We start from the raw sequence: 110,818 nt of genomic DNA, 5'->3' as shown, positions 1-110,818 counted from the left end.
CAGTCCGAGCTGGATTCGATCCTGCTGGGCATCCCCAACCTGCCGCATGAGTCCGTGCCGATTGGCGAAGACGAAGACGGCAACGTCGAAGTGCGCCGCTGGGGCACGCCAACGGCCTTTGATTTCGAGATCAAGGACCACGTCGCCCTGGGCGAATTGACCGGTGGCCTGGATTTCGAAACCGCTGCCAAAATGTCCGGTGCGCGCTTTGCCTTGCTGCGCGGCCCGATCGCACGCATGCACCGTGCGCTGGCGCAGTTCATGATCAACCTGCACACCGGCGAGCACGGTTACGAAGAGGCTTACACCCCGTACCTGGTGCAGGCGCCGGCGCTGATGGGCACCAGCCAATTGCCGAAGTTCGAGGAAGACCTGTTCAAGATCAGCCGAGATGGCGAAGCCGATCTGTACCTGATCCCGACCGCCGAAGTGTCGCTGACCAATATCGTTGCCGGCGAGATCCTCGATGCCAAGCAACTGCCGCTCAAGTTCGTCGCCCACAGCCCGTGCTTCCGCAGTGAAGCCGGCGCCTCGGGTCGTGACACCCGCGGCATGATCCGCCAGCACCAGTTCGACAAGGTCGAGATGGTGCAAGTGGTTGAGCCGTCGACCTCCATGGAAGCCCTGGAAGGCCTGACCGCCAACGCCGAACGCGTCCTGCAGCTGCTGGAGCTGCCGTACCGCGTCCTGGCGCTGTGCACCGGCGACATGGGCTTCAGCGCCGTGAAGACCTACGACCTCGAAGTGTGGGTACCCAGCCAGGACAAATACCGCGAGATTTCGTCGTGCTCCAACTGCGGTGATTTTCAGGCCCGGCGCATGCAGGCGCGTTTCCGTAACCCGGAAACCGGCAAGCCGGAACTGGTGCACACCCTCAACGGTTCGGGCCTGGCTGTAGGTCGCACCCTGGTGGCGGTGCTGGAAAACTACCAGCAGGCTGATGGTTCGATCCGCGTGCCTGAGGTGCTCAAGCCTTACATGGCGGGCGTTGAGGTCATCCGCTAAATGGAATTTCTGCCGCTGTTTCATAACCTGCGCGGCAGTCGTGTGCTGGTCGTCGGTGGAGGGGAGATTGCCTTGCGCAAATCCCGTCTGCTGGCTGATGCCGGCGCAGTGCTGCGGGTGGTTGCTCCCCAGATCGAAGACCAGTTGCGTGAGCTGGTGCAGGGCAGTGGCGGGGAAATGATTCTGCGCGGTTATCAGGAGGCTGACCTTGAAGGCTGCACCCTGATTATCGCGGCGACCGACGACGAGCCACTGAATGCGCAAGTGTCCAGTGACGCCAAGCGTCGTTGCGTACCGGTCAATGTGGTGGACGCGCCGGCCTTGTGCAGCGTGATCTTCCCGGCGATTGTCGACCGCTCGCCCTTGGTGATCGCGGTGTCCAGCGGCGGCGATGCGCCGGTGCTGGCGCGCTTGATCCGCGCCAAGCTGGAAACCTGGATTCCGTCCACCTACGGCCAGTTGGCCGGGCTGGCGGCTCGGTTTCGTGCCCAGGTCAAAGGCTTGTACCCGGATGTGCAGCAGCGTCGGGCATTCTGGGAAGAAGTGTTCCAGGGTCCGATTGCCGACCGTCAGTTGGCCGGGCAGGGCGATGAGGCTGAGCGTCTGTTGATCGAAAAGGTCAACGGCGCGCCGCCTTATGCGCCGGGCGAGGTGTATCTGGTAGGTGCCGGCCCGGGCGACCCGGACCTGCTGACCTTCCGTGCCCTGCGGCTGATGCAGCAAGCCGATGTTGTGCTGTACGACCGCCTGGTGGCGCCGGCCATTCTGGAGCTGTGCCGTCGTGATGCCGAGCGTATCTACGTCGGTAAACGCCGCGCCGACCACGCCGTGCCGCAGGACCAGATCAACCAGCAACTGGTGGACCTGGCCAAGCAAGGCAAGCGCGTGCTGCGCCTCAAGGGTGGCGATCCGTTCATCTTTGGCCGTGGCGGTGAAGAAATCGAAGAACTGGCGGCCCATGGCATCCCGTTCCAGGTGGTGCCGGGTATCACCGCAGCCAGTGGTTGCGCGGCGTACGCCGGGATTCCGCTGACCCATCGTGACTATGCGCAGTCGGTACGCTTTATCACCGGGCACTTGAAGAATGGGACGTCGGACCTGCCTTGGAGTGACCTGGTAGGGCCGTCGCAGACCTTGGTGTTCTACATGGGCTTGATTGGCTTGCCGATCATCTGTGAGCAACTGATCAAGCACGGTCGCGCCGCGGATACCCCGGCGGCGTTGATCCAGCAGGGCACCACGTCCAACCAGCGCGTGTTTACCGGCACCCTGGCGGACCTGCCGCGCATGGTGGCGGAGCATGAAGTGCATGCGCCGACCTTGGTGATTGTCGGTGAGGTGGTGGTGTTGCGCGAGAAGCTGAAGTGGTTTGAAGGCGCCCAGTCACAAGTCTGAGCACCTGCACACACATCAACTGTAGGAGCGAGCTTGCTCGCGAAAATCGTCAACGATAACGCGCCCATCCTGAATGCACGCGGTGTTTTTGAGTTCTTCGCGAGCAAGCTCGCTCCTACGGGTTTTGTATCAGCTCCAAACGCCTTTGCTGGTTAGCTTCACTCGATCATGCCCGGCATCAAACGCCTGTAACGGCCCCTTCGGCACAATCCCCGTCGGGTTGATGGTGCGGTGGCTCGCATAGTAATGCCCCTTGATGTGCTCAAAATCCACCGTCTCGGCCACGCCCGGCCACTGATACATCTCCCTCAGCCAGTTCGACAAGTTCGGATAATCGGCAATCCGCCGCACATTGCATTTGAAGTGGCTGTAATAAACCGCATCAAAACGAATCAGCGTGGTGAACAACCGCACATCCGCCTCGGTCAGGTACTCGCCGGCCAGGTAGCGGTGGTCGCCCAAGTGCTGTTCCAGATGGTCCAGTTCGGCAAACACATCATCAAACGCGCTTTCATACGCTTTTTGTGAGGTGGCAAAGCCTGCGCGATACACGCCATTGTTCACGGCCGGGTAGATCCGCTCGTTCAGCTCATCGATGGTCGCCCGCAGCGGCTCGGGGTAGAAGTTCAGGGTGTTGCCGGTCAGCCCGTTGAACGCGCTGTTGAACATGCGGATGATCTCCGCCGATTCATTGCTGACGATGCGGTTGAGCTGCTTGTCCCACAGCACCGGCACGGTGACGCGGCCGGTGTAGTCGGCGGTGTCGGCGGTATAGCGCTGGTGCATGAATTCGAAACCATCGAGCTTATCGCCGGTGGAGCCGTGGGCTTTGTCGAAGGTCCAGCCGTTTTCCAGCATCAGCCAGCTGACCACGGACACGTCGATCAAGCTTTCCAGGCCCTTGAGCTTGCGCAGGATCAGGGTGCGGTGGGCCCATGGACAAGCCAGGGACACGTAGAGGTGGTAGCGACCGGCCTCGGCCTTGAAGCCGCCTTCGCCGCTGGGCCCGGGCTGGCCATCGGCGGTCACCCAGTGGCGGCGCTGTGCCTGTTCCCGCTGGAAAGCGCCATCTGCACTACTTTCGTACCACTGGTCTTTCCAGTGTCCTTCGATCAGCAAACCCATGACTGGCTCCTTGACTAATAAGCGTTGGAGCCCAGTCTAAAGGGATGAGTTCGAACTAAAAGCGCAAAGACCGGGCGCGAATCATCGATTAAATCGATTTGTCCCGCGCATCCCAGTAGTGCCGGGCCAATTCGAACGCCTGTTCTCGTGAGTGGCCGAGGCCGCGCAAGGCCAGGGCCATGGTGGCGATCAGCGCCAGTTGCGGGTAGCTGTCCTCTACGTCGCCGCGCCATACCGCCTTCAAGTGTTCAGGCTCCAGGGTTGCCGGCTTGACGTGGCGCTGGTCGGAGAGGGCGGGCCATTCTTCATCCCAGCTTTCGCCACCGGTGGTGCCGTAGAGGTGGCTGATGGTGTCAGGGTTGATCTCGACTTCGCCGCCGTCGCCCTTCACCACGATCACATGGTCGCCAAGCAGGCCGCTGGCATCGCGGTGCACACCCTGGTAGCCCGGGTGGAAAATGCTTTGCAGGCCGCAGCGCGCATTCAGCGGGTTGAGCAGGCGCGCCAGGGAGTGGATCGGCGAACGCAGGCCCAGGGTGTTGCGCAGGTCGATCATGCGTTGCAGTTGCGGCGCCCAATCGCCCAGCGGGATAAACGCCAGGTTGCCTTGCTCAAACGCGGTCCCGACCTGCTGCCAATTGCGGCACAGGGGGATTTGCAGGGTTTGCAGCAATTGTTCGGTGTACAGCCGGCCCGCCGTGTGTGCGCCGCCGCCGTGCATGAGGATGCGCACACCATTTTGCGCCAGGCACTTGGCGGCCAGCAGGAACCAAGGCAGGTGACGCTTCTTGCCGGCGTAGGTCGGCCAGTCGACATCCACATTCAGTGCCGGGGCGTTCAGGCGTTCACGCACGGCTTCGGTAAAACCGGCGAGTTCTTCCGGGCTTTCTTCCTTGTGGCGCAGCAGCATCAGGAAGGCGCCGAGCTGGGTGTCTTCGACTTTTTCGTCGAGCAGCATGCCCATGGCGTCACGGGCCTCGTCGCGGGTGAGGTTGCGCGCGCCGCGCTTGCCTTTGCCCAGGATGCGCACGAACTGCGCAAACGGATGCTCGGCAGGGGTTTCAAGGGTCAGTGGGGCAAAGTCGGTCATAAGCAATTCGTCGGCCGGGGCAGGCCCGCCAGCTTGGCGGCGAGTTTGGCGGGAGTGCCGTTGAACAGTGTGTTGAGGTGCAGGCTGTTGCCCTTTTGCGGGCCGAGCTTCAAGGCGGTGTACTTGATCAGCGGGCGCGTGGCGGGGGACAGCTGGAATTCGGCATAGAACTGGCGCAGCAGTTCGAGGATCTGCCAATGATCCGGGGTCAATTCCAGGCCTTCGGCGGCGGCCAGGGCGTTGGCCACTTCAGGGGACCATTCGTTCAGGTCGACGAGGTAACCGTCCTTGTCCAGATCCAGGGTGCGCGCGCCTACGGTCAGGGTGTTCATAGCCAGGTGTTGACCTTGCTGTACTCGAGCGACAGCTGCACGAAACCCGGGTAGTCCACGCTGTCGGCCCAGTCGGGTAGCGGCAGATTGCGCGCTTGCATGTCTTCGGCCAACACAAAGACCTTCACCCCCTTGGTGTGCAGGGCCGGGTTGTGCAGCCCATAGGCGCCATCGCCGCAGAGAAGGATCGCATCCTCGGCGCCACAGATACGCAGGCAGCTGTCGAGGCGGTTATCAGTAAAAGGAGAGTGAGACACCACATGTAAAGTCGACATCAGAGGGTTATCACCTGGTCGTAACGGTCAATCAGCCTGGAGATCGCTTCGCTGTCCAGCGGCTGGGCATTGGACGGCTGCGTCAGCCCGCGCTCACCCAGGCTGTGGTTGCAGGCGAACACGTCATCGATGCCGAACAGGCCCAATGCCTGCAGGTTGGCGCTGAGGTCTTTTTGCTGCACGGCCTTGGCGTCCTGGTGCGGCGCCAGTTGGAACACGCCGTCATCCATGAACAGCACGCCGATCGGCAGATCAAACGCGCCCCCGGCCAGCACTATATCCAGCGCTTCGCGCGCGCTCGGCCCGGACCATGGCGCCTGGCGGCTGATCACTAACAAGGATTTGGACATGTCACGGCCCTCCAAAACAGATCAGGCGGTCGGCGGCCTGGGCGGCGTCATGCAATTGCCCCAGGCCCGATAACGCCCAGGGTGCATCCAGGTTGACCGCGCTGCGTTGATAGCGCGTTGCTTCTTCCTGGTTAAGCACGCCACGGCGCAAGGCGGCAGCGATGCACACCACGCCGTCGAGTTGATGTGTGCTGACAAACTCACGCCATTGGCGGGCGATGTCCTGCTCATCCTGGGGGGCAACGATGTTATTGGCGGCGCTGTAGACGCCGTCCTGATAGAAAAACAGCCGCACAATCTCATGCCCGCCGGCCAACGCCGCCTGTGCAAACAGCAGGGCGCGGCGCGAGGAGGGCGCGTGGGCGGCGGAAAACAGTGCAATCGCAAACTTCATGGAACTCTCTGCAAGCAAACGTGGGGCAATGATAAAGCCGCCGCCACGAAAAAGCCCGCCATGATCAAAACGGTCACCTTCGATGATCGTTCTGACGATTGCCGGTAGGCGCCAGGCTGCCTAGTCTGTGTGAATTCGAAACCCAAATGGAGTCCCCATGTCAGGTCCCTTGGCGTCCCTCAAAGTGCTGGATTTTTCCACCTTGCTGCCTGGCCCGTTCGCATCGTTGATGCTGGCGGACATGGGCGCCGAGGTACTGCGGATCGAATCCCCCACGCGCGTGGACCTGCTGCGGGTGCTGCCGCCCCATGACCAGGGGACTTCGGCCAGCCATACCTACCTTAATCGCAATAAACGCAGCTTGGCGCTGGATTTGAAACAGCCCGAAGGGCTGGAGATCGTGCGCGAACTGGTCAAGGACTACGACATTGTCCTCGAACAATTTCGCCCTGGGGTGATGGAGCGCCTGGGCCTGGGTTACGAGGCGCTGAAGGCGATCAACCCGCGGCTGATTTATGTGTCGATTACCGGTTACGGCCAGACCGGGCCCTATAAGGATCGCGCCGGGCATGACATCAATTATCTGGCGTTGGCCGGGGTGGCCAGCTACACCGGGCGCCAGGACAGCGGACCGTTGCCACTGGGCGTGCAGTTGGCGGACGTGGGCGGCGGTTCGCTGCATGCGGTGGTGGGGCTGCTCGCTGCCGTCATCGCCCGGCAGCAAAGTGGGGTCGGACAATACCTGGATGTGAGCATGACCGATTGCTCGTTCAGCCTGAATGCCATGGCCGGCGCGGGTTACCTGGCGTGTGGTGTGGAGCCGGAATGGGAGGGCCATGTGCTCAATGGTGGGAGTTTCTACGATTACTACCGCTCGCGAGATGGACGCTGGATGTCGGTGGGCAGCCTGGAACCGGCTTTCATGCAGCCGTTGTGTGAAGCGTTGGGGCGCCCGGAGTTGGCCGCGCAGGGCTTGAAGCCTGAGCAGCAGCCAGCGCTTAAGCAGGCCTTGCAGGTAGAGTTCGAGAAGCGCAGTTTCGAGGAATTGTGCGAGCTGTTTGCCGGGGTGGATGCCTGCGTGGAGCCTGTGCTGACGCTCAGCGAAGCCGTGGCCCATCCGCAGTTGAAGGCGCGGGCGCTGGTCAGCGAGGTGCCCAGGGGGGATGGCTCGAGCCAGGCGCAGATTGCCTGCCCGTTGAAGTTTTCGGAAGGGTTGCCAGCCCCCCGGCACATTGGCGTCGTCGTGGGCGCGCACAGTGATGAAGTGTTGGCGGAGCTGGGCTTGAGCCCGCAGCGCATCAGCGAGCTGCGCAGCTCCAAGGTGATTATGTAGTGGCTGGGCGGACGCTATCGGGAGCAAGCCCCCTCCCACATTCAGGCCTGTGAATACGATCAAAATGTAGGAGGGAGCTTGCTCCCGATGAGGCCTTTATTCCACCCTGGTTTCGCCGGTAAACACCAATGTCTGCCGACAGCGCCGACACAGGTACCGCCGCCCCTGAGCCACCATGCCATGGCGCTGCGATGAGAACGGAAAGTCACTCTCGGCACATGGGCAACGGTAGATATAGCGGGTCACCTGGCGACGCTTCACGGCATAGGTGTGGCAACGATCCGGCGGCAGTTCGTAAACCCCGCGCATGATCAGTTGCCATTCCTCACCATGGGGCTGGATTCGCTCGCCAAACAATTGGTGGGCAATCAGGTGCGCCACCTCATGGGCCACGGTCTGTTTCAGGAAGTGTTGGCTGTTTTCTCGGTACAACTGTGGGTTGAAGCGCAGCAGGTTCTCGTGCAAATGCGCGACACCGGCCTTCTGGCCCCGCAGCTTGAGGCTGACCTGGGGGCGTTTGAAGCTTCGTTTGAAAAAGGATTCGGCTTGCAGGAAACAATCTTCGACGCGGGTATTGAGTTGCTCGGGCATGCTGTACATATCTCCAGAGACGTCCAGTATGCCGCAAAACCGAGTGTTTCCGAATCTGTCAGGCGCCGAATGGTCATCCATCACGTACAAAGCCACCTTGCGGTGGCCTTGCCTTCACCATTGAACGGTCAGTTAGTGTAGATCGGTCCTACGCCCAGTCCCCAGACAATCACGGTAAACGCCATGATCGCCACCAGCACCACCAGCCCTACGGCCAGTATCGAACTGGAAAACAGGAAGCCTTCATCCGGGTCGATGCTCATGAAGGTCGGTACGCCGACATACAGCAGGTACACCGTGTAGCAAATCGCTGCAGTGCCCACCACCATGCCCAGCCACATATGCGGGTAGAGCGCCGCCAGCCCGCCGATAAACAACGGTGTCGCAGTGTAGGTGGCAAAGGCCACGCACCGCGCCATGCTGGGGTTGGCATCGTAAGTGCGGGCCATCCAGTGAATGAACGCACCCATCACCGCCACGCCGCCGAGCATGGCCGCATACGACATGAGGGTCATCCACAGCGCACTTTCCTGGGTCAACATGACCGGGGAGCGGTTGCCGATGACCCAGCCGACCTGGGTGGTACCGATAAAGGCTGATACGGCGGGGATCGCCGCGAGAATCAGGGTGTGAGTGAGGTACATGTGGCCGATGCTTTCTTCTTTATCGCCACGAATTTCCCGCCATTCCTGGTCGGGATGGGTAAACAGCCCCACGACGTGATGGATCATGCCAGTCACTCCTGTCGTTATTACCATCGCCCCCCATCGGAGCGCCTACGGGCCAAATGGCCACAAAGGTCTGGATATATGTGTACGACCTCAAGTCGCAGTATAGGAAGGGATGACCGGAATAACTGTAGGGCCTTTAGAGCAAATTGCGCTGTAAACATGGGTCCTAATCGCGGCGGGGTCTTTTACTGTTAGCCCTTTAGCTGTTTTTTTTGCGTAAAATACCCGGCTTTTCGTCACATACCTCCAGCGGATCCAAGCGCCATGGGCACTCTTACGGTCAACCAGAACAAACTGCAAAAACGCCTGCGCCGTCTGGCCGGTGAGGCGGTCGCCGATTTCAATATGATCGAGGATGGCGACAAGGTCATGGTCTGCCTCTCCGGCGGCAAAGACAGCTACACCATGCTTGACGTGCTGCTGCACCTGCAAAAGGTCGCGCCGATCAAGTTCGAGATCGTCGCCGTTAACATGGACCAGAAACAGCCGGGCTTCCCCGAGCACGTGCTGCCGGCCTACCTCAAGGCGCTGGGCGTCGAATACCACATCGTCGAAAAAGACACCTACTCGGTGGTCAAGGAACTGGTGCCTGAAGGCAAGACCACCTGCTCGCTGTGCTCGCGCCTGCGCCGTGGCACGCTCTACACCTTTGCCGATGAGATCGGTGCGACCAAGATGGCCCTGGGTCATCACCGCGACGATATCGTCGAGACCTTCTTCCTCAATATGTTCTTCAACGGCTCGCTCAAGGCCATGCCGCCCAAGCTGCGTGCCGATGACGGGCGCAACGTGGTGATCCGCCCGCTGGCGTATTGCAACGAGAAGGACATCCAGGCCTACTCCGACCTCAAGCAATTCCCGATCATCCCGTGCAACCTGTGCGGCTCCCAGGAAAACCTGCAGCGCCAGGTAGTCAAGGAAATGCTGGTGGAGTGGGAGCGCAAGACGCCAGGGCGTACCGAAAGTATCTTCCGCAGCCTGCAGAACGTGCAGCCGTCGCAATTGGCCGACCGCAACCTGTTCGACTTCACCAGCCTCAAAATTGATGAGACGGCCGCGTCGCGCTTCGTCAATGTTGTGAACCTCTGAGCTCATTCAACGCTCTGACACACGGCGCTTGCGGGCGCCGTTTTCAATTCAATTGCCAGCATTCAACAGCAGGAGAGGGCATGCGTGATTACAAGTGGCTGCACGAATATTGTCTGAACCGCTTCGGTTCAGCGGCCGAGCTGGACGCCCACCTGCCCGTGCCCAAGACCCCGGCGCAACTGCGCAAGATCAGTGATGATCGCTACCTGTCGACCTTGGCGCTGCGCGTGTTTCGCGCCGGCTTGAAACACAGTGTGGTGGATGCCAAGTGGCCGGCGTTCGAGCAAGTGTTCTTCGGCTTCGACCCGGAAAAAGTCGTGCTGATGGGCGCCGAGCACCTGGAGCGCCTGATGCAGGACACGCGCATCATCCGTCACCTGGGCAAGCTCAAGAGCGTGCCGCGCAATGCGCAGATGATCCTGGATATCGAGCAGGAAAAAGGCAGCTTCGGCGCGTTTATCGCCGATTGGCCGGTGACTGATATCGTCGGGCTGTGGAAGTACCTGAGCAAGCACGGTCATCAGTTGGGTGGGCTGTCGGCACCACGCTTCCTGCGCATGGTCGGCAAGGATACATTTGTGCCGAGCTATGACGTGGTCGCGGCATTGAATGCGCAGAAGATCGTCGACAAGGCCCCCACCAGCCTGCGCGACCTGGCGACGGTGCAAGGTGCGTTCAACCAGTGGCATGCCGAGAGTGGGCGGCCGATGTGCCAGCTGTCGATGATGCTGGCGTACACCGTCAACCATTGACCGGGGTCTATTGTGTGGCGAGCAGGCCCGCCACACGGTTACTCGGCCAACCGGCGGTTCAGTTGGTGCCGCCAGCGCACATACAGCAGCGCCGTACAGAACACCGCCAGGCTGGCCAGCATCTCCAGCACCCCGAACCACTGCCGGTTCGGGTCATACGCCGCCAGCGCACCCTTGATGAAATACAGGTTCACCACAAAGCACATCCACGAGTGCCCGCGCGCACTGCCGATGATCATCCCCGGCGCCATCACCAGCAGCGGCACCAGTTCGATCAGCAGGATCACCCACGGGCGTGCGCCGTGCAGGTCGGCGACGAACAGGTAGTACCCGCACAACAAACCCACCAGGGCGAAAAACGCCAGCAGGCTTAACGCGCGTGCCGCCTTGACCCGTGGCTCCAGCCACGCTTGCGGCGGTAGAACCTTAGGCTTCCTGGCCACGGCCGTTCTCCAGCAGCGTGGCGGTCTTGGCCAGGCGCAGGCCCAGGGCCCGGCACAGGGTGATTTCATGTGGGTCGAGCAGGCGCTTGCCATCCGGCCCGGCATGGTGGCTGGCGCCATACGGTGTGCCGCCGCCCTGGGTGTCGAGCAGCGCCTGTTCGCTGTAGGGCAGGCCAGTGATCAGCATGCCGTGGTGCAGCAGCGGCAGCAGCATCGACATCAGCGTGGTTTCCTGGCCGCCATGCAGGCTGGCGGTGGAAGTGAACACCCCGGCCGGCTTGCCGACCAGCGCGCCAGTGAGCCACAGGTTGCTGGTGCCATCGAGAAAGTACTTGAGCGGCGCGGCCATGTTGCCGAAGCGCGTCGGGCTGCCCAGGGCCAGGCCCGAGCAGTTTTTCAAGTCATCGAGGCTGGCGTACAGCGCGCCTTCGTCGGGGATGCTCGGCGCCACGGCTTCGCATTCGGTGGAGATCGCCGGCACGGTGCGCAGTCGCGCTTCCATCCCGCCTTGCTCGATGCCACGGGCAATCTGCCGAGCCATTTCGCTCACCGAGCCATTGCGGCTGTAATACAACACCAGCACATACGGCGTAGTCACGGCAGGATCTCCAGCACGTTCTCTGGCGGGCGGCCAATGATGGCTTTATCGGCGGTTTCCAGAATCGGGCGTTCCATCAGCTTGGGGTGTTCGGCGATCGCGGCAATCAACTGCGCTTCGCTGAGGCTGGTATCGGCCAGGTTAAGGGTCTTGTATTCGTCTTCGCCGGTGCGCAGCAGTTGGCGGGCGCTGATGCCCAGCTTGGCCAGCAGTGTCTTCAATTGCACTGCATTCAGCGGGGTTTCCAGGTAACGCACCACGGTGGGGGCGAGGCCTCGGGCTTCCAGCAGGTCGAGCGCACCGCGGGATTTCGAGCAGCGCGGGTTGTGATAAAGCGTCAGATCGGTCATGTGCGGGTCGCATCTTGCGTAAGGTGGCGGGTATTCTACCTGCGCGGCGTCCTGTCCTTAAACCGTAAGAGGCGATAGGTCGCAGCCAACGTTCATTTTTGCGAAGGATTACCCCATGACAAGGCGACTGATCGGTGCATTGGCGATCATCACAACCCTGCTGCTCAGCGGCTGCGGCAATGACTACGGCGTTGACCAATACGGCCAGAAGGTCGCGGCCGAGCGCCTGGACAAACAGTGGCTGGTGGTCAACTACTGGGCGGAATGGTGTGGCCCATGCCGCACGGAAATCCCCGAACTCAACGCCCTGGCGGAACAGTTGAAGGGGCAGGGCGTGGGGGTGTTCGGGGTTAACTTCGACAATGTGCAGGGGGCGGAGCTGAAGGAGGCCAGCGACAAACTGGGGATCAAGTTCACCGTGCTGGCGCAGAACCCGGATGGGATCTTCGATATTCCGCGCAGCGAAGCGTTGCCGGTGACCTACATCATCGATGACAAGGGCAAGGTGCGCGAGCAGTTGATGGGTGAGCAGACGGCGGAAGGGGTGCTGGCCAAACTCAAGGCCTTGCGCGGCTAAAGCAACCGCCCCTCCCACATTTAGATCTAACCAACGTGCAGATCGGTGCAGTCAGCCCTCTTCGAGCCACAGGCGAATCGGCTTGCCTTCGGCCGGCCAGAAGCGGGTCTGCTCGATCGGCGAGATGTCCCAGCGCTGTACGCCTTGCAGGGCCTGGAAGAAGCGCTGTTCCTGCTCCATCAGGGCTTCGGCGCAGAGCTTGCGGGTGCTGCCGAGCTTGCCGAAGCTGAGTTTGTCGCCCTCGACGGTGTACGGCGCGAACCAGTGGTTGCAGCCGCCATTGCCGTAGGCACGTCCATCGGCGCCGAGGGTGACGGTCAGGTGTGCGTAATCCATCAGCGGTCGCTCGCCAATCCACTCCACCACGTAGCTGTGATCCTGCTTGAGCTTGACCGCATCCCCGGCGCAGCCACTCAGGGCCGCACCGACGGCGGCGAGCAGAAGCAGGCCTTTCATTGCCCGGCCTTCTGGCATGTCGGGCAACGGTGCTTGTCGCCTTCGCTGGCCCAGCCCAACTCGGCAATGCGCGCGTTGGCGGCCGGTTGCAGCGGCTCTTTGGTCAGCTTGGTTTCCACCGCGAATTCAAACTCCAGCACAGTGTCGCAGCTGTCGCAGTTGACCTTCCAGGTGTGAATCTCCAGCTCACCGAACTTCGGCCCGCGGGCCATGGCGACCCACTGGCCTGCAGGGCGGATGGAGTAGCGCGCGTCACCTTCGACGGTAAGGCGCATGGACAAGGTTTTACTGCCACGCAGGGTGACGATCAGCACGTCGTCATGCTTGATCGAACCACCGTTGCCGGTGACCTGGTAACGGCCCGGCACCAGGGCGCGGCATTCGATCAGGGTGTGTTGCGGGCTCAGTAAGCTGAAGCGGAAATCGTGTTCGGCCATGGATCCTCCAAATAGGCGCGGCATCCTATCACGGGTGCCTGATCATCATGAGCCTGGTATGTGACCGCTGATCATCCTTCGACGAGGTTCTGTGCCCGGCCATCGGCCCATGCCGCAATATTGGCCAAGGTGGTGCCGGCGATCGCCGCCAGGGCTTCGCGGGTGAGGAACGCCTGGTGTGCGGTGATGATCACGTTGGGGAAGGTCAGCAGGCGCGCGAGCACGTCGTCCTGCAGGGGCAGGTCGGAGCGGTCCTCGAAAAACAGCTGGGCTTCCTCCTCATACACATCCAGCCCCAGGTAGCCGAGTTGGCCGTCCTTGAGTGCTTCGATCAGCGCCGGCGTGTCGACCAGGCCACCGCGACCGGTGTTGATCAGCATGGCGCCGGGTTGCATCCGCGCCAGGGAGCGTGCATTGATCAGGTGCTTGCTGTCGGCGGTCAGCGGGCAGTGCAGGCTGATGATCTGCGCCTGGGCCAAGAGCTCCGGCAGGCTCACATAGTCAGCACCGAGGGCTTGGACCTGCGGGTTGGGGAACGGGTCGTAGGCGAGCAACCGGCAACCGAAGCCCGCCATGATCCTGGTGAACGTGGCGCCGATCTGGCCGGTGCCGACCACGCCGACGGTCTTGCCCACCAGGTCGAAACCGGTGAGGCCATGCAGGCTGAAATCGCCGTCGCGGGTGCGGTTGTAGGCGCGATGCAGGCGGCGGTTGAGGGCAAGGATCAGGGCCACCGCGTGTTCGGCGATCGCATGGGGCGAATAGGCCGGGACGCGTACGATGGTCAGGCCCAGGCGTTTGGCGGCAGGCAGGTCCACATGGTTGTAACCGGCCGAGCGCAACGCGATCAACCGCGTGCCGCCCTTGGCCAGGTGTTCCAGCACCGGGGCACTGAGGTCATCGTTGATAAAGGCGCAGACCACCTCGTGGTGTTCGGCCAGGGCGACGGTGTCGAGGTTGAGCCGGGCAGGTTGGAATTGCAGTTCCAGGCCGCGCGGCAGGGGTTCGCCGAGGAAACTGTCGCGGTCGTAGGTCTGGCTGCTGAAAAGAATCAAGCGCATCAAAGGCGTCCTTTTTGATGAGTTCAGGCGCTGACCCGCGCTTCACTGGCCAGCCGTGCAATGGCCATGTCCAGTTCGTCCAGCGCGTGCATGGCCTTGGCGTCGTCCTGCTTGAGCAGGGTTTCGGCGCGTTGGCAGGCGGCGCGCAGTTGCGGCACGCCACAGTAGCGGGTGGCGCCGTGCAGGCGGTGGACGCGTTCGATCAGGGCCAGGTTGTCTTTGGCGTCGCGGGCGACGTGAATGGCCTGACGGTCGGCTTCCAGGGAGGCCAGCAGCATGGCCAGCATGTCGGCCGCCAGGTCGGTCTTGCCAGCGGCCAGGCGCAGGCCTTCCTCGTGGTCCAGCACCGGCAATTGCACGCTCGGGCCCAGGCCTTCGACGGCGCGCTCCGGCACCTGGTTGCGCAGGGCCAGGCCAGTCCATTTCAGCACCACCTGGGCCAGTTGCCGTTCGCTGATGGGTTTGGTCAGGTAATCGTCCATCCCGCTTTGCAGCAAGGCGCGCTTTTCGTTGGCCATGGCGTGGGCGGTGAGGGCAACCACCGGCAACGGCGTGCCATGGCGCTCGCTTTCCCACTGGCGGATCGCCTCGGTGCTCTGGCGTCCGTCCATGCCGGGCATTTGCACGTCCATCAGCACCAGGTCGAAGGTGTCCTGTTTCACCGCGTCGACCGCCGCGTAACCGCTTTCCACTGCACGTACCTGCGCGCCCATATCTTCCAGCAGGGTCTGTACCAACAGCAGGTTTGCCGGGTTGTCGTCGACACACAGCACACGCGGAGCACGGCTGGACAACGGCTCGCCCGGTTCACTGCGTGACGGCCGCGGGCTGATCAGGTCGGACAGGGCACGGCGCAGCTTGGGGGTACACGCCGGCTTGGCCTGCAACTGGCTGTTGGGGTTGGGCACGGACTCGTTGAACAGCATCTGTTCGGTGGTGGGGCACAGTACCAGCACTTTGCAACCCAGGTGTTCGAGGTCCCACAGGTGCTGGTTGAGGCGCTCGGGCGGAATATCGTTGGCGGTCACGCCGAGTACCGCCAGGTCGATAGCCTGCTCGGTCTGGTGAGCGCTGGTGATGCTGTTGGTCAGGCTTTCCAGGGTATTGAATGGCGTCACTTCCAGGCCACAGTCTTCCAATTGATGTTGCAGGGCCTGGCGCGCCAGTTCGTGATTTTCCAGCACCGCCACGCGATGGCCCAGCAGCGGCGCACAGGGCAGGTCTTCGACGTCGTCGCGGGTCTTGGGCAGGTTCAGGCTGATCCAGAATTCAGAGCCTTCGCCCGGCGTGCTGTCGACGCCGATTTCACCGCCCATTTGTTCGATCAGGCGCTTGGAAATCACCAGGCCCAGCCCCGTGCCGCCGGGTTGGCGCGACAATGAGTTATCGGCTTGGCTGAACGCCTGGAACAGCGCGCGCACATCCTGGCTGGACAGGCCGATGCCGGTGTCCTGCACGCTGATGCGCAGCTGCACGCTGTCTTCCTGCTCGTCCTCGACCATCGCCCGGGCCACGATGGTGCCTTCGCGGGTGAACTTGATCGCATTGCTGATCAGGTTGGTGAGGATCTGCTTGAGCCGCAGCGGGTCGCCCACCAGCGCCAGCGGCGTGTCGCGGTAGACCAGGCTCACCAGTTCCAGCTGCTTGGCATGGGCGGCGGGGGCGAGGATGGTGAGGGTATCTTGCAGCAAATCCCGCAGGTTGAAGGGGATGCTGTCGAGGACCAGCTTGCCGGCCTCGATCTTCGAGAAGTCGAGGATCTCGTTGATGATGCCCAGCAGATTGTCGGCGGATTTTTCGATGGTGCCCAGGTAGTCCAGCTGGCGCGGGGTCAGTTCGCTTTTTTGCAGCAGGTGGGTAAAACCGAGGATGCCGTTGAGTGGCGTGCGGATTTCATGGCTCATGTTCGCCAGGAACTCGGACTTGATGCGACTGGCCTCCAGGGCCTCCTTGCGCGCCAGGTCCAGTTCGATGTTCTGGATTTCGATGGTTTCCAGGTTCTGGCGTACGTCTTCGGTGGCCTGGTCGATGCTGTGCTGCAATTCTTCCTGGGCATTTTGCAGGGTTTCGGCCATGCGGTTGATGCCCGATGCGAGTTGATCCAGCTCCTGGCTGCCCAAGGGGGGCAAGCGGGTTTCCAGGTTGCCGTCCTTGAGTTGGGCCACCGCTTGCTTGATCAGGCCAATCGGCGCGTTGATTGTACGGCTGATGCGCAGGGCCAGGGCTGCGGTGCAGATCAGGCCGATGGCAATCAGCAGCAGGCTGGCGAACAGGCTGCGATAGCCGCGCAGCAACATGCCGTTGTGGGACAACTCCACCTCGACCCAACCGAGCAGGCGATCAGCTTCATCGGGGATCAAATCGCCCGCCAGGTTGCGATGGCGACCAAACACCGGCAGCAGGTAGCGCGTGGCGTCGTTGCCGGTGCGCTGCAGCAGGTGGGAACTGTTACCGACCGGCGGCTGGTTGAGCATGGTCGGGCCGGCGTGGGCCAGGGGCGTGCGGTCCGGCGCGAGGAACGCCACTGTGCGCACGTCCGTCTGTTCCAGGGATTGGGTGGCGATACGCTCCAGCAGGTCGGTGTTCCTGCTGCCCATGGCAGGGGCCACCAGGGGCGCCAGTTGCTCGGCGATCATTTCGCCGCGTTGCAGCAGTTGGGCCTGCAACTCCGAGAGCTGCATCCAGGTGAAGTAGCCCCCCAACAACAAGGCCATCAGGCTGGTCGGTAATAAGGTCAGCAACAGTACGCGGCCTTTTATCCCCATTCTTCTAAGCACGCCACTCTCCTGCTACCACACTGATATCAATCTTCCGCGCCGGCATCCGGCCCGCGCCACCTGCGCAGTGTAGCCATTTGCGCGGTCTGGAATCTTGCAAATTAATGACAGAGGGCAATCTTCGGGCCGGTGGACACCGTGTGGCGATTGCCTGCGGCGGGGTTATCTTGAATAATCAGTGATTGAGAATGACTTGCAGACGCTAATGAATCCCGCACCAGTTGGCCTACCCCGTATCCTGACAATTGAAGATGACCCCGTGCTGGGTGCCTATGTGCATGAGCATCTGGGGCGCTGTGGTTTCCAGGTCACCTTGTGCCATAACGGTCAGCAGGGCTTGGAGATGGCGCGCGATCAGGCATTCGACGTGGTGTTGATGGATATTCTGCTGCCGGGCCTGGATGGTTTGTCGATCCTCACCCATCTGCGCCAGAGCCATTCGGTTCCGGTGATCCTGATGTCGGCCCTGGGCGCTGAAACCGATCGCGTCAGCGGTTTTCGCCTGGGGGCCGATGATTACCTGCCCAAACCTTTCAGCATGGTTGAACTGCGCGTGCGTATCGAAGCCATCCTGCGTCGGGTGGCCCTGGATCGGCGCCCGTTGCCGACGCTTTCGCCCGTGCGTGAGGATACCCGCACGCTGCGTTTCGACGATGAGCTGTGCGATGTTTTTCATCAGGAGCACTGGGCGGGCCTGACCCGCAGCGAATACCGACTGCTGGAAACCCTGCATCGCAACGGTGAAGAAGTCCTCAGCAAAGCGTTCCTCTACCAGCACGTGTTGCAACGGGGTTATGCGCCCCATGACCGCAGCCTCGACATGCACATCAGCCAGATCCGCCGCAAGCTCAAGGCCATCGGCTACAGCGAGCGTGAGGTACGCACGGTGTGGGGCAAGGGCTATGTGCTGAGCGGTCACGACGATGGGCTTTGAGGCATCGCTGAAACGACTGCCGGGCAGGCACTCGTTATTCTGGAAACTTGCCTGCCTGCTGATCGCCTTCTGTTTGCTGATGATCTGGCTCAGTTGGTCCTGGGGCCGGTACATGGAGCAAAAGAACGCCTACCTGTCCGACGAGGCCAGGATCACCTTGAGTGGTTATGCGGTCGGCGCCGAGCAGGCCTGGAACCAGGGTGGCAATGCCGGCGTTGATGCGTGGCTGCATGCAATGGGCAAGCGCGAAAGCACGTGGATCGGTGTGATCGGCAATGACTTGCAGTCGTTGAGCAGTTACCCGCTGACCGACACGGAAAGCCAGCGCCTGACCTTCCTGCGAGGCCTGGATTGGCCGGTCAGCCGCCACGTCAAGGGGTTGCCGTGGTTGAAGATTCCGTTTGCGGTGGATCCGGGCGCCGGTTCGCTGGTGATTGAACTGCCGCAGCGCTTTATGCCGGGGCGCTACCAACTGTTCTGGCGGGTGGTGACCAACGGCGTGATTCCCGGCCTCTTTACCTTGTTGCTGTGCATCGGCCTCTATCGGCTGCTGATCATGCCCCTCAATCAACTGCGCGAGCAGGCCAACGCATGGCGTGCCGATCAATTGAATACGCGGATGTCCCACGACGCCACCAGTCGTCAGGACGAATTGGGCGAGCTGGGGCGCGCGTTTGATCATATGTCCGAGCGCTTGCAGGGTACGGTGATGCTGCAACAGCAACTGTTAAGGGACATGTCCCATGAACTGCGCACGCCATTGAGCCGTTTGCGGGTGGCCTGTGACAGCGAGCAGGATCTTGCGCGCCTGCGTGAGCGGTTGGGGCGGGAGATCGACGCCATGCAGCGCCTGGTGGAAGACAGCCTGCAACTGGCCTGGCTGGATACCGAGCGGGCGCCGCTGCCCAAAGAAGATATTCAGGTGCAAGCGCTGTGGGACATGCTGCGCGAGAACGCATGCTTTGAAAGCGACTGGCCGGCATCGCGACTGCCCTGCCTTCTGGGCGCTGACAGTTGGGTGCGGGGCAACCTGAATGCCCTGGCCCAGGCCCTGGAGAATATCCTGCGCAACGCCATACGCCACTCCCCGGCGGATGGGGTTGTGTGCCTGGATGGATGCCGCGAGGGGGAATATTGGCACCTTTGGTTGGAAGACCAGGGTGGGGGAATCGATGAGCAGGATCTGGAGCGAATCTTTGCACCGTTTACGCGGCTGGACGGCTCAAGGCCAGGCGATGGTGGCTTCGGGCTGGGCCTGAGCATCGCTCGCAATGCCGTGCAACGCCAGGACGGCAGCTTGTGGGCGGAAAATACCGGCCGGGGCTTGCGTGTGCACCTGCGGTTGCCGGCGCGATAGGTCTCAGCCTCGGCGCTGCTTTCGCTTTTTCCATTGGTGCGCGACCCACCAGCGCCAGTACCCCATGGTCAGGCAGTAGGCCAATGCGCCCAACACGACCCCCAACACCACCGAACCCAGCAGAAAGGGTTGCCACAGTGTGCTCAACTGGCCGCTGATCCATTCCCAGGTCAGGTCGTCGGGCAGGCTGCGCGGTGGCACATTCATCAGCCAGGCGCCGGTCATGTAGGTGCAGATGAACACCACGGGCATGGTGATCGGATTGGTCAGCCAGACCAGGCTGACGGCGATGGGCATGTTGCCGCGCACGATGATCGCCAGCACCGCCGCCAATAGCATCTGCAACGGAATCGGGATAAAAGCCGCGAACAAACCCACCGCCATGGCGCGTGCCACTGAGTGCCGATTCAGGTGCCAGAGGTTCGGGTCGTGCAGCAACGTGCCAAGAAACTGTAATGACTTGTGTTCCCTGATACTGGTGGGGTCGGGCATGTACCGTTTGAATAAGCGCCGAGGCATAAGGGGTCCAGGTCAGTTCGAGGGGCAAGTATGCCCGCATTCTATAAACAGAAAATTCAGACTTTGTGACAAAACATCATAGGACGTCCTGGGCTCTCGTCTAAGACTGAGTGGATCACTTGAAAAGGAGGGTTCATGAAGACAGGGATGTTCGCGCTCGCGCTGGGGTTGCTTGCCTTGCGCTTTCTACCGGCGTTGCCGCCGACGGGATGGCTGATAGCCATGCTGGTGCTGGCATTGATGCTATTACCATTTCGTACGTCTCCACTGGCATTTTTCCTGCTGGGCTTGAGCTGGGCCTGCATCAGTGCGCAGTGGGCACTGGATGATCGACTACGGCCGGTGCTGGATGGCCAGACGCGATGGCTGGAAGGCCGTGTAACCGGGTTGCCGCAGCAGACAGAGACGGGTGTGCGTTTTGAGCTGGCCGACAGCCAGGCGCGCAACGCCCGGCTGCCCAAGCGTATCCGTGTGTCCTGGCACGGTGGGCCGTCGGTACGCAGTGGCGAGCGCTGGCGTCTGGCCGTAACGCTGAAACGGCCTGCCGGGCTGCTCAACTTTCACGGTTTTGATCAGGAGGCCTGGCTGCTGGCCCGGCGCATTGGTGCCACCGGCTCGGTGAAGGATGGTGAGCGCCTGGCGCCGGCTCGTCATGCCTGGCGTGACACTGTCCGCCAACGTCTGATGGCGGTGGACGCCCAAGGCCGCGAGGCGGGCCTGGCAGCCTTGGTGCTGGGGGATGGCTCCGGGCTGGCGGCCGAAGACTGGCAGGTGTTGCAGGACACCGGTACGGTGCACCTGTTGGTGATTTCCGGCCAGCACATTGGCTTGTTGGCGGGGCTGATCTACGGGTTGGTCGCGCTACTTGCACGCTACGGCTGCTGGCCCCGCACCTGGCCGTGGCTGCCGTGGGCGTGTGGCCTGGCGTTTGCCGCCGCGCTGGGGTACGGCCTGCTGGCAGGGTTTGGCGTGCCGGTGCAACGGGCCTGCGTCATGGTGGGGCTGGTGCTGTTATGGCGTTTGCGCTTTCGTCATCTGGGGTTCTGGTGGCCGTTGTTGCTGGCACTCAATGGCGTGCTGATCCTGGAGCCACTAGCCAGTCTGCAACCCGGATTCTGGCTGTCCTTTATGGCTGTCGCGGTGCTGGTCGTGGGATTTGGTGGGCGGTTGGGGCCGTGGAGTGTCTGGCAGGCATGGACACGTCCTCAGTGCTTGATTGCCGTTGGTCTGTTTCCTGTGTTGCTGGTGCTCGGTTTGCCCGTCAGCGTGAGTGCGCCGCTGGCCAACCTGATTGCCGTGCCGTGGATCAGCCTGGTGGTGTTGCCACTGGCGTTGCTGGGGAGCGCATTGTTGTCGCTGCCGTATCTGGGGGAAGGCTTGTTGTGGCTGGCGGGTGGGGCGCTTGACGGGTTGTTCCGGGGCTTGGCATGGCTCGCTGGGCAAATGCCTGCCTGGATACCGGCCGAGGTGCCCTTGGGTTACTGGCTGATCAGCCTGGTCGGCGCGATGCTGTTATTGCTGCCCAAAGGCGTGCCGTTTCGGCCGCTGGGCTGGCCGCTGCTGTTGTTGGCAGTGTTTCCACCCCGCGAGCCGGTTCCCCATGGGCGGGTGGAGGTGGTGCAACTGGATGTCGGGCAAGGTCTGGCCTTGATCCTGCGTACCCGCCATCACACGTTGCTCTACGATGCCGGCCCGCGTTCGGGGACGGTTGATCTCGGTGCCCGCGTGGTAGTGCCCGCGTTGAAAAAGCTCGGCGTCGGGACGCTGGATATGATGCTGCTGAGCCACGCCGACGCCGATCATGCCGGCGGGGCGTCGGCTGTTGCCCGAGGGGTGCCGATCCGGCGTGTCGTGGGCGGTGAAACCGAGGGCTTGCCCGCGTTTCTCGAAACCCAGCCCTGTGTCAGCGGTGAGCAATGGGTGTGGGACGGTGTGGCATTCGAGCTGTGGCAGTGGCCTGATGCGACGGATGGCAACCCCAAGTCCTGTGTTCTGCAGGTCCAGGCCAATGGTGAGCGCCTGCTGCTCACGGGGGATATTGATCGGGCTGCCGAGCGGGCATTTCTCGCCTCATCGTTGGCCGTGCGCACCGATTGGCTGCAATCCCCTCACCATGGCAGCCGCAGTTCGTCGTCATGGCCTTTTCTACAGCGGCTGTCACCCACGTCGGTACTGATTTCTCGGGGGCGTGGCAGTGCGTTCGGCCATCCTCACCCGCAGGTGGTGGAGCGCTACCTGCAACTGGGCAGCCAGATATACGACAGTGCCGAGCAGGGCGCGGTGCGTGTGCAACTAGGGGCTTTCCAGCCACCGACTGTTGCGCGTAGTCAACGCCGTTTTTGGCGCGAAACGTTACCCTGATCCAGCCTTACCAAAGACCGGCGCCTGGGACAGACGGGTCCATGGCCGACGAACCCCGCCGCCGAACCTATATGGTAAAGTGGCGCACTTTTTCGAGGGGACATTCACTGTGTGGGAATTGGTCAAATCTGGCGGCTGGATGATGTTGCCCATCATCTTGAGCTCCATCGCCGCACTCGGCATCGTTGCCGAACGTTTGTGGACCCTGCGTGCCAGTCGCGTTACCCCCGAGCATCTGCTGGGGCAGGTCTGGGGCTGGATCAAGAACAAGCAGCTGGACAAGGACAAACTCAAGGCACTGCGCGCCAACTCGCCGCTGGGTGAAATCCTCGCCGCCGGCCTGGCCAATTCAAAGCATGGTCGCGAGATCATGAAAGAGTGCATCGAAGAGGCCGCCGCCCGGGTAATCCATGAACTGGAGCGCTATATCAACGCCCTCGGCACTATCGCGGCCATGGCGCCGTTGCTCGGCTTGCTGGGGACGGTACTGGGCATGATCGATATTTTCAGCTCGTTCATGGGCTCGGGCCTGACCACCAACGCGGCCGTACTGGCCGGGGGCATCTCCAAGGCCCTGATTACTACAGCGGCGGGCCTGATGGTCGGTATTCCTTCGGTGTTCTTCCACCGTTTCCTGCAGCGGCGCATCGATGAACTGGTGGTCGGTATGGAGCAGGAAGCCATCAAGCTGGTGGAAGTTGTGCAGGGCGACCGTGACGTGGACCTGGTTGGGGGCAAAGCGTGAAATTTCGCCGCAAGCGACGGGAAAATGTCGACATCAACCTGGCGTCGTTGATCGACGTGGTGTTTATCCTGCTGCTGTTTTTTGTCGTCACCACCACCTTCACCCGGCAGACCGAACTGCGTGTCGACCTGCCGGAAGCCGTGAGTGGTTCGCCGGCCGAAGACCAGGAAGTCAAGCAACTGGACATCGCCATCAGCGCCGACGGGGCGTTTTCGGTGAATAACCAGTTGCTGGAGAAAAACGACCTCGCCAGCCTGATCGCCGCCCTGGAAAAAGAGTCCGGCGGCAATACCAAGATGCCGTTGTCCATCAGTGCCGATGGCAAGACCCAGCACCAGGCCGTGATCACCGCGATGGACGCTGCCGGCAAGCTCGGTTTCAGCCATCTGCGCATGAGCACTGTCGAGGCGGCGAGCCAACCCTGATGGCCATGTCCGATCGTTTGCTCAAGGCCTGGTACGAGGGCCATCCGGGGCTCGCGTTGTTGCGTCCGCTGGAATCGTTGTATCGCCGGGTGGTGCAGCGCAAGCGCGCGCGGTTCCTGGCAGGAGAGGGCGAGATCTATCAATCGCCGGTGCCGGTGGTGGTGGTCGGTAATATCACCGTGGGCGGCACCGGCAAGACGCCGTTGATCCTGTGGTTGATCGAGCACTGCCGACGCAGTGGCCTGCGCGTCGGTGTGGTCAGTCGCGGCTATGGCGCCAAGCCACCGCAGTTGCCATGGCGCGTCGAGGCGAGCCACAGCGCCACGGTGGCGGGTGACGAGCCTTTGCTGATCGTGCAACGCTGCGGCGTGCCCCTGATGATCGATCCCGACCGCAGTCGTGCGGTGAAGGCCCTGCTCGCCAGCGAGGCCCTTGACCTGATCCTCTCCGACGACGGTCTGCAACACTACCGCCTGGCCCGTGACCTGGAACTGGTGCTGATCGACGCCGCCCGAGGCCTGGGCAATCGCCGTTGCCTGCCGGCCGGGCCATTGCGTGAACCGGTTGAGCGTTTGCACAGTGTTGATGCGCTGCTCTACAACGGTGCCGGCTCGGATCGCGACGATGGCTTTGCGTTTTGCCTGCAGCCCACCGCACTGGTCAACCTGCACAGTGGCGAGCGCAAGTCGGTGGCGCACTTTCCAGAGGGGCAGCAGGTACATGCGGTCGCCGGTATCGGCAACCCGCAACGTTTCTTCAACACCCTTGAAACGCTACACTGGCAGCCGATTCCCCATGCTTTTGCCGACCACGCGCCCTACAGCGCCGAGGTCTTGAATTTTACCCCGTCATTGCCACTGGTCATGACCGAGAAGGACGCGGTGAAGTGCCGCGCCTTTGCCCAGCCCGACTGGTGGTACCTTGCGGTGGATGCGGTGCCGTCGCCGGCGTTCGTCGCCTGGTTCGACACGCAGCTGATGCGCCTGCTGCCCGCCCGTCTTTTGCCTTAAACGCTGCTATCCAGGAAACACTCATGGACACCAAACTGCTCGACATCCTCGCTTGCCCGATCTGCAAAGGCCCGCTCAAGCTCAGCGCCGATAAAACCGAGCTGATCAGCAAGGGCGCCGGCCTGGCTTACCCGATCCGTGATGGCATCCCGGTGATGCTGGAAAGCGAAGCCCGCACCCTGACCACCGACGAGCGCCTGGATAAATGACCACAGCCTTTACCGTTGTCATTCCTTCCCGCTACGCCTCGACACGCCTGCCGGGCAAGCCGCTGCAACTGATCGGCAGCAAGCCGATGATCCAGCTGGTGTGGGAACAGGCCTGCAAAAGCAGCGCTGAGCGTGTCGTGGTGGCCACTGATGACCCGCGCATCATTGAAGCCTGCAAAGGGTTCGGCGCCGAAGCGGTGCTGACCCGTGAAGATCACAACTCCGGCACCGACCGCCTGGCCGAAGTGGCCACGCAGTTGGGCCTGGCGCCAGACGCCATCGTGGTCAATGTACAAGGCGACGAGCCGTTGATCCCGCCGGGCGTTATCGACCAGGTGGCCGCCAACCTGGCTGCCCATGGTGAAGCGCGTATGGCGACCCTGGCCGAGCCGATTGAAGACATCGACACCCTGTTCAACCCGAACGTGGTCAAGGTGGTCAGTGATGTCAACGGCCTGGCGCTGACTTTCAGCCGTTCGACCTTGCCCTGGGCGCGTGACGCCTTCGCCAGGAACCCTGACCTGTTGCCGGAAGGCGTGCCGTACCGTCGCCATATCGGCATCTACGCCTATCGTGCCGGTTTTCTGCATGACTTCGTGAGTTGGGGCCCGTGCTGGTTGGAAAATACCGAATCCCTAGAGCAACTCCGAGCCCTCTGGCACGGCGTACGTATCCACGTGGGGGACGCCCTGGAAGCGCCGCCTGCGGGTGTCGATACCCCGGAAGATCTTGAGCGCGTCCGTCGCCTGTTGGGGGCCTGATGGAGGTTCTGTTTGTCTGCCTGGGCAATATCTGCCGCTCGCCCACCGCTGAGGGCGTACTGCGCCATAAATTGCGCGAAGCCGGGTTGGCGGGGCAGGTCGGCGTAGCGTCCGCCGGCACCGGCGAATGGCATATCGGCAACCCGCCGGACCAGCGCAGCCAACGTGCGGCGCTGGTACGCGGCTACGATTTGTCGGCCCAGCGTGCCCAGCAGGTCTCCCGCGCCGACTTTGCGCGCTACGACCTGATCCTGGCCATGGACAACAGCAATCTGCGCAATCTCAAGGCCCTGCAGCCCGGCCAGGGCAAGGCGGAGCTGGACCTGTTCCTGCGCCGCTATGACGCTGAAGTGGACGAGGTGCCAGATCCCTACTACGAGGGCGAACAAGGCTTCGAACGGGTCCTGGACCTGATCGAGCAGGCGTGTGATTTATTGGTGATCGAATTGAAGGGGCGGTTATGACCTTGCAAGTGCTGGCGCAGGTGTCGCTCAAGCCATTCAACAGCTTTGGCATTGATGTGCGTGCCCAATTCTTCGCCGAGGCCCGCAGTGATGCCGATGTGCGCGAGGCACTGGCCTATGCGTCGACCCAGGCGTTGCCCTTGCTCGTGATTGGCGGTGGCAGCAACTTGCTGCTGACCCAGGACATTCCTGCCTTGGTGTTACGCATGGCCACCCAAGGCATTCGTGTGTTGCAGGATGATGGCGTGCAGGTGGTGGTCGAAGCCGAAGCAGGCGAAGCCTGGCACCCGTTTGTACTGTGGACCCTGGAACAGGGCTTCTGCGGCCTGGAAAACCTCAGTCTGATCCCCGGCACCGTCGGTGCTGCCCCCATGCAGAACATCGGCGCCTACGGCGTGGAGATCAAGGACGTCTTTGCAGGCTTGACCGCCCTGGACCGCCAGACGGGCGAACTGCGCGACTTCAGCCTGGAAGAATGCAACTTTGCCTACCGTGACAGCCTGTTCAAGCACGAAACCGGACGCTGGCTGATCCTGCGGGTACGCTTCGCCCTGAGCCGCGTCAGCCACCTCAAGCTCGACTACGGCCCAGTGCAGCAGCGCCTGGCGGGGCAGGGGATTACCGAGGCGACACCGAGCGATGTCAGTCGCGCGATTTGCAGCATCCGTAGCGAAAAATTGCCTGACCCGGCAGTGCTTGGCAATGCTGGCAGCTTCTTCAAGAACCCGCTGGTGTCCAAGGCCCTGGCTGAAGAGTTACAGGCGCTGTATCCGGACCTGGTCGCCTACCCCCAGGCGGATGGGCAGATGAAGCTGGCGGCAGGCTGGCTGATCGACAAGGCCGGCTGGAAGGGCTTTCGTGACGGCGATGCCGGTGTGCATGCCCTGCAGGCGCTGGTGCTGGTCAACTATGGCGGCGCCACAGGGCACGATATTGCCAACCTGGCCCAACGTATCCAGCGGGACATCACCCAGCGTTTCAAGGTCGAGCTGGAAATGGAACCCAACCAGTACTAATGCAGTGAAAACAAAAATGCCCCGCATCTGTCGATACGGGGCATTTTTTATGCAGCGAGTAAATCAGTCGTCGCGGCTCATGATGCCGAAGATCTGCAACAGGCTGATAAACAGGTTGTAGATCGACACATACAGGCTGACGGTCGCCATGATGTAGTTGCGTTCACCGCCGTGGATGATGGCGCTGGTCTGGAACAGGATGCACACGGAGGAGAACAGCACAAAACCCGCGCTGATCGCCAGTTGCAGGCCGCTGATCTGGAAGAACATGCCCGCAACCACCGCCGCCAGCAACACGAAGAAGCCTGCGGTGATGAAACCACCCAGGAAGCTCATGTCCTTGCGGGTAATCAGCACGTAGGCCGACAGACCACCAAACACCAGGGCTGTCATGGCAAACGCCGAGCTGACCACTTCCGCACCACCGGCCATGCCGAGGTAACGGTTGAGGATCGGGCCGAGGATAAAGCCCATGAAACCGGTCAAGGCAAACGCCGATACCAGGCCCCAGGCCGAGTCACGCAGCTTGTTGGTCAGGAAGAACAGTCCGTAGAAACCGATCAGTACGACGAAGATATTCGGGTAGCCGACGTGCATCTGCTGGGCCACGAACGCCATTACGCCGCTGAATGCGAGGGTAAGGGCGAGCAAGCCATAGGTGTTGCGCAATACGCGGCTGACTTCAAGCTGCTCAGCCTGCGCGTTACCATTCACTGCGTAATTCTGTTCGCGCATGGCGACACTCCTTCGGTTTTGAAACGTTCAGTCGCAAAGATCATAACAGACGCTCTGTAACAAGCTATGGCGAGAGTTTGACAGTGTGTTTCATTCGGGTATTATGGCGCCCGCTGAGACAGGATGGGCTACCATAATCCTGTGACGCACAAGGGAAATTGGCAGAGTGGTTGTAATGTACCGGTCTTGAAAACCGGCGAACGTTAATAGCGTTCCCAGGGTTCTTATCTAAGGCTATCTCCAGTTGCACCTTGCTGTACCGCTTCATCGCGTCATCGGAATAAACGGGAAATTGGCAGAGTGGTTGAATGCACCGGTCTTGAAAACCGGCGAACGTTAATAGCGTTCCCAGGGTTCGAATCCCTGGTTTCCCGCCGCGAACTCAACAAAATCAAGGGCTTAGATGAAAATCTAGGCCCTTTTTTTGTGTTTTTTTTGGCCGGGAGATGGGGTATGGCGTGCCACTCCCTGGATAAAATGAGTGGTCTCTATGAGTGCAACAATTCCAGTTGCACCTTACCAATTCTTTCAGTTGACGGTTTGGGGGGGCGTGACTACCTTTCACTTCTCTCTGTGCTTCCCTTAGGCGCACTACCTGAAGGAGCTCGCGCCAGAGCAGTTGGTGATCAACGGCTACGATCTTTGGCCAGTAGAGCGATACAACGTCGCACCCTCGACTCGGGTGGAAATTATTCGGCCAGTGGACGACCAATTGAGCGTTGATAAGGTGAAATGGGGATGGTCACCATTTTGGGCGAAAGGAAAGCGTCCTGACCCGATAAACGCCAGGGTTGAAACAGTCATGACTGGGAAGTTTTTCAATCAGCTCTGGCCAAACGGTCGCGTGCTTGCACCGGCAAACGGGTGGTTTGAGTGGGTCAAAGATCCGGCTGATCCAAAGAAAAAGCAGCCTTACTTCATAACCCTGAAAGAGCAGGCTCCGATGTTCTTCGCTGGTTTAGCTGAAGTTCACCAGGGCCTGGATACAGACCCTCGCGACGGCTTCGTCATCATCACCGCCGCCAGCGATCAAGGGATGGTAGATATCCATGATCGGAAACCGCTGGTTTTGGCTCCTGAGCACGCCCGCGAATGGATCGCCTCAGATATTTCACCTGAACGTGCGCGGGAAATCGCGATGGATCACTGCCGGCCTGCTACCGATTTTCATTGGTACAAGGTAAGCAAGGCTGTGGGTAGTGTTCGTAATCAGGGCCCAGAATTGGTCGAGCCGCTCGCAGGGGCGTCAGACGGCGATGAATGAGTACGTACCGTAATGTTGATGGAGGGCAGCTGCAGCGTTTCTCAGCCGTTCCATGAGTAGCGCATATCCGATTTTATTAAGAACGGACATCGCTTAGATCAACCGCCAGTTTTGACACCCGGCATACCTGAGACCGCCCAGGTGACGGCTGATACTGGTACGGTATATGCCCTGCCGTTAGCAAAAAGCCCGCAGAATTTACCCGAGCACTGGATGATCCGGAACTGGATGACTTCTTCAGATCCGGGTAGTTTTAGAGTCACGACGGGGGAATCACTAAAACCCTGCTTAACGTCTTCCCTAGCGGTTTCTCGTCCTGCATCGCTAAAGGGCATAATTACCATCGCGAGTGACATTGAGATCAAGCACAGGATGATGAAAACACCATAACTACCAACGAACAGAACCAGTCCTGCCCTTCGCCAGGATTTAAAAAAAGACCGTTTCTTAGCTTTTATAGGCTTCTGATTTCTTTGATTAACAGAGCCCGTACGGTCTGTCATGAAATCAACGAGACCAAAAATAAGGCTTAGGCCAACCATGCCTAGAATCGCCAACAGCCAATTTCGTCCCAAGCTGTCGAGTCCGGTGGTAAACCAACTTACAATGACCCTGAACTATGCCACAGCGGTCTCACCGATATACTCCGTTGCCTGTAGAGGAAACATGGACGGCTCAAGGTTCAAGTAGGAGAGGTAGCCCTCGTGGTAAGCCTTTCCGTTCAAGTAAAAAATGGGGACTGAAATCGCCAACGCTAGGGCTCCCAGCTTCCCCCAACCCATGAACGTAGCCGCTTTTTGTTCCGAATCCTTTTTCAGACTGTCTTCTGACATTTTCGACTCATTATCTAAAAGTCCTAGAGAGCACGGTGCAGCCCTCCCGATATGCCTACGTCTCAACCAAGCGCCGCGGAGTCATTCTTGAAAGTCTCTGATGTTGTCAGCATCGGATGCACTGCAAAAGTGCAACGCTGCATGATTGATTGTGGCTTTGAGCCTAAAAACAAAATTATGCTGGTTTGCCAGACTTACTCAGAAGTGACGGGCTGTTCGTCGACAACGCCACCGAGTTGATGCAGATAGAGAGCAGGGCCAAGGGGGGCCTGTCGACCCGGGACGGGCACTGTAGCAAGGCTAAAATTTATCCCCATCAAGGGCAAGATGACCATTCGACCAGGTGTAAAACTATGACAAGACAGCTCGTCTACCCTCGAATACGGAATCGAATTGTCGAGCTACTTGAGTGGCTGATTGAATGCGAGAACGAGCCACCTCGGTTCGGTATGAATGAGCTAATCAATTCTTGGGAGGACTGGGTGCCAACGTTGTCTTCCAAGGAGTATTTCAGCACTCAAGGTTTCACCCCAGCCGAGAGCGATTTTTTGCTAAAGGTAAGTGCCGCTATCGAGGATTTTTGCGAAGCGACCCCTGATCCAATAGAGCACGACGATGCGGCAATTGCGCTTCCTCAATGGTGCCTTGTCATCGCTGCTGCTAAGCCGGCGCTATTTGCCATGAAATCGAGTAACAAAATTTCGGAGGGGGGGATGACGGGCTCGAGCGTTGAGTTACTGGCTATGTAAGCAAGCTATTACGTAGGATTGTGCTAGGGAGTGAAATCAGACAGGTCGGTTTAGCATTAAAGGCCGTAGACGCTGCCATTCACTCCTACAGTCCTCAGCAATGATGTCTGGATAACCACGCTCTTCTTCCATAGCCAGCGCCGCGCTGAATGGTAAAGCGACGCAGGTGGATCTGTCTCGGATTTCACAAACCTCAGCCTCAGTAAGCGGCGTGCCCTTTTTATCCTCGGCGGCTTGCAGCACTGCCGCCAGAGCCGGCACAAAGACTAGACATAACGGATCTGTAGTCATCAGTTTCTTCCCTGAGCCGATTAGAAATTGCATGGTAGGCCAGTTTCGGACATCAACATTACCTCGAAGTGCGAACGTCAAAGTTAGCGTAGCGCGCTGCTATGTGGTGGCAGGAAGACTTATTGTCGCTTGGCGGCAGACCTTCAATGATGATCCTGGAACGCTTAGGATTACTCACTCAATTCAGTACCAACATGGAGCAGGCCACGGTTTATGGATATCGAATTTCGCGGTAATGGCATGCGCGATAACCCGTCTGTAGGTACTTGCGATGAGTACGGTGTGAGCGGGATGGCGATTTGGCAGAGCTTGCATCGGCTAAATTGATCGAAGTTGCACTCACCGCTCCGATGTAGTAAGGCGAGTGCAAAATATCTCGCTGGGTGATGGCCAAAGCGCTCCTATGCAATACGAATACGAATACCGTTTAAAAGAATTTGCTAACTTATTACTTGGTAAGGGCTAATTGCAAAATTCCATATGCTCCCAACGAGCATGCCCTGAATCCTAATTCGGTTGACTCTTCGGGATAAAGCTGCAGCTTTTTACATCTAGAAACATAATGCGTCAAATAAAAGGCCTGCCTTTCCGGGCTACATCGTATTGCTCGACGAACGGTGCTTAAGCGCGCCTGACGAGTGACGACATAGCTAATAATTCAAAAGAGGCTCTTATTATGATGCTGCGTAAACTCAACCTTGCTCCACGCTCGGCTCTGTGCTTCGGTTTCTTTTGCCTGATGATAATTGCGCTGGGGATCATCGCTCTTAAGCAGGCGTCGAGCTTGAAGGACTCTGAAAGCTTCGTTGAAACGAATGTTGTACCCAGCATATCCCTACTTGGGGTAATTGACAGGGAGTTTGTAAGCATCAGAGGTGGCAACGCAAGATTGCGCAATCCTGTAGAGCCCGCAAGCCTAAAAACTCAAGCTCTAGAGGAATTAAATAAGGCTAGAGTTAATATTGAGAATTCGCTGTCGAATTTGCAACCTCTAATCGTAACCCCGATAGGCAAGCAGAAAGTTGATGAGCTTTCAAAAAGCCTTGCCAACTATCAGGTGGTTCAAGATCAATACTTGTCTCTAATTTCTTCGGGGAATTTAGATGAGGCAGTCAAGCTTTCCAGCGAGTCGATGAAACAATCTGCTGACGCTGTTGAGAGCGATATCAAAGAACTGATAGACGTTAACAATAACAAAGCTAAACGGGCAGGGGAGGAGGCGAACCAAACCTATGAACAAGCTAAATTGATCGTTGGTGGTTTTATATTGATCAGTACCTTGGCCGCGATTGCACTAGCTTTGATGTACACTCGAAGTATTACCAGCCCGATCAGCCAATCACTGGCTATTGCCGAGCGCATTGCTAAAAACGATCTCACCGGAGTTATTGAAGCTCAAGGACACGATGAGGTGGCGAGGCTTATGCGGGCTTTAAGCGTAATGCAGCATGGGCTGCGAAATACCCTTTCTTTGATATCTGATTCCTCTAACCAATTGGCGTCGACTTCTGAAGAAATGCATGCTGTCACCGAAGACGCAAATAAAGGCATGCTGCGTCAAAATAACGAAGTTGAAATGGCAGCAACTGCCGTCACTGAGATGAGTGCAGCGGTAGAAGAGGTAGCTAGAAATGCCTCGCAAGCCTCTGAAGCAGCCAATCGATCCAACTCCGCAGCGTTGGCTGGTCGTGCGCGCGTCGATGAAACCGTGCAGGCCATCAGCCTGATGGTCGCAAATGTTGAAGACGCATCCCAAGAGGTACAAGGGCTCGCCGTAATGGCCACCGACATCAGCAAGGTTTTGGATGTGATACGTGCTATCGCCGAACAGACCAATCTTCTTGCGTTGAATGCGGCTATCGAAGCCGCTCGTGCCGGTGAGGCGGGTCGAGGCTTCGCAGTAGTCGCTGATGAAGTCCGAGCGTTAGCTCATCGTACTCAGCAATCAACCAGTGAAATTGAGCAGATGATCAGCTCAATTCAAAAAGGCACTGGATCTGCTGTGTCTGCAATGACTCACACAAACACCCAAGCCCAGAAAACTCTGGACACTGCTCAAGGCGCTGGTTCCGCGTTGGTGGAGATTACCGAATCTATCGACAATATTACTGAACGCAACGTTCTGATTGCGACCGCATCAGAGGAGCAGGCTCAGGTTGCAAGGGAGGTAGATCGCAGCTTAGTGAGTATCCGTGATCTTTCAAATCAAGCGGCAGAGGGCTCAAGTCAGACCGCTATTGCAACGTCCGAACTCACAAAACTAGCGGTCGAATTGAACAGGCTGGTCAAGCAATTTCAAATGTAGCGTTAGCCCTCTTTACTGAGGGTTGCGTGCATAAGCTATCAATTTTTCTCAGGCAGTTCGCAACTTTCAAGTGGGATTTAGGTGCTCCGGGCCTGCGGAGCACCCGTAGCACCGGTAGCTCGACTCTTTTGATATCCGCCGTGGGATTGCCATCCTGGTGTAGAACGTATCTAGGATTGATGAGCAGGCTGAGTTGGAGGATCGCTGGAATCACTCACGCTGAGCTTTATTGTGTGTCGCAATCGACGTCTGCTTGACGGTATAATTATCGCTCAGTCTTACCATTGAGCTACAGGAACATCAGCATGACTGTACTCCAAACCATCTACTTGCAGCCTACGCCGCCTTAGCGCTACGCCCCCTCGCAACACCTCGCACCCGCCTGGTTCGCTAGCGGTGCGTACTGCTGTATGCCCGGTTCTTACACCCAAAGCACACAGTCAAATAATCCTCAAAATTTGAATTCGTATCGACGCGCTCGCCCTTCGCCTGGTGTGCGTGTGATGCATTGCCTTGGATATTCTGATGCTGCAATCACTCAAAAAAACGTGGTTCTCCAACGTTCGTGGAGACGTGCTAGCAGGTCTCGTCGTCGCTCTGGCCTTGATTCCGGAGGCCATTGCATTTTCAATTATCGCTGGAGTCGACCCCAAGGTCGGCCTCTACGCCTCCTTCTGTATCTGCGCCGTTATCGCCTTCGTCGGCGGTCGACCTGGCATGATCTCAGCGGCAACTGGTGCCATGGCACTGCTCATGGTCACCTTGGTAAAAGATCATGGGCTTCAGTATCTTCTAGCAGCCACCTTACTCTGTGGGGTACTCCAAATCCTCGCTGGCTACCTGAAGCTGGGCTCACTGATGCGCTTTGTTTCACGCTCGGTAGTCACCGGTTTCGTAAACGCATTGGCGATCCTGATTTTCATGGCGCAGTTGCCTGAACTGACCAACGTGACCTGGCACGTCTACGCCATGACAGCAGTGGGCCTCGGAATCATCTATCTATTCCCATACCTACCGAAGATTGGCAAGCTGATTCCGTCACCGTTGGTGTGCATCCTCACCCTTACTGCCATCGCCATTTATCTCGGCTTGGATATCCGCACTGTAGGCGACATGGGCCAATTGCCGGATACGTTGCCGATTTTCCTTTGGCCCGAAGTGCCGCTGAACTTTGAAACCCTGCGCATCATTTTCCCGTACTCGGCTGCTTTGGCCGTAGTGGGTCTACTCGAGTCAATGATGACCGCTACCATCGTCGACGATCTGACCGATACCACCAGCAACAAAAACCGCGAGTGCAAAGGCCAGGGCGTAGCCAACATCGCTGCCGGCATGCTCGGCGGCATGGCAGGTTGCGCCATGATCGGCCAATCGATAATCAACGTGAAATCTGGTGGCCGCACCCGTCTCTCGACATTGTGTGCCGGCGTTTTTCTGCTGCTGATGGTGGTATTTCTTGGCGAATGGCTCTCCAAAATCCCTATGGCTGCACTCGTGGCTGTGATGATCATGGTGTCCATCGGCACCTTCAGTTGGGATTCCTTGCGCAATCTGAAAGTGCATCCACTGTCGACCAACCTTGTTATGGTGGCGACCGTCGTGGTCGTCGTGGCCACTCACAACCTGGCCTACGGCGTACTGGTAGGTGTGCTGCTGGCTTCGCTGTTCTTTGCTAATAAGGTCGGGCACTACCTAGATATCAAGAGCACTCTGGAAGTGACGAAATCGCATCGGACTTACCACGTCGTGGGCCAGGTGTTCTTTAGCTCTGCGGACAAGTTCACTGAGATTTTTGACTTCAAGGAAGCGCTCAACAAGGTCACCATTGATCTCATACAGGCGCACTTCTGGGATATCACCGCTGTCGCAGCGCTTGATAAGGTCGTGATCAAGTTCCGGCGTGAAGGCGCTGAGGTTGAAGTGCGAGGTCTCAATGAAGCCAGCGCAACAATCGTTGACCGCTTCGGCGTTCATGACAAACCCTGTGCCATCGACAAGCTCATGAGCCACTAAAGAGATCAACAATGATCCATGTCCTTTATCAGCACTTCTGTGCAGGAGATGCAAAATGAGCATTTATTAGATGCACTTTACGCCTAGGACTTCATTGGGCGGAGGAGCCTTGATAGGTCTGGCGGTTGGCTTGTTCGTTCTCGCAAATGGTCGCATCGCAGGCATCAGTGGGTTGATTGGTAGCATGATGAAATTTAGCAGTGAGGGCTGGAGCGAGAAGGCGCTGTTTCTTTTTGGTCTGCTGCTTGCGCCTTTATTGTGGGGAGTATTTACCGTGCTGCCGGAGATCGAGATTAGGGCAGGGTGGCCGACCCTGATAATTGCGGGGCTGCTCGTCGGCGTGGGAACCCGTTACGGTTCCGGCTGTACTAGCGGTCATGGCGTTTGCGGGATCTCTCGACTGTCAGCCCGCTCCATCACTGCAACGATGTGCTTTATGTTCGCCGGTTTTGCAACGGTGTACGTCATTCGTCATGTGGTGGGCGCATGAAAATGATAAAGCTGTGCGCATTTTTTGCAGGACTGATCTTCGGCCTTGGGCTTCTTCTGGCAAGCATGGCGAACCCCGCCAAGGTATTGGCTTTTCTTGATGTGGCCGGGGCCTGGGATCCTTCACTCGCACTGGTGATGGTAGGGCCATCGCAGTGGCGGTTATCCCCCTGAATTGGGCGCGTAAGAACAAGCAGTCCTTGCTAGGTGCCCCCATGCAGTTACCAATGAAAAGGGAGTTGGGTGCCCGCTTGATTGGCGGCAGCCTGGTGTTCGGTATAGGTTGGGGAATTGCGGGGATCTGCCCTGGGCCTGCCGTCGCTATTCTGCTTACGGGGCACGGGCAGATCATCATATTCGTATTGGCCATGTTGGCCGGTATGTACTTGTTCTCTCTATTAGAACGTCGGTGCACGGCCTGATTAGGCGATAGCCATGAAAGCGAATGACGGAAGCACGGTCAGACGTCTACACACGCTGACCAGATCGATTTCACCTATTGAGAGCCAAGGGGTATTTGATGTCAGACCTGAACGATCCACGAGTCTTCTTTGCTGCTGAGCGAACCTTGCTGGCCTGGAACCGAACCAGCCTTTCGCTGATGGCGTTTGGCTTTGTAATTGAACGATTCGGACTGCTGCTGCAAATGCTTAAGCCAGGTGTTTTGAGCGCTCCAGGAAAACATTTTTCTTTCTGGATCGGACTCGCTTTTCTGATGCTGGGCTCAACGGTTGCCTGTTGGTCATCCTGGCAGTACAAAAAGGTGGTAAAGACCCTCAAGCCTGTTGAGATCCCCCTTGGCTACAGCGTCAATGCTGGCCCAGGCATCAATGTCATCACGGCAATCCTGGGCGTTTTGCTCGTTGCGTATTTGTCCATCATGTAAGCAAGACAGAGCTTCGTTCGGCTCCCGACATCGCCCTCCGTATAAGAGGGTAAACGGCAGCCCCAGGGCTTTACACCGATGCAGACGAGCATTTTCAACGAGCAAGCGAGTGAAGGTTCTCGATTCACACGTATTTCAAAATATTTCTGAAAATGCCGGAACTGTCATCGGATAGAAATATTTAAAGAATTAAATCGTCACTTCTCCGATAGGTGGATACCTCCACTTAACTCCTTTCATTGAGGTGTTGTCGTGATGTTGCTGACTAAAAAAAGCCTGTCTGTCTTACTGGCTTCCCTCTGCATGAGTGGCCTTGCTCATGCGACCGATGTTACCGGTGCGGGCTCCAGCTTTGTCTATCCGGTTTTGTCCAAGTGGTCGCAGGACTACAGCAAAAGCTCCAGCAACCGTATCAATTACCAGTCGATTGGATCGGGTGGCGGTATCGCTCAGATCAAAGCGGCAACAGTAGATTTTGGTGCGTCTGACGCACCGTTGTCTGCCGATGATCTCAAGGCCGGTGGCCTAGGCCAATTTCCCAGTGTGATTGGCGGCATCGTGCCGGTGATGAACATTGAGGGTGTAGCGCCGGGCCAATTGAAGCTCGATGGTGAGACCTTGGCGAAAATCTTCTTGGGTGAGATTACAGTCTGGAACGATCCGGCCATCGTCGCCCTGAACCAGGGCATGAAACTGCCAGACAGTAAAATCACCGTCGTCCACCGTTCTGACGGCTCTGGCACCTCATACAATTTCACCAACTACCTCTCCAAAGTGAGTGATGGTTGGAAATCGAAAATCGGTTTCGGCACGACTGTGCCTTGGCCGGTTGGTGTGGGTGGTAAAGGTAACGAAGGGGTCTCGGCTTACGTAAAGCAGATCAAAAACTCAATCGGTTATGTTGAGTACGCCTATGCCCTGCAAAACAAGATGACGCACGCACAGCTGAAGAACGCCGCCGGGAAATTCATTCAGCCCAACGCCAAAGCGTTCCAAGCGGCTGCGGACACTGCGGACTGGGCTAACGCCAAAGACTTCAACCTGATCATGACCAATGCGCCTGGCGATAGCGCTTGGCCGATCACGGCGACCACCTGGATCATCATGTACAAACAGCCGAAGAATGCCGAGCAAAGCCAAGCTGCCTTCAACTTCTTCAAATGGTCGTTGGAGAAAGGCCAGCAACAGGCTTCGGCGCTGGACTATGTAGCCCTGCCTGACTCTCTGGTGAAGCGTATCGAAGGTTACTGGAAGTCTGACTTCGCCCATTGATTCAGCAACACTTAAACCCCTTCCTCGAGCAAGTTTTGCCTGATGAAGGGGTTTGTTTGTGAGTAGACGTATGATGAACGACACAGTCCAACCTTTGACCATGACCCTCTACGTTGGCGACGTTACGAGTGATAAGCGTGCGGCTCGCGATCAGCGTCATGATCTCTGGTTTAAGCGTTCAATGCTTGGCGCCGCAATGCTGGTGCTGTTGCTACTGGTGAGTATTGCCGCCTCGACACTTTGGGGCGGTAGTCTTGCATTCAAGACTTTCGGTCTCGACTTTCTGACAAGCACTGAGTGGGATGCCGTCAACAACCACTTCGGTGCTTTGGTACCGATTTACGGCACCTTGGTGACCTCTTTACTGGCGCTGCTGATTGCGGTTCCTGTCAGCTTTGGCATCGCGATTTTTCTCACTGAAGTAGCTCCGCCCTGGTTGCGGATGCCTGTTGCCTCGGCGGTTGAATTGCTCGCGGGAATTCCATCGATTATCTATGGCATGTGGGGGCTATTCGTTTTCGGCCCGTTCATGGCAGAGCATCTATCACCTTGGATCAATGACTATCTGGGTGAGCTTCCTTTGGTGGGTTCGCTGTTTCAGGGCCCACCTTTAGGGATTGGCATGCTGACAGCGGGTATTGTGCTGGCAATCATGATCATGCCCTTCATCACCTCTGTCATGCACGAGGTGTTCCGTAGTGTTCCGACAACCCTCAAGGAGTCTGCTTACGCGCTAGGTAGCACTACTTGGGAAGTGGTCTGGGACATTGTTCTGCCCTACACGCGCTCAGCGGTGGTGGGAGGAATTTTTCTCGGGCTCGGACGCGCATTGGGCGAGACCATGGCGGTGACTTTCGTGCTGGGTAATGCTCAACAATTCTCCGCCTCATTGTTGATGCCAAGCAGTTCCATTGCGTCAGTCATCGCTAACGAGTTCAGCGAAGCCTATACCGACCTGCATCGCTCGGCGCTGATTGCACTGGGCTTCCTGTTATTTGTCGTCACCTTTATCGTACTGGCGCTAGCACGACTCCTGCTCATGCGGCTTTCACGCAAGGAGGGTCTATGACCGGAAACGAACGTCTCTACCAGATTCGGGCTTTCAAGAATCGCTTTGCATTGGCGCTCAGTTGTGGGGCAACTGCGTTCGGTCTCATCTGGCTGGTCTGGATTCTGCTGACCACAGTGATCAACGGATTTCAGGCGCTCAATATTCGCCTCTTTACGCAAATGACGCCGCCGCCCGGTACGGAAGGTGGGCTGGCGAATGCGTTTTATGGCAGCGCCCTGATGTCCGGTATCGCCCTGCTTATCGGGACGCCCATTGGCTTGATGGCGGGAATCTGGTTAGCGGAATTCGCACGACACTCGCGTCTAGGTACCACGGTACGTTTTATTAACGACATTCTCCTGTCGGCACCGTCCATTGTGTTGGGGCTGTTCATCTATACCGGCGTTATCTTGCCGTTGAACATACTGACTAATCACCAAGTCGGCTTCTCCGCTATCGCCGGCGCTCTGGCACTGGCGCTATTGGTGATTCCAGTGGTGGTGAGAACTACTGACGAGATGCTTCAACTACAACCGTCAACCATGCGGGAAGCCGCGCTGGCATTAGGCGTCCCGCAATGGAAATTGACTCTACAAATCGTACTACGAGCTGCAAAAGCGGGCGTGGTGACCGGGGTGCTACTCGCACTAGCCAGAATCACTGGTGAAACAGCGCCTCTACTGTTTACAGCGTTCGGCAACCAGTTCTGGAGCAGCAATCTTCTGAAACCGATTGCCAGCGTGCCCGTAGTGGTTTTCCAGTACGCCATGAGCCCATTCGATGACTGGCACTCTCTAGCCTGGGCTGGTGCATTGGTGCTGACCTTGTTTGTACTGGTACTCAGTTTACTGTCCCGCTTGATCCTTTTACGCAATAGGTTGACCTGATGAATAGCCGTGACCTTGCCGACGAAAGAACCAAAATTCGCGTTCGTGGCCTGGAGTTTTTTTACAATAACCAGCGGTCTCTGAACTCCATCGATATGGATATTCCAGAGAAGCGGATCACTGCGATCATTGGGCCGTCAGGTTGCGGGAAGTCGACGTTACTGCGGGTGTTCAACCGTATATACGCTATGTACCCGAAGCAGGAAGCGCGGGGCGAGGTGCTGCTCAACGGAGAGAATATTCTCGCGCCTGGTTACTCGATGAACCGTCTGCGTAGCCATATCGGCATGGTCTTCCAGAAACCCGTACCGTTTCCGATGTCCATTTACGACAACGTCGCTTACGCCGTGCGTCACCATGAACGGCTCTCCCGTCGTGAGATGGATGAACGCGTAGAGCAAGCCTTAAATGGAGCAGCGCTTTGGGACGAGGTAAAGGACAAGCTCAAACAGAGCGCACAGAGCCTGTCGGGTGGTCAGCAACAGCGCCTGTGTATAGCGCGCACCATCGCTTTACGCCCACAAGTATTGCTTTTGGATGAGCCGACCTCCGCGCTTGACCCAATCTCCACTGGGCGAATAGAGCAGTTGATTACTGAGTTAAAAGAGCAATATACCGTCATCATCGTGACCCACAACATGCAGCAAGCGGCTCGTGTTTCGGACTACACCGCCTTTATGTTTATGGGCGAATTGATTGAGCATGATGTGACCGACACCATCTTCACCAAACCAAAAATGAAGCAGACGGAAGACTACATTACAGGTCGCTTTGGATAACCAATCCCTTTCCTTCAGTACATAAGCTCTCAGCCCCTAGAGCGGCAAGGAGTTCGTCAGCTTGGTGAGAACATTAGTGGCCATCGCCATAAGCGCATCGCTTGGAGGGTGGCTACGCAATATTTTGGGGGAAAAGCTCAATAATTTGTTTCCGAGCATGCCTGCGGGAACGCTCGCAGCGAATTTGGCCGGGGGTTACTTGATTGGCCTGACCATCGGCTTTTGGGTGGATTCGCCGCTGCTCTTTCCTCGCTGGCACCTTGCGATCATCACAAGCTTTTGCATAGGACTCGCGGTCTTCTCACTAGCCTCGGCAGGATCGGCCATGTTAAGCCACAAAGAACGGTTTATTCCTGCAATTGGGGCCATCTCGCTTCATGTCATAGCGTTGCTTGCCATGACTGCGTTAGGAGCGCTCACGTTCTACTGGGTAGACGACATCTAGTTAGTATTGACCATAGACTGATATGAAATTTGGTTTGTGATTTCAGCCCAGGGTAAAGCCTTGCGCAGAATGACAGAAACAGAAAGCCCGGCGCGAAGCCAGGCTTTTTGTATTTCGGATGGGGGCTGATCCATCAGCAAACTCGAGTGTAGTTCAGTCAGATCTATGGTGCAGCTAACACGTTCTCTTAGGTCGGTATCAGATATGAATGGCATGGAAGCGACAACCCATTGAGCATTCTCCCTTTGTGATGGCTGACATTTCGAGCCGACGCTAAAGCGTCATTGAGGCAAATGTCATTGGGCATCGAGGCTGCTGACTCAAGTGGATGGTTTCGCCCCTGCCACGTCAGATCAGTGGGAATCATTTGAGGTTGTCAGTGAGGTGAATCACGGCTGGATATCATCAATCCAGATTCAGGCCTTTACTTCTCCCGTGTCGTCCTTCACATCAAACAATCCTGCAAAAAAAAGATGGAGTGTGTCCCAGGTACGCACCCACCAACCACCTGCTTCTCCCGCTTCTAACGCTATGAGTGATCGGGTAGTAAGTTTATTTACACCGTCATACAGCTCAAAACTCCCGACTACATCGCCGACAGCAATAGGAGCTTGTAGAGCGTTATTAATGTGTAGGCGCGTTTCTACCTTGCGACCACTATTCTTGGGTAGCGTGAGTGTCACATCATCGCGCAAGCCAACAGCGATTACGTCCTTGTCGCCTTTCCACAGTCGCGGTTGAGCTAAAATTCTTCCGCCTTTCTGATAGGTATTTGTCTCAAAATTGCGAAAGCCATAGCTCAGGATCTTTTGAGCATCTTCCGCACGACTGTTCATCGTTGTCGAGCCAAATACTGCACTGATTAGGCGCCTCCCATCACGAACAGCAGAAGTCACCATGCAGTATCCGGCTTCCTCAGTATGGCCAGTCTTGAGGCCGTCAACACTCGGATCGCGCCAAAGGAGAAGATTCCGATTGGGTTGGCGAATGTTGTTCCAGGTGAAATATTTGTGCGCGTACAACGAGTAGTAAGCTGACTCATCGGTGATGATCGCCCGTGCAAGCCGAGCCATATCATGAGCTGAAGAATAGTGTTCAGGTGCCGGCAAGCCTGTAGGATTCACAAAGTGGGTGTCAGTCAGCCCAAGTTTATTAGCGGTGACATTCATCAACCCAGCAAACGCATCTTCGCTACCCGCGATATGCTCAGATAGCGCCACACTGGCGTCATTGCCAGAGTCGATCACCACACCGCGCAGTAGGTCTCGCACAGGCACAACGGCGCCTGGATCAAGAAACATTCTAGAACCGCCCGTTCTCCAGGCATTCTCACTGACAGTGACCGGGTCGTCGACCTTGAGGCGCCCAGCCTGTATCTCATTGGTCGCGACATAAACAGTCATCAATTTGGTCAGGCTGGCTGGGGGCAAGCGCATATCAGCGTTTTGGCTATCTATAACCGTACCGGTCGCTGCATCCATAAGCACCCAGGATTTTGCGCTCAGTTGCGGTGCTGCGGGGATCATCGCTCGCGGATTAGGTGACGCAGGACTTGGGGTTGATACTGGAGCCGCCCAAGCTGGTGTCAAAAAAGAACACACAAGAATGAGTGTAAGCCGCAATTTAGGGTGTTTCACAAGTGCCCGCCTCGGATAGCAGAAAGACGCGCCAAACTAAGTTAGGACTTGTGATCGCTCAAATTAACCCAGGTTAAAATAAATTTAACTTGGCGCGGCAAGGGTTGCTTTCACCTCTGGCAAAGGACAGATAATCGAGACCGTGGCTCCGCAACCACGCGGTGATTCCTGGATGCTCAATACGAACCCATGCAACCGAACGATTGCCGATACCAGAGAAAGCCCCAACCCGTGCCCAGGTTGCTGGCGAGTAGAGTCGACGCGATAAAGCCTGCGAATCACGCTTTCACGCTCTTCCTCAGGGATCCCAGGGCCATTATCAGAGACCTCGATATTGAGCGAGTTACCCGCCAGATAACCCCTAAAGTGAATGACACCACCCTCGGGAGTAAATTTGATGGCGTTATCCAAAAGATTAACCAACGCTTCGAACAGAAGAGAAACATCACCCGATAAAGCCGGAAGATTCGCTGAAATCTCAAGGAGCAGTGTTAGCCCCTTTTCCTGTGCCAACGGTTCGAAAAATTCGTGCGCCTGAGTTATTAGGGCCGCAGGTTGAAAAGATTCAAATCCTGATCTTCTCCTCGTATCTTCAAGTTCAGATATTCGCAGCAGCCCTTGGAAGCGCAACATGATGGATTCGCTTTCTTCCAGTGCCATGTTCAAGGTCTCTGCATGAGAGCTATCCAGGGGTAACTGCTGCAGCTGGTCAAGATGGGCACGCAGGCGAGTCAGGGGAGTACGCAGATCGTGCGCAATACCGTCACACGCCCCCTTAACCTCATGCATAAGCTGCTCTATATGCTCGAGCATGACGTTGACAGCATTGGCCAACATGTCGAGTTCATCGCGGCGTGGAGACAGCGGAAGGCGTTCGCCGAGATTGCCCGATACGATACTTTCAGTGCAGCTTTGGAGTCGCTGTACCCTACGTAAGGGCCTTCGCCTCAGGAGCCACCAACCGATCAACCCAGGGATAAGGGTAAGAGAAAACCCCCAAAATAATGCTTGCTCGATAATACCGCCGACTGCGGAGATAGAGCCCCCATCGCGCGATAGGATCAAAATTCGACCATCGTCACGATGCTGCATCAGTGCATGGCTGCTTCGGGTTTGCTCTCGTGGCAATGCAATGCTCAATCCCCTCTCGAGATAATGTACCTGGCCGTCACCTGGCAGACTTGCTCGCAAACGAAGCAGGTCGCCGGCGATATGGGTGCCGTCAGCTTCAAATAAGCCGTAGGCGTCGATTCCTGACGTCGAATACACCTCACTAGCGGCCAACTCGTCTTTTAGGCTGGCATCATCTATTTTTTGGTAATAGTGGGCTCGCTGCATCAATGTCCGCTCGGCAACAGCTCCGAGGTAGGTTGATATTTTCCAATAAAGCACACCTGTAAAAACGGCTCCCCAAGCGATAAAAAACAAGGCGTAGAGCCCAAGAAGGCGGCTATTGGAGGAACGCCAACGCTCATTCCTGGGAGGCAAGAACATAACCAGAACCGCGTATGGTTTGAATAACGGGTGAATTTCCACCCTCGATTTTTTTACGCAGGCGACCGATATGGACGTCAATAATGTTCGTGCCTGGGTCGAAGTGATATCCCCAAACTGCCTGGAAAAGCATGGTTCTAGTAACCAGCTGACCCGCGTTGCGCATGAAATAAGTGAGCAGTTTGAACTCGGTTGGGAGAAGTGGGATCTGCACGCCCTCGCGGCTGAGTGACTGTTCAATAAGATCAATATGGAGGTTGCCGACGCATAGTAGGCGCTCACTCACACCGGCAAGCGGGCGCCTCAGCAGCACTTCCACCCGGGCTATCATTTCGACCGTAGAGAACGGTTTGGTCAGGTAGTCGTCACCCCCTGAACGAAGCCCTTTGACCCGCTCATCGACATCTGACAATGCGCTGATCATCAAGACTGGCGTCTGAATACCGAGGCTTCGCAGCGTACTAATTATCGTCAAACCATCGAAATCAGGCAGCATCCGGTCAAGTGTTATCACATCATGGCCACCAGAAATGGCCGCTGATAATCCATCACGACCGTTCGCCGTCCATAGAACTTCGAATCCATGGGAGGTCAGCGTGTTAACAATAGCCTTGGCTGTAACCTCATCGTCTTCTATCACCAGCGCGCGATTCATTTTTACTCCACACAACGATTGCAAACCTAAAGCTCAAGCGAGCTCCAAGCGCCGTAGGCTTTAAAGATCAGTGCAGCCTAGGTAGGGTGCATCGGACGGTAAACTAAATATTTCTTAACCATCCTTAATTTCGTCTTTGCTTGAAAGGTGCCTATTTTTTCGCGCCCCCACTGCTAAATCTCATCTCTACGCTCGATTCAGGATATCCCGTCATGACGAAGACCTTATTGAGGCTCGCATTGGCTTGCTTGTTTCTATTTGCAGATGGCATTGAGGCACAGGATGCCACTCCCACCAAAACGCTTACCCTCTTTACGACAGGAGGCTTCATCGCGGCGATTCAATCCATAGCCCCCCTTTATGAAAAAACGACAGGAATCAGCCTGGTAACTAAAGAATCCCCGCCCACAGGCAATACGCCAACGGCAATCGAAAATCTGTTGGAGAGTGGTCAAAAAGCGGATGTTGTAATCATGGAGGACTGGGAGCTACGAAAGCTTATAGATCAAGGCCATTTGCAAAAAGCGAGTCGAATTGACCTTGCCAAGTCGTTCATTGCCATGGCCGTCCGCAAAGGCGCTAAAAAGCCCGATATAAGCACCATGAAGAACTTCAAAAAGACGTTGCTCAACGCAAAGTCTCTGGCTCTATCGGATACGCCCAGCGGAACATACCTGTCACGTATTCTCTTCCCTCAAATGCACATCTCAGAAAGGTTGAGGGTTAAGACCAGAACGATTTCTGCGAAGCCTGTCGCAGAAGCAGTAGCCCGTGGCGAAGCGGAGATAGGCTTCCAACAATTGAGTGAGCTGATGCACATGGAAGGCATCGATGTGATTGGGCTTATCCCCGATCAGGTTCAGAAAATGACAATGTACTCAGCGGCCATCACCACGGGCAGCGTGCAGCAAGAGGAGGCTGCCACGCTATTAAAGTTCCTCCGCTCAGAAGCCGCTAGGAGTGCCATGAAGCTAGGCGGATTAACACCTGTTCGATGAGCCCTGCTAGGAGCTGTGTGCTCGCTATTGGGCCACTGCCAGGATTGTAGTTGCTTTATGGTCGGTTATTTGAGGGGGCGATTTCGTTTGCTGACTCAAGCTTAAGCCATCAAGTTCTTGAGGGCTCAACGAGGCACCTCTGCCAGACAGAATCAAGGCGAGAACTAGAATGGTAAAGCCTACTAACATTGGGAATGAGCCTAACCAGAATTGGATGCGTCGGCGGCGCTGGTATGCGTCCATCTTTACTAGCCCCTGTCGGCGTTGGCGAGTATTTCTCGCTTACTTATACTTCTGTTGCTCAATGTAATTTCTACCGCCGATGATTGCTAGCCCTCGAAAAATGGAGTGGTGCCAATATCAAATTTTGGTGTGCCCGCAAAATCGTAAGGCTGAACACTGGATATGCGGTCATTTAAGCCGGAAAACGGATTTCCTCCAACAGTCCTTGGTTGTTGGCTGGACAAACACGATTACCAACGCGGCGTCACCGCCGAGCGAATGTTAGTACTTCCAAAAAACCGGCGTAATGAGCACCAGTACAGTGAGTATCTCCAATCGCCCCAGCAGCATGCCAATGGTGAGTAGCCATTTTGCTGCATCAGGCAACGATGAGAAATTGCCCGCAGGCCCAATGACTTCGCCGAGCCCTGGCCCCACGTTGCAGACAGCAGTAGCCGCGCCGCTTAACGCAGTAACCCAATCTAGTCCGATTAAGGCGAGCCCTAAGGCGATCATTGCGATGGTAATGGTGAAGAAAAATGAGAAGGTCAAAAGCGAGCGTAAGATCTCTTCGTCAACTGGATGGCCGTTGTACTTTTTCCGAATCACTGCGCGAGGGTGGATCAACTGCTTCAGGCTACTCACTAATAGAGCACCTGCAACCTGGAAGCGGAAAATTTTAAGGCCTCCAGCTGTCGAGCCTGAACACCCGCCAACAAAGGTCAGATAGAAAAAAAGCAAGACCGCGAAGCTGCCCCACAAGGTGTAATCGCCTACAGCAACTCCTGTGGTTGTGACGACCGACGTCACATTGACGGCCACGATACGAAACGCATCCCACCATCCGTAGTCGCTGTGAAAACACAGCCACGTACCCACCGTCAGCCAGGTGACGACCAAGAACCCCACGAATCCGCGCACTTGGTGATCCTTGATCAGCGCACGGCGATTACCGCGCAACGTCGCGACGTACAAGGTAAAGGGCAAGCTCCCCAGAATCATTATGACTACTGCTACCCAGTGAATCGCCGGCTGCGTCCAGTGGCCAAGTGACGCGTCTGACGTTGAGAATCCCCCAGTAGAGATCAACGACATTGCGTGGTTGACCGCCTCAAAAGGCGTCATTCCTGCTACCCAGAGTGCAAGAGCCCCGACTCCAGTAAGTCCCAGATAGAGAAAGAGGATGTACTTAGCGGCCACATGGGAGCGAGGTGTAACTTTCTCCGACCAGTCTGAGGACTCAGTCTGGAAGAGACGCATGCCACCTACCCGCAGCAATGGAAGTATTGCCACAGCCATGCCGATGAAGCCGATACCACCCAGCCAGTGCAGCATCGAACGCCATATCAACAATCCTGGAGACGCGGTATCCAAACCACTTAAAACGGTTGAGCCAGTAGTTGTGATACCAGACATAGTTTCAAAGAAAGCGTCGGTGTAGCTGATGCCACTGATGAACACCATCGGCAACGCTGCGAAGGTGCATACCACCACCCAACTGCCAGTCGTCAGCAGGTACATATCCCTAGGGCGAAGGTGGACAGCTTCTGGCCGCCCCCGCACGATCAACAGTAGGCCGCAGATAAACGTAATAAAGCTCGACCAGAGGAAGGCAGACAGATCGTCGCTACGCTCATAGGCCACAAGCGTAATCATGGGTATAACCATGCTCACAGCGAGAGTAACTAGAAAAATGCCTAAGATGAAGCCGATAAGCCGCATTGTTGCGAGGGACATAAAATAGCCTGCCAAATTAGCGCCGGGCAGTATCGGACGACCAACCGTTTAGTCCCGTAAATTTTCCGTAAATTTTTTTAGTCCATCAGGAAGCCAAGGCACGGCCATACCAGAATTACAGAAACAAAAAAACCGGCGCAAGGCCGGGCACTTTGTGTTTCGGATGGGGCTGATCCCTCAGCAAATTCAGTGTAGTTCAGGTAGCCCTATCTTGCAGCTAACGCGTTCCCTGAGTGTCGGTTTCAGATATGATTTACATGGAAGCGACTTCCCCCTCTGTGCTGCTGCGGCGCAGCACCAGAACACCAGCAATCGCGGCCAGAATCGAGCCGATCAACACGCCGACTTTGACCTCATCAATCAAGTGAGCTGATCCGGCGAACGCCAGGTTGCCAATGAATAGGCTCATGGTGAAGCCAATGCCGCACAGCAGCGCTACGCCGTAAAGCTGGGTCCAGCTACTTCCTTCCGGCAGTTTGGCCAAGCCCATACGAATAGCCAGAGCAGCCAATAGGAAGATGCCAATCTGCTTGCCCACCAACAAGCCGATCGCAGCACCCAGGTCGTCAATGATCGCCAAGGCGGCGAGGAGAACCTTCAGCGAAGTCGGGACTCGCTTACCCAGCAAAGACAAGACGCCCAGGGCGAACGCGATGTCGGTAGCGGCTGGGATAGCCCAGCCCTTCAAGGTCTCGGAATTACCCCAGTTGATTGCGATGTAGATCAGCGCAGGAACAAAAATCGCCTCCCTCAGTGCCTGGGATACCTCTCTTGCGGAGAGCTCAGCCGCAGTGTTTTCGCTAACGCTACCTACCTGGGATGAACTAGCTGCCGCTCTGGCAGCTTTCAGCCTTTGCTCAGCGTACACATGGCCGGATCATCACCTGGCAGCGGATAGCCTGCGGCTGAGAGAGCTTCGGCGCGCTCTTCAATGAGCAGGCGCTCAGGATCACGAGCGACTTGATAGGCTCTGCCCGGCACGCGCCAAATGGCATCCATTCGTGGCTCCTTAGGGGCTGACCGGCTTACTTTCCAACCGGCTTCGTCGGGATCTTTCGAAAGCAGGCACTCACCACAATGGGCACGTGGTTCGCGATTGGTCAATTGACACGGGGCGCCCCTCCACATAAATCGTGTCCGCCTGAACGCAATATACAGCTAGTGACCCTTCACCCCCTCCGGTGCAATCAAGCGCAAGAACGTTCCCTAGCCGAATAGGCTCTGGAATCCAGGTGTGTCCCGTGCACACACGCCAGATTCCTTTGACACCTTCTCGATGGTGCTTTTTGATCCGCTCGCGCCCCCATAGCGCGATCTCTTCGACAGCAGGGATTGATATGTCTCGAGTGAACTCGACCCATGACATCCCAGCAGGAATGTCCGCGTGAACAACTCCAACCAAGCCGAGAGGCGACTCGATTTCAATGACGGATGGAAGGCTCTCAAGCTTTCCAATTATCATCTCCTTCGATTCGTCGGCTATGGTCGACCACCAGCCTGCACCATGAGCTACGTAACGAGCGCTGGGATTTTCCCTGTAAGCATTGATAAGCATCTGCTCATGGTTACCTTGAACAGTGAAGAACCACGGCTCACCAAGAAGCTTCAGCCCGTCGAGGACTCCCGGCCCGCGATCTATGAGGTCACCCACCCCGATGACTCGGTCGATTGCCTTGTCGAAACCTAGCTTCAACAATCCTTTATGGAGGTCAATCGTCTTGAAGTGGATGTCACCGACGACGAAGTCGCGACCTACCTCGTTCCGGGGAAGCCTCAGAACTTTCTGACTCATGCGCGGGTTCCTTCCTCAATGGCCAGCCACCAGGTGACCAAACCCGTATTGTCCACCCAGCGACCGCACCTTCCAACAGAAATATGGACAGGCAGGATGACTACACTCCAGTGCGCAGGGCTGAGGCATCCCGAGTTTCTTCCGTCGATTGAAATGACCAGAGCAAGCGGAGCGCGCAGGCCAGTAAGGCCGGAGGCGCGAGGATGGAAGCCCAAGAGCCATGACTTGGCGTCAGCCATGGCATGGTTTACGACAGCCGACCCGAGAGGGCGCGCCATAAACATCGATTTGCGTAAATTGCAGGATTGCTGATGTTCTGCAGGCTTATGTATTCCAATACTTCTGAACTGTAGTCCGCGCAATTCCAAGCTTTTCCATAGGCTGGAGATATCTACGGTGTCGGGGGCAGTCCACTGTTCCTCGCGCAAAAAACCAACCCAGTGCCGCGAACTATGTGAACCCGTCCGCATTAACCCCTACGCACAAGGAACGATGTTAATTAGCCATGTTCCAACCTGCTGTGCCAAGCCTGCCCAATGGGGGCACGGCTCAATCGGCTCTGCGTAAACCGCGGCGCGCGCTACCCATTACAAGGACGTAAGCTTTATGCAGTCATCCCCCTCCCAAGCGCCTTCCGCCACCGGCGAACTGATCGCCAGTTTCCGTCACGGCAAGGGTTTTCTGATTTTCAGTTTGATATTTGGCGTTGTGTTGTTAGGTCTCGCCGGGTTTGTGTTGTATCTGGGCACGATCCTGCCACCGGGCAATGAGGGGCCGGTCAGTCTCCAAACGTCCCGTGGCATGGCCTTCAGTTTCAGTGACCCCCATACCTTGATCTACGCCACCAGCGCTTTGCTGGCCGTTCTCGGGCTTGGTGTATTTGCCGCTTACGCCTGGCACAGGAAACTGCGTGCGCCGCGCTACGCAGTGTATGAGCACGGCATCGAGCGCATCATCAACGATCAGCGGGAATACACCGCCTTTGCCGAGATTGACGACCTGTATCTATTTGGCTCCGGGCAAACCGTGCTGACCGGCATGATCACCAACCTGGCCTACCGTCGTAATGCCAGCGAGCCGTTTCATCGAGTGATCGAGAGCCTCAAGGGCTTTCACGACTTCCAGGAGTTGGTTCGTGAGTTGCACGTACGCGCACGTCTGCGGGAGGTGATGGCGACGCTGGAGTCGGGCGGGGCGGTCAGGTTCAATTGCATCAGCTCCGGGCAGGTCTGGGGCAAGCGCGTCAGCGGCAACTTCCTCAAAATCACCACGACGCCGATTGTGGTGAGCCAGGATTTCCTCGAATACCAGGGGCGCAAGGTGCCGATGTCGTCGTTGTGTACCGTCGACCTCAATGCCTGGACTGAAAAGGTGGTGATCAAGGACGAGAGCGGCAAACCCGTGTTGTCGACCATCGCCACCGGCATTCTGAGCCACGATCTGTTCCTCAATACCCTCGATGCCGTGTTTGCGGCTGAAGAACAAAAACGCGAGCTGGCGTGAGCCGGCAGCATCAAAGATGAGTATTAAACGATGATCTATCGCGGCGCAGGCTGGCTGACGCTGTTCACACCGGTGGCCATGGTGTTGTTGCTGATGGGGTTATGGCCCGACCCCAGCGTCAAACCCGGCAATACCTCACTGATGCAACTGTTGATGGGCCTGGGGATTGGCTCGGGCATCAACACCGTGCTGGGTTTTGTCCTGAACCGGCAGGTGCATGAAGATGGCGTGCGCCATCACTTCTTTTTTATGCCCATGCAGTGGCCCGCGCTGGCGATCATGCTTGTCTGCGCGGTGATTGCCCTGCTCAAGTAAGGCTACCGACCGCTCGGCAGGGCCTGCGAAGTGCGTGTGCCATTTAGCGACATCATCTACGTCTGCCCCTACGTGCTCGCCCGGTTTGATCGCGATGGGCATTTCCGCGTCGTGTGTCAGGGACCGAAGGACAAGGTGTTCGACTATCAATTGGGTGAGGGTATCTCCCTGGACGAAATGGCGTTTCATGCCGAGTGGTTGCGGGGACTGATAGGGGAGCGGATGCACGAACTATTGAACCTGGACAAATGACACACGCATGCGAATAGAGTCCCTACAGCCAAGCCATTACGCCTGCGTGGTGTGGGTCTGTGCCCGTCTGTGACGGCACCTCTCACGCCACGACCACCAACTGCTCCTTGAACTTGGTGTACAACGTCAGCGTGTGATTCAGGTAGATTTTCGATCCGCTTGCTCGTTTTTCCGGCGAGCCACTGCTCCACACGCCAAATACGATGACTTCTGTGCCTTTGACCAGCGTCTGCAGCCACTCGCCGTCTTTATCTCCAACACTGACCTTGAAGACGCTTGTCACATTTTCCGCGTCGGGCCGTTCGTATTTAGCCGTGAGATTCAGATAGCTCATGACCCGGCCGCTGCCTTCATCTGGCACGTAAACCCGGTCGACCGTGCCCACCACGGCGAAGGGGTGGCACTCGCTCCCCAGGCGTTCCAGCATTCGCCATGCATCTTCGTAGCGGTTTTTTTCAAAGAAAAAGTCTGACCAGCGAATTTTCTTAGTACCAAAGCGCAGTACCAGGTGTTGAGCCAGTTCATCATCCGCTTCGCACCGCTCACGCAGCTTAAGCAGATCAGCCGTAGTGCGCAGGTAGCTGGCAAGTTTTTTGCCGCTTGGCTGATATAGCTTGGGCTGTCTCTGCGTGGCAGAGCCCTCCGTTGCTGAAGTCGTAAACTGAGCACCAGAGAGTGATTTGCCACCCAGGTTATTGTGCAGCAGTAACAGGCGCAGTTCGGAAGCGCCGGCGTTGAGCGCTCCGATAAAGTCGGGATCGGACTCGGCCGCGACGATAATTTTCAACTGGCCGATGGCGTCGTATTTGCACCCGGGTTTGTGGTCGGAGTCACGGCCGGCAGTCAGCCCTATGTAGGCGGCGCGGTCGTATGGTTCCTTTCCCGCCCGGTTGACGAGTCCGCGCGGCACAAAGCGCACCGGTGCACGGCAGTTGCCGCCGTCACACACCAGCGATGGAATAGTGCGGTTACGATCGCTGAGCGTTTGAAGTGCCTCGATAGTGTGCGGATGGCCCAGCGCATCCAATGCCGACGACATTTTTATTCCTTTACCCACGCATGACTCCTGATTGAAACGGCAGTTGAGTGGGGCTCATCCTATCAAGCGTAATCCCCGTCTGCGACCCGGGCGCGGCAGGTGTGATTTGAGTTGATGGGCCCCAAATAAAGCGCGCGACCCATCCGGCCGCAATCGCAGCTGATTTCAACGGCAGTGACGCAAGGCTCAGCAGAACAGCTGAGCCACCGAAAGCAGGCAAATCACTTGCACAAAAATCTGAGCTCGAATGGGATGTTTCATCTACGCTACCCTCCTGTACGGTTGCGGATGAGCGTGCCGCATGCGATGTAAGTCCTCCCTGGAGCGTCGACAACACTCGCAACTATCGAGTATAGGTCCTGAAACGAATCTTTCACGACTTTGCCGACCCATGGCCCGCCAGGCACTGTTTACAACTATCTGCCCAGCCCATCGCACTTTTTTTCATTTCTCCAATCTATCTTTGTCCCAGCCCTGCCGATTTCCCGCGCGGGCGAAAGAACCAGATCGGGTGCCGATGGCTCGCACGTTACTTTTATTCAAGACTCGACGAGTGCGTCGGCCACTGTGGCTGGCCGTGGTGTTAATGCTCTGCGCCAGTGGCTGCACCCAACAGCAGGGTCGGGACATAGCCAAGCAGTTCAGCAACGGCAAACCTGATGAGTTCTTCCAGACCAGTGTCGATCGCATGGCGACTCTGGGCATGCGCGATAACTTGCAAAGCCTGTATTTGCTCATGAACAAGCTCTATCTGCGCAACCCCAACCAGTGGCGCCAGTCGGGTTATCCGGATGCGGTGAGCGCTGCGCGGGAGATCCGCCTGGCCATTGAGCAGCGCCGCTCATTGCCCGCACTCGGGGAGCGTCGCGACCTGGCGGCGCTGAGTTACTCCTTGAGCCCTGAGTTTCAGGGCGATCGGGTCGGGGCGTTTATCTATGCCATCGGCAGCATGATCGTGACCGCTCACGGTGGGCGTACCGAGTTCTACATTACCGACTCGATCAACCCGCAGTTCGTCAGCAACGCCGCGCGCAACATCGAGAAGGCCACCTGGTTGCTCAGCAAGCGCCAGGATGCAAATGGCGTCCTGCTCCTGTTTTCCAACGAGATCTCGGAGGAGGGCAGCAACCTGAGTTTCGCCGTCGAGTTCGGCAAGATTGTTGCGCGCCTTGACCTGTTGACCCAGATGCTCGACGAACGCTACCGCCGTATTGGGCTTAACTATGCACAAAGCCTGTTGTTGATGAATTTCCTGCCGGTGCAGTAATTGGGTTGTTCGGTATGCTGTTTCTCCTTTGGATGTAGGAATCTGCCTATCTTGCATCCCGATGCTTGAAACACCTGTCTGTGCACAATAGCCTCGGATTTTTCTGAAAAAACGAGGCCCTACCTTGGGTAAGCGAAAAACAGCTTGGCCGACGGACCGCGAAATACGCCTGCGCTTTATCCTCTTCGCTGTGATCGACGCCGCGAGCGTTCAGGGCGTTCCCTCCGAGTTGTTGCTGCCCGCGCATAAACTGCTGCGAGACTCGCCGACAGAGGCGCAGTTGCTCACCGCTCTGGGTGAAATTCTTGCCGCTGATGAAATGCATGGGTTCAGGTTGCCACCGGGGTCGGAGGCCGATGAATTGATGCAGTCTCTGGAGAAGCCCAACGCCTAGTCATCCGTTAGATCGTTTATTTCCTTAAGATTGGACGAGATTCCTCAATCGAATACCCATGACGTCTATTAACGTCATGTAGCGGATATAAGTGGCGCAATAGCGTCAGATTGATCGTCATCACGCCTGGTACAGCTGTTTTGTTCGACTAAGCATCCCTGGGAACCTCCATTCCTGCTGCTCTGCCGGCGTCTTGCGCAGCCCTCCGGCCTCTCTGGAATCGGCGCCAGAACCTAGCCATTTCCTGTCGATTACGGAGTTTCGAACATGATGAATGCAATGCAGATGCCGATGAACACCTCCATGCCAATGATGCCGATGATGTGCTGCACCTGCTGACAGGTCCCGCGCCATAAAAAACGCCCCGATAAGTCGGGGGCGTTTTTTTGCGTGATTAATCCAGCCGCTCTGGGTAGGTGATCACCAGGAACGCCACGGCTTCGCTGTCCGCCGGATTTGCGGTAGCGGTGGAGCTGGTCGGCGTAGAACAGGATTGAATCGCCGGTGGACAGCAGGTAGCGTTCATCATTGACGCTGACTTCCAGCACACCTTGGGCCACCACCAGGTTTTCCTGGATGCCACGGCCCGTGGCCTTTGGACACTTCCTCCCCAAGCGCCCGCAGGCGAATCTCATAGAACTCGGACTGGCGCGCCGTATCGTAGGGAAACAGCGCCCGGCTGATAAACGCGCCATCGGCACTCACCAGGCGTTTGCTCTGCTGCGCCGGCAACACTTCAACCCCTTCGAACGCGCGATCTTCCAGGAACGCCGCCACCGACACCTTCAGACCCTTGGCAATTTTGCACAACACCTTGATCGACGGCACGCTGCGCCCGGATTCGACCTGTGCCAGCATCGCCCGGCTCACGCCGCAGGCGCGTGCCAGGGCATCCAGTGACAAGTGCCGTTTGCGATGGAGGGTAAAGTCGATGACGGTGGAGGATGCAGGCATGGGAGGCGATCTCATAGGTGACTCGATGACCCGAAGTAATACGTACTGGTTATTTCCTTAAATACTGAGCTTGCATGTATTAATTCGATTTTGGACTTAAAAAATAAATCCGGTCTGATGCTGTTGTGGGAAGGGGCTGGTCCGTTATTAAGGCGTGACTTGGCGAGCATCGTTGCCTTCCCATCACTGTTCGCGTGATGGCCCAGCCGTTCACGCCCCCGAATTCCAAGGATCCGCCCATGCTGCTGCGCCCACCTCCGTTCCTATTTGCCGCCTTGACGTTAAGCTCGCTGGTGCACGCCGAAGACCTGCAATTGGCGCCGGTCGAAGTCACCACGCCGGAGGCCAGCGCCGGCGAAGTGGCTCAGGCGCAGCTCAAGAGCGTGCCCGGCGCCACCAATTACATCGACATGAGCAGCGTGCAGCAGGGGCGGGTGAGCACCAACGAAGACGTGTTCAAGTACCAGCCAGGGGTGTACGCCAAGGCGGCGAATAATGAAGGGGTGAAGCTGTCCATTCGCGGTTCTGGCCTGAACCGTAGCCCGGGTGCCCATGCTTCAGGGCTGTACGAAATGTTCGATGGCTTGCCGCTGACCGGCCCCGGCGGCACCCCTTACGAACTCAAGGACCCGTTGTGGCAAAGCCGCGTCGAGGTGCTGCGCGGTGCCAATGGCTTCGATCGGGGCGCGTTGGCGCTGGGCGGCGCGGTCAACTACGTGACCCATACCGGCTACGACGCGCCCACGTTGCAAGTGCGCTACGAAGCCGGCAGCCGTGGCTATGCCCAGCGCGAGATCAGTTCGGGCCAGGTGCTGGGGGATGCCGACTACTACATCAGCCTCACCGACTCGGAATCCGACGGCTACCAGCCCCAGAGCGCCGCCACCGGCAAAGGCATGGCCGCCAACTTCGGCTACCGCTTCAACCCGGACCTGGAAACCCGCTTCTATTTCCGTTACCGCGAAACCACCAACGACACCCCCGGCAAACTCACCCGCGCCCAGATCAGTCACGACCCGCGCACCGCCAACAGCCTCAACGCCGCCCGTGATTCCAAGCGCATGCAACCGGGCTCCACCTGGATCGCCAACAAGACCACGTTGCAGCTGGATGACAGCTCGCGCCTGGAAGTCGGGCTGGCGTACCACGATTACCCGATGGACCTGCGCGAAGGCACCAACCGCCTCAAGGTGGCCTACACCGATATCAGCAGCACCCTGAATTACATCCGCCAGGACACGTTGTTCGGCCACGACAGCAAAACCACCCTCGGCCTGCGCACCACCCAGGCGATGCCCAATAACGGCGCATCGGAATACGTGCGCACGCCAGCCGGCAACACCGCAACCTATGCCCCCGGCACCAAGACCCGCGACTACAGCTACCTGGGCTCCGACACCGTGCTGCATATCGGTAACGACCTGGAGCTGGTCCAGGGCCTGTGGCTGACCACCGGCCTGGCCGCGATCTACACCCGCCGTGAAACCCAGGTCACCTATCCCGAAGGCCAGGCGCCGCTTAGCCAGCATGACTGGGACTACGCACCGCGCATCGGCCTGCGCTATGACTTCAACCCGCAGTTGCAGGTGTACGGCAACCTGAGTCGTTCGGTCGAGCCACCGCACGCATGGTCGATGATCTGGGGTTCCAACAAATACTTTGCCAGTGGTGCAGCCAAAGGCCTGGCCCGCGAAGGCGTCAGCCTGAAAAACCAGACAGCCACCACCCTGGAAATCGGTGGCCGTGGCGAAGCATGGCTCGGCCAGTGGGACCTGGCGCTGTACCGCTCCGAAGTGCGTCACGAACTGCTCACCGTGGAAACCCAGGCCCAGACCTCGACCAGCAATGCCATCGTCGCCGAGTCCAACGCCAGCCCCACCGTGCACCAGGGCGTGGAACTGGGCCTGCTCAGCCCGCTGTGGGACGGTGGTCGCAGCGGTAAGCTCGATGTGCGCCAGGCCTATACCTTCAGCGATTTCCACTACCGCGACGACGACCGTTTCGGTGGCAACCGCTTGCCGGGCATCCCCAAGCACTACTATCAGGCGCAACTGCGCTACAGCCACCCGACCGGTTTCTACACCAGCCTCAACACCGAGTATTCCTCACGGGTGGCGGTGGACTACGCCAATTCCTATTACGCCGCGTCCTACGCCCTCCTGGGCGCCACCTTTGGCTACGACGCACCCAAGCAGGACTGGCAAGCCTGGGTCGACCTGCGCAACCTCACCAACCGCCGCTACGCCAACACCGTCACGCCGGGCTACGACGACAAGGGCCTGGATGTCGCACGCTCCACACCGGCCGATGGACGCGGGATCTACACCGGAGTGTCGTGGAGCTGGCGCTAAGAGGACACCCAGGTACCTGCTGCATGGAGATCAAACGGTGGGAGGGGGCTTGCCCCCGATAGCGGTGTATCAGCTACAGATAAGCTGACTGCCCCACCCTCTATCGGGAGCAAGCTCCCTCCCGCATTTGATTCGTGGTGCTTTCGGCGCATGTGAGCCCCTTGCCCCAGTATCGTTTGAGGGTTCGCACTGATGGCTACGGGATGTGCAAGAAACGGCTACGCGATAGAGGACGGCTACAGGCGTTCAGTCATTGCCTTGGCGCAGGCGCTTGTACAGGGTGTTGCGGCTCACGCCCAGCTCCCGCGCCAGGTGGGAAATGTTCCCACCGGCCGCCTTCAAGCGCTGGGTCAGGTCGATGCTGTCATCCAGGTACTCATTGGCGGGCAGCGGCGCCGTCACTTTCAAGTCGACAAAAAAATCATCCGGCAGATGCTCCGGGCGGATCGGCTGTTCCTCGGCCATCGCCAGCGCCACCTGCAACACGCTGCTCACCTGACGCAGGTTGCCCGGCCACGGGTGCTGCTCGAACAACGCCAGCACCTCGGCGCTGAGCCCGGCCCATTGGGTGGGCTCACGGTGCTGCTGCCACAGCTGCTGGAACAGCGCCCGCTTGTCGCTGCGTTCGCGTAATGGCGGCAATTCAAGGGTCAGGCCGCCGATGCGGTAGTACAAATCCTCGCGAAAACGCCCGGCCTGGACCCGCTCGCGCAAGGCCCGGTTAGTGGCCGAGATGATGCGCAAATCCACCGGGAACAACTCGCTGCTGCCGACCGGCTGCACGCAACGCTCCTGCAATACCCGCAACAGGCGCGCTTGCGTCGGCAGCGGCATATCGCCGATTTCATCGAGGAACAGCGTGCCTTTGTCGGCCTTGCGGATCAGGCCGATGCTGCCTTTCTGGTTGGCGCCGGTGAACGCGCCTTTTTCGTAGCCGAACAGTTCCGATTCCACCAACTCAGCGGGAATCGCCGCACAGTTCACCGCGATAAACGCCTGCTGGCTGCGGGAACTGGCCTGGTGCAGGGCCTTGACGAAAACTTCCTTGCCCACGCCGGTTTCACCGTGGATCAGCAGCGGGATGTCCTTCTCCAGCAAGCGCTCGGCCTGGCGCACGGCTTTTTCCACGCGCGCATCGCCAAAGTGCAGGGTCTTCAAACCAATCGCGGCGGGCTTTGGCGCAACGGGCTCGCTGAACACCCGCGCCTGCACCGGCATCTGCTTCGGTCGTTTCAGCAGGCACTGGAAGCGATTGCGTCCCGCCGCCTGCAGCGAAAAGGGCAGGCCCTCCGGCTGATTGAGCAACTCCAGCAACGACACCTTGAACAAACTGTCGATCATCACCCGCGACAGACTGATACCCAGCAAGTTGTCGGCACGACGGTTGGCCGAGAGCACCTGGCCGCTCTCGTCAAAGATCAGCAGGCCGGCCCATTGGCTGTCGAGGTTGCTCAGGCCAGTGTTGAATGTCAGTTGGAAGTGCTCACCGCGAAACAGGTTGAGGATCAGCCGGTTTTCCACGGTCTGGCTCATCATCTTGACCATGCCCAAGGTGTGAGAGGGCGGCAGGTAGCTGTCGCTGGACACATCCAGCACCGCGATGATTTCGCGCTGGGCATCGAAGATCGGCGCCGCTGAGCCGGTCATGAAGCGGTTGGCCTTGAGGAAGTGTTCGTCGTGTTCGATATGCACCGCCTGGGCGCAGGCCAGCGCGGTGCCGATGGCATTGGTGCCGCTGGAGCGTTCCATCCAACTGGCCCCGGCGCTGAATCCCCGGGCCAGCTTGGGCTCGATAAAGCGCTGGGTGCCCCAACTGGTCAGCACCTGGCCCTGGTTGTCGGCCAGCATGATCAGGCAGTTGGAATTGCTCAGGATGTTTTCGTAGTAGGGCAGGACTTCCTGATGCGTGGTCTGCACCAGGGAATGCTGGCTTTCCAGCAGTTGGCTGATGCCCTCGGCGGGCAGTTGATCGAAGCTCGGTGTGCTCTGGTGGTCCAGGCCGAAGGCGCGGCAACGGCGCCAGGATTCCTGGATAAGGGTGTCGTGAGCCAGGGGTTCGGCCATGGGGCGACCTTCTTTTTATTGTTTTGGGGTCTTGCACAATCCAACGGGTGTAACCAAGTCAATCGGGTTCAAAGAGTGTTGTTCATAACTGTTCATTGTCAACCTCCGGATTGTTCAATTGTTCAGCCTGATCTGTTCATTTCTGTTCGCTCCTGAACATCACGTTTCACCCATTTCCTTGTGGATCAAGCACCTGCCGTTTTTGGCACGAAACTCGCTCTGACGAATGGCCAGATTCATTCCAATAATAAAAAGGTCGTGTCATGTCATTGACCCTGGAACATGTCTCCCGTGTCGTCGAAGGTCAAACCTGGATCGACGACGCCAACCTGCGCTTCGAAGCCGGTTCCTTCAACGTCTTGCTTGGCCGCACCCTGTCCGGCAAGACCAGCCTGATGCGCCTGATGGCGGGCCTGGATAAGCCCGACAGCGGCCGCATCCTGATGAACGGCGTGGACGTCACCCAAAAGCCGGTGCGTCTGCGCAACGTGTCGATGGTGTATCAGCAGTTCATTAACTACCCGACCATGACCGTGTTCGAAAACATCGCCTCGCCGTTGCGCCAGGCCGGTGTGTCCAACGAGCTGATCCAGAGCAAAGTGCTGGAAACCGCAAAGATGCTGCGCATCGAGAAATTCCTGCAGCGCCACCCGTTGGAGTTGTCCGGTGGCCAGCAGCAACGCACGGCCATGGCCCGCGCGTTGGTGAAGGATGCCGAGCTGATCCTGTTCGACGAGCCGCTGGTGAACCTGGACTACAAACTGCGCGAAGAGCTGCGTCAGGAAATGCGCGAGTTGTTCAAGGCGCGGCATACCATTGCCATCTACGCCACCACCGAGCCCAACGAGGCCCTGGCCCTGGGCGGCACCACCACCATTCTTCACGAAGGCCGGGTGATCCAGAGTGGCAAGGCCGCCGAGGTCTATCACCAGCCACAGACCGTGTTGGCCGCCGAGCTGTTTTCCGAGCCGCCGATCAACCTGATGCCGGGGCGTATCAGCGGTAACGAGGTGAGCTTCGCCAATTTCGTGCACTTCCCGCTGAACGTCGACCTGCGCCCCATCGGCGAAGGCGAATTCCGCTTCGGCGTGCGCCCCAGCCATATCAGCCTGGTGCCGAGCAACGACGACGACTTGGAGCTGGCGGTGACCGTGGAAGTCGCCGAGATCAGCGGCTCGGAAACCTTCCTGCACGTGCGCAGCGAGCATTTCCTGCTGGTGCTGCACCTGCCGGGGGTGCATGAGTACGACGTCGACGCGCCGATCCGCGTGTATATCCCCACCCATAAACTGTTTGTGTTCGATGGCCAGGGCCGTTTGGTCCAGGCCCCCGGGCGCCGCGTTGCGAGGGTTGCCTGATGGCCGAGATCCATTTGCAGAACCTGGCGCACAGCTACAGTCCTACGCCGAGCGGTCCTGAGGACTACGCCATTCGGGAAATGAACCACGTGTGGGAGCAGGGCGGTGCCTACGCCTTGCTAGGGCCGTCGGGCTGCGGCAAGTCGACTTTGCTCAATATCATCTCCGGCCTGCTCAGCCCGTCCGAAGGGCAGGTGCTGTTCGATAGCAAAGTGGTGAATGACCTCTCCCCGGAAAAACGCAACATCGCCCAGGTGTTCCAGTTCCCGGTGGTGTACGACACCATGACCGTGTTCGATAACCTGGCCTTTCCTCTGCGGAACCAGGGCATGGCCGAGGCGAAAATTCACAGCAAGGTGCAGGAGATTGCCGAAGTCCTCGACCTGCAAACCCTGCTGAGCAAAAAAGCCCGCAACCTCACGGCCGATGAAAAACAGAAAGTCTCCATGGGCCGTGGCCTGGTACGTGACGACGTGTCGGCCATCCTCTTCGACGAACCGCTGACGGTGATCGACCCGCACCTGAAATGGAAGCTGCGGCGCAAGCTCAAGCAGATACATGAGCAGTTCAATATCACCATGGTCTACGTCACCCATGACCAGCTTGAGGCCTCGACCTTCGCCGACAAGATCGCGGTGATGTACGGCGGGCAGATCGTGCAGTTCGGCACCCCCCGTGAGTTGTTCGAGCGGCCGAGCCACACCTTTGTCGGCTATTTCATCGGCAGCCCGGGGATGAATCTGATCGAGGTGCAGGCCGAGGCCGGTGGTGTGCGGTTTGCCGGTACTCACCTGCCGTTGTCCGAGACTATGCAACAACGCATTGCCAGCACCGACTACACGAAGCTGCAGGTGGGCATTCGCCCGGAATTTATCCACGTCTGGGACGAGTACAACCCTGACGCCCTGCAAGCCGATGTCACTCACCTCGAAGACCTCGGCACCTACAAGATCATGACCCTCAACCTCGACGGCGCCCCGCTGAAGATACGCCTGGCCGAAGACAAACCGGTGCCGGAGGGCAAGGCCTGTATCAGCTTCCCCGCGCAGTGGCTGATGGTGTATGCCGACGACTACCTGCTGGAGGTGCTGCCATGAACAAGGTGCAGAACAACAAGGCCTGGTGGCTGGTGTTGCCGGTGTTCCTGCTGGTGGCGTTCAGTGCGGTGATCCCGATGATGACCGTGGTCAACTATTCGGTGCAGGACATCTTCGATCAGTCCAGCCGCTACTTTGTCGGCACCGACTGGTACAAACAGGTGCTGCTCGACCCGCGCCTGCATGACTCGCTGCTGCGCCAGTTCATCTATTCGGCCTGCGTGCTGCTGATCGAAATCCCCCTGGGCATCGCCATCGCCCTGACCATGCCGACCAAGGGCCGCTGGTCGTCGCTGGTGCTGATCATCCTGGCCATTCCGCTGCTGATTCCGTGGAACGTGGTGGGCACTATCTGGCAGATCTTCGGCCGCGCCGATATCGGCCTGCTGGGCTACAGCCTCAACGCCCTGGGGATCAGCTACAACTACGCGGCCAACACCATGGACGCCTGGGTCACGGTGCTGGTGATGGACGTGTGGCACTGGACCTCACTGGTGGCGCTGCTGTGCTACTCCGGGCTGCGGGCCATCCCGGATGTGTACTACCAGGCGGCGCGTATCGATCGGGCCTCGGCGTGGGCGGTGTTCCGACATATCCAGTTGCCGAAGATGAAAAGCGTGCTGCTGATCGCGGTGATGCTGCGCTTCATGGACAGTTTCATGATCTACACCGAGCCCTTCGTCCTCACGGGCGGCGGGCCTGGTAACGCCACGACGTTCCTCAGTCAGACGCTGACCCAGATGGCCGTAGGCCAATTCGACCTGGGCCCGGCGGCAGCGTTTTCCCTGGTGTATTTCCTGATCATCCTGTTGGTGTCCTGGCTGTTCTACACCGCCATGACCCACTCCGACGCCAACCGCTGAGGCCGCCAACATGAGCAAGCGCAAGGTTATTCCGCTGCTGATCTACATCCTGTTCCTGCTGGTGCCGATCTACTGGCTGCTGAACATGTCCTTCAAGAGCAACACCGAAATCCTCGGCGGGCTGACCCTGTTTCCGCAGGATTTCACCCTGGCCAACTACAAGGTGATCTTCACCGACCCGAGCTGGTACACCGGTTATCTCAACTCGCTGTACTACGTGAGCTTGAACACGGTGATTTCCCTGAGTGTGGCGTTGCCGGCAGCCTATGCCTTCTCGCGCTATCGTTTCCTGGGCGACAAGCACCTGTTCTTCTGGCTGCTGACCAACCGCATGGCGCCCCCAGCGGTGTTCCTGCTGCCGTTTTTCCAGCTGTATTCGTCCATCGGCCTGTTCGACACGCACATCGCTGTGGCCTTGGCCCACTGCCTGTTCAACGTGCCACTGGCGGTGTGGATCCTGGAGGGCTTCATGTCCGGAGTGCCCAAGGAAATTGACGAAACTGCCTACATCGACGGCTATAGTTTTCCCAAGTTCTTCGTGAAGATTTTTATCCCGTTGATCGGCTCCGGTATCGGTGTGACCGCGTTTTTCTGCTTCATGTTTTCCTGGGTCGAGCTTCTGCTGGCGCGCACCCTGACCTCGGTTAACGCCAAGCCCATCGCGGCGGTGATGACGCGCACGGTGTCGGCGTCGGGTATCGATTGGGGCGTGCTGGCAGCGGCGGGGGTGTTGACCATCCTGCCCGGCATGCTGGTGATCTGGTTTGTTCGCAACCACGTGGCCAAGGGCTTTGCCCTGGGCCGGGTCTGAGGAGTCGATGATGGAATGGATGGCCTGGACCACCCCCACTGCACTGTTCTTTGGCGGCATTGCCCTGATTCTGGCGGGCATGACCACCTGGGAGCTGCGCTCGCCGAGCATCCCGCGGCGCGGCGTCCTGCCGATCAGCACCACCCGTGGTGATCGCTTGTTTATCGGTCTTCTCGGCAGCGCCTACCTGCATTTGCTGGTGATCGGCGTTACCGACTGGAGCATCTGGGTAGCGTCCGCGCTCTCCCTGGTATGGCTGTTGAGTGTGATGCGTTGGGGCTAGTGCCCTTATGAATAAACAACCAGGAGGTCTCTATGTTGAATAAGAACAATAAGCTGCGACATAGCATTTCATTGGCCGCCGTACTGGCCCTCAGCGGTTTGAGCGCCACGGCCTGGGCCGATGCGTACGAAGATGCCGCGAAAAAATGGATCGGCAGCGAATTCAAGCCGTCGACCCTCACGGCCGACCAGCAGCTTGAGGAGTTGAAGTGGTTTATCAAGGCTTCGGAACCGTTTCGTGGGATGAAGATCAATGTGGTGTCGGAAACCCTCACCACCCACGAGTACGAATCCAAGGTGCTGGCCAAGGCCTTCAGTGAAATCACCGGCATCAAGCTGACCCACGACCTGCTGCAGGAAGGCGACGTGGTGGAGAAGCTGCAAACCCAGATGCAGTCCGACAAGAATATCTATGACGGCTGGGTCAACGATTCCGACTTGATCGGTACGCACTTTCGCTATGGCAAGACCGAATCCATCACCGACCTGATGGCCAACGAAGGCAAGGCCTTCACCTCGCCAACCCTGGATATCAAGGACTTCATCGGTATCTCCTTCACTACCGCGCCGGACGGCAAGATCTACCAACTGCCCGACCAGCAATTTGCCAACCTCTACTGGTTCCGCGCCGACTGGTTCGAGCGTCCGGAGCTGAAAGCCAAGTTCAAGGAAAAATACGGCTATGAGCTCGGCGTGCCGGTGAACTGGTCGGCCTATGAAGACATCGCCAAATTCTTCAGTGAAGACGTCAAGGAAATCGACGGCAAGCGCGTCTACGGGCACATGGACTACGGCAAGAAAGACCCATCCCTGGGCTGGCGCTTTACCGATGCCTGGTTCTCCATGGCCGGTGGCGGCGACAAAGGCCTGCCCAACGGCTTGCCGGTGGACGAGTGGGGCATCCGCGTGGAGGACTGCCACCCGGTGGGCTCCAGCGTCACCCGTGGCGGCGACACCAACGGCCCGGCCGCTGTGTTCGCCACGCAGAAATACGTGGACTGGATGAAAGCCTACGCGCCACCGGAAGCGGCGGGCATGACCTTCTCCGAATCCGGCCCGGTGCCGTCCCAGGGCAACATCGCCCAGCAGATCTTCTGGTACACCGCGTTTACCGCTGACATGGTCAAGCCGGGCCTGCCGGTGGTGAATGCCGACGGTACGCCGAAATGGCGCATGGCACCGTCGCCCGTCGGGCCTTATTGGGAAAAGGGCATGAAGAAGGGGTATCAGGACGTGGGTTCCTGGACCTTCCTCAAGTCGACGCCGGAGAAGCAGAAACTCGCCGCTTGGTTGTACGCGCAGTTCGTGACCTCGAAAACCGTGTCGCTGAAGAAAACCATCGTCGGCCTGACGCCGATTCGTGAGTCCGATATCAACTCACAGGCCATGACCGACATGGCGCCGAAACTCGGTGGCCTGGTGGAGTTCTACCGCAGCCCGGCCCGGACCGAGTGGTCGCCGACCGGTACCAACGTGCCGGACTACCCACGCCTGGCGCAACTGTGGTGGAGCAACATCGCCGCCGCCGCCAGCGGCGAGAAAACCCCGCAACAGGCCCTCGACAACCTGGCCAAGGAGCAGGACGCGATCATGACGCGCCTGGAACGCTCCAAGGTGCAGCCGGTATGTGGCCCGAAAATGAACCCCGAGCGTGACGCGCAATACTGGTTCGACCAGCCGGGCGCGCCGAAACCGAAACTGGCCAACGAGAAACCGAAAGGCGAAACCGTGGCCTACGGCGACCTGCTCAAGCAGTGGGAGGCAGCGCGTAAGTAAACGTGCCCGGGCATGAAACACAAAACGGCACCCAGGTGCCGTTTTGTTTTGGCGCAAACATGAAGGCGCAGTTCTGTGACCGATGACGCGGGTTGGTCAGGCAATCCTGAGTATGGGCAGCTTAGTCTCGTGGCGGCCTTAGAGCCGACCGGAGTTGGGTCTGGTGTACGGGGTTAAAAATGTGGGAGGGGGCTTGCCCCCGATAGCGGTGAGTCAGTCAACCCAAGTATCACTGACCCACCCTCATCGGGGGCGAGCCCCCTCCCACATTTGGATCTCCATATATCAGATGGACCTCGGTCTGCTTCTGCTCTGTTTTTCCTCTGGCTTTTGATCTTGATCTCAGGCGCCCCGTTAACCACGCTGGCCGAACGCAGGCTTGAATCCGTGGGTAACCCGGCAGGACGCCGGGTTAGCCGTCCTGGGCCATGGATGGCCCATGACGGCGGCCCACGGATTCAAGCCTTCGTTCGGGCATACCGAGCCTAGGCGAGGTACCGAGTGGTGGGGCAAGAGCCCTTTGGTTACTTTGGGGCTTTTCCAAAGTGACCCGCCGTAAGGGCGGAACCCATAGCGGCCGTTACCGCAGCAACGGATATGTACGCACCCAAACCCCAAAAAGCGGTCGGCCCGAAGGCCGCCACGGAACCAAGCTCCCTCACCACAAAGAGATTTCTCAGCCCGAAAGACAGACTCGCTAGCCAGCGCTGCAACAACCCCCCTGTTCCGTAAACCACCGCTGATCCTTCAGCAACAAGGCTCCAGGACTGCCAGGCCTGTCACCCACCGGTCATAAACCAGACGGAAGGCACCTAAGTCGCCTCAAGTTGCGAGTTACAGCGCAGATAACAACTATGTCACTTACATCCGCAACAACGTTCAAGGATCGAACTCATGCCCCAGCGCCATTCCAGCAGCATGCCTCTTCCCGTTTATCCACGTTTTCGCTGGTTCGCTTTGATCCCGGTCGTGCCTGCCGTTTTGTGGATACTCGTGCAATCAACTTCGCCTGCCAATCTGTTGGCCTGCGCGGTACTGGTGCTGATCGGCCTCGGTGCCTGTGCCTGGAGCGCGGCTTCGCAGCGCAACGCCATGCTGCGGGCGATTGCGCGGGCGCAGGCGGATCAGTCAGATGCAGACGCGGCGCACAACGGCATGGCCTCTCGTGCACAGCTTGATGAGGTGTTGCTCGGCGCCATGCCCATCTGGGCCAAGCAGGTGGAAAGCTCACGCCATCAGACCGAAGAAGCGATTGTGAGCCTGGCCAACCGTTTCACCGGGATCGCCACGCGATTGCAGGAAACGGTACAAGCCTCGCAGCACGCAGCCGGCGAACTGGATGGGCAGGCCGCCGACGGCGCACTTGAGGTGCTGGCACGCAGTGACAGCGAGTTGAGCCAGGTAATCAACTCGCTCAAGGCCACTCAGACCAGCCGTGACCAAACCCTGGCCCAGGTCCGCAGCCTTACCGCCTACACCGGCGAACTGCGCACCATGGCCGCTGATGTGGCGGCGATTGCCGCACAAACCAACCTGCTGGCCCTCAACGCAGCCATCGAGGCGGCGCGTGCCGGTGAGGCCGGTCGCGGCTTTGCGGTGGTGGCCGACGCGGTGCGCAGCCTGTCGAGCAAATCCAGTGAAACCGGCCAGCAGATGTCGGCCAAGGTCGACATCATCAATAACGCCATTACGCAATTGGTCCAGGCCGCGTCCAGCAGTGCCGACCAGGACAGCCATTCGGTGGCCGAGTCCGAAAACAGTATTCAAGTGGTGCTCGCACGCTTCCAGAACATTACCGGGCGCCTGGCCGAATCCGCCGACCTGCTCAAGCAGGAAAGCTACGGGATCCGGGATGAGATGACCGAGGTGCTGGTCAACCTGCAATTCCAGGACCGGGTCAGCCAGATCCTCAGCCACGTGCGAGACAACATGCACGCCCTGCATGAGCACCTCCTGCAGGCCAGCCAGGCCCCGGACCAGCCGGTGGCCGTCGACGCCCGCCAATGGCTGGCGCGCATGGAAGCCACCTACGCCACCGACGAGCAGCGGCGCCTCCATCATGGAGAGGCGGCCGTACAGCAGAATTCTCAAGACATCACCTTCTTTTAGGAGCACATCATGGCGAAGAATGTATTAGTGGTCGACGACTCCAGCAGCGTGCGGCAAGTGGTCGGCATAGCCTTGAAAAGCGCCGGTTACGACGTCATCGAGGCCAGCGACGGCAAGGATGCCCTGGGCAAGCTGACCGGGCAGAAAGTGCACCTGATCATCAGCGACGTGAACATGCCCAACATGGACGGCATCACCTTCGTCAAGGAGGTCAAGAAGCTGGCCAACTACAAGTTCACCCCGATCATCATGCTGACCACCGAGTCCCAGGAGTCGAAGAAGGCCGAGGGCCAGGCCGCCGGCGCCAAGGCCTGGGTGGTCAAGCCGTTCCAGCCTGCGCAGATGTTGGCAGCCGTGTCTAAACTGATCCTGCCCTGATCCCCGGCGCCAGGGAGGCTCCCATGCCGATAACCACTGAAACAGTCGACGACACTGCGCGCGTGCGCATTGACGGCGAGCTTACGATCTACACCGTAGCGGAACTGGCGGCTGCGCTGCTGCCGCAGATGGGCGCGGCGCCACGCCTGGAGCTGGACCTGTCAGAGGTCACGGAAATGGATGGCGCCGGCCTGCAGTTGCTCGCGGTCATCCGGCGTGAAGCCGGCATCGCCGGTACCGCCTTGAGCGTGACCGGCCAGAGCCAGGTAGTCATGCAGGCGCTCCAACTGTGTCGCAGCGCGGCCTCATAGTCAGCGCCCCCACGTTTTTTGATCGACAAGGAAAGTCACGGTGAGCATCAATCTCGATCAGGCACAGCAGACATTCATCTTAGAGGCTCGCGAGCTGTTGCAGGCCATGGAGCAATCCCTGCTGCAATTGGAAAGCGAGCCCGGCGACCAGGATGCCATCGGCGCGATTTTCCGCGCCGCGCACACCATCAAGGGTTCGGCGGGCCTTTTCGGTCTGGCGTCGATCGTGGGGTTCACGCATATCGTCGAAGACGTGCTTGACCGCCTGCGCGAAGGCAATGTGGCGGTGGACGCCGCATTGATCGCGCTGCTGCTCAAGTGCGGCGACCACATGCTCGAACTGGTCGAAGTAGTCGCCAACCGCGGTGAGGTGCCGACGCCTGCCGCTTTGGAGCGCGGTGAGGCATTGCGCGAGGCGCTGAGTGCCTATCAGCCGATGCGAACCGCCACTGCCAGTGTCGAAACCGCTGAGGTGGCCGACGACGCGGCGGTCGAAGTGCTCTGGCACATCTCCCTGCGCTTCGGCGTGGACGTATTTCGTAATGGCATGGACCCCCTGTCATTTCTGCGCTACCTCGAGACCTTGGGGCAGATGATGCAGGTCACCACCCTGACCGACAGCATCCCGCCCATGGACAGTTGGGACCCGGAAAGCTGCTACCTGGGTTTTGAGATCGACCTGCGCTCGACGGCCAGCCACGCCACCCTCAACGAAGTGTTCGACTTTGTGCGTGACGACTGTGAAGTGCACATCAGTGCCGTCGACGAAGCGCCCGCCAGCAAGGCGGCCATCGCTGGCGACCCGGTCACGCAGGCCGAGCCAGGCCTGGTGACGGCCGCACCGCAGCGGCCGGCAGCCGGCGAGGCGAAAACCCGCGACGGCAATTACGTGCGCGTCAACGCCGACAAGCTCGACGAGTTGATCAATCTGGTTGGCGAGCTGGTCATCGCCAGCGCCGGCGCGAGCCTGTTGGCCCGATCCTGTAACAACGACCCCTTGCAAGAGGCCTCCTCGACGGTGTCGGGTCTGGTGGAAGAGATCCTCGATGGCGCCCTGCATTTGCGCATGATCCCCATCGGCGACACGTTCAACCGCTTCCGCCGCGTGGTGCGCGATATCAGCCAGGAGCTGGGCAAGGACATCGAACTGATCATCAGCGGCGCGGAAACCGAACTGGACAAGACCGTGGTCGAGAAGATCGGCGACCCGCTGATGCACCTGTTGCGCAACGCCATGGACCACGGTATCGAAAGCGCCGATGCGCGGCGTGCGGCCGGCAAGTCGGCCAAGGGCCACCTGAGCCTCAATGCCTACCACGACTCGGGGAGCATCGTCATCGAGATCGCCGACGACGGCGCCGGGCTCAACCGCGAACGCATCCTGCAAAAGGCCCAGGAACGCGGGCTGGTGGCCAGCGGTGCGGTGCTCACCGACCAGGAGATCTACAACCTGATCTTCGAAGCGGGGTTCTCCACCGCCGAGGCGGTGACCAACCTGTCCGGGCGCGGCGTCGGCATGGACGTGGTCAAGCGCAATATCACCCTGTTGCGCGGCACCGTCGACCTCGACAGCCGCCCCGGCCAGGGCACCGTGGTGCGCATTCGCTTGCCGCTGACCCTGGCGATCATCAATGGGTTCCTGGTCGGCATCGACCAATCCACCTACGTGATTCCCCTGGACATGGTCCAGGAATGTATCGAGCTGGATGAACACCAGCGCCAGTCCAGCCGCGACACGGGCTATCTGGACCTGCGTGGCGAGGTGTTGCCGCTGGTGCACCTGCGTGACCACTTCAGCCATGAAGGCCCCGTTGCCCGACGCCAGAATGTGGTGGTGGTGCGCTACGCCGAGCATAAGGCCGGGCTGGTGGTGGATGACCTGCTCGGTGAGTTTCAGACCGTGATCAAACCCTTGGGCAAGTTGTTCGGCGCACTGCGCGGCATCAGCGGCTCGACCATATTGGGCAGCGGCGCGGTGGCCCTGATCCTGGATGTACCGGCACTGCTCAACCAAATCGTACAACTGGAAGCCCGCACGACCCAGGCGCCTCAGTCGCTACCGGTCGTCGCCCGCTGACGTATCTGCAATTCCATGGAGGTTCCCCGATGAAATGGTTCTACGATCTTAAAATTTCCACCAAGTTGATCAGCTCGTTCCTGGTGGTCCTGGCGCTCACCGGGGCCATGGGCGGCTTCGCCATCCTTCAGCTCGGTGCCGTCAACCAGGCCGCCCAGGACATCAAGGGCAACTGGATGCCCTCCATGCGCGCGGCGGCAGGCATGCGTTTTTTTGCCGCCAACTACCGCTTGAAAGAAAACAACCACATCGGTACCGAGATTGCCGAGGAGAAGGCCCAGGCCGAACGCGAAGCCAGCGATGCGCGCCAACAGTTCGAAACCCGCATGGGCACCTACGAGCAATTGCTCTCGAACGATGAAGATCGGCAGCTCCTGGCCAGCGTGAAAAGCGCTTGGGACGCCTACCTGGCATCCAGCAAGCAGTTGCTCGAGTTGTCCCGGCAGAACCAGGAAGCCCAGGCGCGCGGTTTGCTCAGGGGAGAGTCCAGGAGCCATTTTGATGAGGTGACCACTCGCCTGCAGAAAATGGTCGAGATCAATGATGCTGGCGCCACTGCCGCCGGTGACAAGGGCTCGGCGCTGTACGAAAGCTCACGCGTGTCGATCATTGCAGTACTGGGCGCGGCCCTGTTGATCGGCCTGGGCCTGGCGGTATTCATTGCGCGGATCATTTCCCGCCCGCTGCGCCAAGCCGCGAGCGCCGCCGAGCAATTGGCCGAAGGCAACCTCAACGCGCACATCGAGCCCGGTGGGAAAGATGAAACCGGCATGGTGCTCAACGCCATGCGCAACATGGTCGGCAAGCTGGCGCATATCATCGGCGAAGTGCGTAACGCCGCCGATAACCTGGCCAGCGCCTCCGAGGAGGTCAGCGCCACCGCGCAATCGATGAGCCAGGCCACCAGTGAACAGGCCGCCAGCGTCGAGGAAACCAGTGCGTCGGTCGAGCAGATGAGCGCCAGCATCAACCAGAACACCGAAAACGCCAAGGTCACCGATGGCATGGCCAGCAAGGCCGCCAAGGAAGCCACCGAGGGCGGCGAATCGGTCCAGCAGACGGTGGTGGCGATGAAGAAAATCGCCCAGCGCATCAGCATCATCGATGACATCGCCTACCAGACCAATCTGCTCGCACTCAATGCCGCTATCGAGGCCGCTCGGGCCGGCGAGCACGGCAAGGGGTTCGCCGTGGTAGCCGCCGAAGTGCGCAAGCTGGCTGAACGCAGCCAGGTAGCCGCCCAGGAAATCGGTGAACTGTCCTCCAGCAGCGTGGACATGGCCGAGAAAGCCGGCAAGTTGCTCGACGAAATGGTGCCTTCCATCAACAAGACGTCCGACCTTGTGCAGGAAATCAGCGCCGCGTCCGAGGAACAGGCCGCCGGTGTCGCGCAGATCAACACCGCGATGACGCAGCTCAACCAGGTCACCCAGCAAAATGCCTCGAGCAGCGAGGAATTGGCGGCCACGGCCGAAGAAATGAGCAGCCAGGCCGAGCAACTGCAACAGGCCATGAGCTTCTTCGTGCTGGATTCAGCGCCCAGGGTCGCGGTTCAAAGCAGCGGCGTGGACAGCCCGGGCAGCAAGCCCAACCGTCAGGCGCCACGCCCAAAAACACCGGCGCAGCGCAAGGCGTTCGCCTACACCATGGCCAGTGCCCCGGACGAAGCGGATTTCACCCGCTTCTGATCCCACGATCAATACGGGCCTACTAGGGAGAGTGACATGGGCGCAGTAATGACGACTCGGCAGACCGCGGTGGCGGTAGATGAGGATGCGCAGTACCTGACCTTCATGCTCGGCGGCGAAATGTTCGCCATCGGCATTCTGGGGATCAAGGAAATTATTGAATACGGCAGCCTGACCGTGGTGCCGATGATGCCGGCTTTTGTGCGCGGGGTGATCAACCTGCGCGGCGCGGTGGTGCCGGTGGTCGACCTGTCGGCGCGCTTTGGGCGGGCCAACTCGGCGATCACGCGGCGCTCCTGCGTGATCATCATCGAGGCGAGTACCGAGGATGGGCAGCCCCAGGACATCGGGCTGCTGGTTGATACGGTGTCTGCCGTGCGGGAGATCCCGGCCACGCAGATCGAACCGCCACCCAACTTCGGCGCGCGAATTCGCGCTGATTTCATCAGCGGCATGGCCAAGGTCGACGGCAAGTTCGTGATCGTGCTGGAGGTGGACAAGGTGCTGTCCATCGATGAGATGTCCAGTCTCGCCGAGGCCGGCCAGGCGCCGGCCCTCGACTTCGACCCGCGTTGAGACCCGACCATGCCAGACACCGTCTCCATCGACGACCGTGAATTCGGTCAGTTCCAGACCTGGCTGTACCGCGCGGCCGGCATCAACCTGTCGCCGGCCAAGAAAGCCCTGGTGGCCGGACGCCTGTTCAAGCGCCTCAAGCACTATGAGCTGCACAGCTATGGTGAGTATTTCAAGTTGATCATGAATGGTGAGCGCAAGGGCGAACTGCAGGTTGCGCTGGATTTGCTGACCACCAACGAAACCTATTTTTTTCGCGAGCCTAAGCACTTCGACTTCCTGCGTCAGCAGGTGCTGCCCCATGCCGCGCCGGGCAAGGTGTTTCGCGTGTGGAGCGCGGCCAGTTCCTCGGGCGAAGAGCCCTACAGCCTGGCGATGACCCTGGCCGAGAGCCTTGGCAGCACGCCCTGGGAAGTGGTCGGCTCGGACATCAGTTCCCAAGTGCTGGCTAAGGCGCGCACTGGCCATTACTCCATGGAGCGCACCGAGACATTGCCCCAGCCGCTGCTGGCCAAGTACTGCCTCAAGGGCATTGGTCGCCAGGAGGGCACCTTGCTGATCGACAAGGCCTTGCGTAGCCGCGTCAATTTTGTCCAGGTCAACCTTAACGAAGCGCTGCCGGCCCTGGGTGAGTTCGAGGTGATCTTCCTGCGCAACGTGATGATTTATTTCGACCAGCAGACCAAGAGCCAGGTCATCGCGCGCCTGCTGCCGCTGCTCAAACCCGGCGGCTACTTGATCATCAGTCACTCGGAAAGCCTCCACGGCGTCAATGACACCCTGAAGCTGGTGGCACCGTCGATTTACCGCAAGCCATGAAAAAGCCTGCCGGTACGGCCGAAGTGGTATTAGCCCCTGGGCAGGTCAGCTTTGCGACGCAGTCGACGCGCCTGCGCACCTTGCTCGGTTCCTGCGTGGCGATCACCTTCTGGCACCCGCAACGGCTGATCGGCGGCATGTGTCACTTCATGCTGCCGGGGCGCCTGCGCGACCATCAGCCCCTGGATGGCAGGTATGCCGACGAAGCCCTGGAACTGTTGCTGCTCCACGCCAAGGTCAATGGCACGTATGCACAGGATTACCAGGTCAAGTTGTTCGGCGGCGGCAAGATGTTTCCCGAGCAGCAGCGCCGCCTGCCAACGCAGGACGTGGCCAGCCTGAATATTCGCGCAGCGCTGGCCCTGGCCGAGCACTATCACCTGCACCTGACAGCCCAGGACATGGGCAGTACCGGTTACCGCACGATCATGTTCGACCTGTGGAACGGCAACGTCTGGGTCCGGCACCAACCAATGGGAATAATTCAACAAGATGCCTACCAAAAAAATCAGTGTACTGCTGGTCGATGACTCGGCCGTGGTTCGCCAGGTACTGCTGGCGATCCTCAGCGATACGCCGGATATTCACGTCATGGGCGCCGCCTCCGACCCGATTTTCGCCATGGATAAACTCGCCCGGGAATGGCCGGATGTGATCGTGCTGGACGTGGAAATGCCGCGCATGGACGGCATCACCTTTCTCAAGAAAATCATGAGCGAGCGGCCGACACCGGTGGTGATCTGTTCCTCGCTGACCCAGAAAGGCGCCGAAACCTCCCTGCAGGCGCTGTCGGCGGGTGCTGTGGAAATCATCACCAAGCCCAGCACCGGGTTGAAGAGTTTCCTGATCGAGTCGGCGGCCGAGCTGGTGGCAGCGATCCGCGCCGCAGCGAATTCCAACGTCAGGAACCTGGGCAAGCGCAGCGCCAGCCCGGCACTGGTCCCGGCCAGCAAGCTCAGTGCGGATGCGATCCTGCCTGCCGCCAATGGCCATGCCATGGCACAGACCACCGAACGTATCATCGCCATCGGCACGTCTACCGGCGGCACCCAAGCGTTGGAGGCGGTACTGACGGCATTGCCGAGGGTGTGCCCAGGCATGGTGATCGTGCAGCACATGCCAGAAAAATTCACCGCTTCGTTTGCCGAACGCCTCAATAGCTTATGCGAGGTCGAGGTGCGCGAAGCGCGCAACAACGACCGCATCCTGCCTGGCCTGGCCCTGATCGCCCCTGGGGGCAAGCACCTGATGGTCACTCGCAGCGGCGCCTATTATCACGCGCAGGTCATTGATGGGCCGTTGGTCAACCGGCACCGGCCATCAGTGGATGTGCTGTTTCGCTCGGTGGCCAAGTTCGCCGGCAAGAACGCCACCGGCATCATCATGACCGGCATGGGCGACGACGGCGCGCGCGGGCTCAAGGAGATGCTCGAGGCCGGAGCCGCCACGGTGGCCCAGGACGAGGCCAGTTGCGTGGTGTTCGGCATGCCCAAGGAAGCTATCAAGCTCAACGCTGCCCAACGCATCATGGCGCTGGAGGATATCCACCAGGCGATCTTGTATAAGTGAAATCGAGCGCTGGCCTGTGTTCACTGTCCTTTGCTCTGCGCCAGAATCCGCGCCGTATCCCGCGCCGGCGGCAGCCCGAAGACGCGCGCATAGTCGCGGCTGAACTGGGTCGCGCTTTCATACCCCACTTCGAGCGCGGCCTTGGTCACGCTGCTCGCACTGGCCAACATCAACGTGCGCGCGTTTAACAGGCGCACGCGTTTCTGGTACTGCAACGGGCTCAAGTTGGTCACCGCCTTGAAGTGCCGGTGAAACGCCGAAACACTCATCGCTGCCTTCTGTGCCAAGGCCTCCACCCGGATCGGGGCGGCGTAGTCCCGGCGTATCCACTGGATCGCCTGGCTGACCCGCGCCATGGCGGTATCCGGCGCGGCGATTTCCCGCAGCATCCAACCATGGGGGCCTTGCAGCACGTGGTAGAGGATTTCCCGCTCATACACCGGTGCCAAGGCCGCGATGGCCACCGGGTCGCCCATCAGGCGCAGCATGCGCACCCAGGCGTCCATCAACGCAGGCGTCACCGCCGCCACTGAAAACCCCGCGTCCTGTTCACCGCGACCGCTGGGCGCGGGCAGATCATTGAGCAAGGTGGTGAGCACCGCCGGGTCCAGGGTCAGGCTGACCGCCAGGTACGGTTCGCCCGTACTCGTCGGGTTGACCACCCCCACGGCGGGCAACTCGATGGACATCACAAAATACGTCGCCGGGTCGTAGTGCAACGTGCGATCGCCCACGGTCAGGGATTTGCTGCCCTGCAGGATCAGGTTGATCATCGGGTCATACACCGCCGCGAGCATATGCTCGGGAATCGCGCCCTGGACCATCGCCACCCGCGGGATACCGGTCTCGGTGCGGCGGTTTTCGGCCTTGGCGGCCAGGGCTCGCAGTTCGATCAATTGAATATTCATGCTGGCCATGCTGTGCCTTCCTGCAGACCTTGCGCAAGCAAAAAGCAGAAACAGGCAGGATTGGAGTAGGAACGGCTGCGTCACGGGGTAGGGCGATGGCTATTGTGGTCACTCAACTTTTCGACAGTGGAGCAAGCCATGAGCGTTATCGTGATTACCGGAGGCAGCCGTGGCATCGGCGCCAGTACCGCCGAACTGTGTGGCCGCCAAGGTCACGGCGTGATCCTCACTTACAACCGCAACCCCGAGGCGGCACTCGCGGTGGTCCAGCGCATCGAATCGGCAGGCGGCAAGGCGGCGGCGCTGCAACTGGACGTCAGCGCTACCGGCACATTCGCAGCGTTCCGTGACGCCGTGGTGCAGACCCTGCGTAGCACCTGGGGTGCAAACACCCTGGGCGGGCTGGTCAACAATGCCGGCTATGGCCTGTTCAACCCGCTTGAAAGCGTGACCGAAGCGCAATTCGACGGCCTGTTCAACGTCCATCTCAAGGGCCCGTTCTTCCTCACCCAGACCCTGCTGCCGCTGCTGGAAGAACACGCCAGCATCGTCAACCTCACCAGCGCCACCACCCGCGTCGCTACCGCCGGTGTGGCGCCATATGCCGCCTTCAAGGGCGGCCTCGACGTACTCACCCGCTACATGGCCAAGGAATTCGGCGAGCGCCGTATCCGCGCCAACGCGGTGTCACCCGGCGCCATCCGCACCGAACTGGGCGGTGGCTTGAACGATGAGTTCGAAGCGCTGCTGGCCGGGCAAACCGCCCTGGGCCGTGTAGGCGAACCGGAAGACGTGGCACGGGTTATCGCCATGCTGCTGTCGGAAGAAGGCCGTTGGATCAATGCCCAGACAATTGAGGTCGCGGGCGGCTACATCATTTGAATCGCGAGGCTACCGCATGCTTGATCATCTCTTTCTTTCAGTCAGTGACATCCCGCGTTCCGTGGGTTTCTACACCGCCGCGCTGACGCCCCTGGGCATCACCGCTCGCCATGACTTCGATGGCAAGGACGGGCCTGCCGGTCACCCGGATCTCAAAGGTTTCGGTGCCCATGGCCGCATGTTTTTCTGGCTGCGCGAAGGTGTGGTCGATGGCCGCGCCGTGCATGTGGGGTTCGTCGCCAACAGCCGTGCCGAGGTGGAGGCCGCCTACGCCGCCGCTTTGGCCCATGGCGCCCGCGATAACGGCGCACCCGGAGCACGCTTGCACTACGACCCCAATTACTACGCCGCCAACGTACTGGACCCGGACGGGTACAGCCTCGAATTCGTCTACAAGAACTGGCAGCACACCCTATGAAGACTTTGATGATCTACGGCGCCACCGGCTACACCGGACGCATGGCCGCCGAACACGCCAAGAAACTGGGCCTGGCCCTGGTGATCGCCGGGCGCAATGCCGAACGGCTGGCGCCACTCGCCGCTCAACTCGAGGTGCAATACCGTGTCTTCTCTGCGCAGGCGCCCAGCGCTGACGCCTTGGACGGTATAGATGTGCTGCTCAATTTCGCCGGGCCCTTCGCGCACACGGCGGGCACCTTGATGCAGGCCTGTATCAAGGCCGGGGTCGACTACCTGGATATCACCGCCGAGATCAACGTCTATCGCTTGGCCGAGCAACTCGGCAGCGACGCCGCCGCAGCCGGCGTCATGTTGCTGCCCGGTGTCGGCTGGGACGTCGTGCCCACCGACTGCCTGGCCATGCATGTCGCCCAGCGCGTGCGGCAGCCCCAATCGTTGCGCATCGCCCTGCAAGTTCCGGGCTCGATGTCTCGAGGCTCGGCGCTGAGCGTGGGCGAAATCATCGGCGCGGGCGTTATGGCAAGGGTCGACGGCCAACTGATCACGACCCCGGACGCACAGCCACAGTTACTCGACTTCGGCGATGGCCCGGTGCTGTGCGCGCCGCTGTCCTTCGGCGACCTGGTGACCGCCTGGCATTCCACCGCGATCGCGGATATCGCGATGTTCGTGCACATCAGTGGCGACGCCTTCCCCGAAGGTGACCTGTCACAACTGCCCGACGGCCCCACACAGGTCGAGCGTGACGCCCATCGCGCCCGCGCCATCGCCGAAGTGACCGGCGCGGATGGCAGCGTGGCGCGCTCGGTCATCGAGACCGTCAATGGCTACAGCTACACGCCCCTCGCCGCAGTAGAAGCCGCGCGGCGGGTGCTTGGCGGTGAGCGCCGCAGCGGTTTTGAAAGCCCTGCACACCTGTTTGGCGTGGGCTTTGCCCAGACGATTGCAGGCACGCGCATCAGCGATTTTTAATTTCCAGGCAGTACCGGTGGGGGGCTAGACCTTGAACCTCGCCGCGTCCTTGATCGGTGGCAGGCCAAACAGTCGTGCGTATTCGCGGCTGAACTGCGAGGCGCTTTCATAGCCCACCTGGAACGCGATAGACGCTGCATCCAGGCTGTCGAACAGCAGCAACCAGCGCGCCCGCAACAGGCGCAAGCGCTTCTGGTACTGAATCGGCGTCATCGCGGTCGCGGCCTTGAAGTGCCGATAGAACGCCGCGACGCTCATGTCGGTCATGGCCGCCAGCGGTTCCACGCGAAAGGGTTCGGTGTAGTGCTCGCGAATCCACGCGGTGGCTCGCCGGATCTGCGCCAGGCGCCCTTCGGGGCGGGCCATTTGCACCAGGGTTGAGCGCAACGGGCCCTGCAATACGCGAAACACAATCTCCCGTTCGATCAGGGGGGCCAGCACAGCCGCTTCGCTGGGCCGATCCATCAGGCGCAGCATGCGCAGCCAGGCATCCAGCAATTCGTCGGTGGCCTGCACCGCCGCGAACCGGTGCGCGCCCCGGCTTTCGTCGGGGGGGACTTCATCCGCCAGCACGGCCGCGATCACCGCAGGCTCCAGGGTCAGGCTGAGTGCCAGGTAGGACAGGCCGGGTGCACCGGCGTGGACCTGGCCGGTGGCGGGTACCTCCACCGGCACCACAAAATAGCTGGACGGCCCGCACGTCGAGATCTGATCGCCAATCGAGAGGGTTTTCGAGCCTTGCAGCACCAGGTGCACCATCGGCGGGTACAACTGATCTGCGCAGGCTTCGGCCTGGACCATGGCGACGCGGGGCAGGCCGGTGTCGGTCCAGGTGTTTTCTGCGCGCATCACCAGACGGCGCAGTTCATTCAGGTTGTCGTTCATGGCGCTGACCATGAGCCGTGCCGGAGCGCAAAGCAAGCCACGTGCGAAGAATAGGCAAGCATGGGAGAGAAACCGGCAACCGCCGTTTCAGGCCTTGCCCGAATACTGGGGGTCAGCACTATCACTCAACCTGGGAAAACAGCTATGACACTCAATGGAAAAATCGCAGTCGTGACTGGCGCCTCCAAAGGCATTGGTGCCGGTATCGCCAAGGCCCTGGCAGCAACAGGGGCGACGGTGGTGGTCAATTACGCCAACAGCAAATCTGACGCCGATGCGGTGGTCGCCCATATTCGCGCCCACGGTGGCACTGCGTTCGGCGTGCGAGCCGACATGAGCCAGGCTGCCGATGTGACACGCCTGTTCGACACGGTGCGCAGCGAATACGGCAGGCTCGACATCCTGGTCAACAACGCGGGCGTGGCGGTGTTCCAGATGATTGAAGACCTGACTGAAGAGGCCTTTCACAAGCAGTTCAACCTCAATGTACTGGGCTACCTGCTGGCGGTACGTGAGGCGGTCAAGTTGCTGGGGCAGGGCGGCAGTATCATCAATATCAGCTCGATCCTCAGCACCGACCCGTACCTCGCCTCCAGCGTCTATTCGGCCACCAAGGGGGCGGTGGATACCCTGACGTTTGCCCTGGCCCGTGAGTTGGGACCGCGCGGTATTCGCGTCAATTCGATCCTGCCTGGCCATACCCATACGCCTGCCACCGAAGGCAACTTCGCTGGCGAATTTGGTCAGTCGCTGATTGCCGGCACGCCGCTGGGGCGTTTCGGCGAGCCCGAGGACATTGCACCGCTGGCCGTATTCCTGGCCTCCGAGGCGGCGCATTGGGTCACAGGTGAGTCGATCCGTGCCTCGGGCGGCGTACGTGGCGTGGGCTACTGACGACCACTGATCCGCACCCGCATAACCCCGATTGAATTTTTCGCATGCCCGCAGGCTCTGCACTTTTAGACGCGTGTGGTGTTGAGCGCGCTTGCGGGGCCTCCTTGTCGGGAGGCCTGGTTGTATCGGACTTTGCGGAAACTGCCATCATGACGCTTCTTACAGCGCTGTCGGGCCAGCCGGCCTCCATCACCCAGCTGGGTCAGTACCAGCGGTTGTACCAACAACTGTATGGCGAAACCGCCGGCGCTGAAGAGGCCGCGCGGGCATTTGTCCGCGCGCAATTGGCGCAGGTGCGCGACGCAGCCGGTGAGCTGCCCCAGATACCTGAACAACTGCCTGCCTGGATCGAACAGCGCTGCGCCGACGTCGCCCAGGCCTATGCCGATTACCTTGAGCAACGCCAGCAGGGCCAGCCGCGTCGTTACTTCCAGAACAAGGCCCATGCGTTGTATTTCCTGCAGCGCGTGGCGCCGACCAAACAGGTCGACGGTGCCTGGCTCAATGGTCTGCTGCGCTATTGGCACGACCCGCGCTTCGACGGCCTGCTCACCACCTACCTCGAGGAGTTGGGTGACGGGGAAGCGGCGCAAAATCATGTGGTGATCTACCGCAAATTACTCAGCGAGCATGATGCCGACAGCGATGCCGGCCTTGAGGATGACCACTACCTGCAAGGCGCCCTGCAACTGGCGCTGGGCCTGTGTGCCGAAGACTTCCTGCCGGAGATCATCGGCTTCAACCTCGGCTATGAGCAGTTGCCGTTGCACCTGCTGATCACGGCGTATGAGTTGAGCGAACTGGGCATCGACCCGTATTACTTCACCCTCCACGTCACCATCGACAATGCGAGCAGCGGACATGCCTGCAAGGCGGCGCAGTCGGTGTTGAACCTGTTGCCATTGGGCGAGGGCAGGGAGGACTTCTACCGTCGCGTGGCCGAGGGGTATCGCCTGAATGACCTCGGCCCAGGAACCACCGCCGTTATCCACGACTTCAACCTGAATAACGAAGTGGTCGGCATGCTTGAGCGCAAGCGCACTTTCGGCCAGCACATGCATTCGGATTACTGCCGCTTCGAAGGCAAGACTGTCAACCAATGGCTGGCTCGGCAGGGGCAGATCGGCGCCTTTCTCCAGGCCCTGGAAGACAAGGGCTGGATCAAGCGCAACCAGGATCCGGCCGAGAGTCGCTTCTGGCAATTGATCGAAGGCGCCGGTGCGGCGATGTTCGGCGTGTTCAGCGGCTATGAGAAACAGGTGCTGCACGACTGGATCGCGGGCGATTGGATCAGCGATCAACGCGTGGCCCCGGTACGGCCCGGACGCGGCAGCCGTTCCGCGCGCGCGCAGCATCGCCCGTCCGATCCGGACACCCAGGCGCTGGTGGATTCGCTGTGGAACCTGCCCGATGAGCAGCAGCTCAATGCGCTGATCCCGTGGCTGTCGGCGCGACGTCACTGCATGCCTGCCGGGTTGTATGCCACTCGCCGTTTTATCCAACTGCGTGCGCGCCTGCGCTGAGGAGTTTGTCCATGTCTGCACAACAACTCGCCGACCGCGCCCTGCTGAACCTGGGGCGGGGGTTGAAGGAAAATGGCTACCGGTTCATCACACCAACGCCCTTGACCCATGAACGGTTTTTTCAGCGTATGGGGACGCCGCTGGCGAGGGACCTGCGCGATGTATTTGGATGGTCGCTGCCGTTTGACCGCGCGCTATTGCCCGATGCGTTTCGTGAGGAGCTGCAGCAGGCCGATGTGGTCGAAAAACACGATGCGCTGTGGCGCAGTGCGGTGCGTTGGTCGAGCCTGGACGACCTGCTGTTTGCCCACTCGGCGTACCCCACCACGCAAGCGGACGCGGTGTTTTTCGGGCCTGACAGCTATCGATTTGCCCAACTGATCGAAGACCATTTGCAACAGCGCTTCGAGCCGATCAAGCGCGCCGTGGACATTGGCTGCGGTGCCGGTGTAGGCGCATTGGTGATCGCCCGGGCGCGCCCTGACGCCGAGGTGCTGGCGGTGGACATCAACCCGCGCGCGTTGCGCCTGACGGCGGTGAATGCCGAGCTGGCCGGGTTGGCGAACGTCACCGCGTACCACAGCGATGTGCTCGGCAGCGTCGAAGGAACATTCGACCTGATCGTCGCCAACCCGCCCTACATGAATGATGACCGCCAGCGTGCCTACCGGCATGGCGGCGGCGCACTGGGCGAGCAACTGTCGGTGCGCATCGCCGGCGAGGCCGTTAGGCGCCTGGCCCTGGGCGGCAGCCTGGTGCTCTACACCGGCGTGGCGATTGTCGCCGGGGAAGACCCGTTCCTGGCCGCCGTCAAGCCGTTGCTGGGCAGCGATGCCTTTGGTTGGACCTACCGCGAACTCGACCCTGATGTGTTCGGCGAAGAACTGGCCAAGCCCGGCTATGAGCGTGTGGAGCGGATCGCCGTGGTGGCACTCACCGTCACCCGTTTGCGCTGACGGTTATGTTCAGGCCGTGGCTTGTGGCTGCAGGTGCAACTCGCCGTCCACATCCTTGACCAACCCACTGGCCAGAAACAGCGGCGCCAGGCGCTTGTGCAATTGCGGCTCGACAAACTCCTTCACCGTCTCCAGCGTCAGTGCGCCAGTCGAAGGCAGCTCGGCCTTGGTGTACGACAACCAGGCCTTTTTCAGTGCCATCAACACATCACTGCCAGCCGTGGAGGCAAAGCGGCGCTGGCTCGGTTTGCCGTCGAAGCTGAACGTGTGCTGGAACGCGTAGCCACTCTCATCGCCGCCGCTGGCGGTGCAACGTATGCAGGTGCACGGGCCGTCGCCGAAAGCGCTGCGCAGGTAGCTGTTGAAGTCCACCACGGGTTTGAGTGACAGGCGCTTATCCACCTCGAACAGGTCCCCGGTCATTTTTTCGTCAGTGTTCAACGTGCATGTCCTCGCAGTGTGCGGCTGTTTTTTCAAAGCGCGGCACAATAACAGCCACGCGTCGTTTTGGGGGTATTTGCATAACAATAGACTCCGATATTCTTTTGCTGTCTAAAAAACCGCCGCTACAGACCTACCCGGCGTTCTACGCCGCGCTGGCCGAAGCCGAGCAGATCATCAAGGCCGAAAAACCCGCAGCGGCCAAGGCGTATATCCGCGTAGAGCAGTCGAAGCTGCCGTTGGACCTGGTGGAGAAAATCGTCCAGGACCCGGAATCGACTTCACCATCGTGCCGCAGCGTACCTCTATCTATGCCGATAAATTGCAGGAATTGGGCGTACTGAAAAACAAGGCGGCGAGCTGGAAGGACTACTTCTTTGAAGAGGCCCATGGCGGTGACGGCAGCTGAACGTCGATCCCCATTGGAAATACGGTCAACATTGTGGGAGGGGGCTTGCCCTAATACCGGTCAGTTAAGGAGGAACACTGTAACTGTGGCGAGCGGGCTTGCCCCGCGTTGGGCTGCGAAGCAGCCCCAAAACCAGCCTCCACCGAGTGTCTGATACACCGCGTTCTTCCTTACTGGGGCTGCTACGCAGCCCAACGCGGGACAAGCCCGCTCGCCACAGTTGCCCTATCTGCCGGGCGTTCAGCGTTTGAAGTGTCAGCGGAAGAACTCACCCGGTGTGGCATCGAACTGCTGCCGAAACGCGTTGATAAACGCCGAGGTGGACTCATAGCCACAGTTCAACGCCACATCCGTCACCCGCTCGCCTTGCTCCAGGGCGGGCAGGGCGCTCAATAGCCTTAAACGCTGGCGCCAGGCCCGAAACGTCAGGCCCGTGTCACGCAAGAACAACCGGCTCAGGGTCTTCTCGCTGACCCCCAGCTTCTGGCTCCAGTGCCCGAGGGTGGTCTGCTGTTCCGGGTGCAGGTTCAGGCTGCGGTAGATTTGCCGCAGGCGCGGGTCCAGCGGCAAGGGCAGCATCAGGTCCACCTGGGGCGCTGCCGCTAACTGGTCCAGCACCACCTGGGCCAAGCGCCCATCCGGGCCATCCTCGGCGTATTCCACCGGCAACTCGCTGAAACTGCGGATCAACTCGCGCAGCAGGCTGCTCACTTCCAGCACCTGGCAGCGCTCGGCGGCCCACGCAGTGACGCTGCAATCAAGGTACAGGCTGCGCATCTCGGTATGGGGCGAGCTGTACACCCGATGCGGCATGCCCGCCGGGATCCACACCGCCCGCTGGGGAGGAGCGACGAAGCGGCCGGCGCTGGTCTGGATCTCCAGCACCCCGGAAATCGCGTAGGACAATTGCACCCACGGGTGGCTGTGCCGACGGGTCAGCGCGCGGTTGGGCAGCGATTCAGTGCGCCCATACAACGGCCGTGGCAGGCTGGCGAGCCCAGGCACACTGCGGCGCACGGTATTGGCATGTCCTTTAGGCGGCATTTACTGGCTCATTGGCGTTAGTCGGTAACAAGCCGTTACGTTAGAGTCGCAATGACGCTCTTGGCAACCCCCGGAAGATTCGCTTATGACTCGCCCCCGTTTTCTGCCCGACAACTTCACCCTGACCCTGATCGCCACGGTGATCCTAGCTTCCCTGCTGCCCGCCAGCGGCCAGACCGCCGTGGCCTTCGGCTGGGTCACCAACCTGGCCATCGCGCTGCTGTTTTTCCTGCACGGCGCCAAGCTGTCGCGCCAGGCCATCGTCGCCGGCGCTGGTCACTGGCGCCTGCACCTGCTGGTGTTCAGCCTGACCTTTGTGCTGTTCCCGCTGTTGGGCCTGGCGCTCAAACCGGTGTTGTCGCCGCTGATCGGCAAAGACCTGTACATGGGCATGCTCTACCTCTGCGCCTTGCCGGCCACGGTGCAGTCGGCGATTGCCTTCACTTCGCTGGCGCGGGGCAACATCCCGGCGGCGATTTGCAGCGCGGCGGCCTCCAGCCTGTTCGGCATCTTCCTCACACCGTTGCTGGTGACGCTGTTGCTCAATGTGCACGGCGAAGGCAGCTCTACCGTCGATGCGATCCTGAAAATCAGCGTGCAGTTGCTGCTGCCGTTTATCGCCGGGCAGATTGCCCGCCGCTGGATCGGCGCGTGGGTGGGGCGCAATAAAGCCTGGCTGAAGTTCGTCGACCAGGGCTCGATCCTGCTGGTGGTGTACGGCGCATTCAGCGAAGCGGTCAATGAGGGCATCTGGCACCAGATCCCGCTGTGGGAACTCGGCGGTCTGGTGGTCGCCTGCTGCGTGTTGCTGGCACTGGTGCTCGTCGCATCCACGTTGTTGGGCAAGGCCTTTGGCTTTAACCAGGAAGACCGCATCACCATCCTGTTCTGCGGCTCGAAGAAAAGCCTGGCCACCGGGGTGCCAATGGCCCAGGTGCTGTTCGCCGGGGCGAGCATGGGCGTGCTGATTTTGCCGTTGATGCTCTTTCACCAGATCCAGTTGATGGTCTGTGCGGCCTTGGCGCAGCGTTATGCCAACCGGCCGGAAAGCATTCCGGCGCTGATGGGGCAGGTGGATCCGTGATCTATCACCCAGGGGCAGCATCGTCGAGCCAGGTTGTGCGACAAATGCGCGCAGTGGCCCGGAGCAGCGCTATGTGCGGGTGGATGGCGCTGGCCAGCCGATTCTGGCAGGGAACCACTTGGCGACTGTGACCCTACCGTGACAAAACTGAGGGTATTTTGAGGGGGATGAGCGTCAACAGGCGACCGAGAAACCTATAGAATGCCAGGCGGCGGCGCTTGTCCTGGGTGGCCGCTTGATCATCGCCAGAGTACCTCGCCCTTCAATGAGCCATTCAGCCGCAACCCCCCAAGCCAACTGGCAACCGGTCATCGCCCTGGCGTTGGCCGCCTTTGTGTTCAACACCACCGAATTCGTCCCCGTCGGCCTGCTCAGCGCCATTGGCGCCAGCTTCGACATGCCCGTGTCCAGCGTCGGCCTGATGCTCACCATCTATGCCTGGATCGTGTCCCTGACCTCGCTGCCGGTGATGCTGCTGACGCGTAACGTCGAGCGGCGCAAGTTGCTGATCGTGCTGTTCTGCATGTTTATCGCCAGCCATATTCTCTCCAGCGTGGCCACCAGTTTCGGCCTGTTGATGGTCAGTCGCGTCGGTATTGCCTTGTCCCATGCGCTGTTCTGGTCGATCACCGCCTCCCTGGCGGTACGCCTGGCGCCGGAAGGCAAGCAGGTGCAAGCCCTCGGCCTGCTCGCCACCGGCACGTCCCTGGCGATGGTGCTGGGCATCCCCTTGGGCCGTCTGCTCGGCGAAGCCATGGGCTGGCGCACCACGTTCCTGGTGATCGGCGCGTTCGCCGCCGCCCTGGTGTTCTGGCTGGCGCGCACCTTGCCCTTGCTGCCGAGCCAGAACTCCGGCTCCCTGCGCAGCCTGCCATTGCTGTTCAAGCGTCCGGCGCTGGTGGCGCTGTACGTGCTCACCGCCATGACCGTGACCGCGCAATTCACTGCCTACAGCTACATCGAACCCTTCGTCGAAGGCGTGGCCGGCATGAGCGGCAGCGCGGTGACCCTGATCCTGCTGGTGTTCGGCGGCGCGGGCATCATCGGCTCGCTGCTGTTCAGCCTGGTGCACCGCTTCAATCCCCACCTGTTCGTGGTCGGCGCGGTGTTTATCCTGGCTGCGTGCCTGGCGCTGATGCTGCCGTTGAGCGGCGCCGAGTCGTACCTGGTGATCCTCAGCGTGTTCTGGGGCATGGCGATCATGGGCTTCGGCCTCGCCATGCAGTCCAAGGTGCTGGTGCTGGCCCCGGACGCCACCGACGTGGCCATGGCGATGTTCTCCGGTATCTACAACATCGGCATCGGCGGCGGCGCCCTGATGGGCAGCTGGGTCGGCAGCCAGTTTGGCTTCGCCTGGGTCGGCGCGGCGGGCGGGTTGCTGGCGGCGCTGGCGTTGATCGGGTATTGCCTGGCGATTCGCAAGTTTGGGACCGGAGTTGTGCAGGACTGACGTGCGAAGCGCCGCAGATTAAATAGAACCAGACAAGTCTTACAGGGCCCCTCAATGCCCATTGCTACCGTCGCCCAGGACCGCCCACAGCCTGTGGTGACGGCGCTTGAACAGCAATGGAGTCGACTGTGCAAAAACGTTTGACCGCAGAGTTTCTGGGTACCTTCTGGCTGACCTTCGGGGGATGTGGCAGTGCCATTCTGGCGGCCGCATTTCCTGGGTTGGGCATCGGTTTCGCAGGGGTTTCCCTGGCATTCGGGCTCACCGTGCTGACCATGTCCTATGCCGTGGGTGGCATCTCCGGGGGGCATTTCAATCCGGCCGTCACCATCGGCCTGTGGGTAGGGCGTCGCATGTGCGGTGGGGATGTGCTGCCCTACATCGCGGCGCAGGTCATTGGCGCGCTGGCTGCCGCTGCGGCGCTGTACGTGATCGCCACCGGCCAGCCCGGTTTCGACATGGGGGGCTTTGCCGCCAACGGCTACGGCGAACTGAGTCCGGGCCTGTTCGATATGAAGGCGGCGTTGCTGGCCGAAGTCATCGCCACGTTCTTCTTTGTGCTGATCATCATGCGCGTCACCGCACCGGGCGCGGCCGCCGGTTTTGCGCCGATTGCCATCGGCCTGGCACTGACCCTGATTCACCTGATCCTGATCCCGGTGACCAACACCTCGGTCAACCCTGCGCGCAGCACCGGGCCGGCGTTGTTTGCCGGCGGTGAGTACATTGCGCAGCTGTGGTTGTTCTGGCTGGCGCCGATAGTGGGCGGGGTGCTGGGGGCGTGGGTGGCGCGTTGCCTGACGGTGAATGCGCCACAGGGCTGACGTCGGGGTCAGGCCACCGGAATCAGCGGGTCAGCCGCCGCCAGGGCGGTGGCCCGTTCGGCGGCTGGCGGGTAGATCCACACCGTGTTGATCTGCTGCTTGAGCTCCTTGGCTTCCTGGCACACCAGCTTGAGTTGACGATCCCAGCCCTCGGTATACACCGCGCCCCAGGCCCCGAGGTCGAGGCAGGTGACGTATTTGGGCTGGCTGTAGGTCATCGGGGCTACACCGATCAGGTCGGCGGCGACGTTGTTGCCGGCGTAGCGACCCAGGGCGATGGCGTGCTGGCAGGACATGCTGGCGAAGTGACCGAGGTCGTCGGTGGCGGCGTAGGCCACATCACCGGCGGCAAAGACATCGGCCTGGCCCTTCACCTTGAGGTTGCCGTCCACATGCAGGCGGCCCTGGGGGTCAAGGGTGCCGCTGACCTGCTCGGTCAGCGGGTTGGCGCGAAAGCCGATGGTCCAGATCACGGTGCTGGACTCGATGCGCTGCCCATCGGCCAGGGTCACGCCGCCGGCATCCACCGCGGCCACGGAGGTGTTCAATCGCCATTCGAGGCCCAGGTGTTGGCTGGCTTCGACGATGGACGGGCGAATGCCATCGCCCATGGATGCCCCGATCTGCGGGCCACGGTCCACTACGATCACACGGATAGTGGCGTCGTCACCCAGTGCTGCGCGCAGGCGTGCCGGCATCTCGGTGGCGGTCTCGATCCCGGTAAACCCGCCGCCGGCCACCACCACGGTGTTGCGTGCCGGGCTGTCGGGCAGGTTTTTCAAACCCTTGAGATGGGCTTCGAGGCGCGTGGCGTCTTCGATCTGGTCCACATCGAACACGTGCTGGAGGCCTTCCATCTGCGGGCGATTGAGACGACTGCCAGCAGCCAGCACCAGGCGATCGTACTTGAGGGTGGTGGGGATGCCCGCCGCGTTGCGGTAGCTCACCTGCTTGCCGTGTTCATCGATGCGGTCGGCGGCGCCCTCGATGAAGTCCACGCCGACTGCCGCAAACAATGGGCCCAGCGGTGCCTGCATGGCATGCACGTCGGCTTCGTAGAAACGTGGGCGAATACGTAGCGCCGGCTGTGGGGCCAGGACGCTGATCTGCACGTCATGGCGATCATGTTTATCCAGCAGGCGCGCGGCGCTCAAGGCGCTCCAGACACCGCCGAACCCGGCGCCGATGATAAGGATGTGCTGCTTCATGGGGATGCTCCAGGGACCAGGTCGATACGATTGCTCAAGGCGCAATGCGTTACCGGCCTACTCTAAGAGCGCCGCGGTTTGGCGGGTAGGACAGAAAACCCTGAATAACTGCCAAGCGGCCTGCCGTCAGCGGGAAAAGCGCGCGCGGTAGTCGCGAGGGGAAATCGCAAGGTGGCGATGGAAGGTGTAGCGCATGCGTTCTTCATCGCCAAAGCCACACAGGTGCGCCACCTGGTCGATGTTGCGCTGGGAGTCTTCCAGCAGGCGCCGCGCCGCCTCCACGCGAAACAACTCGATGGCCTTGGCCGGGGTGCGCCCGGTTTTTTGTTTGTAGACCCGGGCGAAGTTGCGTGGGCTCATGCGGCTTTGTTCCGCCAGGCGCTCCACCGTAAGCTCGCGGTCGCTGAGGTTGTCGGTGATCCACAGGTGCAAGGCATCGAAACCGGCAGTGTCGTCGGTCTGGGCTTGCAGCAGTTGGCTGAACTGGGCCTGGCCGCCGGGCCTTTTGAGAAACACCACCAGTTCCCGCGCCACTTGCAGGGCGATGTGACGCCCGCAATCGGCCTCTACCAACGCCAGCGCAAGGTCGATGCCGGCACTTACGCCTGCCGACGTCCACACATTGCCTTGCTGGACAAAGATCGCGTCCATGTCCACATCGATGCTGGGAAACCCGCGCTTGAGCATGTCGCACATCGCCCAGTGCGTGGCAGCACGTCGGCCCTGGAGCAAGCCGGCCTGGGCCAGCAGGAAGGTACCGCTGCACACCGAGGCCGTGCGCCGGGCCCGAGTGGAGGCGTGACGCAGCCAGTCCACCAGGTCGGTGTTGGCGGCCAGCGCCTGTTGAATGGCGGGGGCGCCGGGTACGATCAAGGTGTCCAGGGCGGCGGGGTCAAATTGCGCCAATGGCAGGGTGTCGACGCTCAATCCTTCGGCCGTTGGCATCAAGCCGCCCGCCAGGCTGGCGGTGTGCACCACATAGCCCGGCAGGCCACGCTCGACCATGGCCTTGGTGGCAGCCCAGAACACGGTCTGGGCACCGGTCAGGTCGAGCAGGCCCATTTGCGGGTAGGCCAGGAACACCAAGGTGCGCGACTGGCCGAGCGGCTGGACGGGGGTCATAGCGCCGACAACACCGCCTCGAGTTTTTCCTGATCCCGCGCGAACTGTCGAATCCCTTCCGCAAGTTTCTCCGTGGCCATCGCATCTTCATTTGATGCCCAGCGGAACTGCGCTTCGTTCATTGGCTGGCGCGCTTCGCCTTCGGTCACCGGTACCAATTTGCGCGCCAGTGTGCCCTGGTCTTCGTCGAGCTTCTGCAGCAGCTCCGGGCTGATGGTCAGGCGATCGCACCCCGCCAGTTGTTCGATCTGGCTGAGGGTGCGGAAGCTCGCGCCCATCACCACGGTGTTGATCTGGTTGGCCTTGTAGTAGTTGTAGATGCGCGTCACAGATTGCACGCCCGGGTCATCAGCGCCGGTGTAGTCCAGGCCGGTGTTCTTGCGGTACCAGTCGTAGATGCGGCCCACGAACGGTGAGATCAGGAACACCCCGGCGTCGGCGCAGGCCTGGGCCTGGGCGAACGAGAACAGCAGGGTGAGGTTGGTCTGGATGCCGGCTTTTTCCAGGCGTTCGGCCGTGCGGATGCCTTCCCAGGTGGAGGCGAGCTTGATCAGCACGCGGTCGCGGCTGATACCGGCCTTGTCGTACAGGGCGATCAATTGGTTGGCCTTGGCCCACAGCGCGTCTTCATCGAAGGACAGGCGCGCGTCGACTTCGGTGGAGATACGCCCGGGAATGACTTTCAAAATGCCGGCACCCACTGACACCGCGAAGTGATCGCAGGCCAGGCCGACGTCGCCCTTGGCCAGGTTGACGGCATTGCGCAGCAGCTCGGCGTATTCCGGGATGGCGGCGGCCTTGAGCAGCAGCGACGGGTTGGTGGTGGCGTCCACCGGACGCAGGCGGCTGATGGCCTCGAGGTCGCCGGTGTCGCAGACCACGGTGGTGAATTGCTTGAGTTGTTCGAGCTTGGACGTCATGAGCGGCATTCTCCAAAAAAGGTTATTGGTTGAGGGCCTGTGCGGTGTCCAGGTCGGTGATCAGGATATCCAGGTAGCCGCCCTTGAGCGCGCCACGAATGGCCTGGACCTTGTTCAGCCCGCCGGCCAGGCCGAGCACGCGGTGGATACTGCGCAACTTGGGCAGCGCCACCGAGACCACGAATTCTTCATCTTCTTCCAGCACCGGCTTGCCCTGGGTATCGAAGTAGCGCAGGCAGATATCGCCGACGGCGCCACGCTCGGCCAGCAAACGCAGCATGTCTTCGGTGTAGTAGTTGCCGCTGTTGCGCAGCAGTTGCGAGGGTTCCAGGTCGCCGATGCCGACGATCGCCAGGGTGATACTGTCAAAGCGTTGCAGCACCTCCTTGACCTCTTCCATCTGCACGATGCGTTGCTTGCTTTCCACCGATTGCTCGATGCTTTGCGACGGCAGCAAATACGCCGGGCAGTTGAGCAGGGTGGCCAGGCGTTGGGTGAGGAGGGTGGCTTCAAACGCGCCTTTGTTGCCGACGCCGCCCAACAGTTGTACCACTTCCTGGGCGCCTTGTTTGCCCGGCTGGGCATGCAAGTGGCCGACCATGGCGCGAATGGTGCTGCTCCACGACGAAATACCGATATGATCCTGGGGCGACAGGCTGGTCTCCAGGTAATGCGCAGCCGCCGAGCCGATGGCTTGCTTGATGCTTTCATCGTTGCCGGGCTCGGTGGCTTCCACCACGATCACCTGGCGCACGTCGTAGCGGCGTTGCAATTGGGTTTCCAGCTCCAGGTGCAGGCCTTGCAGGCGCATCACGCTGATCTTCACCACGCCTTCCTGCAGCGCCCGGCGCAGGGCGCGACTGATAAAGGATTGGGACAGGTCCAGCTGGGCGGAAATCTCGGACTGCTTGAGCCCTTCTTCGTAATAGAGGCTCGCGATCTTGGTGATCAGGCGCTGTTCTTCGATCTGGCTCATGAAAGCCTCGGTTGTTGACACAATGGCCGTGAGGATACCAAACCCTTACGACATGATCAGGCCGCCGTCGATATTGATCGCCTGGCCGGTCAGGTAGGCCGCGTCATCCGAGGCCAGGAAGGCCACCAGACCGGCGACATCCGAGGGCTTGCCGGCCCGGCGCAGGGGGATGTTCTTGACCCATTCGGCCATCAGTTCACCCTTGCCGTAGCGTTTTTCGTCGGTGCTGAGGATCTCGCCCCACACGCGGTCGTTGTAGTCCCACATCTCGCTTTCGATGATGCCGGGGCAGAACGCGTTGACGGTGATGTTGTGCCGCGCCAATTCCAGCGCCAGGCTCTGGGTGATGCCGATCACGCCCATTTTGCTCGCGGCGTAGTGCGGGGTGTAGATAAACCCCTGGCGGCCCTGGCCGGACGAGGTGTTGATCAAGCGCCCGCTGCCTTGCTTGACCATGTACTTGGCCGCTTCCCGGCAACCCAGCCACACGCCGGTGGTGTTGACCTGCAGCACCTTGTCGAAGTCGGCGCGGAGCATCTTGTCGTAGTGGTCGATGGTGATGATGCCGGCGTTCTGTACCGATACGTCGATACTGCCGAAGCGCGCGTGGCCTTCGCGGTAGAGCTTTTCAATGTCGGCTTCGCTTGTCACGTCGATCCCCAGGGCCAGGGCGTCGACGTTGTATTCCCGGGCCAATTGGTCGGCGGTGAACGTCACGCGTTCCAGGTCGTTGGAGGCCAGCACCAGGTTGGCGCCTTCCTGGGCGAAGCGCTCGGCAATGCCGGCACCAATGCCACGGCAGGCGCCGGTGATCACGATGGTTTTACCGCTGAAACGTTGCGACATGACAAAACTCCTTACCAGCAGACAAAACCACCATCGACCAACAGGTCGACACCGGTGCAGAAAGACGAAGCCTGGCTGACCAGGAAAATCGCCGGGCCGACCATTTCTTCCACGCTGGCCATACGGCCCATGGGCGTGGTCTGTTCGAAGATCTTCACCTGGTCGGCGACTTCCGGGCGTGAATTCATCGGCGTGGCGGTGTAGCCGGGGCTGATGCAATTGACCCGCAGGCCCTTGTCGGCCCATTCCATCGCCAGGCTTTTGCTCAGGTGGATCACCCCGGCCTTGGAGGTGTTGTAGTGCGCCTGTAACAGGCCGCGGTTGACGATGCTGCCGGACATGGAGGCGATATTGACGATGGCGCCTTTGCCACGCGGCAACATCACCGCCGCCTGGGCCTGGCAACTGAGGAAGATGCCGGTGAGGTTGATGTCCAGGGTGGTTTGCCAGCGTTGCAGCTCCAGGTCTTCGGCGGCCTGGGCATTGGCGATGCCGGCGCAGTTGACGGCCACGCTGAGTGGGCCGAGTTCTTGTTCGGTTTGCGCGACCGCTGCATCCAGGGCGGCCCGCTCGGTGACGGTACCGCTCAAGGCCAAGGCGCGACGGCCCAGCGCCTGGATGCGCTCTACCGTGCTCGCAATGCCGGGGCTGCCCGGAAGATCAAAGCAGGCTACATCCGCGCCGGCTTCGGCGAGCCCGACGGCGATAGCTTGGCCAATGCCGCTGCCGGCGCCGGTGACAAAGGCCACTTGGCCCTGAAGACTAAAAAGTTGCATGAATAACTCCAATTTTTGAAATCACAGTAGACCCCTTGTGGGAGGGGCGGTGCGACGATTCGACTTGCTCCCGATGGCAGTGATTCAGTGACAGATGCATCTACTGACACTCCCTCATCGGGGGCAAGTCGAATCGTCGCACCGCCCCTCCCACAGTTGGATCTTTGCAGGTCTTTGGTTATGCGGTGGCCATCTCCATCACCGACACCGGGGTGGCCTCGCCACGCTCCAGAATCCCCATCTGCCGTCCCCGGCTCATCACCATCACCCGATGGGACAACCCCAGCACTTCATCCAGGTCGGAACTGACCACAATCACCGCCATACCCTTGGCTGCCAGATCCGCGATCACTTCATAAATCGCCGCCCGTGCACCCACGTCGATGCCGCGTGTCGGCTCATCGAGGATGAACACCTTGGGGTTGCGCGCCAGCCACTTGGCAATGATCACCTTCTGCTGGTTACCGCCCGACAGGCTGGAAATCCGCGACTGCGGCGCACCTTTCACCCCCAGTCGCGCCGCCGCCGCGCGCGCGAATTCGCGCAGCGGGGCAGGGAACACCCAGCCGCGTTTATCCAGCAGGTCGGTGTTGCCGTAGATCAGGTTGTCTTCGATACGGTGCTCCACCACCACGCCTTGCTGCTTGCGGTCTTCGGGCACCAGCACCACGCCGGCCTGGATCGCCTCGAAGGGCGAGCGCAACTGACGGATCTCACCATCCAGCAGCATATGCCCCTGGATGTTCTGGGCCGCGCCGGCAATGGTACGCACCAGCTCGGTTCGCCCGGCGCCGACCACCCCGGCAATGCCGAATACCTCGCCGGCACGCACGCTGAAGTCGATGCCGTGCAAGGCAAACTCACGGCAGCTCAAATCCTTGACCTGCAACATCACTTGGTCCTGCGGCGCCTGCAACGCAGGGAATATTCGCTCCAGGCTGCGCCCGACCATCTGCTCCACCAACTCACGCACCGGCACTTGGGCCGTGGCGTGCAAAGCGATCTGCCGGCCGTCGCGCAGCACCAGCACGCGGTCGGCGATGCGTGCGATTTCTTCCAGGCGATGGCTGATATAGATAAACGACACGCCCTCGGCCTTGAGCCGTTCCACCTGCTTGAACAGCAGCTCGGTTTCCTCGCCACCCAATGCGGCGGTGGGTTCATCGAGGATCAACAGGCTGGCCTTCAGCGTCAGCGCCTTGGCGATTTCCACCAGTTGCTGGGCCGCCACGCTCAGGCCTTCGACCTTGCGCGAGGCGGGCACCTTGAGGCCCAGGCGTTCGAGTTGGATCTGCGCCTGGGCCTCCATGTACTCGCGGTCCACTCGTCCACGACGCATGGGCAGGCGGCCGACGAAGATGTTCTCGGCGATCGACAGTTGCGGCAGCAGGCGGATTTCCTGGTGGATCAGGCCGATCCCGGCACCCAGCGCGGCCCCCGGTGAAGCCGGCGCGTAGGGCGCGCCGAGCCAGGTCATGCTGCCCCCGGCTTCGGGTTGCACCAGCCCGGCGATGATCGACGACAAGGTCGACTTGCCCGCGCCGTTCTCACCGAGCAGGGCCAATACCTCGCCGGGGCGAATGTCCACGTTGACCTGCGACAACACCTGCACCGGCCCGTAGGCCTTGCTGATGTTGCGCAGGCACAGCACCGCGTCGGATCGAGCGGTGTCCACGGCTGCTGCTTGCATGACGACCTCCAAGGCTTACGGGTGCTGTTGCAGGAACGGCGCGACGTTTTCTTTAGTGGTCAGCACGGTGGGCAACAGTTGCTCCTTGGGCAGGGTCTTGCCGGCTTTGAGGTCGATGGCCGAGGCCACGGCCAGGCGCCCCATTTTCTGCGTCTGCTGGGTCATGGTCGCGTTCAGCACACCGCTTTGCACGGCCTTGAGCCCGGCCACGTCGCCGTCGAAACCGACCACGACCACCTTGTGATCGAGGTTGCCGACTTTCACCGCCTGGGCGGCACCCAGCGCCATGGCATCGGCGCGGCCGAAGAATACGGTGATGTTCGGGTCACGCTGGAGCAGGTCCTGGGCCACGGCGAAGCCTTTGTCCTGGGTCCATTCGGCCGGTTGCTGGGCGACGACCTTGAGGTCCGGGAAGGCTTTCAGGCCCTCTTCAAAGCCTTTGGCGCGATCATTCTCGGGGGTGGTACCGATCTGGCCTTGCAGGATCGCGATGCGGCCCTTGCCGTCAGTGATCTTGCCCACGTACTCGGCCAGGGTCTTGGCGCCGGCCACGCTGTCGCTGGCGATAAAGGTGTCGCCTGGTGCGTCGGGGGCGTTGCGGTCCACGGCGATCACCGGGATGCCCGCGGCCTTGGCGGCTTTCACCGGCACACCGGCAGCAGTGGCACCGGCCGGGATGTAGATCAGCACATCGATCTGGCGGGTGATCAGGTCTTCAATCTGGCTGACCTGGGTGGAGGAGTTGCCCTGGGCGTCCACGGTGATCACCTTGACCCCCTTGGCTTTTCCCTCGGCTTCCACCGATTGCTTGATCTGGTTGAAGAAGTCGGCCTGCAGGTTGGCCACGGCCAGGCCGATGGTCAAATCCTTGGCCCAGGTGGTGCCGGCAGCGGTGAGGGTGGCGGCGGCGAGAGCGGTGGCCAACAGCAATTTCTTGGGGCTGAACATGTCGGTGACTCCTGGTTTTATTGTTGGAGGGTGTCAACTGTCGAACAGGTTTAACGGGCAGTGCTGGAGCGGCGTCGCAGGGTGTCGATGGTGACGGCGAGGGCGATGACCACACCGATCACCACTTGTTGAATAAAGGGTGAAACCCCCAGCAGGTTGAGGCCATTGCGCAATACGCCAATGATCAGCACGCCCACCAGGGTGCCGCCGATGCTGCCGACGCCGCCACTGAGGCTGGCGCCGCCAATCACCACGGCGGCGATGGCGTCCAGTTCCAGGCTCAGCCCGGCGCTTGGTTGCGAGGAGTCCAGGCGCGCGGCCAGGGTCACCGCGGCGATGCCGGCCAGCGCACCGCTGATGGCGTACACCCACAAGGTAATCGCCCGCACCTTGATGCCCGACAACCGCGCCACTTCCGGGCTGCCGCCCATGGCGTAGAGGTTACGGCCACCGGCACGAAAGCGCAGGAACACCCAGGCCGCCACCAGCATCACCAGGAACAGGCCCACGGTGGCCGAGAGGAAACCAAAGTGGCGCACTGTGGCCAGGCTGGTGAACCAGTCCGGGTAGCCGACGATCTGCCGGCCTTCGGTGAGGATATTCGCCAGGCCGCGGGCCACCGACATCATGGTCAGCGTGGCAATAAAGGGGGGCAGCTTGGCGTAGGTGATCAACGCGCCGGAGACCAGCCCGGCGAGCATACCGCTGGCAATCGAGATCGGAATCGCAAAGCCCAGCGGCACCGCCTGATCCTGATACAGCCAGCCGAGCATCATCATCGAGAACGCAAGCACCGAGCCGACCGACAGGTCGATGCCGCCGATCACGATCACCGCCGTCATGCCGATCGCCAGGATGCCCAGCACCGTGACCTGATCGAGGATGTTCAGGCCATTGCGCAACGAGAAGAAGTATTCGGAACTGAAGGAGAAGACCAGCACCAGCAACACCAGCCCGATCAACGGACCGCCGATATTGCTGGGCAGCAGTTTGACAATTCGTGGGCGAGGTGGCGGCTTGAGTTCGGCCGGGTGCTGGACAATAGCTTTGGCGTCCACAGTGTTCTCCTGAGTTATTTTTTTTGGAGTGCTTTCAGGCGTCGTGAATATTTATGCGTGCCTGACTGTTAATTCAGATTCCAGTGACACCGTGTCAAAGTCAAGCGCTTAATTTTTCTTGTATGCCGCTGATCCGGTGTTTTTGCCCGGCGAAAAGCCACGGGCTAGATAAGCCGGCGTGGGATTTTGGCCGTTTGTCCGAGGGATATTTCCGAGCTTTATTTGATTTTTCGGCGGTTCGCTTACTTGACCTGCCAGAGGATCGGCGTCTAAATAGAAATATATTGTCACTGCTGAATAAATATTCAAACACAGCCTTGGACACTTTCACCCCGCGTGGTCAGCCTCAAAGGAGCCGCTGCATGAATGCCTTCCAGTACGACGCCCACCAGATCAAGGAACAGGCCCGCCTGATCCGTCGCCATGTGATCCGCCTGAATGCCGACTCACCGGCCGGCGGCCACACCGGGGCGGACCTTTCCGAAACCGACATCCTCGCCACCCTGTATTTCCGCATCCTCAACACCGGCCCGGAACGCACCGAAGACCCCGAACGCGATATTTATATCCAGAGCAAGGGCCACGGTGTGGGCGGTTTGTACTGCTGCCTGGCGCAGGCGGGCTACATCCCCACCGAGTGGCTGCCCACCTACCAGCACTTCAACTCGCACCTGCCCGGCCACCCGGTACGCCAGAAAACCCCCGGCATCGAACTGAACACCGGCGCCCTCGGCCACGGTTTGCCGGTGGCGGTCGGGCTGGCCTTGGCGGCGAAGATGTCCGGCAGCAAAAAACGCATCTACGTGCTGACCGGTGACGGCGAACTGGCCGAAGGCTCCAACTGGGAAGCGGCGATGGCGGCGGCCAAGTACGGCCTGGATAACCTGTTTGTGATCGTCGACAAGAACAAGCTGCAGCTGGCGGGGTTGACCGCCGAGATCATGCCGCTGGACCCGCTGGACGTGAAATGGGCGGCCTTCGGCTTCCGCGTCAGCGAGTGCGACGGTAACGACGTCGGCCAATTGATCGAAGCCCTGGAAACCATGCAGACCAAGACCGGCGCGCCCCAGGTGCTGATCGCCCACACCATTAAAGGCAAGGGCGTGTCGTTTATCGAAGCCCGCCCCGAATGGCACCACCGCGTGCCCAAGGGTGATGAAATCAACGCAGCACTGGAGGAGTTGAACCATGGCGAGTGAACATTTGGCGAGCGTCATGGTGGAAGCGTTTATCGCTGCCGTCGAGGCCGGGCTGGACGTAGTGCCGGTGGTCAGCGACTCCACCTCCACGGCCAAGATCGGCCCGTTTGCCCAGCGCTTTCCCGAGCGCCTGATCAATGTCGGCATTGCCGAGCAATCCTTGGTCAGCGTCGCGGCGGGCCTGGCCCTGGGGGGCAAGATCGCCGCCACCTGCAACGCGGCGCCGTTCCTGATCTCGCGGGCCAATGAGCAGATCAAGGTGGACGTTTGCTACAACCAGGCCAACGTGAAGATGTTCGGCCTGAATGCCGGCACCAGTTATGGCCCGCTCGCCAGCACCCACCACAGCCTCGACGATATTTCGGTGATGCGCGGGTTTGGCAATGTGCAGATCTTCGCCCCGGCCGATGCCGTCGAGTGCCGCCAGATCATCGATTACGCGCTGCGCTACCACGGCCCGGTGTATATCCGCCTCGACGGCAAAGCCTTGCCCGACGTGCACGGCGCCGACTATCAGTTTGTGCCCGGTCAGGTAGACATCCTGCGCCAGGGCGCCGATGTGAGCATCGTGGCCCTGGGCTCGGTGGTGCATGAAGCGGTGGATGCAGCGGCATTGCTGGCGGAGCAGGGCATCCAGGCGCAGGTGATCAACCTGTCGTCGATCCGGCCCTTGCAGCGTGATGTGTTGCTCAGCGCCTTGAGCGGCACCCGCGCGGTCATCAGCGTGGAAGAACACAACATCAATGGCGGCGTCGGCAGCCTGGTCGCCGAAGTGCTGGCCGAAGCCGGGTTGGGCATTGCCCTGATCCGCCTGGGTATCGGCGATGGCGAGTACGCCGCCGCCGGTGCCCGCGAACCGACCCGCGCCTTGCATAACATCGACGCGGCTGGGATCGTGGCGGCTGCCACTCGGTTGCGGTGAACTCAATGAATAACAACACCCCGCTGATCCTTGCGATAGATGAAGGCACCAGCAACGCCAAGGCAGTCCTGGTCAACGAACTTGGCCAGGTAATAGCGCGCGGTTCGCGGCCCTTGAGCATCCGCCATCCCCAGGCCGGGTTTTCCGAGCAGGACCCGTCGCTGATCTGGCAAAACACATTGGCGGCGATTGAAGAATGCCTGGCCCAGGTGGATCGTCCGATCACTGCGCTCGCGATCAGCAACCAGCGTGAATCGGTGGTGGCTTGGGATAGGCATACCGGTGAACCATTGTCGCCGTGCATCAGTTGGCAATGCCGACGCTCTACGGCGTTGTGCACGCAACTGCATGAGCAGGGCCATGAAGCGCTGATCCTGGCAAAGACCGGGCTGGCGTTGGACCCGATGTTCTCGGCGGGCAAATTCCGCTGGATTCTCGATCACCTTGAGGATGGCCACGCCCGCGCTGCTGCGGGCGATATCTGCCTGGGCACGGTCGACAGCTGGCTGTTGTGGCAACTCAGCGGCGGCCAGGTGTTTGCCACCGACTATTCCAACGCCGCGCGCACCCAACTGTTCAACCTACATACCTGTGCCTGGGATCCTGAGCTTTTGGCGCTGTTCGGCATTCCTGCTGCGGCCCTGGCACCGATCCAGCCGAGCGCCGGGTTCTTCGCCGAAACGGTCGCCGTGGGCGGCTTGCCCGCCGGTATCCCGGTGATGTCGATGATCGGCGATTCCCATGCGGCGCTGTACGGGCAGGGCGGTTTTGCGCCGGGGTTGGTCAAGGCCACCCTCGGCACCGGTTCGTCCTTGATGACGCCCATGAGTGGGCCGATTGCCTCCACCCATGGCCTGTCGACCACCCTGGCCTGGCATGACGGCAGCCAACCCACCTTCGGCATGGAAGGCAATATCGTCCATACCGGCGCTGCCGTGCAGTGGGCGTCGCGCCTGGTGGCCGGGGAGTCCCTGGACGCCTTGACCGAACAGGCCGCGCAACTGCCGGATAACGGCGGCGTGTACTTTGTACCGGCGCTGTCCGGCCTCGGCGCACCGCACTGGAAGGCCGACGCCCGTGGGCTGATCTGCGGGTTGACCGAAGCCACGTCCGGCGCGCACATCCTGCGCGCGTCGCTGGAATCCATCGGCTATCAGATTCGCGATGTGTTCGAAGCCATGCAGCAAGACATCGGCAGCCCGCTCAAGGAACTGTGGGTGGATGGCGGCGCCACGCGCAACCGCTGGCTGATGCAGTTCCTCGCCAACCTGCTGCAACGCCCGGTGGTGCGCAGCCTGTCGCCGGAGGTGTCGGCATTGGGCGCAGCGCACCTGGCGGGACGAGCGTTGGGGCTGTGGGCGAGTGATACGGCGCTGGGGCAGTTGGAGCGCCAGCGCGAGCGCTTTGAGCCGCAGGAGGATCCGGCGATGGCCGGGCGCTACGCAGAGTGGAAAAAGGCTCTGGCCCGCACACTCTTCTAACGTCATATGCAAACCAACTGTGGGAGGGGCGGTGCAAGCCTTCAAGGCCGCCAGGTCTGTACATCCTTGGCATCCACCGCCTTCGGCAACAACCCCGCCTTGAAGAATGCATCGGCAGGGTGATCAGCGTGGAGGATTTCTGGTGACCGATGCGCACGGTTTCCTGGCCCCGCGCGCCGAATAGGTTCGGTGGTGTGACTCAGTCCACGCAGATCGCTCGGCCGAGCTTGCCTTTCTCCACCGTCGCCGAGCAGCCGAAGTGGCCGTTATCCACCTGGCACGCGCCGGTCACAGGGCCGTTGCCGGACTGGGTGGTGACACTGGTCTGGCACTCGCCTTCACACTGGCTCGAATCGGTACATGCCTTGCCCGCATCCTTGTACGGCGTGATGCATTTCCAGCTCTGCAGCTTGCCGACTTGCTTCATGGTACCGCCGCCTGCCAGGCAGGTGGACGCCGCAGCGTCCTGGGCGGGTGGGGTCGTGGTACAGGCCGATACCAGCAGTAAAGCGGCCAGGCCAATCATCAATTTCATGCAAAAGTCCTCGTGGAGTAAGCGCAGCGGTGCAGTGTACGGGCATATGGACTACTTTGATTGACGAGCGATCCCTAACCGGTAATGACTCATGCGCACGTTATGGAAGCGGTATGTGGCCCTGCTGGAAAACGACCTGAGCACGCAGATCTTCGACAACGTCAAAAACCTGCTGGTGTGCGCGCTGTTGTTTGCGGCGGGCACCAATACCCTCGTGGGGCAGCAGGACCTGTTTATCGGGGTGTTTGCTTCCAGCGTGGCGGGGTGGGGACTGATCATTCTGTCGACAGTGCTGATGCTGTTGAACGTCAGCGATGGCATTCGCCGGTTGGCCAAGCTGCGTTATCACCTGGCCTTGCAGCTGTTGCTGATCCTGGTTTATCTGGTGGTGGCCGAGCGGGTGGTGGAGATTGTGTGGGGCTTCCGCGCCCATTGAAGTATCCTCCGCACCCCGCTTTCCACCGATTCAAAGACAGATGACAGGACAAGACATGCAGGCGCTGCTGGAGTCGATCCTCGACGAAGTGCGCCCCCTGATCGGCCTCGGCAAAGTCGCCGACTACATTCCCGCGCTGGCCGATGTACCGGCCAACCAGCTGGGCATCGCGGTGTACGGCAATGACGGCTCGGCCTACCGCGCCGGTGACGCCGATACGCTGTTCTCGGTGCAGAGCATTTCCAAGGTGTTCAGCCTGGTGCAGGCCATCGACCACGGCGGTGAAACCATCTGGGAACGCCTGGGGCACGAGCCTTCGGGGCAACCGTTCAACTCGTTGGTGCAACTGGAATTCGAACGCGGCCGCCCGCGTAACCCCTTCATCAATGCCGGCGCGCTGGTGATCTGCGACATCAACCAATCACGCTTTGCCGTGCCGATCCTGTCGATGCGCGACTTCGTGCGGCGCCTGTCGGGCAACCCGCAGATCCTGGTCAACAGCGTCGTCGCCGACTCCGAAGCCCAGCACGGCGCACGCAATGCGGCCATGGCCTACCTGATGAAGTCCTTCGGCAACTTCCACAACGAAGTGGATGCGGTGCTGCACAGCTACTTCAACTACTGCGCCCTGCAGATGAGCTGCCTGGACCTGGCCAAGGCGTTCAGCTTCCTGGCCAACGAGGGCACCAGTGCCCACAGCGGCGAACAGATCCTTACCGCGCGGCAGACCAAGCAAGTCAACTCGATCATGGCCACCAGCGGGCTGTATGACGAGGCGGGCAATTTTGCCTATCGCGTGGGCTTGCCGGGCAAGAGCGGTGTGGGCGGCGGCATTGTCGCGGTGGTGCCGGGGCAGTTTACGGTGTGCGTGTGGTCGCCGGAGTTGAACGCGGCGGGCAACTCGCTGGCGGGGATCAAGGCGTTGGAGTTGTTGAGTGAGCGGATTGGGTGGTCGGTGTTTTGAGATCGTTCCCACGCGCATGGGAACGATCATCTGAGTGTCATGCCGCTGGATGGGCGTCATCCAATGCTTTGTCCACCAACAGTTGCACACCTTCCAGCATTCGGCAGATGCCCAACGCTACATTGCGTTGCGTACCGTCGACTTCAAAGGCCAGGTGAGTGGCGATGTCGGTGATGGAGGATAGATCCTGGGACGCGTTGACCAGCAGGGTTTCCGTGCCCAGGTTGGGGCGCACGGTGAAGAGTTTTTCTGGGGGATTGGGGCTGTCTTTAATCATGGTGAAGCTCCGTCGACAAGTGGAGCCGCCAGCGTTCGCGGTCAAACGAAGAGGGTGGCAGCTGTACGCGGGTTGACCGACCGGTTGTCAACGAACCCGGCATACCCGAAGGTATCCCGCGCACAACTGCCGCGACACGATACCTCAGGCACAAAAAAAACGCCTGGGATAGGTGCAGGGCGTAGCAGCTCGTTAACAAGGTCGGACGGTCAAATCCGGCCGCTGAATTGGCAGCGACGGCGGAGAGGTTAGTCAGGGAAGTTCCGAGCGACAACCTGAAACAGTCGTGGGATAAGTCCTAGGGGGCTCATGGCCAGACGCTACATCCTGTGGCGAGGAAGCAAGCTCCCTCGCCACAAACGGCTAGTCAGCATCCTTTTTTGCGTGACTTCGACCACGGCAAAATCATGCCCACCTCCTGCTGGTATCGCCGATACCGCTCTCCAAACAATGCCACCAGATCCTTTTCTTCAAAGCCGGCGCCAATGAAGAGGTAAACCGTCATTCCTGTCGCAAATAGCAGGTGCCCGGCCGTCATGTACGGCGTTGCCCAAAAGGCGATCAGGAAGCCCAGGTACAGCGGGTGGCGCACGATCGTGTAGAACAGTGGTGTTGTGAAGACGGGGGCTTTCTGTGCAGTGTCGCGCCAACGGTCAAAGGCTTGCTTGAGTCCGAACAGCTCGAAGTGATTGATCAGGAAGGTCGACAGTAGCGCGATACCCCAGCCCATCCAGAACAAGCCGATCAACAGGGCCTTGGCCCAGGTCCCTTCGACCTCCCACACCGTGAGCGTGATGGGTTGCCATAGCCAGAAGATCAACCCAAGCACCAGGCTGCTGAGCAGTACATACGTGGAACGTTCAACCGGCGCAGGCATGAATGCCGCCAGCCACTGCTTGAAGCCTTTGCGCGCCATGGCCGTGTGCTGGACACCGAACAGCAGGATCAGCGCGCAGTTGATCAGCACGGCGACTGGCCAAGCGAGGAGGGGGCCATCGTTGATGTTCTTGGGCACCGCCACGCTGCCGACGAAGCCGATCAAATATAAGCACGTGAACAGGAACGCAAAATAGCAGCAGGTGCTGTACACCAGCCCGATGACACGGGCAGTGCGAGTGTTGTCGAGTTGCATGAGCATGCCTTTCCCACAGGATGAATAGACAGCAAACCCGCAGGTCAGCCAGTCCATGGCTAAGCCTAGCGGGTTTTGCGTACCAAAGGACCTGTGAGGGATAACGGGTTTCAGCGCCCCTGCAATTAGGACTCAGCTGATATTGAGCCGATCCAACAAGCTGTACCAAGCCACCCCCGCACCAATGTAAAACCGCTGCAACCCGTGCATCGGCAAGCGTTGCAGCGGCGTGACCGGGTAGGAAAATTCAGCCTGGCTGTTGCACAACCGCCCGGCCAGTTGCTGCCCCAGGCTGGTACATAATGCGATACCGCGGCCATTGCAGCCCAGCGCCAAGGTCAGCCCCGGTGCCGGTTCGTGGACATGGGGCATGAAGTTCCGTGTGATTGCGATACGCCCGGCCCAGCGGTACTCAAACTCCAGCGGGCCCAATTGCGGAAAGAGCAGTGCCAGGGATCGCTCCAGGTGGGCAAAATCGGCCGGTGACGTGGGGTCGTTGAACAACCCGCGTCCGCCCATCAGTAAGCGTCCATGACTGTCTTTGCGAAAGTACAGCAGCAGCCGTTGTGCGGTGGACACGGTTTCCTGTCCCGGCAGGATGTTCTCTGCCGCTCGCCCACGCAGCGGTTTGGTGGCGACGATAAAACTGTTCGCCGCAAGGATGCTCTGCGCCATGCCCGGCCACAGGCTGCCGCTGTAGCCATTGGTGGCCAGCACCACTTGATCGGCCATCACCTGCGCACCACCAGCGGTCTGCAGTTGCCATCCCGGGCCCTGGCGCTGTAACCCTGTCACTGCGCTGTGACCGTGAATCCGAACACCCGCCGCCAACGCCGCGCCGACCAGCCCACGGGCATACGCCAGCGGCTGAATCGCCCCGGCGCGGCCATCCAGCCAGCCGCCGGCGAATGCCTCACTGCCCATGCGCGATGCCACCGCCACCGCATCCAGGCGCTGCACCGGCACGCCGCGCCGCGCCCATTGCTCGGCTCGCGCATGCAGGCCGGCCACGCCCTTTTGAGTGTACGACACCTGCATCCAGCCTTTGCGCACCGGCGCGCAATCAATGCCGTGCCTGTCGATCAACGTGAACACCAGGTCCGCCGAGTTCGACACTGTCGAGATCAACGGCTCGGCCTGCTCCGGCCCATACATCTGCACCAGTTGCTCCGGGTCGTACTTGAGCGTCGGGTTGACCTGCCCACCATTGCGTCCCGATGCGCCCCAGCCGGGCTCATTGGCTTCCAGCACGCACACGCTGACCCCGCGTTCGGCCAGATGCAGGGCTGTCGACAGGCCGGTATACCCTGCGCCGACAATCGCCACATCCACTTTCACCGACTCACCCAGCGCAGGCGTCGGCACCACGGAGGGCGCCGTCGCCGACCACAATGATTTCATGACAGGCTCCGCGTATTGCCAGTGGGGTGCAGCACGCGCCGCAGGAAGTCCTGGGTACGTGCATGCTGTGGATCGCCCAGCACCTGCTCGGCCGGGCCGCTCTCGACGATGTGCCCGCCATGCAGGAAGCACACGCGGTCGGCCACTTCGCGGGCAAAGCCCATTTCGTGGGTGACCACGATCATGGTCATGCCTTCGTCGGCCAGGGTGCGCATTACCGCCAGGACATCGCCCACCAGTTCCGGGTCGAGGGCCGAGGTGGGTTCGTCGAACAGCATGGCTTCAGGTTTCATCGCCAGAGCGCGGGCGATGGCTACGCGTTGCTGCTGGCCGCCGGAGAGCTGTTCGGGGTAGGCGTCGACCTTGGCGCTCAGGCCCACCTTGTCCAGCAACACGAGGGCCTCTTCGCGGGCCTGCTTGAGCGGTTCGCCTTTGACGTACACCGGACCTTCCATCACGTTTTCCAGCACGGTGCGGTGGGGGAACAGGTTGAAGCGCTGAAACACCATGCCCATGCGGCTGCGCAACACGTGCACGGTTTTGCTGCCGCGTTGCACGGTTTCGCCGAACACGTTGATGTGGCCGCCATCGTAGGCTTCCAGCGCGTTGATGCAGCGCAGCAGGGTGGATTTGCCCGAGCCCGAGGGGCCGATCAGGCACACCACTTCGCCCTTGGCCACGTCGAGGTCGACGCCGTGCAGGACGCGGTGGCTGCCGTAATGTTTTTGCAACTGACGAATCTCGATCATGCTTTTTTCCTCCGCCCCAAGTGCTGCTCCATACGACGCAGGCCATACACCAGCGGCAGGCTCATCAGCAGGTAGAGCAGGGCGACCAGGGTGTAGACGGTCATGTTCTGGAAGGTCGACGAGGCGATCAGTTGGCCTTGGCGGGTCATCTCGGCGACGGTGATGGTGGACACCAGGGACGAATCCTTGAGCATCATTACCAGGGTGTTGCCGTAGGGCGGCAGGGCGATGCGAAACGCCTGGGGCAGGATCACCCGGCGCATCATCAGCGCCGAGCGCATGCCCAGGGCTTCGGCGGCTTCACGCTGCCCCTGTTCCACGGCGATGATGCCGGTGCGGAAGTTCTCGGCCTGGTATGCCGAGTAGGCGATGCCCATGCCGATCACCCCGGCGTAGAACGCCGTGAGGTGTACGCCCATGTCCGGCAGCACGAAGTAGATGTAGAACAGCTGCACGATGATCGGCAGGCCACGGATCACGTTGATGATGGTGCTGGCCACCCATGACAGCGTGCGAATCGGCGACAGCTTGAGCAGCGCCAGCACCAGGCCGATCGCACTGCTGAGCAGGAACGACAGCGCGGTGATCTGGATCGTCACCCAGGCGCCCTGCAGCAGAATCGGCAGGAAGTCCTGGGCGTTTTGCAGGAACTCGGCCGGGTTCATGGGCGCACCTGGGTATCAAGTCCCCACTTCTTGAGGATGCTGTCCAGGGTGCCGTCGGCCTTGATGCTGGCGATGGCGGTGTTCAGGCGCCCGAGGGTTTGCGCATCGCCTTTGCGTACCACCAGGCAGACTTCGCCGACGTTGGTGGGCTGGTAGTCGGGGGCGAGCTTCACGCCTTTGAACAGTTTCTGGCGAATCTGGTAGGCCACCACCGGCTGGTCGCCGACCGCCGCCTTGATGCGCCCCAGGGACAGGTCGCGGACCATCTCGCCGATGGAGTCATAGGTGCGGATCTCCTTGAAGATCCCCAGCTTGTTCAGTTGGTCGTAGAACACCGTGCCGGCCTGTACGCCGACCACCTGATCCTTGAGCGGCGTGAGGTCGGGGTAGGCGGCGCTGTCGTCGGCATTGATGATCAGGCCCTCACCGTAGGCGTACACCGGGGCGCTGAAGTCGACGACCTTGGTGCGCTCTTCGGTCTTGAGCATGCCGGCGGAAATGAAGTCGAGCTTGCCGGAGGTGAGGGAGGGGATCAGCGCGGCGAAGTTGGTCTGTTCGATCTGGCTGGTAAAGCCGCCGGCCTTGCCCACGGCCTCGGCGACGTCGACCATCACGCCCTGGATGCTGTTGGTCTTGATATCGAGGAAGGTGAACGGCGACCCACTGGCGGTTGCACCGACTTTGTACGTGGACGCACTTTCTGCGTGCGCGGTGCTGACGCAGAGTGTGGCGCACACACCGAAGGCAAGGCGGCGAAACAAGGGCGAAAGACTGTTCATCGGGCTACTCCAGAAGGAAAACGGAAAGTCAGTACCGCGAGCGGTTGCCGATGAAATCGCAAGCTCTGTGCCATTTCGATTCAAATAAATCGAATTACGCTATATAAAATCGAAAAAATGAACCATTCGTATCGATATGCGATATTTTATGGTCTATTTTTGTTATTTGGGGTAGTAATATCGCCACGCCTGACCCACTTGATCGCGAGTCCTCCATGTCCGAAGAACGCAACAGTCTGCACAACCAATCCCTGGAAAAAGGCCTGTCGGTGCTCAAGGCATTCAGCGCCCAGCGCCGCAGCATGAGCCTTGCAGAGGTGGCCGAGGCCGCTGGCATGACCAAAAGCTCGGCCCAGCGCATGGTGTTTACCCTCGAAAGCCTGGGTTACCTTCGGAAACACTCCCGCACACGGCATTACCAACTCACCCCCCGGGTGCTGGAGTTGGGGTTCAGCTACCTGGATGCGCATTCACTGATCGAGGTGGCCAACCCGTTTCTGTCGGAACTGACCCGGCTGACCGGCGAGACCTCGTGCCTGACCGAGCCGGCGGGCTACGACATGACCTATATCGCGCGCTTTGTCAGCGCGGGTTTTGTACCGGTGCATATGCCGATCGGCTCGCGGGTGCCGATGTACTGTACGGCGTCGGGGAGGGCGTATTTGAGTGCATTGCCGCAGGAGGAGGCGTTGGCGCTGATCGAGCACAGCCAGCGGGTGGCACACACTAGCCAGACGTTGACGGACGTGGCGGGCATTCTGGAATCGTTGCAGCAGGTGCGCGAGCAGGGCTATGCGGTGAATGCCCAGGAGCTGTTCCTCGGCGACATGACCATCGGCGCGCCGGTGCTGGGCGCCAATGGCCGGCCGGTGGCGGCGGTGCATGTGGTGGCGCCGACCAGTCGGTGGAGCAGGGCGGATGCGGAGAAGCAGCTGGCGCCGGCGCTGTTGCAGTGCTCCAGGGCACTGAGCAACTCGGCGCGGAACCTGGAATAACCGGCAATGTAGATGCAAATGTGGGAGGGGGCCGGCCGCCGATGGCAGCGTGTCAGCGAGCAACTGCTTGCCGATCCACCGCTATCGGGGGCAAGCCCCCTCCCACATTCTGTTCGGTTCGCTATGGCCTGTCAGGCCACCGCATCCCAGGCCCGATCACCGTTCTCGTCTTTAATGCGAGTTGGCAGGCCCATTACGTCCAATGCCTTGAGGAACGGCTCAGCCGGCAGTTCCTCGACGTTGGCCATGTGTTTCACATCCCACTCGCCACGGGCTACCAGCAGCGCGGCGGCTACCGGTGGAACACCTGCGGTGTAGGAGATGCCCTGGCTGTCGGTTTCTACGTAGGCTTCTTCGTGATCCGCTACGTTGTAGATGAACATCTCGCGCGGCTGGCCGTCCTTGGTGCCTTTGACCAGGTCGCCGATGCAGGTCTTGCCGGTGTAGCCCGGGGCGAGCGAAGACGGGTCGGGCAGTACTGCCTTGACGACTTTCAACGGCACCACTTCCAGGCCTTCGGCGGTGGTGACCGGCTTCTCGGAGAGCAGGCCGAGGTTTTTCAGCACGGTGAACACGTTGATGTAGTGTTCGCCGAAGCTCATCCAGAAACGCACGTTGGGCACGTCGAGGTTTTTCGACAGCGAGTGCACTTCATCGTGGCCGGTGAGGTAGAGGTTCTGCGAACCCACGACCGGCAGGTCGTCGGTGCGTTTGACTTCGAACATGGTGTTGCTGGTCCACTGGCTGTTCTGCCAGCTCCACACCTGCCCGGTGAATTCGCGGAAGTTGATTTCCGGATCGAAATTGGTGGCGAAGTATTTGCCATGGGAGCCGGCATTGACGTCGAGGATGTCGATCGAATCAATGCGGTCGAAATGCTGTTGCTGCGCCAGCGCGGCATACGCGTTGACGACACCCGGGTCGAAGCCCACGCCAAGGATGGCGGTGATGTTCTTCTGTTTGCACTCTCCCAGGTGGTTCCATTCGTAGTTGCCGTACCACGGCGGGGTCTCGCAGACCTTGCCCGGCTCTTCGTGGATGGCGGTGTCGAGGTACGCAACGCCCGTGTCGATGCAGGCACGCAGTACCGACATGTTGAGGAACGCGGAACCCACGTTGATGACGATCTGCGATTCAGTCTCGCGGATCAGGGCCTTGGTCGCTTCCACGTCCAGGGCGTTCAGCGCGAAGGCTTGGATGTCGGCGGGAACCTTGAGGCTACCCTTGGCCTTGACGCTGTCGATGATGGCCTGGCATTTGGAGATGTTGCGCGACGCGATAGCAATACGACCGAGTTCGTCGTTGTGCTGCGCGCACTTGTGGGCCACCACCTTGGCGACACCTCCTGCACCAATGATAAGAACGTTCTTTTTCAATTGCTTTATTTCTCCTATATCCGCCAGCTTACGAAAGGCTGGACAGGTAGTCGTCGTAACCAAATTCACGAACCACTTCGACTGTACCGTCGAGTTGTTTCACTACGATGGACGGCATTTTCAGGCCGTTGAACCAATTTTTCTTGACCATGGTGTAGCCCGCGGTGTCGATGAACGACAGCCGATCGCCGATGGCCAGCGGACGATCAAATTGATACTCGCCGAAGATGTCCCCGGCCAGGCAGGATTTGCCGCACACCATGTAGGTGTGTTCACCCTCGCTCGGCGCCAGCTTGGCGTTGAGGCGGTAGATCAGCAGATC

115 protein-coding genes, 1 tRNA gene and 3 pseudogenes (2 of these 119 cut by a window edge) are annotated in these 110,818 nt (G+C 59.9%); 67 read left to right on the top strand and 52 right to left on the bottom strand.

Translation table 11 applies throughout. The annotated features are described in order from the left end of the window. Together serS and cysG are read left to right on the top strand one after the other, a co-directional pair. Positions 1-1,005, top strand: partial view of a serine--tRNA ligase gene (serS, locus tag HDC32_RS05065; protein ID WP_167655666.1) — the 3' portion only. The gene continues 276 nt to the left of window position 1, outside the view; the window shows 1,005 of its 1,281 coding nt (coding positions 277-1,281); its start codon lies off the left edge, out of view; its stop codon occupies positions 1,003-1,005. Then, on the top strand, positions 1,006-2,400 hold the full coding sequence (gene cysG / locus HDC32_RS05060) for a siroheme synthase CysG (protein ID WP_027606347.1): 1,395 nt from the start codon (positions 1,006-1,008) through the stop codon (positions 2,398-2,400). A 129-nt stretch (positions 2,401-2,529) separates the two neighbouring features. On the opposite strand, the gene HDC32_RS05055 is transcribed toward cysG, so the two are convergent. From HDC32_RS05055 to tusD, 6 genes are all read right to left on the bottom strand, one after another. Next, positions 2,530-3,525 (bottom strand): glutathione S-transferase family protein, encoded by a 996-nt coding sequence (locus HDC32_RS05055; RefSeq protein ID WP_184742762.1) that lies wholly within the window; start codon positions 3,523-3,525, stop codon positions 2,530-2,532. Between the two features lie 88 nt (positions 3,526-3,613). Continuing rightward, the gene (locus HDC32_RS05050; protein WP_184742760.1) at positions 3,614-4,615 is read right to left on the bottom strand and encodes a glycosyl transferase family protein; all 1,002 of its coding nucleotides are present in this window, start codon (positions 4,613-4,615) and stop codon (positions 3,614-3,616) included. Beyond that, complete coding sequence (locus HDC32_RS05045) at positions 4,612-4,947, bottom strand: TusE/DsrC/DsvC family sulfur relay protein (RefSeq protein WP_131698048.1); 336 nt, start codon at positions 4,945-4,947, stop codon at positions 4,612-4,614. Before HDC32_RS05045 ends, HDC32_RS05050 begins: the two co-directional genes overlap by 4 nt. Beyond that, positions 4,944-5,222 (bottom strand): sulfurtransferase complex subunit TusB, encoded by a 279-nt coding sequence (gene tusB / locus HDC32_RS05040; protein WP_131698047.1) that lies wholly within the window; start codon positions 5,220-5,222, stop codon positions 4,944-4,946. The genes HDC32_RS05045 and tusB overlap by 4 nt, the downstream gene beginning before the upstream one ends. Continuing rightward, complete coding sequence (gene tusC, locus HDC32_RS05035; protein WP_167655660.1) at positions 5,222-5,572, bottom strand: sulfurtransferase complex subunit TusC; 351 nt, start codon at positions 5,570-5,572, stop codon at positions 5,222-5,224. The genes tusB and tusC overlap by 1 nt, the downstream gene beginning before the upstream one ends. Before the next feature lies 1 nt (position 5,573). Continuing rightward, positions 5,574-5,966: a sulfurtransferase complex subunit TusD gene (gene tusD, locus HDC32_RS05030; RefSeq protein WP_167655658.1), complete on the bottom strand. Its 393-nt coding sequence runs from the start codon at positions 5,964-5,966 to the stop codon at positions 5,574-5,576. Between the two features lie 157 nt (positions 5,967-6,123). Between tusD and HDC32_RS05025 the strand changes: the two genes are divergently transcribed. Further along, positions 6,124-7,299 carry a CaiB/BaiF CoA-transferase family protein gene (locus tag HDC32_RS05025; protein ID WP_184742758.1) on the top strand — a complete coding sequence of 392 codons (1,176 nt, stop codon included), beginning with the start codon at positions 6,124-6,126 and terminating at the stop codon, positions 7,297-7,299. 96 nt (positions 7,300-7,395) lie between these two features. Here HDC32_RS05025 and HDC32_RS05020 read toward each other — a convergent pair whose 3' ends face one another. Both HDC32_RS05020 and HDC32_RS05015 read right to left on the bottom strand, forming a co-directional pair. Continuing rightward, positions 7,396-7,890 carry a SprT family zinc-dependent metalloprotease gene (locus HDC32_RS05020; protein ID WP_145337668.1) on the bottom strand — a complete coding sequence of 165 codons (495 nt, stop codon included), beginning with the start codon at positions 7,888-7,890 and terminating at the stop codon, positions 7,396-7,398. A 128-nt stretch (positions 7,891-8,018) separates the two neighbouring features. Continuing rightward, positions 8,019-8,621 carry a Yip1 family protein gene (locus tag HDC32_RS05015; protein ID WP_027606356.1) on the bottom strand — a complete coding sequence of 201 codons (603 nt, stop codon included), beginning with the start codon at positions 8,619-8,621 and terminating at the stop codon, positions 8,019-8,021. Between the two features lie 264 nt (positions 8,622-8,885). Here HDC32_RS05015 and ttcA point away from each other — a divergent pair, with 264 nt between their 5' ends. Both ttcA and HDC32_RS05005 read left to right on the top strand, forming a co-directional pair. Then, positions 8,886-9,710, top strand: a complete 825-nt coding sequence (gene ttcA / locus HDC32_RS05010) for a tRNA 2-thiocytidine(32) synthetase TtcA (protein WP_053128530.1) — start codon at positions 8,886-8,888, stop codon at positions 9,708-9,710. Between the two features lie 80 nt (positions 9,711-9,790). Beyond that, positions 9,791-10,462 carry a DNA-3-methyladenine glycosylase I gene (locus HDC32_RS05005; RefSeq protein WP_145337669.1) on the top strand — a complete coding sequence of 224 codons (672 nt, stop codon included), beginning with the start codon at positions 9,791-9,793 and terminating at the stop codon, positions 10,460-10,462. Positions 10,463-10,500: 38 nt separating this feature from the next. On the opposite strand, the gene HDC32_RS05000 is transcribed toward HDC32_RS05005, so the two are convergent. Genes HDC32_RS05000 through arsC form a run of 3 tightly spaced genes read right to left on the bottom strand, consistent with a single transcriptional unit; the run spans position 10,501 to position 11,853 of the window. Further along, on the bottom strand, positions 10,501-10,905 hold the full coding sequence (locus HDC32_RS05000) for a DUF2069 domain-containing protein (protein ID WP_131698042.1): 405 nt from the start codon (positions 10,903-10,905) through the stop codon (positions 10,501-10,503). Further along, a complete protein-coding gene (gene wrbA / locus HDC32_RS04995) occupies positions 10,889-11,503 on the bottom strand; it encodes an NAD(P)H:quinone oxidoreductase (RefSeq protein ID WP_090402864.1) in 615 nt (204 codons plus the stop codon). Before wrbA ends, HDC32_RS05000 begins: the two co-directional genes overlap by 17 nt. Next, positions 11,500-11,853, bottom strand: a complete 354-nt coding sequence (gene arsC, locus HDC32_RS04990; RefSeq protein ID WP_131698041.1) for an arsenate reductase (glutaredoxin) — start codon at positions 11,851-11,853, stop codon at positions 11,500-11,502. The genes wrbA and arsC overlap by 4 nt, the downstream gene beginning before the upstream one ends. Positions 11,854-11,968: 115 nt before the next feature. Between arsC and HDC32_RS04985 the strand changes: the two genes are divergently transcribed. After that, positions 11,969-12,430: a TlpA disulfide reductase family protein gene (locus HDC32_RS04985; protein ID WP_090402869.1), complete on the top strand. Its 462-nt coding sequence runs from the start codon at positions 11,969-11,971 to the stop codon at positions 12,428-12,430. Between the two features lie 51 nt (positions 12,431-12,481). Here the strand turns inward: HDC32_RS04985 and HDC32_RS04980 are convergent, their stop codons facing one another. The 4 genes from HDC32_RS04980 to HDC32_RS04965 form a co-directional block, all read right to left on the bottom strand. After that, positions 12,482-12,886, bottom strand: coding sequence for an META domain-containing protein (locus tag HDC32_RS04980; RefSeq protein ID WP_131698039.1), 405 nt, complete (start codon positions 12,884-12,886; stop codon positions 12,482-12,484). Next, entirely contained in the window at positions 12,883-13,323 is a 441-nt protein-coding gene (locus HDC32_RS04975) for a hypothetical protein (protein ID WP_092488784.1), read from the bottom strand. Before HDC32_RS04975 ends, HDC32_RS04980 begins: the two co-directional genes overlap by 4 nt. A 71-nt stretch (positions 13,324-13,394) precedes the next feature. After that, entirely contained in the window at positions 13,395-14,384 is a 990-nt protein-coding gene (locus HDC32_RS04970; protein ID WP_184742756.1) for a 2-hydroxyacid dehydrogenase, read from the bottom strand. 23 nt (positions 14,385-14,407) lie between these two features. Next, positions 14,408-17,161, bottom strand: coding sequence for a response regulator (locus HDC32_RS04965; protein ID WP_184742754.1), 2,754 nt, complete (start codon positions 17,159-17,161; stop codon positions 14,408-14,410). A 205-nt stretch (positions 17,162-17,366) separates the two neighbouring features. On the opposite strand from HDC32_RS04965, the gene HDC32_RS04960 reads away from it, so the two are divergent. Together HDC32_RS04960 and HDC32_RS04955 are read left to right on the top strand one after the other, a co-directional pair. After that, a complete protein-coding gene (locus tag HDC32_RS04960) occupies positions 17,367-18,095 on the top strand; it encodes a response regulator transcription factor (protein WP_184742752.1) in 729 nt (242 codons plus the stop codon). After that, positions 18,085-19,452, top strand: a complete 1,368-nt coding sequence (locus HDC32_RS04955) for a sensor histidine kinase (protein ID WP_184742750.1) — start codon at positions 18,085-18,087, stop codon at positions 19,450-19,452. Before HDC32_RS04960 ends, HDC32_RS04955 begins: the two co-directional genes overlap by 11 nt. Before the next feature lie 3 nt (positions 19,453-19,455). On the opposite strand, the gene HDC32_RS04950 is transcribed toward HDC32_RS04955, so the two are convergent. Continuing rightward, positions 19,456-19,971: a DUF2062 domain-containing protein gene (locus tag HDC32_RS04950; RefSeq protein ID WP_131698034.1), complete on the bottom strand. Its 516-nt coding sequence runs from the start codon at positions 19,969-19,971 to the stop codon at positions 19,456-19,458. Positions 19,972-20,106: 135 nt separating this feature from the next. On the opposite strand from HDC32_RS04950, the gene HDC32_RS04945 reads away from it, so the two are divergent. From HDC32_RS04945 to murB, 8 genes are all read left to right on the top strand, one after another. Further along, positions 20,107-22,332, top strand: coding sequence for a DNA internalization-related competence protein ComEC/Rec2 (locus HDC32_RS04945; RefSeq protein ID WP_260403577.1), 2,226 nt, complete (start codon positions 20,107-20,109; stop codon positions 22,330-22,332). A 109-nt stretch (positions 22,333-22,441) separates the two neighbouring features. After that, the gene (locus HDC32_RS04940; protein ID WP_131698033.1) at positions 22,442-23,077 is read left to right on the top strand and encodes a MotA/TolQ/ExbB proton channel family protein; all 636 of its coding nucleotides are present in this window, start codon (positions 22,442-22,444) and stop codon (positions 23,075-23,077) included. After that, positions 23,074-23,502, top strand: coding sequence for a biopolymer transporter ExbD (locus HDC32_RS04935; protein ID WP_131698032.1), 429 nt, complete (start codon positions 23,074-23,076; stop codon positions 23,500-23,502). Before HDC32_RS04940 ends, HDC32_RS04935 begins: the two co-directional genes overlap by 4 nt. Then, entirely contained in the window at positions 23,502-24,512 is a 1,011-nt protein-coding gene (lpxK, locus tag HDC32_RS04930) for a tetraacyldisaccharide 4'-kinase (RefSeq protein ID WP_184742748.1), read from the top strand. The genes HDC32_RS04935 and lpxK overlap by 1 nt, the downstream gene beginning before the upstream one ends. Before the next feature lie 23 nt (positions 24,513-24,535). Then, positions 24,536-24,721 carry a Trm112 family protein gene (locus HDC32_RS04925; RefSeq protein WP_003174668.1) on the top strand — a complete coding sequence of 62 codons (186 nt, stop codon included), beginning with the start codon at positions 24,536-24,538 and terminating at the stop codon, positions 24,719-24,721. Then, positions 24,718-25,482 carry a 3-deoxy-manno-octulosonate cytidylyltransferase gene (kdsB, locus tag HDC32_RS04920; RefSeq protein WP_065927093.1) on the top strand — a complete coding sequence of 255 codons (765 nt, stop codon included), beginning with the start codon at positions 24,718-24,720 and terminating at the stop codon, positions 25,480-25,482. The genes HDC32_RS04925 and kdsB overlap by 4 nt, the downstream gene beginning before the upstream one ends. Further along, entirely contained in the window at positions 25,482-25,946 is a 465-nt protein-coding gene (locus HDC32_RS04915) for a low molecular weight protein-tyrosine-phosphatase (RefSeq protein WP_131698030.1), read from the top strand. Before kdsB ends, HDC32_RS04915 begins: the two co-directional genes overlap by 1 nt. Next, positions 25,943-26,962, top strand: a complete 1,020-nt coding sequence (murB, locus tag HDC32_RS04910; RefSeq protein WP_131698029.1) for a UDP-N-acetylmuramate dehydrogenase — start codon at positions 25,943-25,945, stop codon at positions 26,960-26,962. Before HDC32_RS04915 ends, murB begins: the two co-directional genes overlap by 4 nt. Before the next feature lie 63 nt (positions 26,963-27,025). Here the strand turns inward: murB and HDC32_RS04905 are convergent, their stop codons facing one another. Beyond that, positions 27,026-27,697 carry a Bax inhibitor-1/YccA family protein gene (locus HDC32_RS04905; protein ID WP_048728419.1) on the bottom strand — a complete coding sequence of 224 codons (672 nt, stop codon included), beginning with the start codon at positions 27,695-27,697 and terminating at the stop codon, positions 27,026-27,028. 286 nt (positions 27,698-27,983) lie between these two features. Here HDC32_RS04905 and HDC32_RS04900 point away from each other — a divergent pair. Continuing rightward, positions 27,984-28,071 (top strand) — tRNA-Ser (locus tag HDC32_RS04900). Positions 28,072-28,319: 248 nt separating this feature from the next. Next, positions 28,320-28,961, top strand: coding sequence for an SOS response-associated peptidase family protein (locus HDC32_RS04895; protein WP_256663564.1), 642 nt, complete (start codon positions 28,320-28,322; stop codon positions 28,959-28,961). A 98-nt stretch (positions 28,962-29,059) separates the two neighbouring features. Here HDC32_RS04895 and HDC32_RS04890 read toward each other — a convergent pair whose 3' ends face one another. Beyond that, entirely contained in the window at positions 29,060-29,518 is a 459-nt protein-coding gene (locus tag HDC32_RS04890) for a hypothetical protein (RefSeq protein ID WP_167655644.1), read from the bottom strand. 629 nt (positions 29,519-30,147) lie between these two features. Here HDC32_RS04890 and HDC32_RS04885 point away from each other — a divergent pair. After that, a complete protein-coding gene (locus HDC32_RS04885) occupies positions 30,148-30,543 on the top strand; it encodes a hypothetical protein (protein WP_184742746.1) in 396 nt (131 codons plus the stop codon). 36 nt (positions 30,544-30,579) lie between these two features. Here the strand turns inward: HDC32_RS04885 and HDC32_RS32000 are convergent, their stop codons facing one another. Then, positions 30,580-30,834, bottom strand: a complete 255-nt coding sequence (locus HDC32_RS32000) for a hypothetical protein (RefSeq protein WP_237683119.1) — start codon at positions 30,832-30,834, stop codon at positions 30,580-30,582. 676 nt (positions 30,835-31,510) lie between these two features. Between HDC32_RS32000 and HDC32_RS04880 the strand changes: the two genes are divergently transcribed. The 10 genes and pseudogenes from HDC32_RS04880 to HDC32_RS04835 all read left to right on the top strand — a co-directional run bounded on the left by HDC32_RS04880 (position 31,511) and on the right by HDC32_RS04835 (position 40,961). Then, positions 31,511-33,139, top strand: a complete 1,629-nt coding sequence (locus tag HDC32_RS04880) for a methyl-accepting chemotaxis protein (RefSeq protein ID WP_167655640.1) — start codon at positions 31,511-31,513, stop codon at positions 33,137-33,139. A gap of 525 nt (positions 33,140-33,664) precedes the next feature. Next, positions 33,665-35,152 (top strand): SulP family inorganic anion transporter, encoded by a 1,488-nt coding sequence (locus tag HDC32_RS04875; protein ID WP_167655638.1) that lies wholly within the window; start codon positions 33,665-33,667, stop codon positions 35,150-35,152. Positions 35,153-35,222: 70 nt separating this feature from the next. Then, complete coding sequence (locus tag HDC32_RS04870) at positions 35,223-35,642, top strand: YeeE/YedE family protein (RefSeq protein ID WP_259243919.1); 420 nt, start codon at positions 35,223-35,225, stop codon at positions 35,640-35,642. Between the two features lie 2 nt (positions 35,643-35,644). Further along, positions 35,645-36,063 (top strand): annotated as a pseudogene (locus tag HDC32_RS04865) (DUF6691 family protein). Positions 36,064-36,161: 98 nt separating this feature from the next. Further along, on the top strand, positions 36,162-36,527 hold the full coding sequence (locus HDC32_RS04860) for a YidH family protein (protein ID WP_167655636.1): 366 nt from the start codon (positions 36,162-36,164) through the stop codon (positions 36,525-36,527). A 255-nt stretch (positions 36,528-36,782) separates the two neighbouring features. Further along, positions 36,783-37,799: a phosphate ABC transporter substrate-binding protein PstS gene (pstS, locus tag HDC32_RS04855; protein WP_082118724.1), complete on the top strand. Its 1,017-nt coding sequence runs from the start codon at positions 36,783-36,785 to the stop codon at positions 37,797-37,799. 73 nt (positions 37,800-37,872) lie between these two features. After that, entirely contained in the window at positions 37,873-38,868 is a 996-nt protein-coding gene (pstC, locus tag HDC32_RS04850) for a phosphate ABC transporter permease subunit PstC (protein ID WP_184742744.1), read from the top strand. Next, on the top strand, positions 38,865-39,737 hold the full coding sequence (gene pstA / locus HDC32_RS04845; RefSeq protein ID WP_167655634.1) for a phosphate ABC transporter permease PstA: 873 nt from the start codon (positions 38,865-38,867) through the stop codon (positions 39,735-39,737). Before pstC ends, pstA begins: the two co-directional genes overlap by 4 nt. Further along, positions 39,737-40,516, top strand: a complete 780-nt coding sequence (gene pstB / locus HDC32_RS04840; RefSeq protein WP_167655632.1) for a phosphate ABC transporter ATP-binding protein PstB — start codon at positions 39,737-39,739, stop codon at positions 40,514-40,516. Before pstA ends, pstB begins: the two co-directional genes overlap by 1 nt. 76 nt (positions 40,517-40,592) lie before the next feature. Beyond that, positions 40,593-40,961, top strand: coding sequence for a CrcB family protein (locus tag HDC32_RS04835; RefSeq protein ID WP_409438467.1), 369 nt, complete (start codon positions 40,593-40,595; stop codon positions 40,959-40,961). Between the two features lie 416 nt (positions 40,962-41,377). Here the strand turns inward: HDC32_RS04835 and HDC32_RS04830 are convergent, their stop codons facing one another. The 3 genes from HDC32_RS04830 to HDC32_RS04820 all read right to left on the bottom strand — a co-directional run bounded on the left by HDC32_RS04830 (position 41,378) and on the right by HDC32_RS04820 (position 44,747). Next, positions 41,378-42,442, bottom strand: coding sequence for a D-alanyl-D-alanine carboxypeptidase family protein (locus HDC32_RS04830; RefSeq protein ID WP_405046439.1), 1,065 nt, complete (start codon positions 42,440-42,442; stop codon positions 41,378-41,380). Positions 42,443-42,682: 240 nt separating this feature from the next. Further along, positions 42,683-44,092, bottom strand: a complete 1,410-nt coding sequence (locus HDC32_RS04825; RefSeq protein ID WP_131698027.1) for a HAMP domain-containing sensor histidine kinase — start codon at positions 44,090-44,092, stop codon at positions 42,683-42,685. Beyond that, complete coding sequence (locus tag HDC32_RS04820; protein ID WP_184742740.1) at positions 44,070-44,747, bottom strand: response regulator transcription factor; 678 nt, start codon at positions 44,745-44,747, stop codon at positions 44,070-44,072. Before HDC32_RS04820 ends, HDC32_RS04825 begins: the two co-directional genes overlap by 23 nt. A 212-nt stretch (positions 44,748-44,959) precedes the next feature. On the opposite strand from HDC32_RS04820, the gene HDC32_RS04815 reads away from it, so the two are divergent. Then, positions 44,960-45,745 (top strand): substrate-binding domain-containing protein, encoded by a 786-nt coding sequence (locus HDC32_RS04815; RefSeq protein WP_145338425.1) that lies wholly within the window; start codon positions 44,960-44,962, stop codon positions 45,743-45,745. Positions 45,746-46,249: 504 nt separating this feature from the next. On the opposite strand, the gene HDC32_RS04810 is transcribed toward HDC32_RS04815, so the two are convergent. The 4 genes and pseudogenes from HDC32_RS04810 to HDC32_RS04795 form a co-directional block, all read right to left on the bottom strand. Beyond that, on the bottom strand, positions 46,250-47,704 hold the full coding sequence (locus tag HDC32_RS04810; RefSeq protein WP_184742738.1) for a TrkH family potassium uptake protein: 1,455 nt from the start codon (positions 47,702-47,704) through the stop codon (positions 46,250-46,252). Between the two features lie 253 nt (positions 47,705-47,957). Further along, a pseudogene (locus tag HDC32_RS04805) lies at positions 47,958-48,446 on the bottom strand (Na+/H+ antiporter NhaA); the annotation flags it as partial. Between the two features lie 104 nt (positions 48,447-48,550). After that, positions 48,551-48,703, bottom strand: coding sequence for a hypothetical protein (locus HDC32_RS31995; RefSeq protein WP_260403575.1), 153 nt, complete (start codon positions 48,701-48,703; stop codon positions 48,551-48,553). 70 nt (positions 48,704-48,773) lie between these two features. Continuing rightward, positions 48,774-49,496, bottom strand: a complete 723-nt coding sequence (locus tag HDC32_RS04795) for a metallophosphoesterase (RefSeq protein ID WP_237683216.1) — start codon at positions 49,494-49,496, stop codon at positions 48,774-48,776. Positions 49,497-50,102: 606 nt separating this feature from the next. Between HDC32_RS04795 and HDC32_RS04790 the strand changes: the two genes are divergently transcribed. The 3 genes from HDC32_RS04790 to HDC32_RS04780 are packed head-to-tail and all read left to right on the top strand — an operon-like array spanning position 50,103 to position 51,566. Then, complete coding sequence (locus HDC32_RS04790) at positions 50,103-50,999, top strand: hypothetical protein (RefSeq protein WP_184742736.1); 897 nt, start codon at positions 50,103-50,105, stop codon at positions 50,997-50,999. Positions 51,000-51,029: 30 nt separating this feature from the next. Continuing rightward, positions 51,030-51,314 (top strand): hypothetical protein, encoded by a 285-nt coding sequence (locus HDC32_RS04785; RefSeq protein WP_131698021.1) that lies wholly within the window; start codon positions 51,030-51,032, stop codon positions 51,312-51,314. Between the two features lie 30 nt (positions 51,315-51,344). After that, on the top strand, positions 51,345-51,566 hold the full coding sequence (locus HDC32_RS04780; RefSeq protein ID WP_310521931.1) for a hypothetical protein: 222 nt from the start codon (positions 51,345-51,347) through the stop codon (positions 51,564-51,566). An 82-nt stretch (positions 51,567-51,648) separates the two neighbouring features. Here HDC32_RS04780 and HDC32_RS04775 read toward each other — a convergent pair whose 3' ends face one another. After that, entirely contained in the window at positions 51,649-52,605 is a 957-nt protein-coding gene (locus HDC32_RS04775) for a hypothetical protein (protein ID WP_131698020.1), read from the bottom strand. A 517-nt stretch (positions 52,606-53,122) separates the two neighbouring features. Between HDC32_RS04775 and HDC32_RS04770 the strand changes: the two genes are divergently transcribed. Beyond that, entirely contained in the window at positions 53,123-53,872 is a 750-nt protein-coding gene (locus tag HDC32_RS04770) for a hypothetical protein (protein WP_065941790.1), read from the top strand. Positions 53,873-53,996: 124 nt separating this feature from the next. Then, positions 53,997-54,266 carry a hypothetical protein gene (locus HDC32_RS04765; RefSeq protein WP_145338427.1) on the top strand — a complete coding sequence of 90 codons (270 nt, stop codon included), beginning with the start codon at positions 53,997-53,999 and terminating at the stop codon, positions 54,264-54,266. Between the two features lie 251 nt (positions 54,267-54,517). Here the strand turns inward: HDC32_RS04765 and HDC32_RS31990 are convergent, their stop codons facing one another. Together HDC32_RS31990 and HDC32_RS04760 are read right to left on the bottom strand one after the other, a co-directional pair. Next, positions 54,518-54,814 carry a cupin domain-containing protein gene (locus HDC32_RS31990; RefSeq protein WP_256663598.1) on the bottom strand — a complete coding sequence of 99 codons (297 nt, stop codon included), beginning with the start codon at positions 54,812-54,814 and terminating at the stop codon, positions 54,518-54,520. Continuing rightward, entirely contained in the window at positions 54,792-55,220 is a 429-nt protein-coding gene (locus HDC32_RS04760) for a helix-turn-helix domain-containing protein (protein WP_259243897.1), read from the bottom strand. Before HDC32_RS04760 ends, HDC32_RS31990 begins: the two co-directional genes overlap by 23 nt. A 239-nt stretch (positions 55,221-55,459) precedes the next feature. On the opposite strand from HDC32_RS04760, the gene HDC32_RS04755 reads away from it, so the two are divergent. Then, positions 55,460-57,571, top strand: coding sequence for a TonB-dependent receptor domain-containing protein (locus tag HDC32_RS04755; protein WP_184742734.1), 2,112 nt, complete (start codon positions 55,460-55,462; stop codon positions 57,569-57,571). 246 nt (positions 57,572-57,817) lie between these two features. Here HDC32_RS04755 and HDC32_RS04750 read toward each other — a convergent pair whose 3' ends face one another. Beyond that, positions 57,818-59,635: a sigma-54-dependent Fis family transcriptional regulator gene (locus tag HDC32_RS04750; protein ID WP_131698016.1), complete on the bottom strand. Its 1,818-nt coding sequence runs from the start codon at positions 59,633-59,635 to the stop codon at positions 57,818-57,820. Between the two features lie 263 nt (positions 59,636-59,898). Here HDC32_RS04750 and HDC32_RS04745 point away from each other — a divergent pair, with 263 nt between their 5' ends. The 15 genes from HDC32_RS04745 (at position 59,899) to HDC32_RS04675 (ending at position 75,349) form a co-directional block, all read left to right on the top strand. Continuing rightward, positions 59,899-60,993: an ABC transporter ATP-binding protein gene (locus HDC32_RS04745; RefSeq protein ID WP_090402916.1), complete on the top strand. Its 1,095-nt coding sequence runs from the start codon at positions 59,899-59,901 to the stop codon at positions 60,991-60,993. Continuing rightward, positions 60,993-62,090, top strand: a complete 1,098-nt coding sequence (locus tag HDC32_RS04740; RefSeq protein WP_131698015.1) for an ABC transporter ATP-binding protein — start codon at positions 60,993-60,995, stop codon at positions 62,088-62,090. Before HDC32_RS04745 ends, HDC32_RS04740 begins: the two co-directional genes overlap by 1 nt. After that, positions 62,087-62,953 carry a carbohydrate ABC transporter permease gene (locus HDC32_RS04735; RefSeq protein WP_131698014.1) on the top strand — a complete coding sequence of 289 codons (867 nt, stop codon included), beginning with the start codon at positions 62,087-62,089 and terminating at the stop codon, positions 62,951-62,953. The genes HDC32_RS04740 and HDC32_RS04735 overlap by 4 nt, the downstream gene beginning before the upstream one ends. Positions 62,954-62,963: 10 nt before the next feature. Beyond that, positions 62,964-63,764, top strand: coding sequence for a carbohydrate ABC transporter permease (locus HDC32_RS04730; RefSeq protein ID WP_003174634.1), 801 nt, complete (start codon positions 62,964-62,966; stop codon positions 63,762-63,764). Positions 63,765-63,774: 10 nt separating this feature from the next. Beyond that, a complete protein-coding gene (locus HDC32_RS04725) occupies positions 63,775-64,047 on the top strand; it encodes a DUF2160 domain-containing protein (protein ID WP_027607297.1) in 273 nt (90 codons plus the stop codon). Positions 64,048-64,079: 32 nt separating this feature from the next. Next, positions 64,080-65,822: an ABC transporter substrate-binding protein gene (locus HDC32_RS04720; RefSeq protein ID WP_131698013.1), complete on the top strand. Its 1,743-nt coding sequence runs from the start codon at positions 64,080-64,082 to the stop codon at positions 65,820-65,822. 894 nt (positions 65,823-66,716) lie between these two features. Next, on the top strand, positions 66,717-67,931 hold the full coding sequence (locus tag HDC32_RS04715; protein WP_145338430.1) for a methyl-accepting chemotaxis protein: 1,215 nt from the start codon (positions 66,717-66,719) through the stop codon (positions 67,929-67,931). 9 nt (positions 67,932-67,940) lie between these two features. Further along, positions 67,941-68,309 carry a response regulator gene (locus HDC32_RS04710; protein WP_065873103.1) on the top strand — a complete coding sequence of 123 codons (369 nt, stop codon included), beginning with the start codon at positions 67,941-67,943 and terminating at the stop codon, positions 68,307-68,309. Positions 68,310-68,332: 23 nt separating this feature from the next. Continuing rightward, positions 68,333-68,620 (top strand): lipid asymmetry maintenance protein MlaB, encoded by a 288-nt coding sequence (locus tag HDC32_RS04705; RefSeq protein ID WP_131699863.1) that lies wholly within the window; start codon positions 68,333-68,335, stop codon positions 68,618-68,620. A 40-nt stretch (positions 68,621-68,660) separates the two neighbouring features. After that, on the top strand, positions 68,661-70,697 hold the full coding sequence (locus HDC32_RS04700) for a chemotaxis protein CheA (protein WP_184742732.1): 2,037 nt from the start codon (positions 68,661-68,663) through the stop codon (positions 70,695-70,697). Between the two features lie 29 nt (positions 70,698-70,726). Next, complete coding sequence (locus HDC32_RS04695) at positions 70,727-72,385, top strand: methyl-accepting chemotaxis protein (protein ID WP_131699865.1); 1,659 nt, start codon at positions 70,727-70,729, stop codon at positions 72,383-72,385. A gap of 36 nt (positions 72,386-72,421) precedes the next feature. Further along, a complete protein-coding gene (locus tag HDC32_RS04690; protein ID WP_131699866.1) occupies positions 72,422-72,961 on the top strand; it encodes a chemotaxis protein CheW in 540 nt (179 codons plus the stop codon). A gap of 9 nt (positions 72,962-72,970) precedes the next feature. Continuing rightward, complete coding sequence (locus HDC32_RS04685) at positions 72,971-73,780, top strand: protein-glutamate O-methyltransferase CheR (protein WP_131699867.1); 810 nt, start codon at positions 72,971-72,973, stop codon at positions 73,778-73,780. Then, positions 73,777-74,310 (top strand): chemoreceptor glutamine deamidase CheD, encoded by a 534-nt coding sequence (cheD, locus tag HDC32_RS04680; RefSeq protein WP_131699868.1) that lies wholly within the window; start codon positions 73,777-73,779, stop codon positions 74,308-74,310. The genes HDC32_RS04685 and cheD overlap by 4 nt, the downstream gene beginning before the upstream one ends. Then, positions 74,273-75,349: a chemotaxis response regulator protein-glutamate methylesterase gene (locus HDC32_RS04675; protein WP_131699869.1), complete on the top strand. Its 1,077-nt coding sequence runs from the start codon at positions 74,273-74,275 to the stop codon at positions 75,347-75,349. The genes cheD and HDC32_RS04675 overlap by 38 nt, the downstream gene beginning before the upstream one ends. A 20-nt stretch (positions 75,350-75,369) precedes the next feature. Here HDC32_RS04675 and HDC32_RS04670 read toward each other — a convergent pair whose 3' ends face one another. Beyond that, the gene (locus HDC32_RS04670; RefSeq protein ID WP_184744098.1) at positions 75,370-76,257 is read right to left on the bottom strand and encodes an AraC family transcriptional regulator; all 888 of its coding nucleotides are present in this window, start codon (positions 76,255-76,257) and stop codon (positions 75,370-75,372) included. A 138-nt stretch (positions 76,258-76,395) separates the two neighbouring features. Here HDC32_RS04670 and HDC32_RS04665 point away from each other — a divergent pair, with 138 nt between their 5' ends. The 3 genes from HDC32_RS04665 to HDC32_RS04655 are packed head-to-tail and all read left to right on the top strand — an operon-like array spanning position 76,396 to position 78,531. Beyond that, positions 76,396-77,139, top strand: a complete 744-nt coding sequence (locus tag HDC32_RS04665) for an SDR family NAD(P)-dependent oxidoreductase (protein WP_131699870.1) — start codon at positions 76,396-76,398, stop codon at positions 77,137-77,139. Positions 77,140-77,155: 16 nt separating this feature from the next. Next, on the top strand, positions 77,156-77,557 hold the full coding sequence (locus HDC32_RS04660) for a VOC family protein (RefSeq protein ID WP_131699871.1): 402 nt from the start codon (positions 77,156-77,158) through the stop codon (positions 77,555-77,557). Further along, complete coding sequence (locus HDC32_RS04655) at positions 77,554-78,531, top strand: trans-acting enoyl reductase family protein (protein WP_184742730.1); 978 nt, start codon at positions 77,554-77,556, stop codon at positions 78,529-78,531. Before HDC32_RS04660 ends, HDC32_RS04655 begins: the two co-directional genes overlap by 4 nt. A gap of 24 nt (positions 78,532-78,555) precedes the next feature. On the opposite strand, the gene HDC32_RS04650 is transcribed toward HDC32_RS04655, so the two are convergent. Beyond that, on the bottom strand, positions 78,556-79,416 hold the full coding sequence (locus tag HDC32_RS04650) for an AraC family transcriptional regulator (protein WP_184742728.1): 861 nt from the start codon (positions 79,414-79,416) through the stop codon (positions 78,556-78,558). 144 nt (positions 79,417-79,560) lie between these two features. Between HDC32_RS04650 and HDC32_RS04645 the strand changes: the two genes are divergently transcribed. The 3 genes from HDC32_RS04645 to HDC32_RS04635 all read left to right on the top strand — a co-directional run bounded on the left by HDC32_RS04645 (position 79,561) and on the right by HDC32_RS04635 (position 82,789). Next, positions 79,561-80,310: a glucose 1-dehydrogenase gene (locus HDC32_RS04645; RefSeq protein WP_131699873.1), complete on the top strand. Its 750-nt coding sequence runs from the start codon at positions 79,561-79,563 to the stop codon at positions 80,308-80,310. A gap of 149 nt (positions 80,311-80,459) precedes the next feature. Beyond that, positions 80,460-81,833 (top strand): iron-containing redox enzyme family protein, encoded by a 1,374-nt coding sequence (locus HDC32_RS04640; RefSeq protein WP_184742726.1) that lies wholly within the window; start codon positions 80,460-80,462, stop codon positions 81,831-81,833. Between the two features lie 11 nt (positions 81,834-81,844). Beyond that, positions 81,845-82,789, top strand: coding sequence for a class I SAM-dependent methyltransferase (locus tag HDC32_RS04635; RefSeq protein ID WP_184742724.1), 945 nt, complete (start codon positions 81,845-81,847; stop codon positions 82,787-82,789). A 9-nt stretch (positions 82,790-82,798) separates the two neighbouring features. On the opposite strand, the gene HDC32_RS04630 is transcribed toward HDC32_RS04635, so the two are convergent. Continuing rightward, on the bottom strand, positions 82,799-83,230 hold the full coding sequence (locus HDC32_RS04630; protein WP_184742722.1) for a hypothetical protein: 432 nt from the start codon (positions 83,228-83,230) through the stop codon (positions 82,799-82,801). Positions 83,231-83,358: 128 nt separating this feature from the next. Here HDC32_RS04630 and HDC32_RS04625 point away from each other — a divergent pair. Further along, positions 83,359-83,639: pseudogene (locus HDC32_RS04625) on the top strand (sulfonate ABC transporter substrate-binding protein); the annotation flags it as partial. Positions 83,640-83,894: 255 nt separating this feature from the next. On the opposite strand, the gene HDC32_RS04620 reads toward HDC32_RS04625, so the two are convergent. Beyond that, positions 83,895-84,683: a helix-turn-helix domain-containing protein gene (locus tag HDC32_RS04620; protein ID WP_184742720.1), complete on the bottom strand. Its 789-nt coding sequence runs from the start codon at positions 84,681-84,683 to the stop codon at positions 83,895-83,897. Between the two features lie 85 nt (positions 84,684-84,768). Here HDC32_RS04620 and HDC32_RS04615 point away from each other — a divergent pair, with 85 nt between their 5' ends. The 3 genes from HDC32_RS04615 to aqpZ all read left to right on the top strand — a co-directional run bounded on the left by HDC32_RS04615 (position 84,769) and on the right by aqpZ (position 88,041). Continuing rightward, positions 84,769-85,767 (top strand): bile acid:sodium symporter family protein, encoded by a 999-nt coding sequence (locus HDC32_RS04615; protein WP_145338440.1) that lies wholly within the window; start codon positions 84,769-84,771, stop codon positions 85,765-85,767. A 265-nt stretch (positions 85,768-86,032) separates the two neighbouring features. Beyond that, entirely contained in the window at positions 86,033-87,217 is a 1,185-nt protein-coding gene (locus HDC32_RS04610; RefSeq protein ID WP_184742718.1) for a sugar transporter, read from the top strand. Between the two features lie 128 nt (positions 87,218-87,345). After that, the gene (gene aqpZ / locus HDC32_RS04605; RefSeq protein ID WP_409438468.1) at positions 87,346-88,041 is read left to right on the top strand and encodes an aquaporin Z; all 696 of its coding nucleotides are present in this window, start codon (positions 87,346-87,348) and stop codon (positions 88,039-88,041) included. Positions 88,042-88,049: 8 nt separating this feature from the next. Here aqpZ and HDC32_RS04600 read toward each other — a convergent pair whose 3' ends face one another. From HDC32_RS04600 to HDC32_RS04560, 9 genes are all read right to left on the bottom strand, one after another. Beyond that, positions 88,050-89,249 (bottom strand): NAD(P)/FAD-dependent oxidoreductase, encoded by a 1,200-nt coding sequence (locus tag HDC32_RS04600; RefSeq protein ID WP_184742716.1) that lies wholly within the window; start codon positions 89,247-89,249, stop codon positions 88,050-88,052. Positions 89,250-89,375: 126 nt separating this feature from the next. Beyond that, entirely contained in the window at positions 89,376-90,371 is a 996-nt protein-coding gene (locus tag HDC32_RS04595) for a GlxA family transcriptional regulator (protein ID WP_167656930.1), read from the bottom strand. Further along, on the bottom strand, positions 90,368-91,291 hold the full coding sequence (tal, locus tag HDC32_RS04590; RefSeq protein WP_065941825.1) for a transaldolase: 924 nt from the start codon (positions 91,289-91,291) through the stop codon (positions 90,368-90,370). Before tal ends, HDC32_RS04595 begins: the two co-directional genes overlap by 4 nt. A 22-nt stretch (positions 91,292-91,313) precedes the next feature. After that, positions 91,314-92,267, bottom strand: coding sequence for a sugar-binding transcriptional regulator (locus HDC32_RS04585; protein ID WP_184742714.1), 954 nt, complete (start codon positions 92,265-92,267; stop codon positions 91,314-91,316). A 45-nt stretch (positions 92,268-92,312) separates the two neighbouring features. Beyond that, positions 92,313-93,113, bottom strand: a complete 801-nt coding sequence (locus HDC32_RS04580) for an SDR family oxidoreductase (protein WP_184742712.1) — start codon at positions 93,111-93,113, stop codon at positions 92,313-92,315. Between the two features lie 11 nt (positions 93,114-93,124). Beyond that, positions 93,125-93,889, bottom strand: a complete 765-nt coding sequence (locus HDC32_RS04575) for an SDR family oxidoreductase (protein ID WP_032889550.1) — start codon at positions 93,887-93,889, stop codon at positions 93,125-93,127. A gap of 178 nt (positions 93,890-94,067) precedes the next feature. Then, positions 94,068-95,579 (bottom strand): sugar ABC transporter ATP-binding protein, encoded by a 1,512-nt coding sequence (locus HDC32_RS04570; RefSeq protein WP_131699882.1) that lies wholly within the window; start codon positions 95,577-95,579, stop codon positions 94,068-94,070. Between the two features lie 15 nt (positions 95,580-95,594). Next, positions 95,595-96,527 (bottom strand): sugar ABC transporter substrate-binding protein, encoded by a 933-nt coding sequence (locus HDC32_RS04565; RefSeq protein ID WP_131699883.1) that lies wholly within the window; start codon positions 96,525-96,527, stop codon positions 95,595-95,597. Positions 96,528-96,577: 50 nt separating this feature from the next. After that, on the bottom strand, positions 96,578-97,585 hold the full coding sequence (locus HDC32_RS04560; RefSeq protein ID WP_131699884.1) for an ABC transporter permease: 1,008 nt from the start codon (positions 97,583-97,585) through the stop codon (positions 96,578-96,580). Positions 97,586-97,947: 362 nt separating this feature from the next. On the opposite strand from HDC32_RS04560, the gene HDC32_RS04555 reads away from it, so the two are divergent. The 3 genes from HDC32_RS04555 to HDC32_RS04545 are packed head-to-tail and all read left to right on the top strand — an operon-like array spanning position 97,948 to position 101,187. Next, complete coding sequence (locus HDC32_RS04555; RefSeq protein ID WP_131699885.1) at positions 97,948-98,784, top strand: transketolase; 837 nt, start codon at positions 97,948-97,950, stop codon at positions 98,782-98,784. Beyond that, a complete protein-coding gene (locus HDC32_RS04550) occupies positions 98,774-99,706 on the top strand; it encodes a transketolase family protein (protein WP_131699886.1) in 933 nt (310 codons plus the stop codon). Before HDC32_RS04555 ends, HDC32_RS04550 begins: the two co-directional genes overlap by 11 nt. Positions 99,707-99,711: 5 nt before the next feature. Continuing rightward, positions 99,712-101,187 (top strand): FGGY family carbohydrate kinase, encoded by a 1,476-nt coding sequence (locus HDC32_RS04545; RefSeq protein WP_184742710.1) that lies wholly within the window; start codon positions 99,712-99,714, stop codon positions 101,185-101,187. Positions 101,188-101,386: 199 nt separating this feature from the next. Here HDC32_RS04545 and HDC32_RS04540 read toward each other — a convergent pair whose 3' ends face one another. Then, the gene (locus HDC32_RS04540) at positions 101,387-101,722 is read right to left on the bottom strand and encodes a hypothetical protein (RefSeq protein ID WP_032889532.1); all 336 of its coding nucleotides are present in this window, start codon (positions 101,720-101,722) and stop codon (positions 101,387-101,389) included. Between the two features lie 91 nt (positions 101,723-101,813). Between HDC32_RS04540 and HDC32_RS04535 the strand changes: the two genes are divergently transcribed. Further along, positions 101,814-102,158, top strand: a complete 345-nt coding sequence (locus HDC32_RS04535; protein ID WP_090402992.1) for a hypothetical protein — start codon at positions 101,814-101,816, stop codon at positions 102,156-102,158. Between the two features lie 55 nt (positions 102,159-102,213). Beyond that, entirely contained in the window at positions 102,214-103,122 is a 909-nt protein-coding gene (glsB, locus tag HDC32_RS04530; protein WP_145338449.1) for a glutaminase B, read from the top strand. Positions 103,123-103,159: 37 nt separating this feature from the next. Here glsB and HDC32_RS04525 read toward each other — a convergent pair whose 3' ends face one another. The 6 genes from HDC32_RS04525 to HDC32_RS04500 all read right to left on the bottom strand — a co-directional run bounded on the left by HDC32_RS04525 (position 103,160) and on the right by HDC32_RS04500 (position 108,125). Continuing rightward, positions 103,160-103,399 (bottom strand): DUF6124 family protein, encoded by a 240-nt coding sequence (locus HDC32_RS04525; protein WP_131699891.1) that lies wholly within the window; start codon positions 103,397-103,399, stop codon positions 103,160-103,162. A 367-nt stretch (positions 103,400-103,766) separates the two neighbouring features. Continuing rightward, positions 103,767-104,537 carry a methanethiol S-methyltransferase gene (gene mddA, locus HDC32_RS04520; RefSeq protein ID WP_184744095.1) on the bottom strand — a complete coding sequence of 257 codons (771 nt, stop codon included), beginning with the start codon at positions 104,535-104,537 and terminating at the stop codon, positions 103,767-103,769. A gap of 126 nt (positions 104,538-104,663) precedes the next feature. Continuing rightward, entirely contained in the window at positions 104,664-105,932 is a 1,269-nt protein-coding gene (locus HDC32_RS04515) for an FAD-binding oxidoreductase (RefSeq protein WP_184742708.1), read from the bottom strand. Further along, positions 105,929-106,681, bottom strand: a complete 753-nt coding sequence (locus HDC32_RS04510; protein ID WP_184742706.1) for an amino acid ABC transporter ATP-binding protein — start codon at positions 106,679-106,681, stop codon at positions 105,929-105,931. The genes HDC32_RS04515 and HDC32_RS04510 overlap by 4 nt, the downstream gene beginning before the upstream one ends. Continuing rightward, positions 106,678-107,346 (bottom strand): ectoine/hydroxyectoine ABC transporter permease subunit EhuD, encoded by a 669-nt coding sequence (ehuD, locus tag HDC32_RS04505; protein WP_184742704.1) that lies wholly within the window; start codon positions 107,344-107,346, stop codon positions 106,678-106,680. The genes HDC32_RS04510 and ehuD overlap by 4 nt, the downstream gene beginning before the upstream one ends. Further along, a complete protein-coding gene (locus HDC32_RS04500; protein ID WP_184742702.1) occupies positions 107,343-108,125 on the bottom strand; it encodes an ABC transporter substrate-binding protein in 783 nt (260 codons plus the stop codon). The genes ehuD and HDC32_RS04500 overlap by 4 nt, the downstream gene beginning before the upstream one ends. 215 nt (positions 108,126-108,340) lie before the next feature. Between HDC32_RS04500 and HDC32_RS04495 the strand changes: the two genes are divergently transcribed. Continuing rightward, complete coding sequence (locus HDC32_RS04495) at positions 108,341-109,120, top strand: IclR family transcriptional regulator (RefSeq protein ID WP_027607245.1); 780 nt, start codon at positions 108,341-108,343, stop codon at positions 109,118-109,120. A 131-nt stretch (positions 109,121-109,251) separates the two neighbouring features. Here HDC32_RS04495 and HDC32_RS04490 read toward each other — a convergent pair whose 3' ends face one another. Then, on the bottom strand, positions 109,252-110,496 hold the full coding sequence (locus tag HDC32_RS04490) for a saccharopine dehydrogenase family protein (RefSeq protein ID WP_184742700.1): 1,245 nt from the start codon (positions 110,494-110,496) through the stop codon (positions 109,252-109,254). A gap of 28 nt (positions 110,497-110,524) precedes the next feature. Further along, positions 110,525-110,818, bottom strand: the 3' end of a protein-coding gene (locus HDC32_RS04485; RefSeq protein WP_141155330.1) for a carboxynorspermidine decarboxylase. 804 nt of this gene lie beyond the right edge of the window; only the last 294 of its 1,098 coding nucleotides appear in the window; its start codon lies off the right edge, out of view; it ends in the stop codon at positions 110,525-110,527.

This window comes from Pseudomonas sp. JAI120 (assembly GCF_014207255.1).
In the GTDB taxonomy this organism is placed as follows: Bacteria; Pseudomonadota; Gammaproteobacteria; order Pseudomonadales; family Pseudomonadaceae; genus Aquipseudomonas.
Note: the sequence above shows the minus strand (reverse complement) of the source record. Positions and strands in the feature narration are given on the sequence as shown.

What these genes read in the sequence shown, in the direction of transcription:
- HDC32_RS05055 (WP_184742762.1), bottom strand. Translation starts at nt 3,525, where the DNA reads ATGGGTTTGCTGATCGAAGGACACTGGAAAGACCAGTGGTACGAAAGT.
- HDC32_RS04495 (WP_027607245.1), top strand. Translation starts at nt 108,341, where the DNA reads ATGTCCGAAGAACGCAACAGTCTGCACAACCAATCCCTGGAAAAAGGC.
- HDC32_RS04665 (WP_131699870.1), top strand. Translation starts at nt 76,396, where the DNA reads ATGAGCGTTATCGTGATTACCGGAGGCAGCCGTGGCATCGGCGCCAGT.
- HDC32_RS04785 (WP_131698021.1), top strand. Translation starts at nt 51,030, where the DNA reads ATGATCTATCGCGGCGCAGGCTGGCTGACGCTGTTCACACCGGTGGCC.
- HDC32_RS04825 (WP_131698027.1), bottom strand. Translation starts at nt 44,092, where the DNA reads ATGTTCTTGCCTCCCAGGAATGAGCGTTGGCGTTCCTCCAATAGCCGC.
- HDC32_RS04535 (WP_090402992.1), top strand. Translation starts at nt 101,814, where the DNA reads ATGCGCACGTTATGGAAGCGGTATGTGGCCCTGCTGGAAAACGACCTG.
- ehuD (WP_184742704.1), bottom strand. Translation starts at nt 107,346, where the DNA reads ATGAACCCGGCCGAGTTCCTGCAAAACGCCCAGGACTTCCTGCCGATT.
- HDC32_RS04595 (WP_167656930.1), bottom strand. Translation starts at nt 90,371, where the DNA reads ATGACCCCCGTCCAGCCGCTCGGCCAGTCGCGCACCTTGGTGTTCCTG.
- HDC32_RS04645 (WP_131699873.1), top strand. Translation starts at nt 79,561, where the DNA reads ATGACACTCAATGGAAAAATCGCAGTCGTGACTGGCGCCTCCAAAGGC.
- HDC32_RS04675 (WP_131699869.1), top strand. Translation starts at nt 74,273, where the DNA reads ATGCCTACCAAAAAAATCAGTGTACTGCTGGTCGATGACTCGGCCGTG.
- HDC32_RS04775 (WP_131698020.1), bottom strand. Translation starts at nt 52,605, where the DNA reads ATGTCGTCGGCATTGGATGCGCTGGGCCATCCGCACACTATCGAGGCA.
- HDC32_RS05050 (WP_184742760.1), bottom strand. Translation starts at nt 4,615, where the DNA reads ATGACCGACTTTGCCCCACTGACCCTTGAAACCCCTGCCGAGCATCCG.
- HDC32_RS04960 (WP_184742752.1), top strand. Translation starts at nt 17,367, where the DNA reads ATGAATCCCGCACCAGTTGGCCTACCCCGTATCCTGACAATTGAAGAT.
- HDC32_RS04730 (WP_003174634.1), top strand. Translation starts at nt 62,964, where the DNA reads ATGAGCAAGCGCAAGGTTATTCCGCTGCTGATCTACATCCTGTTCCTG.
- HDC32_RS04885 (WP_184742746.1), top strand. Translation starts at nt 30,148, where the DNA reads ATGACAAGACAGCTCGTCTACCCTCGAATACGGAATCGAATTGTCGAG.
- HDC32_RS04550 (WP_131699886.1), top strand. Translation starts at nt 98,774, where the DNA reads ATGGCGAGTGAACATTTGGCGAGCGTCATGGTGGAAGCGTTTATCGCT.
- HDC32_RS04795 (WP_237683216.1), bottom strand. Translation starts at nt 49,496, where the DNA reads ATGAGTCAGAAAGTTCTGAGGCTTCCCCGGAACGAGGTAGGTCGCGAC.
- HDC32_RS04685 (WP_131699867.1), top strand. Translation starts at nt 72,971, where the DNA reads ATGCCAGACACCGTCTCCATCGACGACCGTGAATTCGGTCAGTTCCAG.
- HDC32_RS04750 (WP_131698016.1), bottom strand. Translation starts at nt 59,635, where the DNA reads ATGGCCGAACCCCTGGCTCACGACACCCTTATCCAGGAATCCTGGCGC.
- HDC32_RS04690 (WP_131699866.1), top strand. Translation starts at nt 72,422, where the DNA reads ATGGGCGCAGTAATGACGACTCGGCAGACCGCGGTGGCGGTAGATGAG.
- HDC32_RS05005 (WP_145337669.1), top strand. Translation starts at nt 9,791, where the DNA reads ATGCGTGATTACAAGTGGCTGCACGAATATTGTCTGAACCGCTTCGGT.
- HDC32_RS04635 (WP_184742724.1), top strand. Translation starts at nt 81,845, where the DNA reads ATGTCTGCACAACAACTCGCCGACCGCGCCCTGCTGAACCTGGGGCGG.
- cheD (WP_131699868.1), top strand. Translation starts at nt 73,777, where the DNA reads ATGAAAAAGCCTGCCGGTACGGCCGAAGTGGTATTAGCCCCTGGGCAG.
- HDC32_RS04620 (WP_184742720.1), bottom strand. Translation starts at nt 84,683, where the DNA reads ATGCCGCCTAAAGGACATGCCAATACCGTGCGCCGCAGTGTGCCTGGG.
- mddA (WP_184744095.1), bottom strand. Translation starts at nt 104,537, where the DNA reads ATGCTCATGCAACTCGACAACACTCGCACTGCCCGTGTCATCGGGCTG.
- pstA (WP_167655634.1), top strand. Translation starts at nt 38,865, where the DNA reads ATGACCGGAAACGAACGTCTCTACCAGATTCGGGCTTTCAAGAATCGC.
- glsB (WP_145338449.1), top strand. Translation starts at nt 102,214, where the DNA reads ATGCAGGCGCTGCTGGAGTCGATCCTCGACGAAGTGCGCCCCCTGATC.
- HDC32_RS04735 (WP_131698014.1), top strand. Translation starts at nt 62,087, where the DNA reads ATGAACAAGGTGCAGAACAACAAGGCCTGGTGGCTGGTGTTGCCGGTG.
- HDC32_RS04545 (WP_184742710.1), top strand. Translation starts at nt 99,712, where the DNA reads ATGAATAACAACACCCCGCTGATCCTTGCGATAGATGAAGGCACCAGC.
- HDC32_RS04985 (WP_090402869.1), top strand. Translation starts at nt 11,969, where the DNA reads ATGACAAGGCGACTGATCGGTGCATTGGCGATCATCACAACCCTGCTG.
- HDC32_RS04650 (WP_184742728.1), bottom strand. Translation starts at nt 79,416, where the DNA reads ATGAACGACAACCTGAATGAACTGCGCCGTCTGGTGATGCGCGCAGAA.
- HDC32_RS04860 (WP_167655636.1), top strand. Translation starts at nt 36,162, where the DNA reads ATGTCAGACCTGAACGATCCACGAGTCTTCTTTGCTGCTGAGCGAACC.
- HDC32_RS04880 (WP_167655640.1), top strand. Translation starts at nt 31,511, where the DNA reads ATGATGCTGCGTAAACTCAACCTTGCTCCACGCTCGGCTCTGTGCTTC.
- HDC32_RS05045 (WP_131698048.1), bottom strand. Translation starts at nt 4,947, where the DNA reads ATGAACACCCTGACCGTAGGCGCGCGCACCCTGGATCTGGACAAGGAC.
- HDC32_RS04905 (WP_048728419.1), bottom strand. Translation starts at nt 27,697, where the DNA reads ATGCGCGAACAGAATTACGCAGTGAATGGTAACGCGCAGGCTGAGCAG.
- HDC32_RS04870 (WP_259243919.1), top strand. Translation starts at nt 35,223, where the DNA reads ATGCACTTTACGCCTAGGACTTCATTGGGCGGAGGAGCCTTGATAGGT.
- HDC32_RS04710 (WP_065873103.1), top strand. Translation starts at nt 67,941, where the DNA reads ATGGCGAAGAATGTATTAGTGGTCGACGACTCCAGCAGCGTGCGGCAA.
- HDC32_RS04955 (WP_184742750.1), top strand. Translation starts at nt 18,085, where the DNA reads ATGGGCTTTGAGGCATCGCTGAAACGACTGCCGGGCAGGCACTCGTTA.
- HDC32_RS04670 (WP_184744098.1), bottom strand. Translation starts at nt 76,257, where the DNA reads ATGAATATTCAATTGATCGAACTGCGAGCCCTGGCCGCCAAGGCCGAA.
- HDC32_RS04830 (WP_405046439.1), bottom strand. Translation starts at nt 42,442, where the DNA reads ATGGATGCAGCGACCGGTACGGTTATAGATAGCCAAAACGCTGATATG.
- murB (WP_131698029.1), top strand. Translation starts at nt 25,943, where the DNA reads ATGACCTTGCAAGTGCTGGCGCAGGTGTCGCTCAAGCCATTCAACAGC.
- tusB (WP_131698047.1), bottom strand. Translation starts at nt 5,222, where the DNA reads ATGTCGACTTTACATGTGGTGTCTCACTCTCCTTTTACTGATAACCGC.
- HDC32_RS04715 (WP_145338430.1), top strand. Translation starts at nt 66,717, where the DNA reads ATGCCCCAGCGCCATTCCAGCAGCATGCCTCTTCCCGTTTATCCACGT.
- HDC32_RS04925 (WP_003174668.1), top strand. Translation starts at nt 24,536, where the DNA reads ATGGACACCAAACTGCTCGACATCCTCGCTTGCCCGATCTGCAAAGGC.
- HDC32_RS04720 (WP_131698013.1), top strand. Translation starts at nt 64,080, where the DNA reads ATGTTGAATAAGAACAATAAGCTGCGACATAGCATTTCATTGGCCGCC.
- HDC32_RS04815 (WP_145338425.1), top strand. Translation starts at nt 44,960, where the DNA reads ATGACGAAGACCTTATTGAGGCTCGCATTGGCTTGCTTGTTTCTATTT.
- HDC32_RS04640 (WP_184742726.1), top strand. Translation starts at nt 80,460, where the DNA reads ATGACGCTTCTTACAGCGCTGTCGGGCCAGCCGGCCTCCATCACCCAG.
- HDC32_RS04555 (WP_131699885.1), top strand. Translation starts at nt 97,948, where the DNA reads ATGAATGCCTTCCAGTACGACGCCCACCAGATCAAGGAACAGGCCCGC.
- HDC32_RS04570 (WP_131699882.1), bottom strand. Translation starts at nt 95,579, where the DNA reads ATGCAAGCAGCAGCCGTGGACACCGCTCGATCCGACGCGGTGCTGTGC.
- HDC32_RS04705 (WP_131699863.1), top strand. Translation starts at nt 68,333, where the DNA reads ATGCCGATAACCACTGAAACAGTCGACGACACTGCGCGCGTGCGCATT.
- HDC32_RS04515 (WP_184742708.1), bottom strand. Translation starts at nt 105,932, where the DNA reads ATGAAATCATTGTGGTCGGCGACGGCGCCCTCCGTGGTGCCGACGCCT.
- HDC32_RS04655 (WP_184742730.1), top strand. Translation starts at nt 77,554, where the DNA reads ATGAAGACTTTGATGATCTACGGCGCCACCGGCTACACCGGACGCATG.
- pstB (WP_167655632.1), top strand. Translation starts at nt 39,737, where the DNA reads ATGAATAGCCGTGACCTTGCCGACGAAAGAACCAAAATTCGCGTTCGT.
- HDC32_RS04610 (WP_184742718.1), top strand. Translation starts at nt 86,033, where the DNA reads ATGAGCCATTCAGCCGCAACCCCCCAAGCCAACTGGCAACCGGTCATC.
- HDC32_RS04500 (WP_184742702.1), bottom strand. Translation starts at nt 108,125, where the DNA reads ATGAACAGTCTTTCGCCCTTGTTTCGCCGCCTTGCCTTCGGTGTGTGC.
- HDC32_RS04875 (WP_167655638.1), top strand. Translation starts at nt 33,665, where the DNA reads ATGCTGCAATCACTCAAAAAAACGTGGTTCTCCAACGTTCGTGGAGAC.
- cysG (WP_027606347.1), top strand. Translation starts at nt 1,006, where the DNA reads ATGGAATTTCTGCCGCTGTTTCATAACCTGCGCGGCAGTCGTGTGCTG.
- tusC (WP_167655660.1), bottom strand. Translation starts at nt 5,572, where the DNA reads ATGTCCAAATCCTTGTTAGTGATCAGCCGCCAGGCGCCATGGTCCGGG.
- HDC32_RS05025 (WP_184742758.1), top strand. Translation starts at nt 6,124, where the DNA reads ATGTCAGGTCCCTTGGCGTCCCTCAAAGTGCTGGATTTTTCCACCTTG.
- HDC32_RS04945 (WP_260403577.1), top strand. Translation starts at nt 20,107, where the DNA reads ATGAAGACAGGGATGTTCGCGCTCGCGCTGGGGTTGCTTGCCTTGCGC.
- kdsB (WP_065927093.1), top strand. Translation starts at nt 24,718, where the DNA reads ATGACCACAGCCTTTACCGTTGTCATTCCTTCCCGCTACGCCTCGACA.
- HDC32_RS05015 (WP_027606356.1), bottom strand. Translation starts at nt 8,621, where the DNA reads ATGATCCATCACGTCGTGGGGCTGTTTACCCATCCCGACCAGGAATGG.
- HDC32_RS04820 (WP_184742740.1), bottom strand. Translation starts at nt 44,747, where the DNA reads ATGAATCGCGCGCTGGTGATAGAAGACGATGAGGTTACAGCCAAGGCT.
- HDC32_RS31995 (WP_260403575.1), bottom strand. Translation starts at nt 48,703, where the DNA reads ATGGATGCCATTTGGCGCGTGCCGGGCAGAGCCTATCAAGTCGCTCGT.
- pstS (WP_082118724.1), top strand. Translation starts at nt 36,783, where the DNA reads ATGTTGCTGACTAAAAAAAGCCTGTCTGTCTTACTGGCTTCCCTCTGC.
- HDC32_RS04950 (WP_131698034.1), bottom strand. Translation starts at nt 19,971, where the DNA reads ATGCCTCGGCGCTTATTCAAACGGTACATGCCCGACCCCACCAGTATC.
- pstC (WP_184742744.1), top strand. Translation starts at nt 37,873, where the DNA reads ATGAACGACACAGTCCAACCTTTGACCATGACCCTCTACGTTGGCGAC.
- HDC32_RS04525 (WP_131699891.1), bottom strand. Translation starts at nt 103,399, where the DNA reads ATGATTAAAGACAGCCCCAATCCCCCAGAAAAACTCTTCACCGTGCGC.
- ttcA (WP_053128530.1), top strand. Translation starts at nt 8,886, where the DNA reads ATGGGCACTCTTACGGTCAACCAGAACAAACTGCAAAAACGCCTGCGC.
- HDC32_RS04615 (WP_145338440.1), top strand. Translation starts at nt 84,769, where the DNA reads ATGACTCGCCCCCGTTTTCTGCCCGACAACTTCACCCTGACCCTGATC.
- HDC32_RS04770 (WP_065941790.1), top strand. Translation starts at nt 53,123, where the DNA reads ATGGCTCGCACGTTACTTTTATTCAAGACTCGACGAGTGCGTCGGCCA.
- HDC32_RS04740 (WP_131698015.1), top strand. Translation starts at nt 60,993, where the DNA reads ATGGCCGAGATCCATTTGCAGAACCTGGCGCACAGCTACAGTCCTACG.
- HDC32_RS04980 (WP_131698039.1), bottom strand. Translation starts at nt 12,886, where the DNA reads ATGAAAGGCCTGCTTCTGCTCGCCGCCGTCGGTGCGGCCCTGAGTGGC.
- HDC32_RS04510 (WP_184742706.1), bottom strand. Translation starts at nt 106,681, where the DNA reads ATGATCGAGATTCGTCAGTTGCAAAAACATTACGGCAGCCACCGCGTC.
- HDC32_RS04970 (WP_184742756.1), bottom strand. Translation starts at nt 14,384, where the DNA reads ATGCGCTTGATTCTTTTCAGCAGCCAGACCTACGACCGCGACAGTTTC.
- HDC32_RS04810 (WP_184742738.1), bottom strand. Translation starts at nt 47,704, where the DNA reads ATGTCCCTCGCAACAATGCGGCTTATCGGCTTCATCTTAGGCATTTTT.
- HDC32_RS04755 (WP_184742734.1), top strand. Translation starts at nt 55,460, where the DNA reads ATGCTGCTGCGCCCACCTCCGTTCCTATTTGCCGCCTTGACGTTAAGC.
- HDC32_RS04760 (WP_259243897.1), bottom strand. Translation starts at nt 55,220, where the DNA reads ATGCCTGCATCCTCCACCGTCATCGACTTTACCCTCCATCGCAAACGG.
- HDC32_RS04580 (WP_184742712.1), bottom strand. Translation starts at nt 93,113, where the DNA reads ATGTCGCAACGTTTCAGCGGTAAAACCATCGTGATCACCGGCGCCTGC.
- tal (WP_065941825.1), bottom strand. Translation starts at nt 91,291, where the DNA reads ATGACGTCCAAGCTCGAACAACTCAAGCAATTCACCACCGTGGTCTGC.
- HDC32_RS04790 (WP_184742736.1), top strand. Translation starts at nt 50,103, where the DNA reads ATGCAGTCATCCCCCTCCCAAGCGCCTTCCGCCACCGGCGAACTGATC.
- HDC32_RS04600 (WP_184742716.1), bottom strand. Translation starts at nt 89,249, where the DNA reads ATGAAGCAGCACATCCTTATCATCGGCGCCGGGTTCGGCGGTGTCTGG.
- HDC32_RS04660 (WP_131699871.1), top strand. Translation starts at nt 77,156, where the DNA reads ATGCTTGATCATCTCTTTCTTTCAGTCAGTGACATCCCGCGTTCCGTG.
- HDC32_RS04975 (WP_092488784.1), bottom strand. Translation starts at nt 13,323, where the DNA reads ATGGCCGAACACGATTTCCGCTTCAGCTTACTGAGCCCGCAACACACC.
- HDC32_RS04575 (WP_032889550.1), bottom strand. Translation starts at nt 93,889, where the DNA reads ATGCAACTTTTTAGTCTTCAGGGCCAAGTGGCCTTTGTCACCGGCGCC.
- lpxK (WP_184742748.1), top strand. Translation starts at nt 23,502, where the DNA reads ATGGCCATGTCCGATCGTTTGCTCAAGGCCTGGTACGAGGGCCATCCG.
- HDC32_RS04585 (WP_184742714.1), bottom strand. Translation starts at nt 92,267, where the DNA reads ATGAGCCAGATCGAAGAACAGCGCCTGATCACCAAGATCGCGAGCCTC.
- arsC (WP_131698041.1), bottom strand. Translation starts at nt 11,853, where the DNA reads ATGACCGATCTGACGCTTTATCACAACCCGCGCTGCTCGAAATCCCGC.
- HDC32_RS04725 (WP_027607297.1), top strand. Translation starts at nt 63,775, where the DNA reads ATGGAATGGATGGCCTGGACCACCCCCACTGCACTGTTCTTTGGCGGC.
- HDC32_RS04695 (WP_131699865.1), top strand. Translation starts at nt 70,727, where the DNA reads ATGAAATGGTTCTACGATCTTAAAATTTCCACCAAGTTGATCAGCTCG.
- HDC32_RS05020 (WP_145337668.1), bottom strand. Translation starts at nt 7,890, where the DNA reads ATGCCCGAGCAACTCAATACCCGCGTCGAAGATTGTTTCCTGCAAGCC.
- HDC32_RS04915 (WP_131698030.1), top strand. Translation starts at nt 25,482, where the DNA reads ATGGAGGTTCTGTTTGTCTGCCTGGGCAATATCTGCCGCTCGCCCACC.
- HDC32_RS04565 (WP_131699883.1), bottom strand. Translation starts at nt 96,527, where the DNA reads ATGTTCAGCCCCAAGAAATTGCTGTTGGCCACCGCTCTCGCCGCCGCC.
- HDC32_RS32000 (WP_237683119.1), bottom strand. Translation starts at nt 30,834, where the DNA reads ATGACTACAGATCCGTTATGTCTAGTCTTTGTGCCGGCTCTGGCGGCA.
- HDC32_RS04540 (WP_032889532.1), bottom strand. Translation starts at nt 101,722, where the DNA reads ATGAAATTGATGATTGGCCTGGCCGCTTTACTGCTGGTATCGGCCTGT.
- tusD (WP_167655658.1), bottom strand. Translation starts at nt 5,966, where the DNA reads ATGAAGTTTGCGATTGCACTGTTTTCCGCCGCCCACGCGCCCTCCTCG.
- HDC32_RS04745 (WP_090402916.1), top strand. Translation starts at nt 59,899, where the DNA reads ATGTCATTGACCCTGGAACATGTCTCCCGTGTCGTCGAAGGTCAAACC.